This is a genomic window from Pseudoalteromonas sp. SCQQ13 (assembly GCF_015864415.1).
Taxonomy (GTDB): Bacteria; Pseudomonadota; Gammaproteobacteria; order Enterobacterales; family Alteromonadaceae; genus Pseudoalteromonas; species Pseudoalteromonas nigrifaciens.
This window is the reverse complement of record NZ_JADYXG010000002.1, coordinates 167949-283291: the sequence shown is the minus strand read 5'-3', so window position 1 is coordinate 283291 and position 115343 is coordinate 167949. Positions and strand designations below refer to the sequence as shown.

100 protein-coding genes (1 of these 100 only partly in view) are annotated in these 115343 nt (G+C 40.3%); 63 read left to right on the top strand and 37 right to left on the bottom strand.

The genetic code is table 11. The features are described 5' to 3' along the window. The 33 genes from I6F41_RS03010 to I6F41_RS02850 all read left to right on the top strand — a co-directional run. Nucleotides 1-294, top strand: partial view of an ExeA family protein gene (locus I6F41_RS03010; RefSeq protein ID WP_011329339.1) — the final stretch only. It extends 609 nt beyond the left edge of the window; 294 of the gene's 903 nt are visible here — the last part of the coding sequence; the start codon falls outside the window, past its left edge; it ends in the stop codon at nucleotides 292-294. Next, nucleotides 291-1523 (top strand): tetratricopeptide repeat protein, encoded by a 1233-nt coding sequence (locus tag I6F41_RS03005; RefSeq protein WP_182683878.1) that lies wholly within the window; start codon nucleotides 291-293, stop codon nucleotides 1521-1523. Before I6F41_RS03010 ends, I6F41_RS03005 begins: the two co-directional genes overlap by 4 nt. After that, nucleotides 1520-3247 carry a GspE/PulE family protein gene (locus tag I6F41_RS03000; RefSeq protein WP_011329337.1) on the top strand — a complete coding sequence of 576 codons (1728 nt, stop codon included), beginning with the start codon at nucleotides 1520-1522 and terminating at the stop codon, nucleotides 3245-3247. The genes I6F41_RS03005 and I6F41_RS03000 overlap by 4 nt, the downstream gene beginning before the upstream one ends. Further along, complete coding sequence (locus I6F41_RS02995; RefSeq protein WP_011329336.1) at nucleotides 3234-4454, top strand: type II secretion system F family protein; 1221 nt, start codon at nucleotides 3234-3236, stop codon at nucleotides 4452-4454. Before I6F41_RS03000 ends, I6F41_RS02995 begins: the two co-directional genes overlap by 14 nt. A gap of 1 nt (nucleotide 4455) precedes the next feature. Continuing rightward, nucleotides 4456-5040: a pilus assembly FimT family protein gene (locus I6F41_RS02990; RefSeq protein ID WP_011329335.1), complete on the top strand. Its 585-nt coding sequence runs from the start codon at nucleotides 4456-4458 to the stop codon at nucleotides 5038-5040. A gap of 26 nt (nucleotides 5041-5066) precedes the next feature. After that, nucleotides 5067-5600: a prepilin-type N-terminal cleavage/methylation domain-containing protein gene (locus I6F41_RS02985; RefSeq protein WP_182683879.1), complete on the top strand. Its 534-nt coding sequence runs from the start codon at nucleotides 5067-5069 to the stop codon at nucleotides 5598-5600. Nucleotides 5601-5608: 8 nt separating this feature from the next. Next, nucleotides 5609-6097 (top strand): prepilin-type N-terminal cleavage/methylation domain-containing protein, encoded by a 489-nt coding sequence (locus I6F41_RS02980; RefSeq protein ID WP_182683880.1) that lies wholly within the window; start codon nucleotides 5609-5611, stop codon nucleotides 6095-6097. Continuing rightward, complete coding sequence (locus tag I6F41_RS02975) at nucleotides 6084-6623, top strand: prepilin-type N-terminal cleavage/methylation domain-containing protein (RefSeq protein WP_011329332.1); 540 nt, start codon at nucleotides 6084-6086, stop codon at nucleotides 6621-6623. Before I6F41_RS02980 ends, I6F41_RS02975 begins: the two co-directional genes overlap by 14 nt. Further along, nucleotides 6623-7465, top strand: coding sequence for a type II secretion system protein (locus I6F41_RS02970; RefSeq protein ID WP_182683881.1), 843 nt, complete (start codon nucleotides 6623-6625; stop codon nucleotides 7463-7465). The genes I6F41_RS02975 and I6F41_RS02970 overlap by 1 nt, the downstream gene beginning before the upstream one ends. Continuing rightward, on the top strand, nucleotides 7455-7946 hold the full coding sequence (locus I6F41_RS02965; RefSeq protein WP_058374243.1) for a hypothetical protein: 492 nt from the start codon (nucleotides 7455-7457) through the stop codon (nucleotides 7944-7946). Before I6F41_RS02970 ends, I6F41_RS02965 begins: the two co-directional genes overlap by 11 nt. Next, nucleotides 7943-11683: an H-type lectin domain-containing protein gene (locus I6F41_RS02960; protein WP_011329329.1), complete on the top strand. Its 3741-nt coding sequence runs from the start codon at nucleotides 7943-7945 to the stop codon at nucleotides 11681-11683. Before I6F41_RS02965 ends, I6F41_RS02960 begins: the two co-directional genes overlap by 4 nt. A 120-nt stretch (nucleotides 11684-11803) precedes the next feature. Beyond that, entirely contained in the window at nucleotides 11804-13843 is a 2040-nt protein-coding gene (locus tag I6F41_RS02955) for an SUMF1/EgtB/PvdO family nonheme iron enzyme (RefSeq protein ID WP_011329328.1), read from the top strand. 127 nt (nucleotides 13844-13970) lie between these two features. Beyond that, nucleotides 13971-15014, top strand: coding sequence for a rod shape-determining protein (locus I6F41_RS02950; protein WP_011329327.1), 1044 nt, complete (start codon nucleotides 13971-13973; stop codon nucleotides 15012-15014). Further along, complete coding sequence (gene mreC, locus I6F41_RS02945; protein WP_197107652.1) at nucleotides 15014-15856, top strand: rod shape-determining protein MreC; 843 nt, start codon at nucleotides 15014-15016, stop codon at nucleotides 15854-15856. Before I6F41_RS02950 ends, mreC begins: the two co-directional genes overlap by 1 nt. Next, entirely contained in the window at nucleotides 15849-16328 is a 480-nt protein-coding gene (gene mreD / locus I6F41_RS02940) for a rod shape-determining protein MreD (protein WP_089368784.1), read from the top strand. Before mreC ends, mreD begins: the two co-directional genes overlap by 8 nt. Beyond that, nucleotides 16328-16897: a Maf family protein gene (locus I6F41_RS02935; protein WP_011329324.1), complete on the top strand. Its 570-nt coding sequence runs from the start codon at nucleotides 16328-16330 to the stop codon at nucleotides 16895-16897. The genes mreD and I6F41_RS02935 overlap by 1 nt, the downstream gene beginning before the upstream one ends. A 1-nt stretch (nucleotide 16898) precedes the next feature. After that, nucleotides 16899-18371, top strand: coding sequence for a ribonuclease G (rng, locus tag I6F41_RS02930; RefSeq protein ID WP_011329323.1), 1473 nt, complete (start codon nucleotides 16899-16901; stop codon nucleotides 18369-18371). Next, nucleotides 18371-22222 (top strand): YhdP family protein, encoded by a 3852-nt coding sequence (locus tag I6F41_RS02925; RefSeq protein ID WP_182683882.1) that lies wholly within the window; start codon nucleotides 18371-18373, stop codon nucleotides 22220-22222. The genes rng and I6F41_RS02925 overlap by 1 nt, the downstream gene beginning before the upstream one ends. Nucleotides 22223-22260: 38 nt before the next feature. Next, nucleotides 22261-23088 (top strand): carbon-nitrogen hydrolase family protein, encoded by an 828-nt coding sequence (locus I6F41_RS02920; RefSeq protein WP_182683883.1) that lies wholly within the window; start codon nucleotides 22261-22263, stop codon nucleotides 23086-23088. After that, nucleotides 23085-24524: a metalloprotease TldD gene (gene tldD / locus I6F41_RS02915; protein WP_011329320.1), complete on the top strand. Its 1440-nt coding sequence runs from the start codon at nucleotides 23085-23087 to the stop codon at nucleotides 24522-24524. The genes I6F41_RS02920 and tldD overlap by 4 nt, the downstream gene beginning before the upstream one ends. Nucleotides 24525-24754: 230 nt before the next feature. Next, nucleotides 24755-25480 carry a tRNA (cytosine(32)/uridine(32)-2'-O)-methyltransferase TrmJ gene (gene trmJ, locus I6F41_RS02910; RefSeq protein ID WP_086996586.1) on the top strand — a complete coding sequence of 242 codons (726 nt, stop codon included), beginning with the start codon at nucleotides 24755-24757 and terminating at the stop codon, nucleotides 25478-25480. A 207-nt stretch (nucleotides 25481-25687) separates the two neighbouring features. Next, nucleotides 25688-26179, top strand: a complete 492-nt coding sequence (gene iscR, locus I6F41_RS02905) for a Fe-S cluster assembly transcriptional regulator IscR (protein WP_011329317.1) — start codon at nucleotides 25688-25690, stop codon at nucleotides 26177-26179. 24 nt (nucleotides 26180-26203) lie between these two features. After that, entirely contained in the window at nucleotides 26204-27421 is a 1218-nt protein-coding gene (locus I6F41_RS02900) for an IscS subfamily cysteine desulfurase (RefSeq protein WP_011329316.1), read from the top strand. Between the two features lie 43 nt (nucleotides 27422-27464). After that, entirely contained in the window at nucleotides 27465-27848 is a 384-nt protein-coding gene (iscU, locus tag I6F41_RS02895; RefSeq protein WP_011329315.1) for a Fe-S cluster assembly scaffold IscU, read from the top strand. 9 nt (nucleotides 27849-27857) lie between these two features. After that, the gene (gene iscA / locus I6F41_RS02890) at nucleotides 27858-28181 is read left to right on the top strand and encodes an iron-sulfur cluster assembly protein IscA (RefSeq protein ID WP_182683884.1); all 324 of its coding nucleotides are present in this window, start codon (nucleotides 27858-27860) and stop codon (nucleotides 28179-28181) included. A 112-nt stretch (nucleotides 28182-28293) separates the two neighbouring features. Beyond that, nucleotides 28294-28821: a co-chaperone HscB gene (gene hscB, locus I6F41_RS02885; protein ID WP_041454584.1), complete on the top strand. Its 528-nt coding sequence runs from the start codon at nucleotides 28294-28296 to the stop codon at nucleotides 28819-28821. 52 nt (nucleotides 28822-28873) lie between these two features. Beyond that, nucleotides 28874-30736, top strand: a complete 1863-nt coding sequence (gene hscA / locus I6F41_RS02880) for a Fe-S protein assembly chaperone HscA (protein ID WP_011329312.1) — start codon at nucleotides 28874-28876, stop codon at nucleotides 30734-30736. 11 nt (nucleotides 30737-30747) lie between these two features. Then, complete coding sequence (fdx, locus tag I6F41_RS02875) at nucleotides 30748-31086, top strand: ISC system 2Fe-2S type ferredoxin (protein ID WP_011329311.1); 339 nt, start codon at nucleotides 30748-30750, stop codon at nucleotides 31084-31086. 164 nt (nucleotides 31087-31250) lie between these two features. Then, the gene (locus I6F41_RS02870; RefSeq protein ID WP_011329310.1) at nucleotides 31251-32678 is read left to right on the top strand and encodes an NAD-dependent succinate-semialdehyde dehydrogenase; all 1428 of its coding nucleotides are present in this window, start codon (nucleotides 31251-31253) and stop codon (nucleotides 32676-32678) included. A gap of 727 nt (nucleotides 32679-33405) precedes the next feature. Then, on the top strand, nucleotides 33406-34410 hold the full coding sequence (locus I6F41_RS02865) for a Fe(3+) ABC transporter substrate-binding protein (RefSeq protein WP_011329308.1): 1005 nt from the start codon (nucleotides 33406-33408) through the stop codon (nucleotides 34408-34410). Beyond that, a complete protein-coding gene (locus I6F41_RS02860; RefSeq protein ID WP_197107651.1) occupies nucleotides 34411-36042 on the top strand; it encodes an ABC transporter permease in 1632 nt (543 codons plus the stop codon). Next, entirely contained in the window at nucleotides 36043-37092 is a 1050-nt protein-coding gene (locus I6F41_RS02855) for an ABC transporter ATP-binding protein (RefSeq protein WP_182683887.1), read from the top strand. Nucleotides 37093-37142: 50 nt separating this feature from the next. Next, nucleotides 37143-38042, top strand: coding sequence for a Dyp-type peroxidase (locus tag I6F41_RS02850; protein WP_182683888.1), 900 nt, complete (start codon nucleotides 37143-37145; stop codon nucleotides 38040-38042). A 15-nt stretch (nucleotides 38043-38057) separates the two neighbouring features. On the opposite strand, the gene argR is transcribed toward I6F41_RS02850, so the two are convergent. Next, complete coding sequence (gene argR, locus I6F41_RS02845; protein ID WP_041454781.1) at nucleotides 38058-38525, bottom strand: transcriptional regulator ArgR; 468 nt, start codon at nucleotides 38523-38525, stop codon at nucleotides 38058-38060. A gap of 226 nt (nucleotides 38526-38751) precedes the next feature. Here argR and mdh point away from each other — a divergent pair, with 226 nt between their 5' ends. Next, nucleotides 38752-39684, top strand: coding sequence for a malate dehydrogenase (gene mdh, locus I6F41_RS02840; RefSeq protein ID WP_011329303.1), 933 nt, complete (start codon nucleotides 38752-38754; stop codon nucleotides 39682-39684). 103 nt (nucleotides 39685-39787) lie between these two features. Here mdh and ispB read toward each other — a convergent pair whose 3' ends face one another. Continuing rightward, entirely contained in the window at nucleotides 39788-40759 is a 972-nt protein-coding gene (gene ispB, locus I6F41_RS02835; protein ID WP_011329302.1) for an octaprenyl diphosphate synthase, read from the bottom strand. 422 nt (nucleotides 40760-41181) lie between these two features. On the opposite strand from ispB, the gene rplU reads away from it, so the two are divergent. From rplU to I6F41_RS02800, 7 genes are all read left to right on the top strand, one after another. After that, the gene (gene rplU, locus I6F41_RS02830) at nucleotides 41182-41493 is read left to right on the top strand and encodes a 50S ribosomal protein L21 (protein ID WP_006794538.1); all 312 of its coding nucleotides are present in this window, start codon (nucleotides 41182-41184) and stop codon (nucleotides 41491-41493) included. A 16-nt stretch (nucleotides 41494-41509) separates the two neighbouring features. After that, entirely contained in the window at nucleotides 41510-41767 is a 258-nt protein-coding gene (rpmA, locus tag I6F41_RS02825) for a 50S ribosomal protein L27 (protein WP_002957747.1), read from the top strand. Between the two features lie 230 nt (nucleotides 41768-41997). Beyond that, on the top strand, nucleotides 41998-43155 hold the full coding sequence (gene cgtA / locus I6F41_RS02820) for an Obg family GTPase CgtA (protein ID WP_011329301.1): 1158 nt from the start codon (nucleotides 41998-42000) through the stop codon (nucleotides 43153-43155). Nucleotides 43156-43228: 73 nt separating this feature from the next. Beyond that, the gene (gene folA, locus I6F41_RS02815; RefSeq protein ID WP_182683889.1) at nucleotides 43229-43720 is read left to right on the top strand and encodes a type 3 dihydrofolate reductase; all 492 of its coding nucleotides are present in this window, start codon (nucleotides 43229-43231) and stop codon (nucleotides 43718-43720) included. A 79-nt stretch (nucleotides 43721-43799) separates the two neighbouring features. Further along, nucleotides 43800-44177 (top strand): DUF3718 domain-containing protein, encoded by a 378-nt coding sequence (locus I6F41_RS02810; RefSeq protein WP_182683890.1) that lies wholly within the window; start codon nucleotides 43800-43802, stop codon nucleotides 44175-44177. 382 nt (nucleotides 44178-44559) lie between these two features. Continuing rightward, nucleotides 44560-46485 (top strand): methyl-accepting chemotaxis protein, encoded by a 1926-nt coding sequence (locus I6F41_RS02805; protein WP_182683891.1) that lies wholly within the window; start codon nucleotides 44560-44562, stop codon nucleotides 46483-46485. Nucleotides 46486-46577: 92 nt separating this feature from the next. Beyond that, nucleotides 46578-47051, top strand: coding sequence for a peroxiredoxin (locus I6F41_RS02800; protein WP_179806929.1), 474 nt, complete (start codon nucleotides 46578-46580; stop codon nucleotides 47049-47051). A gap of 70 nt (nucleotides 47052-47121) precedes the next feature. Here the strand turns inward: I6F41_RS02800 and I6F41_RS02795 are convergent, their stop codons facing one another. After that, nucleotides 47122-49257 (bottom strand): S8 family peptidase, encoded by a 2136-nt coding sequence (locus I6F41_RS02795; protein ID WP_011329296.1) that lies wholly within the window; start codon nucleotides 49255-49257, stop codon nucleotides 47122-47124. A gap of 312 nt (nucleotides 49258-49569) precedes the next feature. Here I6F41_RS02795 and I6F41_RS02790 point away from each other — a divergent pair, with 312 nt between their 5' ends. Beyond that, a complete protein-coding gene (locus I6F41_RS02790) occupies nucleotides 49570-50754 on the top strand; it encodes an NAD(P)/FAD-dependent oxidoreductase (protein ID WP_179806930.1) in 1185 nt (394 codons plus the stop codon). An 80-nt stretch (nucleotides 50755-50834) separates the two neighbouring features. On the opposite strand, the gene I6F41_RS02785 is transcribed toward I6F41_RS02790, so the two are convergent. The 4 genes from I6F41_RS02785 to coaBC form a co-directional block, all read right to left on the bottom strand. Further along, complete coding sequence (locus tag I6F41_RS02785; RefSeq protein ID WP_179806931.1) at nucleotides 50835-51941, bottom strand: GGDEF domain-containing protein; 1107 nt, start codon at nucleotides 51939-51941, stop codon at nucleotides 50835-50837. A 119-nt stretch (nucleotides 51942-52060) separates the two neighbouring features. Continuing rightward, on the bottom strand, nucleotides 52061-54841 hold the full coding sequence (locus I6F41_RS02780) for an alpha/beta hydrolase family protein (protein WP_197107660.1): 2781 nt from the start codon (nucleotides 54839-54841) through the stop codon (nucleotides 52061-52063). Between the two features lie 161 nt (nucleotides 54842-55002). After that, the gene (gene slmA / locus I6F41_RS02775) at nucleotides 55003-55590 is read right to left on the bottom strand and encodes a nucleoid occlusion factor SlmA (protein WP_011329292.1); all 588 of its coding nucleotides are present in this window, start codon (nucleotides 55588-55590) and stop codon (nucleotides 55003-55005) included. A gap of 158 nt (nucleotides 55591-55748) precedes the next feature. Then, complete coding sequence (gene coaBC / locus I6F41_RS02770) at nucleotides 55749-56942, bottom strand: bifunctional phosphopantothenoylcysteine decarboxylase/phosphopantothenate--cysteine ligase CoaBC (RefSeq protein ID WP_011329291.1); 1194 nt, start codon at nucleotides 56940-56942, stop codon at nucleotides 55749-55751. A 143-nt stretch (nucleotides 56943-57085) separates the two neighbouring features. On the opposite strand from coaBC, the gene radC reads away from it, so the two are divergent. From radC to rfaH, 4 genes are all read left to right on the top strand, one after another. Further along, on the top strand, nucleotides 57086-57760 hold the full coding sequence (gene radC / locus I6F41_RS02765) for a RadC family protein (RefSeq protein WP_011329290.1): 675 nt from the start codon (nucleotides 57086-57088) through the stop codon (nucleotides 57758-57760). Between the two features lie 273 nt (nucleotides 57761-58033). Next, a complete protein-coding gene (gene rpmB, locus I6F41_RS02760) occupies nucleotides 58034-58270 on the top strand; it encodes a 50S ribosomal protein L28 (RefSeq protein ID WP_041454777.1) in 237 nt (78 codons plus the stop codon). Between the two features lie 11 nt (nucleotides 58271-58281). Continuing rightward, nucleotides 58282-58437 carry a 50S ribosomal protein L33 gene (rpmG, locus tag I6F41_RS02755; RefSeq protein ID WP_004335545.1) on the top strand — a complete coding sequence of 52 codons (156 nt, stop codon included), beginning with the start codon at nucleotides 58282-58284 and terminating at the stop codon, nucleotides 58435-58437. A gap of 316 nt (nucleotides 58438-58753) precedes the next feature. After that, entirely contained in the window at nucleotides 58754-59239 is a 486-nt protein-coding gene (gene rfaH / locus I6F41_RS02750; RefSeq protein ID WP_197107650.1) for a transcription/translation regulatory transformer protein RfaH, read from the top strand. Between the two features lie 55 nt (nucleotides 59240-59294). Here rfaH and I6F41_RS02745 read toward each other — a convergent pair whose 3' ends face one another. From I6F41_RS02745 to lptD, 7 genes are all read right to left on the bottom strand, one after another. After that, nucleotides 59295-61310, bottom strand: coding sequence for a methyl-accepting chemotaxis protein (locus tag I6F41_RS02745; protein WP_089368770.1), 2016 nt, complete (start codon nucleotides 61308-61310; stop codon nucleotides 59295-59297). A 252-nt stretch (nucleotides 61311-61562) separates the two neighbouring features. Continuing rightward, nucleotides 61563-62381 carry a symmetrical bis(5'-nucleosyl)-tetraphosphatase gene (locus I6F41_RS02740; protein WP_089368769.1) on the bottom strand — a complete coding sequence of 273 codons (819 nt, stop codon included), beginning with the start codon at nucleotides 62379-62381 and terminating at the stop codon, nucleotides 61563-61565. 12 nt (nucleotides 62382-62393) lie between these two features. Next, entirely contained in the window at nucleotides 62394-62783 is a 390-nt protein-coding gene (gene apaG / locus I6F41_RS02735; protein WP_011329284.1) for a Co2+/Mg2+ efflux protein ApaG, read from the bottom strand. Continuing rightward, on the bottom strand, nucleotides 62767-63573 hold the full coding sequence (gene rsmA / locus I6F41_RS02730; RefSeq protein ID WP_011329283.1) for a 16S rRNA (adenine(1518)-N(6)/adenine(1519)-N(6))-dimethyltransferase RsmA: 807 nt from the start codon (nucleotides 63571-63573) through the stop codon (nucleotides 62767-62769). The genes apaG and rsmA overlap by 17 nt, the downstream gene beginning before the upstream one ends. Further along, entirely contained in the window at nucleotides 63570-64562 is a 993-nt protein-coding gene (pdxA, locus tag I6F41_RS02725) for a 4-hydroxythreonine-4-phosphate dehydrogenase PdxA (protein ID WP_011329282.1), read from the bottom strand. Before pdxA ends, rsmA begins: the two co-directional genes overlap by 4 nt. A gap of 2 nt (nucleotides 64563-64564) precedes the next feature. After that, a complete protein-coding gene (gene surA / locus I6F41_RS02720; RefSeq protein WP_182683895.1) occupies nucleotides 64565-65860 on the bottom strand; it encodes a peptidylprolyl isomerase SurA in 1296 nt (431 codons plus the stop codon). A gap of 98 nt (nucleotides 65861-65958) precedes the next feature. After that, nucleotides 65959-68205, bottom strand: a complete 2247-nt coding sequence (gene lptD, locus I6F41_RS02715) for an LPS assembly protein LptD (RefSeq protein ID WP_041454580.1) — start codon at nucleotides 68203-68205, stop codon at nucleotides 65959-65961. Between the two features lie 93 nt (nucleotides 68206-68298). Here lptD and I6F41_RS02710 point away from each other — a divergent pair, with 93 nt between their 5' ends. The 3 genes from I6F41_RS02710 to djlA are packed head-to-tail and all read left to right on the top strand — an operon-like array spanning nucleotide 68299 to nucleotide 70828. Continuing rightward, nucleotides 68299-69300, top strand: a complete 1002-nt coding sequence (locus I6F41_RS02710; protein WP_182683896.1) for an aminoglycoside phosphotransferase family protein — start codon at nucleotides 68299-68301, stop codon at nucleotides 69298-69300. Continuing rightward, nucleotides 69297-69950 carry an N-acetylmuramate alpha-1-phosphate uridylyltransferase MurU gene (gene murU, locus I6F41_RS02705; protein ID WP_058374205.1) on the top strand — a complete coding sequence of 218 codons (654 nt, stop codon included), beginning with the start codon at nucleotides 69297-69299 and terminating at the stop codon, nucleotides 69948-69950. The genes I6F41_RS02710 and murU overlap by 4 nt, the downstream gene beginning before the upstream one ends. A 17-nt stretch (nucleotides 69951-69967) precedes the next feature. Further along, nucleotides 69968-70828 carry a co-chaperone DjlA gene (gene djlA / locus I6F41_RS02700; protein WP_182683897.1) on the top strand — a complete coding sequence of 287 codons (861 nt, stop codon included), beginning with the start codon at nucleotides 69968-69970 and terminating at the stop codon, nucleotides 70826-70828. Here the strand turns inward: djlA and I6F41_RS02695 are convergent. Both I6F41_RS02695 and rluA read right to left on the bottom strand, forming a co-directional pair. Next, on the bottom strand, nucleotides 70811-71821 hold the full coding sequence (locus tag I6F41_RS02695) for a DUF3530 family protein (RefSeq protein ID WP_182683898.1): 1011 nt from the start codon (nucleotides 71819-71821) through the stop codon (nucleotides 70811-70813). The genes djlA and I6F41_RS02695 overlap by 18 nt on opposite strands. Before the next feature lie 92 nt (nucleotides 71822-71913). Beyond that, nucleotides 71914-72567: a bifunctional tRNA pseudouridine(32) synthase/23S rRNA pseudouridine(746) synthase RluA gene (rluA, locus tag I6F41_RS02690; RefSeq protein ID WP_182683899.1), complete on the bottom strand. Its 654-nt coding sequence runs from the start codon at nucleotides 72565-72567 to the stop codon at nucleotides 71914-71916. A gap of 137 nt (nucleotides 72568-72704) precedes the next feature. Here rluA and I6F41_RS02685 point away from each other — a divergent pair, with 137 nt between their 5' ends. The 3 genes from I6F41_RS02685 (at nucleotide 72705) to I6F41_RS18140 (ending at nucleotide 73397) form a co-directional block, all read left to right on the top strand. Then, nucleotides 72705-72932, top strand: coding sequence for a ribbon-helix-helix domain-containing protein (locus tag I6F41_RS02685; RefSeq protein ID WP_011329274.1), 228 nt, complete (start codon nucleotides 72705-72707; stop codon nucleotides 72930-72932). After that, nucleotides 72932-73219, top strand: a complete 288-nt coding sequence (locus tag I6F41_RS02680; RefSeq protein WP_182683900.1) for a type II toxin-antitoxin system RelE/ParE family toxin — start codon at nucleotides 72932-72934, stop codon at nucleotides 73217-73219. Before I6F41_RS02685 ends, I6F41_RS02680 begins: the two co-directional genes overlap by 1 nt. 88 nt (nucleotides 73220-73307) lie before the next feature. Beyond that, nucleotides 73308-73397 carry an IS3 family transposase gene (locus I6F41_RS18140; protein ID WP_404936205.1) on the top strand — a complete coding sequence of 30 codons (90 nt, stop codon included), beginning with the start codon at nucleotides 73308-73310 and terminating at the stop codon, nucleotides 73395-73397. Nucleotides 73398-73497: 100 nt separating this feature from the next. Here the strand turns inward: I6F41_RS18140 and rapA are convergent, their stop codons facing one another. Continuing rightward, on the bottom strand, nucleotides 73498-76392 hold the full coding sequence (gene rapA / locus I6F41_RS02675; RefSeq protein WP_011329272.1) for an RNA polymerase-associated protein RapA: 2895 nt from the start codon (nucleotides 76390-76392) through the stop codon (nucleotides 73498-73500). A 444-nt stretch (nucleotides 76393-76836) separates the two neighbouring features. Here rapA and I6F41_RS02670 point away from each other — a divergent pair, with 444 nt between their 5' ends. From I6F41_RS02670 to I6F41_RS02660, 3 genes are all read left to right on the top strand, one after another. Beyond that, on the top strand, nucleotides 76837-78234 hold the full coding sequence (locus tag I6F41_RS02670) for a PhoH family protein (protein ID WP_086997728.1): 1398 nt from the start codon (nucleotides 76837-76839) through the stop codon (nucleotides 78232-78234). Between the two features lie 66 nt (nucleotides 78235-78300). Continuing rightward, complete coding sequence (locus I6F41_RS02665) at nucleotides 78301-82071, top strand: PAS domain-containing hybrid sensor histidine kinase/response regulator (protein ID WP_182683901.1); 3771 nt, start codon at nucleotides 78301-78303, stop codon at nucleotides 82069-82071. Then, the gene (locus I6F41_RS02660) at nucleotides 82055-82954 is read left to right on the top strand and encodes a GGDEF domain-containing response regulator (RefSeq protein ID WP_182683902.1); all 900 of its coding nucleotides are present in this window, start codon (nucleotides 82055-82057) and stop codon (nucleotides 82952-82954) included. The genes I6F41_RS02665 and I6F41_RS02660 overlap by 17 nt, the downstream gene beginning before the upstream one ends. Before the next feature lie 137 nt (nucleotides 82955-83091). On the opposite strand, the gene I6F41_RS02655 is transcribed toward I6F41_RS02660, so the two are convergent. Then, nucleotides 83092-84036, bottom strand: coding sequence for a D-2-hydroxyacid dehydrogenase (locus tag I6F41_RS02655; protein ID WP_182683903.1), 945 nt, complete (start codon nucleotides 84034-84036; stop codon nucleotides 83092-83094). A gap of 502 nt (nucleotides 84037-84538) precedes the next feature. Between I6F41_RS02655 and I6F41_RS02650 the strand changes: the two genes are divergently transcribed. The 4 genes from I6F41_RS02650 (at nucleotide 84539) to I6F41_RS02635 (ending at nucleotide 91346) form a co-directional block, all read left to right on the top strand. Then, nucleotides 84539-85672 carry a 1-acyl-sn-glycerol-3-phosphate acyltransferase gene (locus I6F41_RS02650; RefSeq protein ID WP_011329266.1) on the top strand — a complete coding sequence of 378 codons (1134 nt, stop codon included), beginning with the start codon at nucleotides 84539-84541 and terminating at the stop codon, nucleotides 85670-85672. Nucleotides 85673-85989: 317 nt separating this feature from the next. Next, the gene (locus I6F41_RS02645) at nucleotides 85990-86235 is read left to right on the top strand and encodes a DUF1289 domain-containing protein (RefSeq protein ID WP_011329265.1); all 246 of its coding nucleotides are present in this window, start codon (nucleotides 85990-85992) and stop codon (nucleotides 86233-86235) included. A 181-nt stretch (nucleotides 86236-86416) separates the two neighbouring features. Then, on the top strand, nucleotides 86417-86620 hold the full coding sequence (locus I6F41_RS02640; protein ID WP_011329264.1) for a DUF3283 family protein: 204 nt from the start codon (nucleotides 86417-86419) through the stop codon (nucleotides 86618-86620). Between the two features lie 220 nt (nucleotides 86621-86840). After that, a complete protein-coding gene (locus I6F41_RS02635; protein ID WP_182683904.1) occupies nucleotides 86841-91346 on the top strand; it encodes an EAL domain-containing protein in 4506 nt (1501 codons plus the stop codon). A gap of 57 nt (nucleotides 91347-91403) precedes the next feature. On the opposite strand, the gene I6F41_RS02630 is transcribed toward I6F41_RS02635, so the two are convergent. Both I6F41_RS02630 and I6F41_RS02625 read right to left on the bottom strand, forming a co-directional pair. Further along, a complete protein-coding gene (locus I6F41_RS02630) occupies nucleotides 91404-92357 on the bottom strand; it encodes an ion transporter (protein WP_011329262.1) in 954 nt (317 codons plus the stop codon). Beyond that, a complete protein-coding gene (locus tag I6F41_RS02625; protein ID WP_197107649.1) occupies nucleotides 92358-95024 on the bottom strand; it encodes a bifunctional acetate--CoA ligase family protein/GNAT family N-acetyltransferase in 2667 nt (888 codons plus the stop codon). 112 nt (nucleotides 95025-95136) lie between these two features. Here I6F41_RS02625 and I6F41_RS02620 point away from each other — a divergent pair, with 112 nt between their 5' ends. Then, nucleotides 95137-95853 carry an SIMPL domain-containing protein gene (locus I6F41_RS02620; protein WP_179806947.1) on the top strand — a complete coding sequence of 239 codons (717 nt, stop codon included), beginning with the start codon at nucleotides 95137-95139 and terminating at the stop codon, nucleotides 95851-95853. Here the strand turns inward: I6F41_RS02620 and I6F41_RS02615 are convergent. The 8 genes from I6F41_RS02615 to I6F41_RS02580 form a co-directional block, all read right to left on the bottom strand. Beyond that, nucleotides 95822-96508 (bottom strand): hypothetical protein, encoded by a 687-nt coding sequence (locus I6F41_RS02615; protein ID WP_182683906.1) that lies wholly within the window; start codon nucleotides 96506-96508, stop codon nucleotides 95822-95824. The two genes, I6F41_RS02620 and I6F41_RS02615, sit on opposite strands and share 32 nt — an antisense overlap. A gap of 191 nt (nucleotides 96509-96699) precedes the next feature. Next, nucleotides 96700-98532: a DUF885 domain-containing protein gene (locus I6F41_RS02610; RefSeq protein ID WP_197107648.1), complete on the bottom strand. Its 1833-nt coding sequence runs from the start codon at nucleotides 98530-98532 to the stop codon at nucleotides 96700-96702. A gap of 68 nt (nucleotides 98533-98600) precedes the next feature. Beyond that, nucleotides 98601-99737, bottom strand: a complete 1137-nt coding sequence (gene hemW / locus I6F41_RS02605; RefSeq protein WP_011329257.1) for a radical SAM family heme chaperone HemW — start codon at nucleotides 99735-99737, stop codon at nucleotides 98601-98603. Then, nucleotides 99734-100333: an RdgB/HAM1 family non-canonical purine NTP pyrophosphatase gene (gene rdgB / locus I6F41_RS02600; RefSeq protein ID WP_041454577.1), complete on the bottom strand. Its 600-nt coding sequence runs from the start codon at nucleotides 100331-100333 to the stop codon at nucleotides 99734-99736. Before rdgB ends, hemW begins: the two co-directional genes overlap by 4 nt. Nucleotides 100334-100340: 7 nt before the next feature. Next, nucleotides 100341-100784 carry a DUF4426 domain-containing protein gene (locus tag I6F41_RS02595; protein WP_011329255.1) on the bottom strand — a complete coding sequence of 148 codons (444 nt, stop codon included), beginning with the start codon at nucleotides 100782-100784 and terminating at the stop codon, nucleotides 100341-100343. A gap of 58 nt (nucleotides 100785-100842) precedes the next feature. Then, nucleotides 100843-101376, bottom strand: a complete 534-nt coding sequence (locus I6F41_RS02590) for a YggT family protein (RefSeq protein ID WP_011329254.1) — start codon at nucleotides 101374-101376, stop codon at nucleotides 100843-100845. Nucleotides 101377-101388: 12 nt separating this feature from the next. Continuing rightward, complete coding sequence (gene proC / locus I6F41_RS02585; protein ID WP_011329253.1) at nucleotides 101389-102210, bottom strand: pyrroline-5-carboxylate reductase; 822 nt, start codon at nucleotides 102208-102210, stop codon at nucleotides 101389-101391. Between the two features lie 17 nt (nucleotides 102211-102227). Beyond that, nucleotides 102228-102941, bottom strand: a complete 714-nt coding sequence (locus I6F41_RS02580; RefSeq protein WP_011329252.1) for a YggS family pyridoxal phosphate-dependent enzyme — start codon at nucleotides 102939-102941, stop codon at nucleotides 102228-102230. A gap of 2 nt (nucleotides 102942-102943) precedes the next feature. Here I6F41_RS02580 and I6F41_RS02575 point away from each other — a divergent pair, with 2 nt between their 5' ends. Then, nucleotides 102944-103984, top strand: a complete 1041-nt coding sequence (locus I6F41_RS02575; RefSeq protein ID WP_041454575.1) for a type IV pilus twitching motility protein PilT — start codon at nucleotides 102944-102946, stop codon at nucleotides 103982-103984. Between the two features lie 9 nt (nucleotides 103985-103993). Beyond that, nucleotides 103994-105130: a PilT/PilU family type 4a pilus ATPase gene (locus tag I6F41_RS02570; protein WP_011329250.1), complete on the top strand. Its 1137-nt coding sequence runs from the start codon at nucleotides 103994-103996 to the stop codon at nucleotides 105128-105130. A 66-nt stretch (nucleotides 105131-105196) separates the two neighbouring features. On the opposite strand, the gene ruvX is transcribed toward I6F41_RS02570, so the two are convergent. From ruvX to I6F41_RS02540, 6 genes are all read right to left on the bottom strand, one after another. Then, nucleotides 105197-105646: a Holliday junction resolvase RuvX gene (gene ruvX / locus I6F41_RS02565; RefSeq protein WP_011329249.1), complete on the bottom strand. Its 450-nt coding sequence runs from the start codon at nucleotides 105644-105646 to the stop codon at nucleotides 105197-105199. 12 nt (nucleotides 105647-105658) lie between these two features. After that, entirely contained in the window at nucleotides 105659-106216 is a 558-nt protein-coding gene (locus I6F41_RS02560; RefSeq protein ID WP_011329248.1) for a YqgE/AlgH family protein, read from the bottom strand. A 140-nt stretch (nucleotides 106217-106356) separates the two neighbouring features. Further along, nucleotides 106357-107307 carry a glutathione synthase gene (gene gshB / locus I6F41_RS02555; protein WP_089368758.1) on the bottom strand — a complete coding sequence of 317 codons (951 nt, stop codon included), beginning with the start codon at nucleotides 107305-107307 and terminating at the stop codon, nucleotides 106357-106359. 54 nt (nucleotides 107308-107361) lie between these two features. Continuing rightward, a complete protein-coding gene (gene rsmE / locus I6F41_RS02550; protein WP_011329246.1) occupies nucleotides 107362-108096 on the bottom strand; it encodes a 16S rRNA (uracil(1498)-N(3))-methyltransferase in 735 nt (244 codons plus the stop codon). Between the two features lie 72 nt (nucleotides 108097-108168). Further along, nucleotides 108169-108648 (bottom strand): hypothetical protein, encoded by a 480-nt coding sequence (locus I6F41_RS02545; RefSeq protein ID WP_089368757.1) that lies wholly within the window; start codon nucleotides 108646-108648, stop codon nucleotides 108169-108171. Nucleotides 108649-108715: 67 nt separating this feature from the next. After that, a complete protein-coding gene (locus I6F41_RS02540; RefSeq protein ID WP_011329244.1) occupies nucleotides 108716-109609 on the bottom strand; it encodes a DUF350 domain-containing protein in 894 nt (297 codons plus the stop codon). A gap of 79 nt (nucleotides 109610-109688) precedes the next feature. Here I6F41_RS02540 and glnE point away from each other — a divergent pair, with 79 nt between their 5' ends. Further along, entirely contained in the window at nucleotides 109689-112484 is a 2796-nt protein-coding gene (gene glnE / locus I6F41_RS02535) for a bifunctional [glutamate--ammonia ligase]-adenylyl-L-tyrosine phosphorylase/[glutamate--ammonia-ligase] adenylyltransferase (protein WP_182683911.1), read from the top strand. A gap of 67 nt (nucleotides 112485-112551) precedes the next feature. Here glnE and I6F41_RS02530 read toward each other — a convergent pair whose 3' ends face one another. The 3 genes from I6F41_RS02530 to I6F41_RS02520 all read right to left on the bottom strand — a co-directional run. Further along, the gene (locus I6F41_RS02530; protein ID WP_182683912.1) at nucleotides 112552-113118 is read right to left on the bottom strand and encodes a toxin co-regulated pilus biosynthesis Q family protein; all 567 of its coding nucleotides are present in this window, start codon (nucleotides 113116-113118) and stop codon (nucleotides 112552-112554) included. Between the two features lie 48 nt (nucleotides 113119-113166). After that, entirely contained in the window at nucleotides 113167-114090 is a 924-nt protein-coding gene (gene lpxL, locus I6F41_RS02525; RefSeq protein WP_182683913.1) for an LpxL/LpxP family Kdo(2)-lipid IV(A) lauroyl/palmitoleoyl acyltransferase, read from the bottom strand. Nucleotides 114091-114191: 101 nt separating this feature from the next. Then, nucleotides 114192-115343, bottom strand: a 1152-nt coding sequence (locus tag I6F41_RS02520) for a TolC family outer membrane protein (protein ID WP_231613353.1), incomplete at its 5' end; no start/stop codon positions are given.

Here is a 115343-nt window from a genome sequence, read left to right as displayed (position 1 = left end):
CGGCTACAAGTGGCGGGTTTTAATCAGCCCCCTTTATTTAATAATCGAATGGGGTTAAAAATTGCACGTGCGAGTAGAGGCATTCCACGTTTGGTTAATATTTTATGCCACAAAGCGTTATTGCAAGCTTATGGAGAGGGCTTAAATGCAATAACTACGCGCCATATTCAGCTGGCAATAAAAGATACCGAAGATTGTGCTAAATACAGAGTGGGTTATTACTGGAGCTATAGTGCTATTACGATAAGTGTTATCGCTATTGCTGCAATTTGGGTATGGAGGCAGTGGCTATGAGCGTTATTAATAATATGCTAAAAAATATTGAACAGCGCGAGGCCAAGCAAGTTACCCAGCAGCACGCGGTTGGTGTAAATGTTACCCCAGTGTACGACCTACAAAATTTAGTATTTAAAGCGCTGGTGATTGCCACTGTAATAAGCATAGTTATTGCTGCTTATTTACTTTTACCGGCAGCGGCGAGCAATAAGCCAGCACAGGATGAATTATCGGTTACGCTAACCTCGGCATTACCACCAGAAGAAGTAAAAGCAGGGGCAACGGCTAAAAAAAGTGTAGCTAACACGATTATTGTGACTGACGAAATAGCAAAAAATAGTAATGTGCAGCCAGAAATTGCGACTGTTTTAAATACCCAACCTGGCGTTAAAGTAGCGAATGTTGTTGGCAAAGCAGCCCCGCAAAATATTGATGAGGCTGAGCAGTTATTAGTAAATAAATTAATAAATGATGCCGCCGCTGTTAATAACTCTCAGCCACAAGCGTTGGGTGAAAGTAAGGACGTAACTGCAGCTAATAAAAATTTACCTGCTGTGGCGGCTGTTGTGAGTAGTTTGCCAAATATTGAGCCAAGCCTTGAGCCAAACCTTAAAGTATCTAAAGCTAAGCCAGCTAACGTAATGATTAAAAGCTCATCTAAAACTAAATCTCAGCAAGTATTAATTGCTGAGCAATTGCTTGCGGCTAAGCAAGCAATACAGTTTGGTTTGTATAGTGAAGCAATAAGCGACCTGAATAATATTTTAGCGCAATCAAAGCAGCATATAGAAGCGAGAAACTTACTCGCGGCAACTTATTTTAAGCAGCAAGATATAAGCTCAGCGCAACAGGTTTTACAAGCGGGTATAAGTCAAAATCCTGATGTATTGCAATGGCGTATTATGCTTAGCAAAATTCTAATCATGCAGCAGCAGTACGACGATGTATTAAAACTACTCAGTGATGATTTTGAAACACAAGCAAACTTTGAATTTTGGGTGCTACAAGGTACGGCTGCACAAAGTGCCAACCAGCATAATAAAGCCCTTAATAGCTTTAAGCAGTTAACTAAATTACAGCCCAGTCAAGCTAAGTGGTGGCTAGCGTTAGCAACCTCTAAAGATGCATTAGGCGAGTACCCCGATGCTAAGCATTTATATAAAGTAGCACTTGATTTAGGGGGGTTAAATACAGCCATGACCCAGCATGCATTACAGCGTTTAGTAGCGCTGAAGGAGGCCGTATGAGACCTAGTTTAAAAATGCGTTTAGGGGATTTACTTGTTCATGAGCATATGATCACCGAAGCACAGTTAAGTGAAGCCTTAAATGTTCAAGCGGCTACGGGTCGTAAACTGGGCTCTACCCTAATCACACTTGAATTTATTAGTGAACCACAATTACTACGCTTTTTAGCGCAGCAGCTTAAAGTTCCTTTTTTAGATATTTCGCAGCGTAGAATATCACCGGATGTATCTAAGCTTTTATCAGAAGTGTACGCACGGCGCTACCGAGCGTTAGTTATTGAAGACAACGGCGACTCAGTTTTAGTTGGGATGAGCGATCCTGCTGACCTAAGAGGGTTAGATCAACTTGCTCCTATACTCGCCCCAAAGCGAATAGAATTAGCGGTTGTGCAAGAAAGCCAAATAATGGCGGCATTTGACAACGTATACCGTCGTACAGAAGAGATCACTAGTTTTGCAGAGCAATTACACGAAGAATACCAAGATGTAGAAGAATTCGATCTTAATTCACTCGGTGACGAAACATCCGATGCTACCGTGGTTAAGTTGCTGCAATCTATTTTTGAAGATGCGGTGCAAGTACGTGCCTCAGATATTCATATTGAGCCCGATGAAGGCTTATTACGTATTCGCCAGCGGGTTGATGGCGTACTGCAAGAGCATACCTTAAATCAGGTGAAAATAGCCTCAGCTTTAGTACTGCGTTTAAAGTTAATGTCGGGGTTAGATATTTCAGAAAAGCGCCTGCCACAAGACGGCCGCTTTAATATTAAAGTGCGTAGCCACAGTATAGATGTACGACTCTCGACCATGCCGATTCAACATGGCGAATCTGTAGTGATGCGCTTGCTCGATCAATCAGCCGGATTATTATCGTTAGATGAAACTGGTATGCCGGCACATATTTTAAAACGGGTGCGCAGTATTATTAAACGCCCCCATGGCATGGTATTGGTAACAGGGCCAACTGGCTCGGGTAAAACCACCACTTTGTATGGAGCGTTAAGCGAGCTTAATCAACAAGAAAGTAAAATTATTACCGTAGAGGATCCGGTTGAATACCGAATTGGGCGTATAAACCAAGTACAGATAAATAATAAAATAGGCTTAAGTTTTGCGAGTATTTTACGTACCGCATTACGACAAGATCCCGACATTATTATGGTCGGCGAAATGCGTGACCAAGAAACCGTTGATATAGGCTTAAGAGCTGCATTAACCGGTCACTTAGTGTTATCTACATTACATACTAACGATGCCATTACTAGTGCAATGCGCCTTATAGATATGGGAGCTCCTGCCTATTTAGTCGCAAGCTCGTTGCGTGCCATTATTGCTCAGCGCCTGGTTAGGCGTGTATGCAGCGATTGTAAATCGCCGTATCAACCAGATCATCAAGAAAGCAGTTGGTTAAAGTACCTTGGCGAAAATACAACAGATACACAGTTTTATAAAGGACAAGGCTGTACTGCGTGTAATCATAGTGGTTATAAGGGGCGAGTAGGCATTTTTGAACTACTGGAAATGGATGATGCAATGATGGATGCCTTGCGTATTAATGACACGCAAGGTTTTGCTAAAGCGGCTAAAAATAGCGCTAATTTTATTCCGCTCTCAGCTATGGCACTTAATTATGCAAAACAAGGTATCACTTCTTTAGATGAAGTATTTAAGGTTGCAGAATACATCCCCGAAATAGTCGGAGGTGATGATGCAGCTATATAGCTATAAAGCAAAAGATGCCAAAGGAGTGTTAGTTAAAGGTCAGCTTGAAGCGAGTAGCCAGGCAGGCGTTGCTGATAACTTAATGAAGCGTCAATTTATTCCTATTTCAATTGCGCTGGTTGAAACTAAAAATAACATTAAAGTTTTTGACAATTTATTTAATGAAAAAATAGGCCTAGAAGACATGATTATGTTTTCTCGGCAAATGTATTCATTGTTAAAAGCGGGTATTCCTATTATTAGAGCCATGGTTGGTTTGGCGGATACCACCCAAAATAAAGCCTTTAAACAGGTGTTAATGGAAGTAACTAAGCAGCTAGAGCAAGGCCGTGACCTATCAAGCGCAATGTCGATGCACAATAAAGTATTTAGTCGTTTAACTATTTCTATGGTGATGGTTGGCGAAGGTGCAGGGCGTTTAGAAGATGCGTTTTATCAACTTGCTATTTATTTTGAAAAAGAACAAGAAACCCGCAAGCGTATAAAAGCGGCAATGCGTTATCCCACGTTTGTAATTTGTGCGTTGGTGGGAGCCATGATCATTTTAAATATTTTTGTTATTCCGACCTTTGCCAGCATGTTCGCTAAATTTAATGCTGATCTGCCTTTAATGACGCAAATATTAATAGCAACAAGCAACTTTTTTGTGAATTACTGGTGGTTATTAATTTTAATGCTGGTGGGCGCAATAATTGGCTTTAAGCGTTATTTAAATACCGTAACAGGGCGTTATAAGTGGGATAAATATAAGCTAAAAATTCCCTTTGTTGGCGATATTCTACAGCGTACTTTATTAGCACGTTATAGCCAATGTTTGGCAATGGTGCTGCGCTCTGGTGTGCCTATGACCACCGGATTATCGCTCACTGCGCACGCTGTAGATAATAGTTATATGGAAAAAGCCATTATTACTATGCGCCAAGATATAGAAAAAGGCGACAGTTTACTCAGGGTTTCAAGAGCCAGTGAGTTATTTTCTCAACTTGTACTGCAAATGGTTGCTGTGGGCGAAGAAACAGGTCGAGTTGATGAGTTACTCCAAGAAGCCGCAGATTATTATGAGCGTGAAGTTGATTATGACTTACGCAGCTTAACCGCCAAAATAGAGCCTATATTAACGGTGTTTGTGGCAATTATGGTGCTTATTTTAGCTTTAGGTATTTTTATGCCGATGTGGAATATGATGTCAGCGATTAAAGGTAATTAAAGTGAAGACAATAATTACTCGCTCAAAAGGCTTTAGTTTATTTGAGTTGATAATTGTTGTTGTGTTACTGGCTGTAATTTTAAGTTTTGCTATACCTAGGTATATAGATATTAAAAATCAGGCACATAGTGCAAATGTTGATGCAGTAGCTACAAGCTTTATGTCAGCGGTAGGTTTGGTGCGCGGGCAATGGGAATTGAATGGGCGACCCAAGGGGTTATTAAATAAAACGTTTGTTAATTATGGAGGAGTAATTGTTGGTGTCGATGGATTGATGGGGACACCAACAAGTGATGAAACAGAAAAATGGGATACTCGGGCACATGCTATTAATGCAATTAAATGTCGCCAGGTGTTAAATGTAATTTTACAAAATGCACCCAGCAGCACACTAAATACTGAGGAGTTAAGTTTAAAAGAGGTTAGTTTTTTAGTTAGATATAACGCAGCTAATACGCAATGTATCTATTATTCAACGCACACTCTTAGTTCTCAAAACATACCTATAAATGGTGCAATAGCATCAGCAACAGTGGGTTTTTCGTACTTACCTAAAACAGGCAAAGTACATATATTTAAAAATTAAGTAATTATTAAAAAAGAGGCTTACTTATGAAAACACAATCATTAAAAAATCAACCTTTGAATAAGCAAGCAGGTTTTACGCTTGTTGAGTTAATTATTGTTATTGTTATTTTAGGAATTTTAGCCGTAGTAGCAGCACCGCGCTTTTTAAACCTGCAAGGTGATGCGAACGCATCTACGCTAGAAGGACTACAGGGATCAATTCGCAGTGGCATGAATATAGTTAACGGTAAGTCGATTATTGCCAGTGAGCAAAAAGAAGCGACAGCAACTGTTGCAGTAGATACTGGAGATGTAGCAACTGTATACGGTTACCCTGCAGCGACACAGGCAGCGTTTGAAGCATTTTTAGATGTAAAATTTGCGGCTGATAACACTGCCGATTTTAATCTTGTTGAAATTACAACTGACAATAAAGTGATTATTTTCCCAAATAGTTATGTGCAAGCTGATGATTGTCGCATTGAATACACTCAAGCAACAGCTGCAGTTACAACAACAGCACCAATTAAAACAGTTGTTACAGCGCCTATAGTTACTTTAGTGACAGATGGCTGTTAATTACATAAATGATCAGCAGTGGTAAGCAGCAGCGCGGTTTTACCCTCGTTGAATTAATTATTACTTTAATTATTTTGGGAATACTGTCGGTAACGGCAGTTCCCAAATTTTTAGGTAGTTCAACCGAGGATGCGTACTCGTATCGAGACCGCACATTAAATGCACTGCGAACAGTGCAGTTACGTGCCATGCAAAATACGGCGACCACAAGCTGTCATAAGCTTTACATTACCGCTAGGTTAATTGCAGGGCCAACACCCGATACATGCTCAGGAGGGGCCGATATAAACAACAGTGAGCACCTAGTAATACAAATTAATAGCCAAAGAAGTGATATTACCTTTAACGCATTAGACAGTAACGGTAATGTGTTTACCCAAGTTAACTTTGATCCCCTTGGCAGGGTTGATCAAAACTGCACAACGCAATGTCGAATAAATATAGGGTTAGCCGCGGTATGCATTAGCGGTGAAGGGCTTATTTATGCCTGCCCTTAAACATAAGGGCTTTACCTTAATAGAGTTAATTGTTGGTATTGTGATGTTTGCAATCGCGCTGAGTATTATTACTGCACTTATTGCGCCTCAAGCTCAAAAAAGTGCTGAGCCTATTGTGGCATTACGTGCTTCGGAGTTTGGGCAATCACTCATGAACGAAATTCAAAGCAAATCGTTTGATGAATACAGTGAGCGAAGCGCTCCTTTTAGGCGTTGCGGCGAAATATCTTTGGGCGCAAAGGCTTGTACCGCAGCGGCAGACTTAGGCCCAGATAATTCAGAAACACGTACCAGTTATAACGATGTTGACGACTATATAGCACTTTCGGGGCAGCCAATAACCAATAGTTTGGGTGTTTTATTACCGCAATATAGTGGCTTTAGTTTGGTTGTTAAAGTGCAGTACGACAGTGATTTTAATGATGCCACTAGTAATGATGGCAGCACTTTTAAGCGCATTACTATAGAGGTTACTTCACCTCTGGGTGAGGTATACGGCTTTAGTGCTTATAAAGGGAATTATTAATGCATAGCATAACGCGACAATACGCATTTACCTTAATTGAGCTATTACTGGTAATGGTAATTTTAGGTATTTTAGCCGTTAGTGCATTTTCGTTTATTGGCGCAGGTGTAAGTATTTACGCTCAAGGCGTGGAGCGTCAAGAAGCAGTAGCGCAAGCGCGGTTTTTAATAACACGCATTAGTAAAGAGCTACGCGATGCAACACCTAATTCACTTAGGTTAAGCTGTGATAACGACAGTAAAGGGGCGTGTAATACTCATCAGTGCCTTGAATTTACCCCTTTTTTATCAGCTACTCATTATACTAATTATTTACCGACTACAGCCCCGTTTAATATTACCGCAGTTGATTTTGAGCTTAATAACTTAACTAAACCGCAAGTGGGTAACTGGGCAGCAGTTTATCCATTAAATAGCGATGATATATATAACGAAAACAATCATAAACGCTTACAAGTTTTAGCATTTAATAACACGGCAGGAAATGCTATTGATCAGTGGCAATTTAGTAAAGCATTTGCAGCAGAATCACCCAGTAAACGATTATATTTATTAGCTGAACCAGTTAGTTTTTGCGTAGAAGGGCGGTTTTTATATCGCTATACAAATTATGCTTTTAATAGCGCCCAGTCAGATGCGCCTAGCTTACAAGTAACCCCCGGTGTTAAGCGAGATTTATTGGGGATTTATATTGCAAATAACCTAGCAAGCAACTTGTTTTTTACCATAGAGCCGGTGGCCTTACAGCGAAATGCTGTACTTAATGTTAATGCACAAATGCGCTTTAACGAAGCCGAAGTAATGAACTTTAACCATGAGGTGCATGTGCCAAATGTACCTTAATAATTATCAGCAAATTACCCGCTCACCCACAAAGCAACAAGGTAACTTAATTGTTGTGTGTTTAGTGATTATTGTTGCCTTATTAGCACTTGGCTTAGCATTAGTTAAAGTGCTGAGCGGGGCCGCGCAGCAAAATACTATAGAATATTATGGCGCGCGAGCATATATGGCTGCACAAAGTGGTTTAGAAAGCGGTTTAACCGAATTATTTCCGCTTAATAGCGCTGCACAAAATTGTGCCTCAGTTACTACAAGCCGAACCTTTAAAACAAATTATTTATCGTTTTGTGATGTATCTATTAGCTGTACAGAGTACCTGGATTTACCCGATAGCAGTGCGCGCTCGGGAACGGTTAATATTTATTATTTACAAAGTAGTGCTACTTGTGCGCCAATTGATTGCCCATTGGGGGATGCATGTAGAAAAGATTACTGGCAAACGCAACGCACATTAAGTGTAGAGGCTAAAACGTTACCATGATAAAAAATACTCTCGTGCTTATATGCTTAGCAGCGTTTTTATTTAGTAATAACAGCAATGCTGCAGCACCTAAAATTGAAGGGCGTTTTATTGAATTACAAAATACCTACACATCACCGGTATGGACAAAGGTTAATTTCCAGCAGCAATATATAACTCCTCCAGCTGTTTTTATGCTTTCAACTAACCAAGGTGGTAACCCAGCAATTATTCGAGTTAAAAATATCACCACTACCGGGTTTGAAGCGCTTCCTTTGGAGCCCTCCGGTGAGGATGGTGCGCATATTAATATGGGCGCACATTATTTAGCGGTGGAATACGGGGTTCATGAGTTCCCCGACGGCACCATTATGGAAGTAGGGAGCACCGATTTACAGCTAGAGGTACAATATGGTGCCAAATCTGGTTTTTCTCCATTTACTCCAAAGGGCTATAAGCCGCTTACTTTTGCCCATTCGTTTACCCAGCGGCCAAATTTATTTCATTCACTACAAACGCTTAATAGCTTAGATAGTAACCCTCCTGCACAAGCTTTGGTGCCCTTTTTAACTATTGCGGTAGAAACAGCCTCGTTATCTACTAGTGGAGTAAATATTGCGCTAGAAGTTTCTGAAACGGCATTCGGTATAATTAAAAGCGAAAAAGTAGCATATTTAGCGGTAGAGCCAGGGGCTAATCGCTCATTCACAGATGATAATGACGTGGAAGTTATTTGGGAGAGCTTTTTTACTGGTTTTGCTGTAGATGGTTGGAACGATGGATGTAATTATTTTAATTTTATTAATCGTTATTCGCAATCGCCTTTAGTTGTTGCAAGTAAAAACTCGCGTGTAGGGGACGATGGTGGCTGGTTGCGAAGTTGTAACTTAAGAGCTAACCGAGTCGGGTTGGTGGTCGATGAAGACCGAGATGGCGATAATGAGCGCTCTCACCCTAAAGAAGAAGTATCTATTTTAGCCATGACTAGTTCGTTTGTTTCTAGCGGCGAAATTTTAAGTTGTGACACCTTATTTCCAGGCGCGCTATCTACTTATAATGATGGTTTGGTGCAGTTAGTCCAAGGCGTTAAAGTAACAGACAATAACGCGCAATTTATTACGACTACTAATTTAACGTCTTTGGCACTAACTGACCCTGCGTTATGTAACGGCCAAGCTTGTTTAGCAAGTGGCAATAACTCTTTAACACCTAGCCAGGCAGCTCAAGTACCTACAGTGGCTAACGATGGCAGCTCTGTGGCACCAGTACCAGCCTCTTTAGCAGGAGATTATTTTTATGATGAGTTGCAGCTTGCTATGCTGGAGGATCAATACAGAGTAACGGCTCCTACGCGTATTTTTTTAAAAAACACGAGTTCGTTACTCTCAACCTCATTTTTAAATATAGGTAAAACCAATATAGTAGTAGATTCGGGAGCGTATCTTGCTATTTATGTTGATGGTGCAATTGCGATTGCCGCCAATGCCAATATAGCTGCTTATATTGTTGCTACCGGCGAGGTAAGAATAGCGCAAAATGTAACATACGAAGGCTCTATTACCTCAGGCACACAAATTATTACCGAGGGTAGCTCTACTTTCGATGCCATACCAGTACCAGATAATATTCCAGGCTTTTGTGGTATTTATAAACCTATATTGCTAGATCATTATCGAATATCAATGAGTGATAACCAAGGACTGACTTGCCAAGCTAAAGATATGGCTTTAACCGCCTGCGCAAATGATACTTGCGATGTTTTGTTTGATCAGCCATCAAGCTTAAATTTATCGCCAGATAATGGTGGTAAGCAGAGCTGGGTAACCGGTGAGAACATCAGCTTTACTGGTAGTACTAATATACAGTTTGCAAAACGTACCACTGGCAGTGCCACAATTGGTTATAACACTGCAGATCCATCTGCGCCGTTACGTTGTTATATTGGCGGTAAAAATGTTGGTTTAAGTGGCTGTAAAGTGGTGTTTTCGGACGCGGGTTTTATTTTTAAAAATGAAAGCGATAACAATACAACAATCCCTACCCAACTATCAGGTAAACCTTCAAATACAGGATTTAATGCAAAAGCATTAGCAATTCAAGCTGTAAAAACGAATACCGCCACGGGGGCGTGTGAAGCAGCGTTTCCTGTGGGGGCAGAGGTTGCTTTAGATTTAGCCTATACCTGTAGTGCAGGAGTAAGTTGCTCTGATCCGGTGCAGCTTAGCAATAATAATAAAGTATACGCGATTGAACAAAGTTATAAATCAGTGCCATTACAGTTTGATGATGAGTCTAAAGCGCAAATAGTAATAAATTACCCCGATGCAGCACAGCTTAGCCTTAATGCTAAAACTAATCTAATACTGGATCCGATTACTAACTTGTCGGTTAATTTAACCGGTAGCTCTAACGAGTATGTAGTAAAACCTTTTGGCTTGGCTATGAGCTTACCCAATGATGGGTTTGCAACAGATGCCGCGGGTAGCTTGTTTAAATTAACCGGAGAGACATTTGATTTAAAAATGAATGCGGTGCAATGGCGTGCAGGTCAAGACAACAACAACGATGGCTACCCCGATAACTACAGTGAGATTACTAACAACCCTATTGCTAAACATTTTATTAATGAGCAACCTTTAGTAACAGCGCAATTAAAGCTGCCCATAGCAGGTACTTCTGGAACACTTGCAGTCGTCAACACTGTTGCATTTAAAGATACAGGTAGTTTAAGTGAGTCAATTTCACAATATAGTTATGACCAAGTAGGGATTATTGATTTAATTGCTGGGCTAAACGATGGCGATTACTTTGGTGCGGGTGATGTTAAAGGCGAGCTTTATAATGTAGGCCGTTTTGCGCCATCGCAATTTAAAATAATAGGAGTGCAAGCTGCGGCCCAGTGTACTGATTATGGGAGTAATTTAACCTACCTCGAACAGCCATTTGAACTTGGCTTTACAGTGCAAGCACAAAACCAAAATAATCAGCTAATGAGTAATTACAGGGCTGGGTTTGATAAGTCGGTAGTGCAAGTTAGTGCTGAAAATAATGAAGCGGGTAATTACGTGCCAGCAAGTAGCTTTGCCAGTCGCCTAGTTAATTTAGGTGAAAACAATTGGGGCGATACCAATGACGGGCAATGGCAGATGAATCAAAGCAATGTTACCTTAAAAAGGCTAGGAGTTGATCAACCCGATGGCCCATTTGCTATGGTTAATTTAATGGCCACACTTACAAATATTGAGCGCGCTACATTAATTGATGCAAACGACAGCCCTAATACACAGGTAACCTGTAGCTCTAATTGCAACAGCGTACGACTAAACAGTGTGCCTATTGAGTTTAGGTTTGGCCGCTTAGTGTTAGGTAATAATGCAGGCTCAGATTTAGATCGATTACTCATCCCCATGGAGTCTCAATATTGGGATGGCAATGGGTTTGTAGTAAACAGCAATGACAACTGTAGTGTATTTCAACACCCTAAATTAAGCCAAGTATTGCCAGCTAGCCCAGTATTAACATATGAGTATGGTAATGGTGCAGCAGGGAAGTTAGAGGCGGGAGGATATCCAGTAAATAACGGTATTTATGCAAAGCCTAATGGCTCAGGAACATTCACTTTAGAATATAATACCTATGACTGGCTAAAATGGGATTGGCAAGGTGACCAATCTCAGCTGAATCCTTATGCTATTTTACAATTTGGCCACTTTCGAGGGAATGATCGGGTTATTTACTGGCGTGAAACACGTGAATAGTTGTAAACTTAGATAATAATTGAACAAAGCTTGTGTTTTGTGCTTCAAGTACATAGCATAAGGCTTTATTTTAGAAAAATAATAACGACCAAATAATTGCCGCTTTTTGGGACTGAATATATGCGAATTACTCCTTTATCTCTGTTAATTTCAGCTAGTTTGTTGGCTAGTAGTGCATTTGCACAAGACACAGCAACAGTAACTGGAATTGAATCTGAGATTAGTACAAAACAGATCGACTATGACAAATCTACAACAATACTTGATAAACATTTAAAAGAAGAAAGCCAACTGCAAACCCAGTTGCAACTTTTGCGTTCACGTTCAACCGAGTTAGATAAAGAAAAAAACCAAGCACTCGACGCGATGAATGAAATGTACCGTCGTTTAATTGATGATCCTAGCATTGATATAACCGCTGCTCAGGCGCGTTATCAAAAAGCTGTGGTCGATCACAAGCAAAATAAAGATGATATTTCTATGCAGTTGGCGGCAATTGCATCCCACCGTAAAGACATTGAGCAAATTCGTGTGGCTAAACACACGCTTTTAAACACTTTAGAGAGCTTAAAAGAGCAGTTAACTACCGCCAGAGTAGAGCGTTTACGTAACGAATTTACCCGCGAAGGCACGTTAGAGGTTAATCACACAATTAATTGTAAGCGTACCGAAACACTTGCAGCGTGTGAGCAACGCGGACAGCAAATGGGGTTACAAAAAGCGACTAAGCGTTTTGTTGACCAAATATTTGCTAACTTAACTGAAGAGCGTTTAGTTGAACCCAAACGTAATTTGGCCGGTGCTCAGGTACAAATTTTAAGTAGTCATGTGGTAAAAAGTGCATTTAGTGGCCAAGGCAATTATAACGTTAATTTAAGCGTTACTATGCGTGGTGAAGTTAACAGTAGCCGTTTATGTAACTTATTAAGCATTGATAACCGCTACTGCTCTGAGTACGGCACGCCCATGGCGGCAACATATCAGCCTACTTACAGCACAACTTTTTCAGATAGTCAGTTAACATTCAGTAAGCACGCGGATAATGGCAACGTTTCGGCGGCTCGTTTAAACGAGCAACCAGTGCGTGATTATGCAGTAAAGCCTATGGTAACAAACAGCTCGGTTATTGCTAATAACGATAAAAACCAAGCAGTAGAATTAACGCTACGCTCAAACGTATACGACGACGAAGTGTTTATTGATGGGGTTAGCTTTGGCTCAACCCGCTTAGTAACCCGCTTACCGCGAGGTGTGCACAATATTGAAGTGCGCAAGCTTGGTTATAAACCTTATCAGGTACGTGTTGATTTAAATAAAGCACAAACCGTGCATGCCAACTTAGTAAAAAAGCCAGAGTCGATTGCTGCACCGACATACACGCGTGAGCAACCTGAGCAAACAACTCGTAAAGTGAGTGACAACATCAGCGTATTAAACGCTAATGTAAAAACTTCAGTAGTTGTTATTCCGGCAGGTAAATTTAAAATGGGCGATATTAATGGCAATGGTTTAGCCAATGAGCGCCCAGTTGTTGAAAAAGTAATTGCCAACTCTTTTGCTATGCAAAGCAAAGAAGTGACAGTAGGTGAGTATGAGCAGTTTGCTGCTAATACAGGCTACAAAACCCAAGCCGAGCAAGGTAAAGGCTGCGCCTATTATTTAAATGGCGAACCCGTATGGGAAGCTAATTTAAATTGGCGTAATCCTGGGTTTGAGCAAACAAGTGATTTTCCGGCTGTTTGTTTAACTTATAGCGACGCTAAAGCGTATGCTGATTGGTTGTCAGGGCAAACAGGTCAACAGTTTCGTTTACCTAATGAGGTTGAGTGGGAATACGCTGCACGCGCAGGTAGTCAAACAGAATACCCTTGGGGTAACGATATTGGTAAAAATTTAGCGAATTGTGGCTGGTGTGGTAGTCAATGGTCAAACAAGAGTGCTGCACCGGTAGGATCATTTTCTCCTAATGCATTTGGTTTATACGATACCGTAGGCAATGTATGGGAATGGACTAACAAAAACTCGGGTGAGTCGGATGTTGCGGTTAGAGGTGGAGCGTGGAATTTTGCGCCTAGCCTTGCACGTGCCTCAACGCGATTAATATTAGCGCCCGACTTTAGAGCTAACTACATAGGTTTTCGCTTAGTTCGCGAACGATAAATAGGAAGCTTTGCTTCCTTTTTTAACTAAATTACAAAGGCAGCTGTGCTTAATATCGCTCATTATATTAGCGTATTAAAGTGAAAGCAGCTTAAATAAGAACGTATTTCAAAGGTCATCCAGCCTCATGTTTAAAAAACTCCGTGGTATTTTTTCAAACGATCTATCGATCGACTTGGGTACAGCCAATACCCTCATTTATGTAAAAGAAGAAGGCATAGTACTTAACGAACCATCAGTGGTTGCTATTCGTCAAGAGCGTGCTGGTGGGCCTAAAAGCGTTGCTTCAGTAGGTACTGAAGCAAAGCAGATGTTAGGCCGTACGCCTGGTAACATTAAAGCTATTCGACCAATGAAAGACGGCGTAATTGCCGATTTTTATGTTACCGAAAAAATGTTACAGCATTTTATTAAGCAAGTGCATAACAATAACTTTATGCGTCCAAGTCCACGTGTACTTATATGTGTGCCTTGTGGTGCAACCCAAGTAGAAAAACGTGCAATACGTGAATCTGCAATGGGAGCGGGTGCTCGCGAAGTGTATTTAATTGAAGAGCCAATGGCTGCGGCAATTGGTGCAGGTTTACCGGTATCAGAAGCCACAGGTTCTATGGTTGTTGATATTGGTGGCGGTACTACCGAAGTGGCTATTATTTCGTTAAACGGCGTAGTTTACTCCTCGTCGGTACGTATTGGTGGCGATAAGTTTGACGAGGCAATTATTAATTATGTGCGTCGTAACTTTGGTAGCCTAATAGGCGAAGCTACTGCTGAAAATATTAAGCATCAAATTGGTTCTGCTTTTAAAACCGATGAACCAATCGAAATTGAAGTGCGTGGCCGTAATTTAGCCGAAGGCGTACCGCGCTCATTTATATTAAACTCGCACGAAATTCTTGAAGCGCTACAAGAGCCATTAATGGGAATTGTTAGTGCTGTAATGGTTGCCCTTGAGCAATCACCGCCAGAGCTAGCGTCAGATATTTCAGCACACGGTATGGTGTTAACCGGTGGTGGTGCATTACTAAAAGATTTAGATCGTTTATTAATGGAAGAGACTGGTATTCCGGTTGTGGTTGCTGATGATCCGCTTACATGTGTTGCCCGTGGTGGTGGTAAAGCGCTTGAAATGATAGACGTGCACGGCGGTGATGTATTTAGTTACGACTAATGAAATCAATGTTTGCACAAACCGTTTCCTTGCAACTGCGACTCTTTGTCGCAGTGCTTTTGAGTGTCATACTGATTATTGGCGATAAGTACACCGAAGGTGGAACAAACGTTCGTACTAGTTTAAATACACTGGTTAGCCCATTAATTTATGTGGCTAATTTACCCTACGAAGTATTTAGCTTTGGTGCAAAAAGCTTACATACCCGCGATCAATTACTTACCGAAAATGAAGCGCTGAAAAAAAAGCAAATGCTGCAAAGCGAGCAGCTACAGCAGTACCAGTTTTTGAGCCGAGAGAATCAAAAATTGCGCGCCTTATTAGGCTCATCGGCTAAACCGTCAAATCGTAAAATTATTGCGCAAGTACTGTCAGTTCATTCAAACCCGTATAGCCATCAAGTTGTTATAAACCGAGGAACCACCAATGGACTTAGCGAAAGCCAAGCCGTAATTGATGATATGGGTGTAGTAGGGCAGCTTACCAAAGTAGGCTCAACCACCTCTCGAGTGTTATTAATGACCGACACTACCCACGCTACGCCGGTACGTATCTTACGTAACGATGTGCGTACAGTGGTTGAAGGCATAGGTAAAATTAATGTTGCTAAGCTCTCTCATGTACCGCATAGCCTAGATGTACGTATTGGCGATGTATTAGTGACCTCAGGTCTTGGAGGCATCTTTCCGGAGGGCTACCCCGTTGCCGTAGTTACTGAAATAAATCGCGATGAAGGCCAGCCGTTTGCACAAGTTTATGCAGAACCCATAGCGCAGCTAGATCGTATTAGATTATTAGTAGTGCTGTGGCGAAATCAACAGGAGCAGGTTAGCGATGATTAATCGTTATTCGTTGTTAATTGCACTGAGCATTTTTTTTGCGTTAGTAATGGCTTTGATGCCGTTACCGTTTTCGTTTGAGCCCTTTCGTCCTGACTGGGTGCTATTGGTATTAATGTATTGGTCACTTGCTGTGCCACATCGTTTAAATATAGGCACCGCATGGATTGTAGGCTTATTAATAGATTTAGCTTCTGGTTCGCCGCTAGGGGTTAATTCACTTACTTATTCAATCTGTATTTTTGTTACCGCCAGTAATTTTCAAAAAATCCGTAACTTTTCGCTATGGCAACAAAGCTTATTAATTGGCTTATTTTTAACTCTCTATCACTTAATGCAGTTTTGGCTAAATCACTTTTTATTGGGTGTGTACTTTAGCCCGCAATACTTATGGCCTGTGCTTACAGGTATGTTGAGTTGGGTATGGGTGTTTTTATTACTGCGTAAATACCGTAGACATTTTAGGATCAGATAATGACCAACGCCGTATACTTGGCATCTGCCTCGCCTCGCCGTAAAGAGCTTTTAACGCAACTAGGAATCGAATTTACACAGTTTAGTGTTGATGCCGACGAGAGCCAACTCCCCAATGAACTACCTTATGATTATGTAGAGCGCTTAGCGCGTTTAAAGGCGCAGTCGGGTGTAGCACTTGGTTATACCGATCGCCCAGTGCTAGGCAGCGATACCGTAGTGGTTATTGACAATCAATCGCTAGGTAAGCCTTGTGATGAAAATGACTTTACCCATACATTAAAGCGCTTGTCGGGCAATACTCACCAGGTATTAACCGCGGTTGCTTTTGCAACAACAGATAAGGTGCTTAGCTGCGTAGTAAGTACTAATGTTACTTTTAAAACCCTCAGCGATGATGAAATACATACCTACTGGCAAAGTGGCGAGCCACAAGATAAAGCAGGAGGATATGGTATTCAAGGCTTAGGCGGTCGATTTGTTACTCATATTTCGGGTAGCTATTTTGCTGTAGTAGGCTTACCTTTATACGAGACCGAACAATTATTACAAACATTCTTAAGAGGCTAGCATGAGTATAGAATTACTAATTAATGTCACGCCAAGTGAAAGCCGTGTTGCCCTAATAGAAAACGGTGTTCTACAAGAAATACAATTAGAGCGAATTGGCAATTTAGGGATTGTTGGTAATATTTACTTAGGAAAAATTAGCCGTGTTTTACCCGGCATGCAAGCCGCCTTTGTTGATATAGGCCTTGAAAAAGCTGCATTCTTACACGCCTCAGATATTGTAAATAGCGCCTCTATTGTTGAAGGTGTTGACGATACCCCGATAAAAAAAGTACAAGATATTCGTGAGTTAGTTCGCCAAGGGCAATATATTATGGTGCAAGTGGTAAAGGATCCACTGGGCACTAAAGGCGCGCGTTTAACTACCGACATTACCATACCTTCGCGCTATTTAGTGTTTATGCCCGACGCCACCCACGTTGGCGTAAGCCAGCGTATAGAAACAGAAGAAGAGCGTGGCAGATTAAAGAAAATCGTTGCTGAATACAGCGATGAAAACGGCAGCTTTATTGTGCGAACCGCCGCAGAAGGCGCAAGCGAAGCCGAATTAAGGCACGATGCTGCATTTTTACAAAAATTGTGGCAAAAAGTGGTGTCACGCCGTAAAAAAACCAGTAAAGCCAGTATCTTACATGAAGACTTAACCCTTGCTTTTAGAACGCTACGTGACTATGTGGGCGAAGACATGGAACGCATTAGGGTTGACTCTAAACTAACCTACCAAGAGCTTAAATTATTTACCGAAGAGTTTGTGCCAATTTTGTCGCAAGTGCTTGAATATTATCCGGGTGAGCGCCCCATTTTTGATTTGTTTGATGTTGAAAACGAAATACAAAAAGCGCTGCATCGTAAAGTAACCCTTAAATCGGGTGGCTATTTAATTATCGATCAAACCGAAGCGATGACCACGGTTGATGTTAATACTGGTGCATTTGTTGGTCATCGTAATTTAGAAGAAACCATTTTTAATACCAATGTTGAAGCAACTTCTGCTATTGCGCGCCAGCTTAGGCTGCGTAATTTAGGCGGTATTATTATTATCGATTTTATCGATATGGTAAGTGAAGATCATAAACGCCGCGTAATGCATTCGCTCGAATCGGCATTAGCAAAAGATCGTGCTAAAGCTAATATTAATGGCTTGTCGGCATTAGGTTTAGTAGAAATGACCCGTAAGCGCACCCGCGAAAGCTTAGAACATATATTATGTGATGTTTGTCCTGCGTGTTCTGGTCGTGGTTCACAAAAAACAGTAGAAACAGTGTGCTACGAATTACTGCGCGAAATAGTGAGGGTTAATCGTGCTTACGATGCAGATAAGTTTGTGGTTTATGCCGCGCCAGCGGTATGTGAAGCATTACTAAACGATGAATATCATAACTTAGCCGAATTAGAACTATTTATTGGCAAACAGGTCAATATTCAAGTTGAGAGTTTATACAGCCAAGAGCAGTTTGATGTGGTAATGATGTAATGAAAGCAAAAGCGGTCTGTTTTTTTTGTTTTAGAAAGTTATGGCAAACGTGTGCCATAATTTTAGTGTTACTGGCCGTGACTGTTTCTATTTTAAAATATACCCTACCTTATGCAAACGACTATAAAGATAATATAGAAAACTACCTACATACCAAGTTTGATATTAGTTTATCAATCGGCTCTATTTCAGCAAGTTGGCAAGGTAGCGGGCCTGCTTTAGTGCTCGAAAACCTATCATTTAAAGACAACCAAACTGCACCTATTGCACTCACTATAGCTAAAACCAGTTTAGAGCTTAACTTGTGGGAAAGCTTAAAAACGCTGCAATTAAAGTCAAACTACTTTGTAATAAATGGCTTTCATACCAGTATTAAAGTAGCTAATTTATTTGCCAAAAATGAAGGCGAAGTGTCGTTTGAGCAAAAAGAGTTAATAGAAGAGCTATTTTTGGGTGACACAGGCCACTTCGCAATAGAAAACTCCAGCATTAACTTTATTTTAGAAGACGGTACTGAGCGTAAGTTACTGTTAGAGAATATTGTTTGGCAAAATCAAAATAAGCAACATTTAGGTAGCGGTAGCTTAGCATTACCGGGTATTTCGGTGGGAAGTTTTGATGCGCGAATAGCACTCAAAGGCGATACTATTGAAAAAATGGCAGGCGACATGTATGTGCAAGCTAATGAGGTAGATGTATCTAACTGGTTAGCGCAATATATTAATACCGAAAAACAGCAACTGCACAGCAACATAAACTTACAAGCTTGGTTAGAGCTTAATCAAGGTTTAGTGAGTGATGTTAAAGTACAGTGGTTACCTAGTTTTGCACGTTGGGAGTTGGCTGGAGAGAAACAACAGCTGAGCCTAAGCGAAGGGGGATTTCATTTATTTCCTGAACAAAAAAGCTGGCGGTTGAAAAGCACGGGTTTAGCGTTTAATAGTAATGATAAAAGCTGGCCGAGTTTAGAGTTTGAGGCACTGCTGGGTAAGCAAAATAAAATTTGGTTACAGCAAGTTGATATAGCGCTACTTAGCGATTTAGCCGAGCTGACTAACTTTAATAACCTAACGCCATTTTTACAGCGCCAACCTAGTGGGCAAATAAAGCAAGCTTACTTAGACTATACCAATAGTGAGCAATGGCAGCTGTGGTTTGAAGCCGATAATATTGGCTGGCAAGAGCAGCACGCAATACCTGCCGCACAAGAACTGCGAGTTAGTGCTCTGGTTAATCAGCAATACGGGCGAATTACCCTGTTTGGTGAAAATAACAGCCTAATTACCGGTGATAGTTTTAGCCAAAATATAGATTATGAGCAATTAAATATAGAGCTCAATTTAGCCAAGCGCAGTAATGCTTGGCACATTAGTAGTGACAATATTTGGTTTAATAATGATGAAGTAACCTTTGCTGCAGAAATGCAGCTTAGCTTAGGCGACGAACCGCGTTTAGATTTATACGCCGAAGCATTTGCACCCGACGCGAGTATTGCTGGGCATTATTTTCCTTTAAAAGCGATGAGCCCTGAATTAGTTAGCTATTTAAATGGCGCTATAAAAGGCGGTGAAGTGTCAAAAGCACAAGTGCTTTTTGCAGGCCCGCTAACAGGCTTTCCATTTAGTGACGGCTCTGGGCAGTTTGATGTGTTAGCACAAATAGATAACGCCACTTATCAGTTTGATCCCGACTGGCCTGCAGTTACTAACGCCAGCGCCCAGTTACATTTTGCCAACGAGCGCATGGATATTTATAGCCAGCAAGGCAAGTTAGTAAATTTAGCTGTGGGCAGTAGTGTACGCGTTAGCATTAGCGATTTAATGCATGCCGATGAGCTAGTAGTTAAAATAGATAAGCAAGCCGAGCTTGAAAAAATGCACGACTTTTTTGCGGCCACGCCACTTGCCAGCCCGCTTGCTGAAATTTTTAAAATTGTGCAAGGTAAAGGCGAAGCTAGTGCAGATATAGAGCTGTTAATTGGTTCTAAATTTGCTAATGGTGCAAGTGTGAGCGGCAAAGTAAATTTAATAGACTTACCTGTTTATATTGCGACTCCAGGCATTGAGCTGGATAACTTAAACGGCGAGCTGCATTTTAAAAACAATGAAATAACCCTCACTAATGCCACTGCAACATGGTTGGGCATGCCACTCAATATTAACTATGACAGTAAAAGTGTTGAGCAAGATTATCGCGCCAATATAAACATAAAAGCGCAGCTAGATGCCGAGACTCTTATTGCGAGCGGCCAAGGGTTATTAAAAAACTACCTTAGCGGGAAAAGTGCAGCCGATATTGGTTTAGTGCTTAATTTTACCGAGCAAGGGTTTGATTATCGTGCGCAAGTAACCTCGTCATTAATTGGTTTAAGCAGTACTTTACCGGGTGACTATGCTAAAAGCAGCGAGCAACCATGGCCACTCAATGCAGTTATTCAAGGCGATAATATATCTAACTTAATTACCGCTAATATAAAGCAGCTATTTTATTTTAACGCCATTTTAGATAACGCCAACACCCACTTTAACAATGCTCATTTTGTTATCGGTAAAAATGATTTAGGGCTTAATAAAAAAGATTTAGCGGTTAGTATTAATTTACCACAAACCGATTTGCTTCCGTGGCTAGAGTTAATTGAGCAAATTATAAATGTATCTAAGCAAGGCTCAGAGCAAGCATCAGCTAGTGTTATGCCACCACTGCATGAAGTACTTGCTAATATAGAAAAACTTAATATTAGTGACGTGCAATTTAATGACTTTGAAATGCGCTTAGCACCTACCCAAAACGATTTATACCTAAAGTTAAATGCTAAAGAATTGCGTGCAGGGGTGCTAATTCCTATCTCGCAAGCCAGCCAGCCGATTCGAATTAATAGCGATTATTTAAGGGTTAACTTTATTGAACCAACAAATGTTAAGCCAGTTGCAAGCACAGAAACAGCCGATGACGTAAGCTGGCTTACTCAGCTACCCGCAATAGAATTTGAATGTGGCGACTGTAAGGTGAGTCAGTATCAGTTAGGTAAAGTAAGCGCGTCTTTATTGGGGGATGGTAAACGGCTTGTTATTTCTGAGTTAGTGGTTGATAAGAACGATCATATTTTACGCACCCATGGGCAGTGGCAAAATGGCCAAACGCAACTCAGCGGTGAGCTTAAAAGTGAGGATATAGGCGCATTATTTAATGAGTTTGACTTAACCACCGCAATTAAAGATTCAAACGCAACCATTAACTATAATCTTGCATGGCAAGCAGCCCCGTATAACCTTGATGTAGCAAGTCTTTCGGGCAATATTGATTGGCGTTTAGGCGAAGGACATTTAACCGAGGTAAGTGATGGTGGCGCGCGGGTGTTCTCGTTACTGAGCCTAGATTCACTAGTGCGTAAATTAAAACTCGATTTTAGAGATGTGTTTTCCAAAGGTTTTTTTTATAACAGCATGCAAGGCACAATGCAGCTTGATAAAGGCATTGCCTACACTCAAGATACTAAAATGGATGGTGTACCAGCCGACTTAACCATTAAAGGTTATGCTAATTTAAATACCCTAGAAATAGACTACGACCTAGCGGTTGCGCCGCAAGTAACCTCCAGCATACCTATAATAGTAGCTTGGATGGTTAACCCCGTTACCGGCCTTGCTGCGCTTGCTATAGATAAAGTGATTCACTCGGCGCGCGTTATTTCCGAAATAAACTTTAAAGTAACCGGTAAAATGAATGACCCGCAAGTACAAGAACTTGACCGTAAAAGTCGTGAAGTAACGCTACCACAAGCGGCGCAAAATCAGCCTCAAGCAGCAACAAAGCTTAAACTAAAAGACGCTGAGGTGAGCGTTACCCAATGAGAAATAACCAATGAGAAATAGCTAATGAGTGCTACCTTATGAGTGAAGCAATTCCGACAATTATTGCTCTGCAAATGTGCTCAGGGGTTGATCCTAAGCAAAACATACAAACGCTAGTTAATCAGTTACAACAATTACCCACTACAAGGCCACTATTAGTGTGCTTGCCTGAAGCCTTTTTAGTGTTTAGTAAATCGGGTAACGATACCTTAAAAGTGGCTAAGCATGCAGAGCGTTATAAGCAGCAGTTAAGCGAGCTGTGCCAATTGCATAATATTTGGTTAAGCGCTGGTACTATGCCAGAGCCTTATAACGACAATAAATATTACGCCGCGTCGCACTTATTTAATGCTCAAGGTGAGCTAGTTGCCAGCTACAATAAAATGCATTTATTTGATGTAACAGTTGACGATTCAACAGCCAGCTATCGAGAATCAGACTTTACTCAAGCAGGAAATGAAGTTGTTGTTGTCGACTCTCCCTTTGGTAAAATAGGCTTAACAGTATGTTATGATCTGCGTTTTAGTACTTTATATACTCAACTTGTACGCCAAGGTGCAGAAGTTATATTAGTCCCTAGCGCCTTTACGGTAGTGACCGGACAAGCCCATTGGCAACCTTTATTGGCGGCTCGTGCAATAGAAACACAGTGTTATGTGATTGCTGCAGCGCAATATGGAGCACATGAAAATGGCCGCCAAACCTATGGCCACAGTATAGTTCTGTCTCCTTGGGGAGATACATTAAGTGAGTTGCCCACGGGCACAGGTTTTATAAGCGCCACGTTAGATTTAAAGCAATTACACAAAATTCGACGAGATATGCCAGTGCAATCTCATCAACGATTTAGAGAGCATTTATTATGAATACGGTTGAACAGCATTTATTACACGACAGCCAGCTAAATCGAGAAGAACTCGAAAAAACGCTCGCCTACATTCATCAACATAAGGTGGATTACGCTGATTTATACTTTCAATCAAGTCACCATGAATCATGGGTACTTGAAGACGGCTTAGTAAAAGAAGGTTCATACAATGTTGAACGAGGCGTAGGTGTACGCGCAGTAAGCGGCGAAAAAACCGGTTTTTCGTACTCAGATGCAATCACCCTTGAAGCACTTAATAAAGCCGCAACTGCAGCGCGTAGTATTGCCGAGGCCGGTGAAAATAAATCAATTCAAGTATTTAGCGATGTAACTGCAAAGCAGCAGTTTGCCCCGCATCAGCCAATTTCAAGTATGAGCGATACTGATAAAGTAAATTTGTTACGAGAGCTTGAAAACTATATTCGTGAACTAGCACCCGACGCAGAGCAAGTAATAAGTTCAATGTCGGCCGTGTACGAAGAAGTACTTATTGCCGCTAGCGACGGTACTTTTGCCACCGATATTCGCCCACTTATTCGTTTAAATTGTTCAGTACTACTTGAGAAAAATGGTCGTCGTGAACGCGGTGGAGCCGGTGGTGGTGCGCGTTTAGATTATGGTTATTTTAAAGAGTTAGTAGAGGGTAAACCACGTTGGATGGAGTTTGCAGAAGAGGCAGTACGCCAAGCAAAGGTAAACCTAGAAGCCATTGATGCGCCAGCCGGAACCATGGAAGTGGTGCTAGGAAATGGCTGGCCAGGTGTATTATTACACGAAGCCGTAGGCCACGGCCTAGAGGGCGACTTTAACCGTAAAGGCGCATCGGCGTTTAGCGGAAAAGTAGGGCAAAAAGTAGCGTCTGAGCTATGTACTGTGGTTGATGATGGCACTATGGCTGATCGTCGTGGCTCACTTAACGTAGACGACGAAGGCACACCTGCGGCCTATAACGTACTTATCGAAAACGGTATTTTAAAAGGCTACATGCAAGATAAAATGAACGCGCGCCTAATGGGCGTTAGCCCAACGGGTAACGCACGCCGTGAATCGTACGCACATTTACCTATGCCACGCATGACCAATACTTACATGTTAGGCGGTGAGCACAGCCAAGCAGATATTATCAGTAGTGTTAAAAAAGGCGTGTTTGCGCCTAATTTTGGTGGCGGACAAGTTGATATAACGTCAGGTAAATTTGTATTTAGCGCATCAGAAGCCTATTTAATCGAAAACGGTAAAATTACCCAACCAATTAAAGGCGCAACCTTAATAGGTAACGGCCCAGAAGTAATGCAGCAAATATCTATGGTAGGTAACGACCTTGCGCTTGATAAAGGCGTTGGCGTGTGCGGTAAAGACGGCCAAAGCGTCCCTGTTGGGGTGGGTCAACCTAGTTTGAAAATAGACAAGTTAACAGTAGGCGGAACAGCTTAAGTACTGCTATTTGATTTAATAAAAGATAAAAGCAGCGCAGTGTTTGGACATAAGCAAAGGATGTTGGCTTGCGATCACTAAGTGTGTGCTTTAAATAAGCTGGTATATAAACCTAAACATGGTTTGTATTTTGAGCTGAACCCTATTCACGGCTGCGCTTATCGTAGCCGTGTTTTTAATTACATGGTAGAATTTGCGCAATTTTTTGCAGCAAACAAAGTAGCACAGCAATGATCTTAGATGATATTCGCGTTGTTTTAGTTAACACATCACACTCAGGTAATATTGGCTCGGCGGCTCGCGCCATGAAAACCATGGGCTTATCAAAGCTTTATTTAGTCGACCCAGCGTGTGAAATCGACAGTCATGCCAGTGCATTAGCCGCTGGAGCAAGTGATGTTTTAGGTAATGCTGTGATTGTTGATACTGTTGCTGATGCAATTGCCGATTGCGCGTTAACTATTGGCACGAGTGCGCGCTCTCGCACACTATCTTGGCCTATGGTTGAGCCACGTGAATGTGGTGAAAAGCTAGTAAGCGAAGCAGCTAATGGTCCGGTAGCTTTGGTGTTTGGTCGTGAAAATAGCGGCTTGAGCAACGATGAATTACAGCTTTGCAATTATCATGTATGTATTCCGGCAAATCCAGAGTACAGCTCGCTTAATTTAGCTATGGCAGTGCAGACATTATGCTACGAAACGCGAATGGCGTTTTTAAATCAGCAACCTAAAATAGCCGAAGAAGATGACACCGTTTACCCTAGCTCAAAACAAACTGAGTTATTTTATGGGCATCTTGAAGAGACACTGTTTAATACTGGGTTTATCATTAAGCAGCACCCAGGCATGGTTATGACCAAATTACGTCGTATGTTTAATCGTGCTCGCCCTGAAGATGCTGAAATGAACATTTTACGTGGTATTTTAACCTCTATAAATAAGTCGATACCTAAATAATAATGGTTATAGCAATTAGTTATAACAAGCTACGATTAAATAACGCGCTAATACTTGACTAAATTACTCAGGTAATTACAATAGGACGTAATACTTGAGTAAAACACTCAGGTATTACGTGTTTAGCTAAGAACTGGTTTTAAGTTTTAATACTTGACTAATTTACTCTGGTAATTAAAATTTGCACTCTTTTGTGCGGAGGGCGTTATGAAGTTAACATCAAAAGGCAGGTATGCCGTTACAGCTATGCTGGATGTTGCACTGCACACAGGTGTAGGTCCTGTTGCCCTTGCTGATATTTCACAGCGACAAGAAATTTCTTTGTCTTACCTTGAACAGTTGTTTGCCCGTTTACGTAAAAACGGTTTGGTAAGCTCTGTTCGCGGCCCTGGCGGTGGTTATTTATTGGGGCGTAAAGCGGACGCTATTTCTGTTGGTGATGTGATAAATGCAGTAGATGAGTCAGTTGATGCAACACGTTGCCAAAAAAGTGATATAGGTTGCCAAAGTGGTATGCGCTGTTTAACTCACAATTTGTGGTCAGAATTAAGCGCACGAATAGAAGAATTTTTAGATAATATTACCCTTGCTGAATTGGTAGAGAAATCTGATGTGAAAGAAATCGCATTACGCCAAGATAACAGTGTTAATGATGCAATTAAGCAGTTGGAAAATATTCAAGTAAGCTGTCAACTTTAAGGTTGACCTGCAGCGGAGAGAGAAATGAAGTTACCGATTTATTTAGATTACGCAGCAACCACGCCTGTTGACGAACGTGTTGCCAAAGAAATGATGCAATGCCTGACAATGGACGGTAATTTTGGTAATCCTGCGTCACGTTCACATAGGTTTGGTTGGCAAGCTGAAGAAGTGGTTGATCAAGCACGTACCGATGTTGCTGATTTAATTAATGCAGACCCACGTGAAATTGTTTTCACTTCGGGTGCAACTGAATCAAATAACCTAGCAATAAAAGGCGCAGCACAGTTTTACAAAAAGAAAGGTAAGCATATTATTACCGCTAAAACTGAGCACAAAGCTGTAATCGACACGTGTCGTGAGCTTGAGCGTCAAGGTTTTGAAGTAACCTATATGGACGTTGAAGAAAACGGCCTACTTGATTTACAAAAACTTGCCGACACTATGCGTGACGACACCGTACTTGTAAGCATCATGCATGTTAATAACGAGCTAGGTGTAATTCAAGATATCGCTACAATTGGCGAAATGTGTCGCGAACGTAAAATTATGTTCCACGTAGATGCAGCGCAAAGCGCAGGTAAAGTATTAATTGACGTACAACAGCTTAAAGTTGATTTTATGTCGTTCTCAGGCCACAAAGTATATGGTCCTAAAGGTGTTGGTGCACTTTACGTTCGTCGTAAACCGCGCGCTCGTTTAGAAGCACAAATGCACGGTGGCGGCCACGAACGTGGTATGCGCTCTGGCACACTTGCTACGCATCAGTTAGTGGGTATGGGTACAGCGTTTAGAGTTGCTAAGCAAGATTTCGAAAAAGACCATGCACATATAAGCGCCCTACGTAAGCGCTTAATTGACGGTATTATGAGTGATATGGAAGAAGTGTACTTTAACGGTACACAAGACCAATCAGTACCAGGCATTGTAAATATCAGCTTTAACTTTGTTGAAGGTGAGTCGTTACTAATGGCAGTAAAAGACATTGCAGTATCGTCAGGTTCAGCCTGTACGTCAGCAAGCTTAGAGCCTTCTTATGTTTTACGTGCACTTGGCCGTAACGACGAATTAGCACATAGCTCAATTCGTTTTAGTATTGGTCGTTTTACCACCGAAGAAGAGATTGATTACACCGTTGAATTAATGAAAAACTCTATCGGTCGCCTACGTGAAATGTCTCCACTTTGGGAGATGCATCAAGAAGGTATTGATTTAGATTCAGTTGAATGGGCTCACCACTAATAATAGTGCGAGTACATACCTAGCAGGTAGTGAGGATAGAATTATGGCTTACAGTGATAAAGTAATCGACCACGTAGAAAACCCACGTAACGTAGGTGTTTTAGACAAAAATGATCCGTCAGTGGCAACGGGTATGGTAGGCGCACCAGCATGTGGTGACGTAATGAAGTTACAAATTAAAGTATCTGCCGATGGTATTATCGAAGATGCAAAATTTAAAACGTATGGTTGTGGTAGTGCAATTGCTTCATCTTCACTGGTAACAGAGTGGGTTAAAGGCAAAACACTAGAGCAAGCAGCGACTATTAAAAATACTGATATAAGTGCAGAGCTAGAGTTACCACCAGTGAAAATTCACTGTTCAATTTTAGCCGAAGATGCAATTCAAGCAGCAATTGCAAATTATAAAAGTAAACAAGCGAAGTAAGAGAGTTCCATGGCAGTGACATTGACAGATGCGGCAGCAAACCGCGTACAATCATTTTTAGCAAATCGCGGTAAAGGTTTAGGCCTGCGCGTTGGCATTAAAACGACGGGCTGTTCAGGTCTTGCCTATGTACTTGAGTTTGTTGACGAGCTAAACGACGACGACAAAACATTTGTAGCAAAAGGCGTTACCTTAATTGTTGATGCTAAAAGCTTAGTTTACATTGACGGCACGCAGCTCGATTACACTAAAGAAGGCTTGAATGAAGGGTTTAAATTTACTAACCCTAATCAAGCTGACGAGTGTGGTTGTGGCGAAAGCTTTACCGTTTAAATTTAAACGTGTTTTGAATACCTAAGTTACTTGGGTATAAAACAAGCCCTGCCAATAAACGTAGGGCTTTGTTATTTTTGAAATTAATTTCTGAATATTATTGGTTGAAGTTATGCGCTATTTTGAGTTATTTGCAATACCAGTTGACTACAATATTGATTTAGTAATAGTTAACAAGCACTACTTAGAGCTACAGCGTGCAGTGCACCCCGATCGCCATGCCAACGCCAGCAGTCGCGATAAATTAATGGCCGTGCAAAGCGCCGCAGAAATTAACGACGCACTACAAATATTAAAGCACCCAGTAAAGCGTGCCGAATATATGTTAAGTGAGTTGGGTGTCGATATTCGTGCTGAGCAACAAACCTTGCAAGATCCGGCATTTTTAATGCAGCAAATGGAACTTCGCGAAGAGTTAGAAGAGCTAACGTCAGCGAGCGATCCTGACACTGCAATCGCTAATTTTGAAAAGCAAATCAAGCAACTTAACGAACAATACAGTGCACAACTTGCACAGCAATTAGCAAGTAACGACGAGCAGCAATACCAAGCTGCTGCAGATAATGTTCGTAAACTAAAATTTGTTTATAAACTACGTGACGAACTAGAGCGTATTGAAGACAGTTTATTTGATGACTAATCACCTAACTTGCTAATTTATAAAGCAAGGTAAAGCGAGTTTAAAAAATATTATGGCATTATTGCAAATTGCTGAGCCGGGGCAGAGCGCGGCACCACATGAACATAAACTAGCCATAGGTATTGACCTAGGTACAACTAACTCATTGGTAGCCACGGTACAAAGTGGCGAAGCACGCACCTTAACAGATGACTTAGGTGAAGCAATGCTTCCTTCGGTAGTGCGCTATCAGGCGGGTGGGATCACTGTAGGCAGCGAAGCTGTAAAATCAGCAACGCAAGATCCCGTTAATACGCTAATTTCAGTTAAGCGCTTTTTAGGTAAAACCCAAGCAGAAATAGAACAAAGCTATGGGCAACTACCGTATCAATTTTGTCAGCACGATGGTGCACTTGCCATAGAAACAGCTGCTGGAAAAATCAGCCCAGTTAAAGCATCTAGCCATATTTTAGCTGCATTAAAAGCCCGTGCAGAACAAAGCTTTGGTAATCAAGAAATATTAGGTGCAGTTATTACTGTACCGGCATACTTTGATGACGCTCAGCGCCAAAGTACAAAAGATGCCGCTGAACTTGCAGGTATTAACGTACTGCGATTATTAAACGAGCCAACGGCAGCCGCTGTTGCTTATGGTTTAGACTCGGGTCAAGAAGGTATTATTGCTGTTTACGATTTAGGCGGTGGCACCTTCGATATATCAATTTTGCGCTTGCACCAAGGTGTATTTGAAGTATTAGCTACCGGTGGCGATTCAAGCCTAGGCGGCGATGACTTTGACTCACTGATTGTTGATTACTTAAAGCAGCAAACGGGTGTAACCACTTTATCTCCAGCGGTACTGCGCTTATTTATTAATAAAGCTAAAGCCTGTAAAGAAGCATTAAGCCAATACTCAACTGTTAATGTTGGGCTTGAGTTTGATGATGAGAAACACATGGTTGAAGTGACCCGCGAAAAACTTGACGAGCTTGCGATACCACTCGTTAAAAAAACGCTTCGTTCTTGTCGCCGTGCTGTAAAAGATGCTGGTATTGAGAACGAAGAAGTGCTGCAAGTAATTATGGTGGGTGGCTCTACTCGCATGCCATTAGTACGCAGCCAAGTTAGTGAGTTTTTTAATAAAGAAGCACTAACGTCAATTGATCCCGATCGCGTTGTAGCGCTAGGCGCTGCGTTGCAAGCAGACGTGTTAATAGGTAATAAACCTGATTCAGATATGTTGTTACTCGACGTATTACCACTATCGCTAGGTCTTGAAACTATGGGTGGCTTGGTGGAAAAAATTATTCCACGTAATACCACTATTCCAGTAGCACGTGCCCAAGAGTTTACTACTTTTAAAGATGGCCAAACAGCCATGTCGTTGCACGTACTACAAGGTGAGCGCGAATTGGTAGACGATTGTCGCTCTCTTGCTAAGTTTAGTTTAAAAGGTATTCCGCCAATGACTGCGGGTGCTGCACATATTCGGGTTACGTTTAAAGTAGACGCCGATGGTTTACTTAGCGTATCGGCAATGGAAAAATCGACAGGCGTACAAGCAGATATTCAAGTTAAACCGTCATTTGGTTTATCAGACGACCAAGTCTCTAATATGCTAAAAGAGTCAATGAGCAACGCTAAAGGCGATATGCAAGCGCGTATGCTCAAAGAGCAACAAGTAGAAGCACTACGTGTAATTGAAGCACTAGAGGCATCACTTGCGAGTGACAGTGGTTTACTTGACGAAGCGCAACTAGCATATTTACGAGCTGAAATTGCAGAGTTGGTAAAAGTGCGTGAGAATGCGCAGCAACCAAACGAGATTAAAACCGCGATTGAAAAAATGGATAACGCCAGCAGCGATTTTGCCGCACGCAGAATGGATGCATCAATTAAAAAAGTTCTTACTGGGCAGTCAGTAGACAATATTTAAGAGAGATTAGAATGCCACAAATTATTTTTCTTCCCCATCCAGAATTGTGTCCAGATGGCGCTGCAATTGAAGCACCTAGTGGTCAAACGGTTCTTGATGTTGCCCTTAAAAATGGGATTAGCATTGCTCACGCATGTGAAAAGTCATGTGCGTGTACCACGTGCCACTTAGTGATCCGCGAAGGCTTTGATTCGCTAGAAGAAAGCGACGAGTTAGAAGACGATATGCTTGATAAAGCATGGGGCTTAGAGCCAGAGTCGCGCTTAGGTTGCCAAGCTATTATTAGAGATGAAGACCTAGTGGTTGAAATACCTAAGTATAACGTTAATATAGTTAATGAAGAGCACTAGCTTTTAACGATTAATATAATAAAAGCCGCTGTTTAATACAGCGGCTTTTTTGTTTGCAAACCGTAGGCGGGAGTTTACCTCGCGCAGATTTATATAAAAAGTTAGCCTTGGCTCTATGTCACGCATTAAAAGCTAACACCTTAAACGTAATTTGGAGGTTTATTTTGAGTAATCTTATTTTTTCTGACTCGTTTATTAATGGTGAATTTTATAAAACAGACACACACTTTAGTGTTGATGATCCTGCTACCGAAAAAAGCATTGTTGATGTAAGCGATATTGATGAGCAGGGTGTAAATAATGCAATAGTTGCTGCTCAAAGCGCATTTGTTAAATTAAAAGCAACCAATGCTACGCAGCGAAGCGAAACCTTGATGCGCTGGTATGAGCTAGTTATAAAACACAAGCAAACGCTTGCAGAGTTAATGACCAAAGAGCAAGGTAAACCACTTAAAGAAGCATTGGGCGAAATTGATTACGGCGCAGGCTTTATAAAATGGTTTGCCGAGGAAGCTAAGCGCAGCTATGGCGATGTTATACCTGCTACCGACAATAGCCATAGATTAACCAGCTTTAAGCAGGCTGTAGGAGTTGTTGCAGGGATCACGCCATGGAATTTTCCTGTTGCTATGATTACGCGTAAAGTTGCCCCCGCCTATGCAGCCGGTTGTAGTTTTATATTAAAACCTTCAGAGCACACCCCATTATGCGCTATTGCACTTGCCTATTTAGCCGATCAAGCAGGGTTTGAAAAAGGGGCATTTAACGTCTTAGTATCGCAAAACGCTAAAAAAGTAGGAAAAATACTAACCGACTCTGAGATAGTGCGTAAGTTTACTTTTACCGGATCAACGGGGGTAGGCAAGCAGTTATTAGCGCAATGCGCAGGTACTATTAAGCGCACTTCTATGGAGCTTGGAGGAAACGCACCTTTCATTATTTTTGATAATGCAGACCTCGATGCAGCTATTGAGGGGTTAATGGCTGCTAAGTTTAGAAATAGTGGGCAAGCTTGTGTTGCTGCAAACCGTATCTTTATTCAGCGTAATATTATTGATGCGGTACTAAATAAACTAACCCCTAAGGTGGCTGCTTTAAAAGTCGGTAATGGCTTTACAGCAGATGTTGATATCGGCCCGCTTATTTACCCTAAGGCAAAAGAAAAAGTACAGCAGCTAGTACAAGACGCACTAGATAAAGGGGCAGTATTGATTGGTGATAACAGTGATTTAGGTGGCAGCTTTCAAAACCCGTTGATTGTAAATAACGTCACTACCGACATGGATATTTACCATGAAGAAGTATTTGGTCCAGTATTAACAATTATTCCTTTTGATGATGAAAGCGAAGTACTTACTCTAGCAAACGACGTACCTTACGGCTTAGCCGCTTATTTTTACAGCCAAAATATTAAGCAGGTTTATCGCATTAGCGAAGGTCTTGAGTTTGGCATGATTGGTGTAAACGAAGGCGTTATTTCTAACCCTGTAGCGCCATTTGGTGGTGTTAAGCAATCGGGCCTTGGCCGTGAAGGGGGGCACCAAGGGTTAAATGAGTACCTAGAAGAAAAATACGTGTGTATTAAAATTTAAACCGTTTATATGCTCTTGGCGGCTTGCAGTAAAACAACTTCAAGGCGCTGTACAAATACATTGAGCAATTTATTTTAGGCAAAGAAAAGCGCGCTCTATCTCTAGGCGCGCTTGCGGAATCTTCTAATTTTCTGCATCCTGCAATTGAACTTAATCAACTCCAAATTCTTACAAATCCTTGTTATTACAATATTACTTTTTAGTTCTATGTAATGTAGGCGCTCCTGCCTGTATCCTTTATTTCCTCAACATCCTGTAAAACAACGTAAATCCTTTGTTGCTATCCTTTACGCATCATCCAGATGCTATCCTTTAAGACATTCCATTGTGCTGCTCTCCTAGAGCCTGTCCTAAAATCCGTTTTGTATTAGTAACCTAAATCATTGGTTGGTCGAGTAAGTTGTCCGTTTCCATTTACTCGTTAAGCATCACTGCTTGGTTGTTAAGTTAATTATAGGCGGTACGATATTTTAAAGAAGTATAGGTTGCTAATTAATTGCTATAGTCGTAATAGTTAAAATAACTTACTTTAATTAAAACAATTGGTTACTTTGTTTGTTATGGTTTTTCATGTTGTGTTTTCATCATTGGCTGTCACGTTTGTAGGATATATCTTACGTTGGTTTTCTATTTTAGCGATTTTAACAGGATCAGATTATATAAAGTGTGCACTTTTGGGTAAGGCACGGTAGAATTATTGATAATAGTTATTATTCAGGTGGGAAATATGAAAAAAGTATTCGCAATTGTAGTTGGTTTGGCTGTGTCGGCACCCGTTTTTGCAACTGAGTCCGTTAATATTTATTCTTTTCGACAGCCTTTTTTAATAAAACCAATTTTAGATGACTTTACCAAACAAACTGGAATTAAAACAAATGTAGTGTTTGCTAATAAAGGCTTAATAGAGCGCGTTAAGCGCGAAGGTAAACACAGCAAAGCCGATTTAGTATTAACGTCTAATTTTAGCGCCTTAATCCAACTTGAAGATTTAGATTTAACGCAAACTATTAGTAGCGAAGCAATTAATAACAATGTGCCTGCGGCATTTCGTGATGGCGACGGCCAGTGGGTGGCACTTACTAAGCGAGTACGTAATGTTTACTCGTCAAAAGAGCGTGTGGGCGCGCTACCTGAGCTGACTTATGAAGATTTGGCCGATCCAAAATATAAAGGGCAAATATGTACTCGCTCTGGTAAACATCCGTATAATTTGGGTTTAGTTGCATCCATGATTGCACACCATGGTGAAGCAGATACCAAAGTATGGCTTGAGGGGGTTAAAGCAAATTTAGCGCGTAAACCACAAGGTAACGATAGAGCGCAAGTAAAAGCAGTAAAAGAAGGGTTGTGCGATCTTGCATTTGGCAATAGTTACTATTTAGGTAAAATGCTGCAAGATGAAACCCAAAAAGAATGGGCACAAGCGGTAAATATTAACTTTCCGAACCAAATCAATCGCGGCTCGCATATAAATGTGTCGGGTGCAGTTATTACAAAATACGCTAAAAACCCTGAAAATGCCTTGAAACTCCTAGAGTATATGACCGACAATAAAGCGCAAAACATGTACGCTTCAATTAATATGGAATATCCGGTTAAGCCAGGCGTAGAATTATCAAGTTTAGTTGCATCTTGGGGAAGCTTTAAAGAAGATAGCTTACCACTTGATGAAATTAGTAAATATCGTCCGTTAGCGTTAAGGCTAATTGATGAGGTGAAATTCGATCTTTAAATGACTTATAAATTTCAGCTGTCTAAATGGCAGCTTTTTGCATGGTCGACAGGATTATTACTGTCGACCCCATTGTTTTTTCTGCTATTTGAATCTCTACAAGGTAACTCAGAGGTGTTTTCGCATCTTTGGGATACAGTGCTGTGGGATTACATTTCTAATACCGTATTACTTATTTTAGGTGTGTGTGTACTAAGCTGTGCTATTGCCTTACCACTTGGCTGGCTAACCGCTTATTGCCAGTTCCCGGGTAAAAAACAGTTTGAATGGGCGTTAATGCTGCCACTGGCTATGCCTACCTATATTATTGCCTATGTTTATACCGACTTGCTTGATTACGCAGGCCCAGTACAAAATACTCTCAGAGACTGGTTTGGGTGGCAATCGCCGGATGATTACTGGTTTTTTGATATACGCACTTTGCCCGGCGCTATTGTAATGCTTGCACTGGTGCTTTATCCCTATTTATATTTAATTTTTAAAACAGCCTTGCGTGAGCAGTCTTTTAAGTTAGTACAGGCTAGCCAGTTAATGGGGCTGTCGTCGTGGCAGAGCTTTTTTAGGGTGAGCTTAGTGTTATCGCGCGGCGCAATTGTAGCTGCGCTAGCGCTAATTAGTATGGAAACCATGGCTGACTTTGCCACAGTAAGCTACTTTGCTGTAAGCACGTTAACCACTGCCGTATACGATACTTGGTTTGGTTATTACTCGTTAACCGCTGCAGCTAAAATATCGGGCGTGATGTTATTACTATTGTTTTTAGCCTTAATGGCGGAGCGCTTTAGTCGCCGTAATCAAGCGGTGTTTGAGCGTCAGTCGGGTATAAATAGTGAAGCGCTTTATATATTAAAAGGCAAGTCGGCTTGGCTGGCAACGCTATTTTGCAGTGTGATTTTAATTGTTGCCTTTGTTATACCTATTGCTGTGTTAATAAAGTACGCCATTGTTTATTTTGATCAAGCATGGAGTAGTGAGTTTTTTAGCTATGCGTGGCAAAGTTTAAAGGTAGCTATAGTAGTAAGCGTAGTAACGCTGTTACTTAGTGTATTAGTGGTGTTTTATCAACGTATAGCCAAGCAAAGCTATCCACTTATTCCGGGGCGATTAGCTAGCACCGGCTACGCTTTACCAGGAACAGTACTGGCTATTGCGGTGCTATTACCGCTTACGCTGTTAGAAAATACTGTAAACCGTGTGCTTGAGCCATACGACTTAAATATAGGCTTGTTACTCACTGGCAGTGTATTTACCATTATTTTTGCTTATGTAGTGCGTTTTTACGCAGTAGCACATGGCGCGATTGAGTCGAGCTTTTTACGCATTAGCCCCTCTCTCGACATGGCTAGCCAATCTATGGGCAAAAGCCAAGGCCATACGTTACGTTTGGTGCATTTACCCCTACTTAGACGCGGGTTGCTTACTGCGGCTTTGCTGGTGTTTATTGAATGCATGAAAGAGCTACCTACGGCTTTGTTACTTAGGCCGTTTAATTTTGAAAGCTTAGCTACGCATGTGTTTCAGTATGTGAGTGATGAGCAATTAGAGCTGGCTTCTATATCGGCATTATTTATTGTGCTGGTTGGATTTATCCCTCTGTATTTTATTAACCGTTCTATGGAGCAACGTAGTTAAATGAGTAGTTTGATTTTACAAGGCGTGAGCTATCAATATAACGGTACTAAGGTTATTCACGAGCTAAATTTAACCATAGGTAAAAACGAAATAGTGTGTTTGTTAGGTGCCAGTGGTTGTGGTAAAACCACCACCTTAAAAGCAATTGCAGGGCTAATAGAAACGCAACAAGGAAGCGTGTTTATCGATGGCAAGCTGGTGAGTAACGCCAATACATTTATCTCGCCAGAGCATCGTAATATTGGCATGATGTTTCAAGATTATGCGTTATTCCCGCATTTAACCGTGGCACATAATATTGCTTTTGGCTTAAGTAAAATGAGTAAAGAGCAAAAGCAACAGCGCGTTGATGAAATGCTTAAGCTGGTGCATTTAGTTGGCTGCGCCGACAGGTATCCGCATCAGTTATCGGGTGGGCAACAACAGCGCGTGGCGATTGCGCGTGCACTTGCTTACAAACCAAGTTTACTATTACTTGATGAGCCGTTTTCGAATATAGACACTCAAGTACGCTTTGAATTAATTGCCGATATTCGCCGCATAATTAAAACTCAACAAGTGTCGGCAGTATTTGTTACCCACTCAAAGGAAGAGGCTTTTGCATTTGCAGACACGCTGGCTATTATGCACCAGGGTAAAATAGCTCAGCAGGGCACCCCAGAACAGCTTTTTGCTAAACCAAGCTCAAAGGAGGTTGCAGAGTTTCTGGGTCAGGGCATATACTTAAGCGCAGAAGTGTTAACAGCAACTGAATATAAAACCGCTTTTGGCCTAGTTGAGTCGGTTATTGCGCACCAGCATCAGGCTAATATAGGAAAAATATATGTGCGTCCTCATCAAATAGAGCTAAGGAGCGACAATAAAAAAGATAGCCATAGTGAACGCGCCACCATATTAAGCAGTCGTTTTATTGGTTCGGCTTATGTTTACACTGTAGTTATTGCACAACAAGAAATAGAAGTTGCAGCGCAATATGGCCAGTCATTTGTTCAAAATGAGCAGGTTATAATAAAAATAAAACCCCACACGGTGAATTTTTTCGAATCATAAATTAATTTGTTATTCGCTGTGTTTATCTATTTATAAGCTAAGGAATAACAATGGCACAAGCGCAATCAGGGATTTGTGCTGAAGCAAACTTACACGGTTTGCATTTATTTTTTAATGTGTTTGATGGCCAAGATGAGTCATTACGTACAAAGCTCAAGCAAGTAAGCGCTATTGAGGAAGAGTTTAGCGATCAGTTTTCTGAATCTATGCTTTCTTGTATGGTGGCTATTGGTGCACAGTATTGGCCGCATATTTTGCCAGAGTATATCCCCAGTGAACTACAAAGCTTTCCTAATATAAATCATAATGAACACGCAATGAGCGTGCAGCCGTGTGATTTGTTTGTGCAAATACGTTCAGACCGCGAAGACGTCAATCATTTATTTGCACTGCAAATTTTAAAGTTATTTGCACCAGACGTAGAGCTGGTGGAACAAATTCGTAATTTTAGATTTTTAGATGGTCGCGATTTCAATGGTTTTATTTATGGTGGCAAAATGCCGCATGGCCGACAAAAGTGGGCAACGGCGTTAATAAATAAACCAGGTAGCTTTGAGGATCAAGGCAGTTATATTCATGTGCAACGTTATAAGCACGATCTAAGCGTATGGCAGCATCTATCGCTAGATGAGCAAGAGCAAATAATAGGTCGCACTCGCTTAGACAACACTCTTATAGCCCCAGCGCTTGAAACCAGCCATGCACAACGCAGTGAATTAAAAGATGAGCAAGGCCAGCCAATATTACTTAATCAAGGCATGCCTTATGGCGATGTTTACGAGCAAGGAATGCTGTCAATTACTTGCTCGGCCAGTGGAACCGCATTTGAACAGGTATTAAAAAGTCGTTTAGGTGAGGGGGAGTGCTATGATCATTGGCTTGATTTTACTCAAGCCGATATGGGGTCTGCGTTTTTTGCACCGTCAGTTGGGTTTTTAAAGCAGTTATAACGCATGTTTTAAATACTAAACCGTATCAAATAAAATACGTACCCGCTCTAGGGTTAAGTCTATTTCAGATATTTTAGCTGGGGCAATAAAAATAGTGTCGTCGCCAGCTATAGTACCTAACACGCCATCGGCTTTACCTAATGAGTCAAGTAAACGCGCAATAAGCTGAGCCGCGCCTGGACTGGTACGGATAATAATCATCATTTCGTTATGCATTATATCAATAACAAGCTGGCGCAGCGGGCTTTTTGCTGTGGGTACGCCCATTTCTGCTGGCAAGCAATACACCATTTCTTGTTTGGCATTGCGCGTTCGTACCGCGCCAAACTTACTAAGCATGCGCGACACTTTACTTTGGCTTATATTGTCAAAACCTTGCTCTTTTAACGAATCTACTATATCGCCTTGAGAACCAAAGTTTTCTTCTTTTAAAAGCGCTTTAAATGCTTTTACTAACGCTTCCTGTTTGTCTTGTGGTTGCATAGTTTTTATTTGCTTTTTATTATCCATGCCGCAAATTCTACACAAAAACGAATAATTATGCAGCAGTTGTTTATTTAACTTGCCAGTTTACTGTATTCAGGCCAAATGTTTTTACAACTATGGTCTAAAATATTACGAAAATAGGCAGGATAAATTTGTTTTTAGTCGCTAATTTCTTTATCTTAGAGCCATAAATATTTCCTACCTCAAATCACGGAGAATTCCAATGAAAGTTGCTGTATTAGGTGCTGCAGGCGGTATCGGTCAAGCGTTGTCTTTATTATTAAAAACAGGCTTACCAGCTGGTTCTGAATTATCACTATATGATGTTGCACCAGTAGTTCCAGGTGTTGCGGTTGATCTATCTCATATCCCTACAGCGGTTAAAGTAGCTGGCTTTGGCGCTGATGCGTTAAATGAAGCGCTTAAAGATGCTGATATCGTACTTATTCCTGCTGGCATGCCACGTAAGCCAGGTATGGATCGTGCAGATTTATTTAATGTAAATGCTGGCATCATCAAAACGTTAGCAGAAGGCATAGTTGCAAGTTGTCCTAAAGCATTAGTAGGTATTATTACTAACCCAGTAAACGGCACTGTACCAATTGTTGCTGAAGTATTTAAAAAAGCAGGTACTTACGACGCTAAACGCGTATTTGGTATTACTACGCTTGACGTTATTCGTTCAGAAGCATTTGTTGCTGAACTTAAAGGCGTAGACGTAGCAACTGTTAAAGTTCCTGTAATCGGTGGCCACTCAGGTACTACTATTTTACCTCTACTTTCTCAAGTTGAAGGCGTGAGCTTTACAGATGAAGAAGTTGCAGCACTTACTCCACGTATCCAAAATGCGGGTACTGAAGTTGTAAATGCTAAAGCGGGTGGCGGTTCAGCTACTTTATCAATGGGTGCAGCAGCAGCTCGTTTTTGTATGTCTTTAGTTAAAGGCCTACAAGGTGAAGACGTTGTAGATTACGCGTACGTTGCTGTTGAAAATGGCGATGCGGAGTACTTTGCACACCCAGTACGTTTAGGTAAAAACGGCGTAGAAGAAATTCTTTCTTACGGCGAACTAAGCGCATTTGAAACAAAAGCAAAAAATGACATGCTTGAAACACTGAAAAAAGACATCAAAGAAGGTGTTGATTTCATGGCGTAATAGCCAAAATCAAGTGACAAAAAAGCCTGCGTTTGCAGGCTTTTTTATTGCTCGGAATTTAGCTAACCTGCACCCAGGTTAGCTACACATAAAGGCAGTAAAGTTAGTGATCGCGATCAACTGCAATACGGGCAAGGCTCACAAGTGCTTGTTTATATTCAGACTCAGCTAAAAAGTCTAAGCAAGCAATGGCTTTGTCGGCTTCAAGTTCGGCCTTTTGCATCGTAAATTCAAGCGCATTGGTTTGTTTAAGTGCCGCTAAAATTTCTTCAAGATGATCCATGCCATTACTGTGCTCTATAGCGTCACGGATCAGCTGTGTTTGCTGCTCATTACCATGTTGCATTGCATAAATAAGCGGCAGAGTTGGTTTCCCTTCGGCTAAATCATCACCAATATTTTTACCTAATTGATCTGCATCTGCGTTGTAATCAAGTACGTCATCAACGAGCTGAAACGCAGTACCTAAATGCATGCCGTATAGGTTAAGCGCATCAAGCGTGGCTTGGTTTTGCTCAGTAATAATGGCCGCAAGGCCTGTCGCGGCTTCAAATAGCTTAGCGGTTTTAGAATAAATAACCTGCATATAACTCGCTTCAGTGGTGTCGGGGTCATTACAGTTCATTAACTGTAATACTTCACCTTCAGCAATAATGTTAGTTGCATCTGCAAGCACTTGCATTACCTGCATTTTACCAAGGCCAACCATAAGCTGAAATGAACGAGTGTAAATAAAGTCGCCCACTAATACGCTGGCAGCATTACCAAACTCAGCATTTGCTGTAGGCGTGCCTCGGCGTAAGTTAGATTCATCAACAACATCATCATGTAATAGTGTTGCGGTATGAATAAACTCAACAATAGTTGCAAGTGTAATATGATCTTTACCCTGATAACCCAATGCTCTGGCCGCTAGTATTGCCAACATTGGGCGCACGCGCTTGCCGCCACTGTTTACAATATACAAGCCAAGTTGGTTAACTAACGCCACATCTGAGCGCATTTGCGCATGTATAAGTTGATTGACGTCATTCATATCGTTTTCGATTAACGCCTGGATAGCTTTTATATCCATTGATCTCCGAGCCAATTTTTATGTGTGAACGGCGCAGATTGTACAACAAAAAAAGCACTAGCTCGATATTTTGTGACGATTCCCTGAAAAAACACGGTTAACATCGCTAATTAGCACTTAAATACGAGAGATAGCTGATTAATTAGCGTACAAAGTGTGCTGTAATTTATGTTTATTTATTATCCGTTGTAGTGTGTGTTTAGCTAAGGCAAATTATTTTCACTAATCGTGAAAAAGCGCTTGGCAAAAGGGCTATTTAATATAAAATAGGGGAAATATTGAATTGCTCTCAATGCAGCTACTTTTTATTCATTTTAATTACAAAATAGGCTTGCTAGTTATTACGCCGTAGCGTAAACTTCGCGCCCTATCGAAGAATATTTTAGTTGCGTCGATTTGAGGGCGCACAGACGGAGTTAATTATGTACGCGGTTTTCCAAAGTGGTGGTAAACAGCATCGTGTGACTGAAGGTCAAACGATTCGTCTTGAAAAATTAGACGTTGAAACTGGTGCAGCAGTAGAATTTGATTCAGTACTTTTAGTTGCTGATGGTGAGAAAATCGAGATTGGTGTACCGTTCGTAAACGGTGGTAAGATAACAGCTGAGGTTGTTTCACATGGTCGCGGTGAGAAGATTAAGGTTGTTAAATTTAGACGCCGTAAGCATTCTCGTAAGCAAATGGGCCATCGTCAATGGTTCACAGAAGTTAAAATCACTGGCATTAGCGCTTAATTAGAGGTACTTAGAAATGGCACATAAAAAAGCAGCTGGTAGTACTCGTAACGGTCGCGATTCAGAAAGCAAACGCCTAGGTGTTAAGCGTTTTGGTGGCGAATCAGTTCTAGCGGGTAGCATCATTGTTCGTCAGCGTGGAACTCGTTTCCACCCTGGTACAAACGTAGGTATCGGTAAAGACCACACTATCTTCGCAAAAGCAGATGGTAAAGTTCAGTTTGAACAAAAAGGTCCTTTAAACCGTAAATACGTAACTATCGTAACTGAGTAATCAGTAAGATAGTTAAAAAACCCCGCCTTTGCGGGGTTTTTTGTTTTCATTATTTTACAATATATACCCAAGCCTGCAATTATACCTATGGGTTTAAGTAGCGGGCTCTTTAACGAAGTTATAGAGCGATCTAATTCGTAAAATGGTTCAAATATTTATGCCAATTGGTATTAAGTTGGCTTGGGTATATAATAGTGTTATTAACAAGCCAATCCCTAAAGTGAGTAATCATGAAGTTTGTAGATGAAGTAGAAATTCGCGTAGAAGCTGGAGACGGTGGCGCCGGTATCGTGTCTTTCCGTCGTGAAAAATATATCCCAGAAGGTGGGCCTGACGGTGGTGACGGTGGTGACGGTGGTAGTGTTTATCTACAAGCGGATGAAAACTTAAATACCTTAATTGATTACCAATTTGAACGCTTCCATAGAGCAGATCGCGGTACTAATGGCCGCAGCCGTAACTGTACTGGTAAAAAGTCTGACGATTTAATTATTATGGTGCCTGTAGGTACACGTATTATGGACGTTGATACGCAAGAGGGATTAGGGGATTTAACCCAACATGGCCAAAAGATTTTGGTGGCAAAAGGCGGTTTCCATGGCTTAGGAAATGCGCGTTTTAAATCAAGTACAAACCGTGCTCCGCGTCAAAAAACCTTAGGGACAGAAGGCGAAGTACGCAACCTTAAACTAGAGTTATTGTTACTAGCAGATGTAGGCTTATTAGGTTTGCCAAATGCAGGTAAGTCTACCTTTATCCGTAGTGTATCGGCAGCAAAACCAAAAGTAGCAGATTACCCATTTACGACGCTTATTCCAAATTTAGGTGTGGTACGTCCTGAAGCTAATAAATCATTTGTTATCGCTGATATACCAGGCTTAATTGAAGGCGCATCGGATGGTGCTGGTTTAGGTATTCAATTTTTGAAACACCTAGAGCGCTGTAGAATATTACTGCATATTATTGATGTAATGCCAGTTGATGGCTCAAATCCAGTTGATAATGCATTTGCGATTGTTAATGAGTTACATCAGTACAGCCCTAAATTAGCAGAAAAACCGCGCTGGTTGGTATTTAATAAAATAGATTTATTACCAGCTGACGAAGCAAAAGCTTTATGTGAAAAAATTGCACAAGAGCTAGGCGAAACTGAAAATATTTACAGTATTTCTGCTATTAATAAATCAAATACTCAACCACTAATTCATGACGTAATGACATTGCTTGAAAGCATGCCAAAAGAGAAATTCGTTGAAACTACAGACGAAGAGGTTGAGTTTAAGTGGGACACCTATCATCAAAAAGCTGCTAAAAAGAGCGACGATGATGATGATTGGGATGAGTGGAATGAAGATGATTACGACGTAGAAGTTGTGTACGAGCGTTAATTATAATTAATTACATATAAAAGGAGCTTATGCTCCTTTTTCTTTGTTTAATAATAAATACTGGATAATTAGTGTGATAATTTCAATGATTGCTGCAATGGCAAATAACCGTGTAATTGGCCTTAATAATACAATGCCTTGGCATTTACCTGGAGACTTACAGCATTTTAAAAAAGTAACCACAGGTAAACCTGTGATTATGGGGCGCAAAACATTTGAGTCTATTGGACGGCCTTTACCTGGGCGTCGTAATATTATTATTACCCGTAATAGCCAGTATCAAGCAACTGGAATAGAAGTTGTTACAACGCCAGAGGCCGCGTTAAATTTAGTTGCTGATGTGGAAGAGGTGATGATCATTGGTGGTGGAAATATTTATCAACAATTTTTAGAAAGTGCACAAAGACTTTATTTAACCTTTATAGACTTAGATGTTGAAGGTGACACTCAGTTTCCTGATTACGAAAAAGTGGCAACCTGGCAGGTTAAAGATGAAATACAAATGGCTGCGGATGAAAAAAATCAATATAGTCATAAGTTTGTAACTTTATATAAAAACTCTTAACATTATTGCGAAATACTGAGCATATTGGTACAATATTAACTAATCCAATAGGAATAAAGTATTATAAAAAGGGTTTTCCATGATTAAGTTATCAAAGCTAGTTGTTATTACTGCGCTTGCAGCCGGTTCGTTTGTATATACTGCCCCTGCACAAGCAGATGATCAGTTAGCGATTTCTATCTGTGAGTATATTGCAGCGGATGATAAAAATCGTTTACGTAGTAAGCTTAAAAGCTCACGAGTGAAAGTTCGTAATATATACGATGCAGTATTTTGTAACGGCAATAATTTATTGCGTCATGCAGTGGCAAGTAATGCATTAGACAGCGGTGAATATATAGTAAAAAACTTATCTAAAAGCTCGCTAGAAGATGGTGCTGATATATCATGGGCTGAATCGAACGGTCATTCAGGATCGCCCTTAATTGCGATAATTAAAGAGCGCGCAGGTCTTTAATTTTACAATAAATACGATTAAACCACGTTTTATACGTGGTTTTTTTATGCCTATATTTTTATAAATAATTTTAAATAACACAGCACTATTTTAGTATTGTAATCCCCCCCTTTTAACACAAACGCCAACCTTATTAAAAACATAACCCTTTTTACTTATTAACTTACTTATTGTGTTGAAATGAACTTATAGCCGACTCTATAGGTGCTGAAGTTAAAGGAATCTAGGAATAGCCACAAAAAATAACTCATTGTTTTTATTTGGGTTAACATTCTTGTTGTTGCTTTGACAGCTCATGAATTTAATACGATTAGTCGTATTTGCCATTAAACTGTCATAAATAGTCAATATTCTACGCGCATATGATTTTAGGGATTTATTTATGCGCGCCTCTACATTTACCCGCTTACTGGCTGTTTTGTTAACTCTCGCGAGTGTTTTATTAGCTATGACTCTACTTTGGGCCAGTCAAACTTTACTAAAACTAGAGCAGCAAGACAGTGCATATAGACAGCTTAAAAATACGATTATGGTTGATCTAGCGAGCTATCTAAGTAATTACTTAGCACAAGGCGATAGCCAATACTTAACACAAGCCTCAAGTTTAATCTCGCAAGTAGAGCAAAAACAGTTAACGCTATTACCAGCAGCTCTTAAATCACAACTTACTGAGCAGTTAATTACTCTAAATAATGATATAAACGGTAAATATAGAGCCTTGGGTAAGCTCTCTGGTAACGAAACGGCTTTACTTGATAATGCGCTAAGGCAAATGGCTGGTTCGGCATCCTCGTTAATTAATTATGCGCGCTCAGCTTCGGATAATAGTCACAACACGCTTAGTTATTATAAATTGGCCAATGAGTATTATAGTGAAGTGATTAACTTATCATTATTTAGTTATCAACTGGTGCTAGATTATCAGCAGAGTGTAGAGCAGAGTTTGCAACAAAGCGTGAAAAATTTAAATGTATTAGCAGCAAAAATAGAGCAGCTACCAAACTTAGGTGTGATGGATAAAGTAGATGAGTATAGTTTATTTATTGACGAGCAAAGTGAAGATTTAGCTACTGATATTAAATCAGAATTAAGTAGTTGGCCAAATCGCTATCCTCGGGATTTAACCAGTACATTAACTCAGGCACAACAACGACAGACGGGGGCCGATGAATTGCGCACGCAGCTTAGTAATTTATCTAAAACAGTGATAAATGCAGAGCAAGCACTAAAAACACAACAAGATAATTTAAAGCAGCAAGTATTTTGGGTGTTTTGTGTTGCTATTAGTGGGCTAGTTATACTTGCTGGCGGTGTTTATATTGTTCAGCGTAATCTGGTACTTAATCCTCTTCGACGGTTGCGCGACGGGTTTGCATTTTTAATTGAAACGAATGAGTTTAAAAATATTGTCAGTAATAACCCAAAAACTGAAGTTGGGGAAATAGCCCAATACTTTAATCAGCTAATTGAACGCCAGCGCATAGAAGCACAAGAGCGAGCACAAATGCTAAAAGTAGTGAATGCTTTTATGCAGCAAATGAGTAAACACTTACAGACGATTGAGCAACAAACTACTACGAGTTATGGGCAAGTGGAACAGAATCAGTATTTACTAACCGATATTCAGCAGATTGGAGAGCAAGTTAATGATATTAATACACAAGTAGCTGATAACGCACAAAGTACCTTTAGTGCCATGGAACAAAGCTTAGGATTTGCGCAAAGTATGTTAAGTGCGAGTGCCGATACACAGGCACGGGTTGAACGCAGTATACAAAGCTTACAAGAGCTACTTAATGGTGTTGAAGGCGTAAGTAAAATTATAGAAGTAATACGTAATATTGCAGATCAAACCAACTTACTTGCGCTAAATGCAGCAATAGAATCAGCTAGGGCAGGTGAGCATGGTCGCGGCTTTGCAGTAGTGGCTGATGAAGTTAGGCAATTGGCACTGCAAACGCAAGGCTCGCTGAGCGAGATAAATGGGCAGCTCACCATACTGAGTGAAAACTCACGGCTAGTTGCTACGCAAATAACAGCATTAACCCAAGGTGCTCAATCGCAAACGCAAAATGCCCAAGAACTTAAGTTAAATTCGGAAGCGGTGGCAAGTAATGCAAAAAATGCTAATAAAGTAGCGTTTGAGGCGATGAAGCTTGCTAAGCAGCAAAGCAATTTATTAGATAACTTTAGTCAGTCAATGGCTGAAATGAAGGGGCAAGTAAGTGAGTCGAGCTCGTTGGTGGATGATATACGACATCAGCTACAACAACAAATTCATTCGATTAAAGGGGGCCTGGGGTTGTAATAAATTAGCTTTAGCGCTCATCTTATATCATGCTCTAAATTCTATGTGCTAAGCTGTATGCTGGTTTTATTTTATAAAATGAAGGATTTATAATGATTGTACAAGGTCAAACTATTCCCTCGGTTACGCTAAGTCAGTTAACCGACGATGGTATGCAAACACTGACTAACAGTGAATTATTTGCAGATAAAAAAGTTGTATTGTTTGCAGTCCCCGGTGCGTTTACACCTACCTGTTCAAATGCACACTTACCTGAGTTTATTACTCTGGCAGATAAAATAAAAGCAAAGGGCGTTGATGCAATTTATTGTGTATCGGTAAACGATGCGTTTGTTATGAAAGCATGGGGGGCATCACAAAATACACAAGAAATAGCCATGCTGGCAGACGGCGATGCGAGCTTTACCAAAGCATTAGGCCTTGATATGAATACGGCAGGGTTTGGCGGTGTGCGTTCAAAGCGTTACGCAATGATCGTGGAAAATAGTGTAGTAACCGGTTTATTTGTAGAGCAAGAAAAAGAATTTGTGGTTAGTCGTGCTGCTGCTGTTTTAGAAAAGCTATAGAATAAATTAGCGATTTGAAAATACAAAAGCCGATGTTGATGCAACATCGGCTTTTTGCAATTATTGCTTATTAAGGCTGATATTGCCCGCTAATTGTTAAGCCCGAGAAGGTTTTATACGCGTTAACACTTAAGTGCCACGTACCCGCTTGTGGGCTTGAGAAAGTACAGGTTTCGGCATTACCATTTTTATATGGACGACAATCGTAACTCGATGTCGTGGGCTGACTGCCAAACTTAACAAACAAATCAGCATCGCCTGTGCCACCGCTTGTTGTTACTGTAAATGTAGCCATACCTGCTGGCACGTCTAGTGTGTAATGCTTCCATTGACCTGCATTAGCACTCACATCGCTTACAGTGCCACCACCAGCTTGAGGTGTGCCTGAGCCCCCGCCCGAAGCTGCTGTAATATTACCAGTTAAGCTGATCCCAGAATAGGCAGAATAACCTCGTAGCATCACATGATACGTACCTGATGTAGGGTTATCGATTGAGCACTCTTCGTTGTTACCACTTTTGTAAGGGCGGCAATCGTAGGTAGAGGTTGTTGGCTTACTGCCAGAGCGCACGTATAAATCGGCATCACCAGTGCCTCCACTCATAGTGAAAGTGACATTAGTTGCGCCACTGGGCACTGTCATTGTATAAAATGTTTCAGAGTTAGTTGCGCCGCTTAAACCGGTTTGAGTTTCGCCATCAAGAAGTTCATTACCACTTGGTGGTGGTGCAGTGCCACCACTTGCAGCAGCTACGGCAGCTGCTGCATCAACAATACCGGTACCACAGCTAGTACATGTGGCTGGGAACGAGCGGGTGGTTGTTTTTAAAATATTTTCGATTTCATCGGGAGTAGCATTCGGCTTTGCTTGTTTTATCAGTGCCGCTACGCCAGCAACATGGGGGGCTGCCATTGATGTACCCTGCGAAAAACCGTAGCTATCACTAGAAGGGGTTGACGAACCGGCGTTATAAGTGGATAAAACACCTTCAGAATCGTTAGCAAAACTTTGCGCACCACCCGGTGCGGCAACATCAATATTACTACCGTAATTAGAGTAATAAGCACGACCGCCATTACGGCCAACCGAGGCTACATTTACCACGCCATTACAGTTGCCTGGGTTATAGTTTGCTGAGTTATCGTTATCGTTACCAGCAGCAATTACCACTACTGTGCCGTTATTACGTGCGGTGTTAATAGCACTTTGTGTTGTAGAGCTACATGAGCCACTACCCCCTAAGCTCATATTTATTACATCTGCAGGATTGGCATTTGCCGGTAGCCCAGATACATTGCCACCAGAAGCCCAAATAATACCATCAGCAATATCAGAGGTTAAACCACCGCACTTACCTAGTACACGTACAGGCACTACTTTGGCGCCGTAAGCAACCCCAGCAACACCCTCACCATTATTAGTAACTGCAGCAACAGTACCCGCTACATGTGTGCCGTGCCAGCTAGAGTTTTGTGCACCGTTAGTACCACATTCATTGGCAGCAACCGCATCGCCCGGATCGCGGGCATCGCTATCGCGACCATTGCCATCATTAGCCACCGATAAATTCGAGATCATATCGTAACCGGGTAAAATATTAGCGTTTAAATCAACATGAGGGCGATAGCCTGTATCGAGTACAGCAACAACAACACCGCTACCAGTGGCTGTATCCCACGCTGTAGGTAAGTTTAAGCCGCCAGCTTGTTCATAATAATGCCATTGGTCGTCAAATCGTGGATCATTAGGCGTTGCAAATGGTTGCAGCATTTGATCGACTTCAATGTATTCAACATTGCCAGATTCAAGCATTTCTTGCATAAATTGCTGTGCTTCTTGTGCATTTAGCTTTTTACTTGCACGCATTACATGGTGATTATTAAGTGCCATGGCACGAATATACTTCGCTTTTACTTTGCCTTTTTTAGAGGTGTAATTTTTAACAAAGCTCTGCGCTTTATTTTGCATATTCGATTGGCTTACATCTGTGTCTGTAGCTGCAAAGCTAGCTAAATCATTAGTGTTATTTTTATATTTAATAATGAATTGTGTTTCAAAACCAGTTTGATTTTGTAATTTAGCTGTTGTTTCTGCCATTGATGGTGCAATTGCTTGTGCAGGAGTTGCAATACTCGATGTTGCAGCAAATAGTGAGCTGATAGTAAAGGCTATTGCACACTTTTTAAATGATTTACCTGTTGTCATGATTATCCTTAGTTTTTATTTATTATTTCGTAGCACAAATCCACGAAGTGGGTACAAAGGTAAATGATCTGTTAAATTAATTGAAAGATTAATTACTTATTAGCTTCTTTCATTTGGTTATAACCTTGTTATTAGCGGGTTTGTAGTTACTTTGTACTTTTTATATTTATAAATATAAGCATAAGTAACTAGTTTTAAATTTGAGTATTAATACTTTTATTTTTATTTGTTGTGCAATTGAAAATAATCAATTCGATGTCCAGCCGGTGCATAAATTTTGTTATAATCAAAAAAAATTAATGAGATAAATAAATGACCCAAGTAGATGTGATAGTAATAGGTGCGGGAGCAGCAGGCTTAATGTGTGCAGCGCAAGCAGGATATCGTGGCCGTAGTGTTACAGTACTTGATATGGGCAAAAAGCCAGGTCGAAAAATACTCATTAGTGGCGGTGGGCGCTGTAACTTCACCAACGAAAATGCCAGCCCTAGTAATTATTTGTGTGGCAACCCTCATTTTGTTAAATCATGTTTAAGTCGTTATACCCAACATGACTTTATTGAACTGGTAGATCGTCATGGTTTAGCCTATCACCACAAAACACTAGGTCAGCTTTTTTGTGATAATAATGCTCAAGACATTGTTGATATTTTACTTACTGAGTGTGAGTGGGCGGGGGTATCTATAAAGTTGCGTAACGAAGTAATCAGCGTTTCAAAAACTGAAACTGGTTATAGCGTAGTAACCGAGTATGAAACATTTTATTGTGAGTCGTTAGTGATTGCCTCCGGTGGCTTAACTATGCCTAAGCTTGGCGCAACACCCATTGGCTATAAAATTGCTGAGCAGTTTGGCTTAAAAGTATTACCGACCATGGCGGCACTTGTACCATTTACTTTGCATCAGCACGATAAAGAACGTTTTGAAGCGCTTTCAGGTATAAGTATTTTATGCGATGTTACTAGTGAAGATGGCACTGCATTTAAAGAAAACATTTTATTTACCCATAGAGGATTATCGGGCCCTGCTATATTACAAATAAGCTCATTTTGGCGCGCCGGACAGGCGGTAACTATTAATTTATTACCCGAAACAGATTTAAGACAACAGCTAGCCGATTGGCGTGAAACGCAATCCCAAAAGTCGTTAAAAAATAGCTTAGCCACTATTTTACCTAAACGTTTTATTGAAGTTCTTCATGAGGGGAAAGCAATTCCTGATTGTAATATTAACCAGCTAACACATAGCCAAATTGACGAGTTAGTTAACTATATACATGCATGGCAAATTAAACCAAATGGCACAGAAGGTTACAGAACAGCGGAAGTAACGCTAGGCGGTGTAGATACCGATGAACTTAGCTCAAAAACCTTCGAAGCAAAAAAAGTACAAGGCTTATATTTTATTGGCGAAGTAACCGATGTAACCGGTTGGCTAGGGGGCTATAATTTTCAGTATGCGTGGAGCTGCGGTTTTGCTGCTGGGCAGTATGCTTAATATTTTAGGAACAATAAGTTAGCAGTTACAAGGTTAATTTAGTTTATTGGGTTTAACCGCTGATACTTTAGAGCTAACTTTTAAATAGCAGCGGATTTACTTAATGTGTTTTCATAGTGAGTTTTGGTTAAGTTGTCGCTAGCAACACAGACCTGATCTCGCCCTTGTAATTTTGCTTTATAAAGCGCTTTATCGGCGCGCTCTAAAAGATGCAAAGCAGTGTCGTCAACATGCGCTTTAGCTATACCAATACTGATAGTTAACGCTCTATTATCGATTAAATGAGTGGCAATAAACGCTCTGAGCTCTTCAGCTTCGTTAATTGCGTTATCTAGGCTGCTATCTCGAAGAATAATAGTAAACTCTTCTCCGCCCCAGCGTGCAATTAATGCACTATTTGTAAGCTTGTTTTGTAAAATATTGGCAAACTCACTAAGCACGTTATCACCCGCTAAATGGCCATAAGTATCGTTTACTTTTTTAAAGTGATCTATGTCGCAAATCATCACTATATTTGATTTTCGCTCATTATTATTTTCACTCAGTAATTGCGACAATTCAAAATCAAATTTTTGCCTGTTATATAGCCCGGTGAGCTTATCGGTTTCGGCTAGCTGTTTTATTTCGGCATTGCGCTTCGAAAGATGAGAGTAAGCCGAAAAACGCGTTTTTTCATAAAACCTAAATAATAAAACATGCGCAATAGACACTTCAATAAAATTAAATAATGCAGATAAACCTATGGTAATTGATAGTTGTTGCTGTAAGTAAACTAGATAGGCACAAATACCAAAAGCAATGCTACTTAATATACTTCCCCAATTACGCCCAACTAAAAAAAAAGTAAAAGGCGGAATAAGTGTTGCCCAAAATAATGAATGAGCATGACCCTTTGCCGATACTATAAAGAGCATTATTAAGCCAACTATCATTAATGCAACAACCCAAGCAGCTTTACTAACCTGAGCTGTTTTATTAAACCATATACAAATACTTAATGAGGCTATAAGTCCTAAGGCATCAATAAGTGCAATATCGTAACTCGAAAAATAAAAAACATTTAGTAAGGTTAAAATTAAAAAGTAGCAGCAGCAGATTAATAAAGAATGTGCAATTAAGCGTGTTCGCCAGTAATCCTTATGATCTCTAGGGTATTGCGGAAATTCTTTATACCAAAAATGTAGCATCAAATAACGACTTAATAATTATTAGTTAATTCAGTATTGTCTATTTATTATAAAGTGGGTAGTAATAAATTATAAAACCCCGATAGACTTAAATCTATCGGGGTTTTTATCATTTATTTTTACTCTTGTATAAATGCTTCGCCTTCTTTCATCCACTTTGCGGCGGGTTTGCCTTTTAAGTAATGATCAAAGTACTGCATCATACGAATCGAAAAATCGACTTGATTAGGAAACTTTTTCAAGTGATGAGGTTCGCCTTCATACTGTAAAAAAGTGGCATCTTTACCCGCACGGCGCAGGGCTAAGTAATATTGTACCCCTTCGTGCCAAGGTACAGCGTCGTCTTTATCGCCAAACATAATTAAAATAGGAGTGTTTACTTTATCGGCAAAAAATACCGGTGAGTTTTCTATGTATAATTCTGGCGCTTCAAAAAGGTTTTTACCAATGCGGCTTTGTCCTGTTTCGTACTGAAACTGACGCGCTAAGCCCGATTTTAAACGAATGCCACTATAGGCGCTGGTCATGTTAGACACGGGAGCACCCGATACAACCGCTTTAAACATATCGGTTTGAGTGATCATAAAGGCACTTTGATAGCCTGCCCACGAATGACCTTGTAAACCAATTTTATTTTTATCAGCAATGCCTAAATCAATGAGCTTTTGCGTGGCGTTGATCATGGTTTGCGTTGATGATTTACCTGGGTGGCCTATTTCAAAACGAATGTCGGGTAAAAATACCGCGTAACCGTTTGAGGTAAACATAGGGAAGTTAGGGCGGTGGTTTAATTCCATTTTAGGAAAGTCGTACATGCGCTGGCTCATATAACGGTAAAAATACACCATTACTGGTACTTTATCGCCTTTTTTGTAACCCGCAGGTTTAATTAGTACGCCTTGTAAGTCTTCGCCATCAAAGCCTTTGTAGCTTATGAGTTCTGGCTTTTCGCCCCAGGTAAAGTTACTTATTTGTGGGTTAAGTGTAGTCACTTGTTGCGGAGCACTGAAACTAAAGTCAGTTTGATAAAAGTCTGGAAACTGATGATACGCTTGCTCAGTAAATAGGTATTTATCGGCATTTTTTGCTTTTTTAACTAAATCAAAACGTTTATTACCACTGAGCACTTTAGTTACTGTGTTGGTGGTTAAATCAAGCTTGGCTATTTCACTTTGCTTAGTTTGTAAGTTAATAGCCGATATAAGCAATGTTTCGTCTTTTTTAAAGCCAACTTGGCTTTTATCAAGTTTAATAACGCGATATTGAGTATTGGTTTGTTTACCATTAGTTAAACGTTTTGCCTGCTGGCTATTTACATCAAACGCCCAAATATCGTACTTACTGTAAGCAAGTAGTTGGCTGCTATCTTGATTCCAACCGGCAAAACCATAACCTGGTTGGGCTGAAGGGTAGTCGTGCTTGTCATCAGCAAAAGTAGCTCCAATAGCGCGTGTAAGCGTAGTGACTTTATTATTTTTTAAATCTTTTAGCTGTATATGGTTATCGCTAAAGTAGGCGGCAAACTCGCCATTAGGTGCCAAACTTGGTTTAAACGGGTAGTTACTAACAATGGGAGTGTGTTTACCTGTATTAATATTTACAGCAAAGTAGTCAGCAAAAAAGCCGCCATACATTATTTTCTCAAGGTATGGGGTATCAGTATAACCAAGCAGTGATGTATCGCGCTGCGGATTAAGCGCAACCTCTGGCATGCTCACAGTACTTAGCTGGGTAACTTTTTGCGAATTTATGTGGTACACCGCGCTGTAATGGCGGTTTTTGTTTTTTTCGTTCCACTGCTGCTGTTCACGCGGTTTTATTTGCGCGTCGTTGTTATGCCATACTTTTAAGCCTTTATGCTCTCGTATAGTGTCAAAGTCGTATAGTGAGGCTTCGTCGCTATACTCTTTAGCTTTTACTTTAGCGGCTAGTTTAGGGCGATTTTCAAAATATAAACGCTCGCCATTTTCAGACCATATTAACGCGGCGGTTTTACCTATTCCCCAATCTTTGTTGGGGGAGTTAATCGTTGTTAGCTGCTCATTTTGCCAAAGTTGTAAGCTGTAGTTACGACGGCGCATGTCGTCGTTAACATAGTTACCTAACGTAAATGCTACGCTTGCCTCAGTTGGGTGCCAGGCTATTTTACTGGCCACAACACCAGGCTCATCTATGAGTATGCTGCTTACAAAGTCATTTAAATTAAGCAGTGCTATTTGATTGTTGTTACCATCGCTGTAACTCTGGCTAATTAATAGTTGCTGGTTAGTTGCGCTAATACTGTAGTTAAATACATCTGTAATTGTGTGGCTGCGTTTATTGCTTAAATTTACAATAACCAGTGGATAGGTTTTATCATCTTTGTCTGGTGTGATGGCGCTATCGTTTTTATTAGCATGAGTGCTGGCACTTTCATCCTCGGCTTTTTCATCATCGCCTTTAGCTGCTTTTTGATTTAAGCGATAGGCAAGCCAAGTTCCATCGTTTGATAACTTATAGTCTTTCACATTACTAAAACTTTGTTGCTCGCCTGTTTGGGTATTTACTAGTACCAGGTTGTTTTTTAGAGCATCTTTTTTCTTCGTGGTTTCTTGTTCTAGTAGCGTGGGTACTTGGGTAAATGCGACCCAGTTAGCAGCTTGATTAATAACTGGTTTAGTACCACGCGGTACTTCTGCAATTAAGCTATTACCGCTTAGCGAGTAAACTTGGCCAGTGGCATCACCACGATACGGGGTTGCACTGAGCGATAAAATACGGCCATCTTCAGATAGCTGCGTTGCTTTGGCTGATTTAAAATCAAACACATCGTTAAATTGTAGCGACTCTTTAGCGTAAACTGTGGTGCTAGCTACGCTGACAATAAGCGCAGAGCTTAAAAGGGTGAGCTTTGTTTTCATCATAGGTTCTCGTTTTTTAGCGTTATTTTATTGTAACGAGTTTTGTCTATAATTCGAGTATATACGACAAGTGGTAGCAAAGCAGAGTTGAAAGGCTGAAGGTGAAAATTTAAAAACCTTGCAAGCGTGGCTCACAAGGTTACGTGTGTTGAATTTGGAGTTTATAACCAGATTTTTTGTAGCTCCGGCCATTGTTTTTCAAATTGTGCGCTTGGCTTAGTACTAAAATTACTGCGTACAAACTGATTCATTTTACCTTCAACATAGGCAAGTAAAAAGTTGGCTAGGGTTAGCTCGTCACTTTGAAAGTTTTTACCTTCACGCAGCTTTCTCTCACGTAGTACTTGTTTAAATTGGGTCTCAAGTTTTTCAAAGAAACTTTGCACTCGTTCACGTAACCGCTCTTGCTCACCTTGCAATGCGTCGCCGGTTAAAATACGGGTAATACCAGGGTTCTTTTCAGCAAACGTTAGCAGTAAATGTAAAATATTATAAACGCGGGCTTGGCTTTCTTTTTCGTTTTCTAAAATAAGATTTATACGAGATAAAAGCGTGTCTTCAATAAATTCTATTAAGCCCTCAAACATACGTGCTTTACTAGGAAAATGACGATACAACGCTGCTTCCGATACACCAACCTCAGCGGCTAGCTTTGCTGTGGTAATACGCTGGCCGGGACTGGTTTCTAACATTTGTGCAAGTGCTTGCAGTATTTGCTCTTTGCGATTACTTCTTTTTGTCGCAGGCATGAACATTCCTTTTTTATTAGTTATCTTTTAGCAGGAGCTAGTCATTTTGATTCAAATGTTTAAGGCGCGTTTATATTTAGAATTAAACAAATTTAAACTCTTAAAAGTAAACGCGTGTTTAGCATGTTAATGTTTTATTCAGTTTGTTTCCAGCTCTTTTATATTCTCTGAGCGAGCTGTTGGATCACTGTTAGCGCAATTGCTGTTTTGCTATTTGTTGGTAATTCAAGCTGTTCATTATGCCAGTACAGGGTTAGCGCATTATTGTCAGCGTTAAACCCAAGATCACTTTGTGATACATCGTTAGCGCAAATCATATCCAGGTTTTTATTTTTTAGTTTGCCTTTTGCGTAGTTTGCTACATTTTGTGTTTCTGCGGCAAAACCAACAGTGTAAGGGCGGTTTTGCTGTAAATTAGCTACGTGTGCAATTACATCCGGGTTTTTAACTAAAGTAAGGGTAAGCTCGTCGCCTTGCTTTTTCATTTTTTGTGCTGCAACGGTTGCTGCGCGGTAGTCGGCAACAGCTGCGCAGCCAATAAACGCATCTGAGCGCGGTGCGTAGTTGAGTGATTCGTTTAATAGCTGCTCGGCGCTTTCTATGTTGATCAAATTTACGCCAGTAGGGGCTTTTATAGTCACCGGGCCTGAAATTAAATTAACTTTAGCGCCAAGTAATAAAGCGGCCTCAGCAAGTGCGTAGCCCATTTTTCCTGAGCTGTGATTAGATATAAAACGTACCGGGTCAATGGCTTCTCGGGTCGGGCCTGCAGTTATGGTAATGGTTTTACCTGCAAGTAACTGAGGTTGCTCTTTTGCAATACATAAAGCAACTAGCTCATGAGGCTCTAGCATGCGCCCAGCGCCTACATCGCCACAAGCTTGCTCACCCTTTCCTGGGCCCCAAATAAGCACGTTACGTGCTTTAAGTGTGGCTAAATTAGCTTGTGTAGCAGGGTGAGCATACATTTGCTGATTCATAGCCGGTGCGATAGCGACTTTAGCCGGAGTTGCAAGTAATAAGGTAGTGAGTAAGTCATCAGCAATGCCCGCCGCCATTTTAGCAATAATGTTGCTGGTGGCTGGGGCAACTAAAATTAAATCGGCCCACTTGGCAAACTCAATATGGCCCATAGCAGCTTCTGCAGAAGGGTCGAGTAAGGAGTCTGCAACCATTTCACCGCTCACAGCTTGCATAGTTAAGGGGGTTATAAAATGTTTTGCTGATTCAGTCATAACTACTTTAACACTACAACCATGCTCTTTTAAGCGTCTAACCAGTTCTGCGCATTTATAGGCCGCTATACCGCCGCTAATTCCCAGCACTATTTTTTTATTAGTTAAATTAATCATGGTTGTCCATCAGCCTTATTTAATATTAGGGCTAAAATAACAAATCTTGACCCGTACAGCTAAGCTTTTAAGATGAAAATAACAGGCTAATTTTCAAATTTGCATTACAGTTAATATATAAGCCGATTTATCAAGGATGAATAATGCAACTAACCTCACTTCCTAATTCGCAGCGTCCCCGCGAAAAGCTAATCGAAAAAGGCGCAAAAGCACTCAGTGATGCTGAATTGCTTGCCATATTTTTACGCACCGGTTTGCCGGGTATGAATGTGATTGAGCTTGCCCAACATTTACTTAATGAAAACAAAACGCTACACAATTTATTTAATGCCAGTATGGAAGAGTTTTGTGCGCAAAAAGGGTTAGGTACAGCTAAGTATGTGCAGTTGCAAGCGGTGCTTGAGCTCAGCCAGCGTTATATGCAGGAGCGTTGCCAGCGCGATGCTATATTTAACTCGCCAAACGCTGTATATGATTATTTAACCTTGCAAATGCGTGGTTTGCAGCAGGAGGTATTTATGGTGCTGTATCTTGATAGTCAAAATCGCTTAATTAAAGATGAAATACTTTTTTATGGCACCATTAATTCTGCCAGTGTATATCCACGAGAAGTGGTAAAAGCGGCACTTAAAAATAATGCAGCAGCGGTTATTTTTGCGCATAATCACCCAAGCGGGATTGCCGAACCGAGTCAGGCCGACAAACTTATTACTAATAAATTGCAACAAGCACTGCAATTGGTAGATATAAATGTGCTGGATCATATTATTGTTGGAGGAGAAACCTGTGTTTCTTTTGCTGAACGAGGTCTTATTTAGCTTTACTTTTACAGAAGAGTACTAAAAACGAGCAGTTTAGTGTGTTTTGGCAAATTAGTTTAATTTAAATGCAGTTTTTACTTTCCCTATGGGCTTTCGATCTTTATAATTAGCCGCTATCAAATTTGCACATGAGCTGATTGGATGAGATCAGTTATTTGATCTTCGCCTGTAAAAGCTGTATAAAGAGCGCCCTTCGATTTATCTCTAGGGCACAACTACATGGCCTTAGGGAAAATTAAGCTCGAGCTAAGTTATTGGAGATATATAGACATGGCTAAAGTATGTCAAGTTACAGGTAAGCGTCCTGCGGTTGGTAATCACCGTTCACACGCGAGAAACGCGACTAAACGTCGTTTCCTACCTAACCTACAAACACACCGTTTTTGGGTTGAAAGTGAAAAACGTTTTGTAACATTACGCACTACTACTAAAGGTATGCGTATTATCGATAAAAAAGGCATCGACACGGTTCTTACAGAAATCCGTGCTCGCGGCGTAAAAGTTTAAGGATCTGAATCATGCGCGATAAAATCCGTTTAGTTTCAACTGCCGGTACTGGTTTTTTCTACACTACCGACAAGAACAAACGTAACATGCCTGAGAAGATGGAAATCAAAAAGTTTGATCCAAAGATTCGTAAACATGTTCTTTTTAAAGAAGCTAAAATTAAGTAATTTTAGTTTTCTATTAGAATGTAAAAACCCAGCTTATGCTGGGTTTTTTGTTTTTGATTTACGTAAAATAATAGCTTAATTGTTTAATATTGCCCTTAGCTTTAGCTTAGAGCTTGCTTCTAATAGCAGTAATATATCAGCGCTTACCCCTCAATTAAAACCTACTCGTTTGATTATCAGCGTATTAAATCACTTTTTCTAAGTGAGTACTTATTTACTGTGGGGCTATTTTACATAAAGGTTTGCATAGGAGTATAATGCTGCGCTCATTTAGTTTATGGTTGTCTTATCTTCAACTCAGGCTGTAGGAATTGCCATGGAAAGTTGGTATTTAGTTGTATGTAAACCTCGCCAAGAAGAGCGTGCGCAGGTTAATTTAAAAAACCAAGGAATAGCGTCATTTTTTCCAAAGTTAACTACTGAAAAGTTAGTTAAAGGACGCCGCACTGTTAAGCAGTCTGCTTTATTTCCTGGTTATGTATTTGTGTGTTTAGAAGCTGAGAATGGTAACTTTTTTGCGGTAAAAAATACCCGCGGAGTAAGTGGCTTTGTAACTTATGGTGCTGCATATCAGCGTGTGCCCGTTGAGTTAATTAATCAGCTTAAAGCAGAGCGTTCGCACTCACATGAATCGCAAGTTCCTAAAAGCGGTGACTTGGTGAGTGTAAACAATGAGTCATTTAAAAATATTGACGCTATTTATAAAGAGCCTGATGGCGATATGCGCAGTATTTTGTTCATTAATTTGCTTAACAAACAAATAGAAATTAGCGTGAGTAATCAAGCAATAAGCAAAATTTAATAAAAAGGGGAAGTAATAAATTACTTCCCCTTTTTATAAATGTTTATAGCAGTAATTAAACCTTAAAGTTCTCTACTGATAACCTAAGTTCTTCTGCTAGTTTTGCTACTTCTGAACTTGATATGGTCGTTTGTATTGCGCCCTCAGCGGTTTGCTCGGCTATAGCAACAATGGACTCTAAGCGCTCACTTATTTCTTGTGATACTTGTTGTTGCTCTTGCGCTGCCGTTGATATTTCTTCACTCACGTTATGCGCTTGCGATACGGCTAAAGTAATCGAGTCGAGAGCGCTGCTTGCTAAATCGCTTTGCTTAACACACGACACGGCTTGTTGTTTACCTTTTTCCATAGCCGATACAGCGGCTTCTGCACCGCTTTGTAGTGACTCAATCATAGATTGAATCTCTTGGGTTGATTCTTGTGTTTTACTTGCCAGAGAGCGTACTTCATCTGCTACTACAGCAAAGCCTCGGCCATACTCACCTGCACGCGCTGCTTCAATCGCGGCATTTAATGCCAATAAGTTTGTTTGATCAGCAATACCGCGAATCACATCTAATATACTGCCAATCGATGCGCTGTCTTTGTGGAGCTTATTAATAACATTCGACGCTTCATCAACTTCGTAAGCTAGTTGCTCAATAGTGGCTTTATTTTGATTTGAAATGTCTTTAACGCGCTCGGCTTCTTTATCGGCATTTTTAATCTCATGTAACGCCTGTTGAGCGCTATTACTTACCGTTTGTGATGTACTACTCATTTCTGTTGTTGCTGTAGCTGCCTGTTCAACTTGTGCTTGCTGATTACGAATTGCTTTACTTGATTCGCCAGTAATTGTTGAGGTTTGCTCTGATGCAGCTGCAAGCTGAGTTGAGCGTGAAATAATGCCTTTAATTAAACTGCGAAGGCTATCAATTAAGGTGTTACAGCTTTTAGATAGCTCACCAAACTCATCTTTGGCACTGTCATCTAAGCGCTGTGTCATATCGCCACTTGCTACAATATCTAAAATGCGGTTAACTTCAGCCAGTGGTTTAGTAATACGATTAACTGTAACGACTGCCACGATAATTGCAATTATGGTGGCTATTATCATGCCTATCCAAGTCCACAAGTTTGCAGAATCTACGTCGCTGCGCACCCCTTTTTGCAATGAAAAAGCAACATCGCTGGCTTGTTTTACAAGTACGTCAATTTGATTTAGCGCTGTTTTAGTTGCTTGCTCAGACTCTGCAAGTTCACGTTCAGTAAGGCTAATTGCATCGATTAAGCGTTTTTTATTCGCAGCAAGGCTATTGTTACCTACAATGTTGCTCTCTAGCGTGTCTACGTATTCTTTTAGACTATTGTATAAACCACTATGGCTTTGCTCTATGGCTGGTTTAATTAGCGCTATGGTGCGGGTCACTTCTTCGAAGTAGTATACTTGTTCATTTTTTACAATATCTAAGGTATTAAGCGTTTTAACCGTTAGCATGTCGGTACTGTTGCTTACTACAGACATAAAATTGTTTTCAAGATTATTAGCAGCCTGGTAAGCGCGTGGGTTACTTTGCTCTAAGCCGTTTATATCAATAATATCGAGTACAATTGAGTTTGCATCTTCGGCGGCAAGCTCTATGCTTTCTAGTTGCGCTTTTAACATTTTATTCAGTGCTAGCTGTTTAGCTTTGTCGGCAAGTAAGCCTTCTACCGTGCTTAAAAAACTTAAATAGGTTGTTTCAACTTGTTGGCTACTTTTACTCAATAGTGGATCGTTTTTAACCACTTCTTGTAATTCACTATGCAGCGTATTGAATAACTGCTTTTGTTCGAGCACTTGGTTTTTTATTGGTTCTAGTTGCTCTGCAGAAGAGGTATAAAAACTAGCTTGAGCAGCTTTGCTCATTAAAATAAACTCGGCTTGTAATTCAGCGCTTTTATTTAAAGCGGGCAGCGACAACTGATTTACTTTTTGGGTGGAGCGATCAATATTTGCTATTTTTATTAAAGAGTTACCGCCAATTATTAAAAGCAGTAGAGTGATGAAAATAAATCCACCCCAAATACGCTGACTCACTGTTAAATTCATACGGATTTCCATTCTAAAGTATATCAGTTAAAACTTATCGGCTTGTATTGCAATAAGTTAAGTAATTAAAGTTAATTTTAATTGTTTAATCTGTGTTGATTATTTTTAATTAAGCAATGGCCATGCGTAGCTCTAATTATAGGAGTGCTATTTTTGCTATTAAATATAATGCCAACTTAATGTGAACAGGTTGTAGTTACAAAGTTTCAACATGCGACATTAAACTTAACAGATGTATTACTTTATTTCAGTTTATTTAGACGAAAGTTGTGATTTTTCTACAGTTTTTTGTTTGCTTTTTAATTCTATTAAGGTCATGGCGCCTCCCCAAACACATCCGGTGTCTAAGGCTAATAAATGATTATGAGGTGTTTTACCATTTAATGCTGCCCAGTGGCCAAAAATAAGCGTTTGTTTAGCCGTTGTTATTGCTGGATGCATAAACCAAGGGGTTAAGTTATTGCCACTTGTTACTTCTCCTTTTGCACTTAAGTCGAGTTGGTTATCGGCAGTTAAAAATCGCATACGGGTAAAGTAGTTAACTATGTATCTAAACTTTTCATAGTTATTAAGTTCATTAGGGTTATTAATGGGGTGAGGTTGGTACATGTTTGCAAAAAAGTCATGCGCTTTAGGCGAGCTGTAACAATGCTGAGCAAACTGAGCATGTTGTAAGGCTTGTGCTATCGACCAGTCAGGGTTGAGCCCAGCATGGGATATAAAGCTATTGTACTGCTTAAGGTAAAGTGCCAAAGGCTGAGTTTGTAAAAATGCAATATAGTGGGGGAGTTTAGTGCTATTGAATACAGCTGCTAATTTATCATTAGGGTTGGGTGGTTTATTAAGTAGATAGCAGGCAATCAGGTGTAAGTCATGATTGCCTAGCGTAACTGTAATGCTATTTTGGTGTTTGTATAAGTACTCTAAACAGGCTAGTGAGTCAGGGCCTCGAGCGACTATATCGCCCACCAAGTAGAGATGATCTTTACTTGGATTAAAGTTAACGCGTTGGAGTAACGCGTTAAACTCGTTAAAGCAGCCTTGCAAATCACCTATTGCGTAGTCAGCCATGCTTATAGTGTACTAGTGCAGTATGTTAGGGCAGGCTAAACGAAACACGTTAATAGGCGCTTTAAACTCAGTGCCAAACTCGTTACGTAACGTATAATGCCCTTGCATAGTACCTACAGGGGTATCTAGTATTGCCCCACTGGTATATTTATAACTTTCGCCGGGTGCTATAACCGGGTTTTCGCCGACCACACCTTCGCCTTGTACTTCAATTTCTTTGCCATTTGCATCGGTAATTAACCAATAACGGCTCAGTAATTTAGCGCTACACAAACTGTGGTTTTTAATGGTTACAGAATAAGCAAATACAAACTTTTCGAGTTCAGGTTGCGACTGCTCTTCTACATAAAATGTTTCAACAGATACCTTTACAGGCGATCCAATATTACTGCTTGTTGTCATAAATCCAATTTGCTATGTCAATAAATTGTTGTAACGATAAGCGCTCAGCACGCAAAGTAACATCTATGCCAATGCTGGTTAGCTCATCTGCAGTTAGTAAGTTGCTTAAACTATTGCGTAGTGTTTTACGACGCTGGTTAAAGGCTTCTAGGCAAACGTTATTTAAAATTTTCACGCTTTTTGCAGTGCGTTGTTCAGGCTTTTTAGGGATTAAGCGAATAACCGCCGAATCAACTTTAGGCGCAGGTTTAAAGCACTCAGGCGGTACTTCTATAACCGGCATTGCATTACAGTAGTACTGAGTCATTACGCTTAAACGACCAAAGGTTTTGCTCCCCGGGCCTGCAACCATGCGTTTTACTACTTCTTTTTGCAGCATAAAGTGCATGTGCTCAATATTGTCTGCAAATTCAAAAAGATGAAATAATAACGGAGTCGAAATGTTATACGGTAAGTTACCAAACACTTTTAGTTTTTTGTCATCTCTCACCAAGCTTGCAAAATCAAAGGTCATTGCATCGCCTTGGTTTACGGTTAATTTAGGTCCCAAAAATGGGTGTTCAATTAAACGCTGTGCCAAATCTTTATCTAATTCTACAACCGTTAAATGGCCGCTTAATTCGGCTACCGGTTCAGTAATTGCGCCAAGGCCTGGACCAATCTCTACTAGGTTATCTTCTGGTTTAGGATCGATTGCGCTCACTATTTTACCGATGATCATGTCATCAAATAAAAAGTTTTGTCCAAAACGTTTACGGGCGCGGTGTCCTAAATGTACTTTATCGGTCATTGATTTTGTGCTTTTTCTTGGGCGAGCTTAATTGCTTCGCGGATCGCTAATTCAAAACTGCCAACATCAGCAGTACCTTTGCCTGCCAAATCCAGAGCAGTACCATGATCTACTGAGGTGCGGATAAATGGTAAACCTAAGGTAATATTTACCGAGTTACCAAATCCCTTGTATTTTAGCACAGGTAGCCCCTGATCGTGATACATAGCTAATACGGCATCGGCTTCATTTAGGTATTTATCTTGAAATAAAGTGTCGGCAGGGAGTGGACCAATCAGGTTCATACCTTGGTTGTTAAGTATTTCAAGTGTTGGAATAATGGTATCTATTTCTTCACGGCCTAAATGGCCATCTTCACCAGCATGAGGATTTAAACCACAGACTAAAATACGCGGCTTTTCTATACCAAACTTAGTTTGTAAGTCGTGGTTTAAAATACTCGCTACTTTGATTAGCCGATCCTCTGTAATAGCACGCGATACATAGGCAAGCGGAATATGCGTCGTTACCAGCGCTACTCTTAGGCCTTGCGTAGCAAGCATCATTACTACATCTGCGGTATTCGACTGTTGTGCAAAATACTCGGTGTGGCCACTAAACGAAATACCGGCTTTATTAATAATACCTTTATGTACAGGGCCGGTAACAACTGCTGCAAAAGTGCCATCCATGTTTTTTTCACTGGCAATACGCAAAGTGTCTAATACGTATTGGCCATTAGCATCGTTAAGCACACCTAGCTCTACAGGCTCAGCTACATCTACTTGATGTAGGTAAAGGCTTCCTGCTGGTGCAGGCGTTGCTGCAGCATGCTGGTCAAACTCTATTAGCTTTATACTTAAGCCTAAATGTTTAGCACGTTGCTTAAGCATATTTGCGTCGGCAATGGCAACAAGCTGTGCGTCCCAAGTTTGTTGGGCAAGTTTTAACAGTAAATCTGGACCAATGCCCGCAGGCTCACCAGGGGTAATTGCGATACGTAATGTCATAGTTATTCGTCTATTGGGAAAATTTCAACATGGGCTTGTTCGCGCATTTCTTGCTGCCAGTTAAAGCTTTCTTCTTTAAATTTACGATTAAATAGCATGCCATGGGCGCGGTTGCGTTTAGCTTGCTCGGTTTTATCAGCTACACGGGTATCGAGTAACTGCACAATATGCCAACCGAATTGGCTTCTAAATGGTTCGCTAATTTCATTTTGCTTAAGTGATAATAAAGTATCTCTAAAGGCTGGAACATAGCTAGTTGGATCAGCCCAATCGTACTCACCACCTTTAAGGGCTGAGCCTGGATCTTCTGAGTATTCTTTAGCAAGTTTTGCAAAGTCGGCTTTATCAGCGCGTAAGTCTTTTACAAAACCGGCAAGCATACTACGTGCTTTTTCTTCACTTAAAATAATAGATGGCTTGATTAAAATATGACGTGAGCGAGTTTCAGTTGTTTCTACAACTTGACGACCACGAACATCTTGGACTTTTATAATATGAAAACCAGCACCAGAGCGCAGCGGACCAATAATAGCGCCTTGCTTTTTACCTTTTACGGCTTCAGCAAATAACGACGGCATTTCGTTAATGCCCATCCAACCTAGTTGTCCACCTTCAAGTGCTTGAGAGCCGCTTGATGATGAAATAGCAATGCGTTTAAATTCTTGCTCGTCATTAAGTAATTCAATTACTTTGTCTGCGCGCGTTTTAGCTGACGCAATTTCATCGGCGCTAGCATCACTAGGAATATCAATTAAAATATGGCCAATGTCATACTCTTCTGCGTTTTGACCTTGGCTTTCCATAATTTTTAGTAAGTTATCTACTTCTTGCTCGCTTACATAAACACGGCGATCAACATTGGCGCGCATAACTTGTTGCGTAGTGATCTCTTTACGAATTTCTTCACGGTATGCTTGAAAGCTTTCTCCCGAGCCCTCAATAGTACGACGTAAATCTGCAACGCTACCGCCTTGCTCTTTAGCCATACTTGCAAGTGTTTGATCTAGTTGGCTGTCTGAAATCTCTAACCCCATACGCTCAGCCATTTGCATCATGAGTGTTTGGTTAACTAATCGCTCTACGGCCTGGACACGTAATGTTTCGTCTTTAGGAAGCTCCTGACTCTGTTCTTCAGCTTGCTTTTTAACACGGTTAACTATGGTGTCCACTTCACTTTTTAAAATAACTCCTTGGTTGACTATGCCAATAACTTTGTCGATTTCAACCGGAGCTGCAAATGCGCTTTGGCATAAGCTAATACTTAAAACTGCTGATGTTAATAATTTTTTTAAATTCATATTCTTTTTACTACTCTTGCTAATAGTACTGTTGTGATCCTAGGGAATACTCAATTTTTAGCGTTAATTAATACTACTTTAACTTTAAAAATAGTGTCCTAGTCATTAAGAAAATACGGTCTACGATAACCAAAAATACCTTGTTGTAATAATTTTTTAGCATCATAACGGCTTTTACTACCTAACCCTTTTAAAACAAAATTCAAACGAATGCTTGAATCAAAAGTCGCCTGTTGTTGCCCTATAGACTGATTTAAGTCGGTAACAATTTGGCGATGGCCAGTAATTTGAAATGCCCAACAGCACGATTCATACTGTAGTCCGCTTAACACTTCGATACTGCGGTTATTTTCAAGGTCGCGGTGATAGCTTGCAATAAACTGCCATTCGTCGCTCACTGGAATGCTTGTAAATAAGCCTGTTTGTTCAATTGCATTACCTGAGACATCATCTGAATACCGATGGTTCAATTGAACTAGCTCATTATCGTCGCCTTTATAGTCGAGCGTTACGTTAGACTGAATAATTTGTTTACCGTCAGTATCATACTGAATACCCGCAGATAAATACCAGCGACGATGCCAATGTACCATGGTTTGTGCTGCAAACAAGGCATTGTAGTTGGTGTCTGAGTTTAATCCTTGCTCTGTAGGTTTGGCTGAATCGCTTAAATAAAATATTTGTCCGGCGCTAAAATTAAATACTTCTTGGTGTTTTTTGTCAAATAACCGAGTCGTTGCACCTAAGGTAAATTGGTTAGCAGCAGCTATTCTATCAACACCTGAAAAGCGTGTGTCTCTAAATAAACCAAAAAAATCATCTTGTAGTTTGGCAGTATCAAATAAGCCAATATCAGATTGATCTTCATTAGGGGTATATAAATATTGTAGCTGTGGCTCTAAAGTTTGAATACCGTCATCAATAAAGTAGGAGGTTTCGCGCTCAAAATTAAGTTGTGTATACAAACGTACTTTTGGCAGTGTACGCGATACGCTTTCGCTGTATTGAGTACCTTCTAAATCACCATGCTGTTTGTAGTTTGTTTGTAATATGCTTACTTCTGATAAAAACGACCATGCATGTTCTTTATAATCAAAGCGAGCTTTTGGCTCAATATGTATTCGAGTAGCTTGATCAATAATAGCTGAGCTATTAGTAAAGTGGCTCACTTCTCCCGATACACTAAAATCAAAGTTGTCGTATTGCCAAGGTGCGGTTTGGGTAAAACTAATTTGTGGCAAAGCGGTATAAGACTCTAAGTGATCGCCCAGTACTTCAAAGTTTTGTACTGTAATATCGGTACGCCAAGTGTCGCCCATATGAGTAAGCGAGCCTGTTCTGTACAATTGAGTATCGGTTTTACTGGCATAATTAGAGTCTAAATCAGTTAAGTAGTTGTCGTCACTCACGTTTGTTATATCAACATTAGCGCGCCAGTTTTCACCTAAATAGCTTTTTTGTTGCCAATGAAACATATAACGATCGCCAAGATCGGGGTCTGAATCATCTTTATTTAAATATTCAATACCCACTAAGCCTTCATGCTCTTGGGTTAAATATCTAAATTCAGTTTGCAGTTGTAAACCTTTACGCGACATATAACGCGGGGTAATGGTGGCATCTAAATTGGGAGCGATATTCCAGTAGTAAGGCGTAATAGTTTCTAAACCATAGCGATCTGAGCTTGAAAAACTAGGCGTAAGTAACCCAGATTTACGGCGCTCATCAAGCGGAAAGGTAAAATAAGGTAAATATAAAACCGGCGTATCTAGGATGCGTAAAACCGCATTATAGGTTTCGCCCCAGCCTTCTTCGCGAGAAAGGTTAATTTCGTCGGCTTCAATGGCCCACACAGGTACTTCGCCAGGGCAAGCAGTAAAGCTTGCATTCATTAGCATTAAGCCAGACTCATCAACGGTGAGTTTTTCAGCGCCACCTTTGCCTAGCTGTTGTGTTAGGCTATATTGTGCACCAAGTAAGCTGATTGCTGAATTATTTAAATCGGCGTTGAGGCCAGTGCTGTTAACTTCGCTTATTTTGTCGCGATAAGTAATTGGCCCAGTAGCATTGAGTAAACCGCGTTGTTTATCGATTAGTGCAGTTTGTGCGGACAAACTCATATTAACGGTGTTAATATCAACATTACCAGTAAATTCAGCGCTTTGTGTGCCTAAAAGCTCTACGTCGTTAGCGCGAATATCAACCATACCTAGCTTTAAGCCAGGAAGCGGTTGCCAAGCTCTGGTTTGCATTGAAGTGCCACAAAACTTGTGTGTCAGTTCAGTTTCGGCAAGCGATGGTGCGCTCAGTACGCTTAGCATCAATATGCCCCAGGTTTTGCTCATTTATCGACCTTTATACGCTGTGATTAATTTCAAGTAGACATAATAAAGGAAAACAATGGCAAAGTAATTAGTGAAAAATAGATAGCTTATAAAATGACACGTTTTGAACGCTTACAACTCTTTATAAATACTCACTTTAGTGAGCAACAATGCACGTTAGCGGCAATTACTGCCGATGCGAGTTTTCGTCGTTATTATCGCTTAAATTGTGCTAATAACAGCTTTATAGTGATGGATTCCGATCCGCTTAAAGTAAATAATGCGCCGTATATCTCGCTTAATAGCGTATTTACGCAGCAAGGATTTTTATTGCCCGCTATTATTGCCAGTGACGAGCAGCAAGGCTTTTTTATTTTAAGTGACTTAGGCAGCACGCACCTAGCAGACATGCTTGATGATGAGCACCGCACCGAGTATTACCAGCAATTAATTAAGCTGAGCGTACAGTGGGCAAAAACACCTGCAGCCGCTGCTATGCAAGCTTATGATAAAAAGTTTATAGCTGTTGAGCTTGGCATATTCAGCCAGTGGTTAATGCATGACTTCATTGATTGTGAACTAACAGCAGAGCAACAAATGCTGTGGCAAACAAGCTGTGATCTGCTTAGTAATACCATGCTTGCTCAGCCTAGCGTTACCATGCACCGCGATTACCATAGTCGTAATATTATGCGCTGCAACCAGCAATGGGCGATCATAGATTATCAAGATGCTGTACGCGGGCCGTTGTGTTACGACTTGGTATCTTTGTTACGCGATTGCTATTTTAAACTGCCAGAGAGCGAATTAACTCATTTAGTTAAATACGGATACGATGAATTTAATCGCCAAGGTTTAATTGCTAATGTTACCTTTAATGAATTTAAATATTGGTTTGATTTAACCGGTTTACAGCGCCATTTAAAAGCGGCAGGTATTTTTTGTCGTTTGTATTTACGTGATGGTAAAAAAGGTTATTTGGCTAATATACTTCCTACACTTGCATACATTGTAGAGGTAGCTGCTAATTACTCAGAGCTACAGGCCCTTGGCTTATTTATACAAAATACCATTGTTCCTAAAGTGGTTGAGCGCTTGGCTAAGGAGCGCACATGAAGGCGATGATTTTAGCGGCCGGGCGCGGACAACGTATGATGCCACTAACGCAAAATATGCCTAAACCTATGTTGGCAGTAGCGGGTAAGCCATTAATTGAGCATCATATTGTTAATCTTAAAGCGGCGGGTATTACCGAAATAGTAATAAACCTTGCGTGGCAAGGTGATAAAATTAAAGATTATTTTGCCAATGGCAGCAAGTGGGGCGTAAATATACGCTATAGCCAAGAAGTGGCAGGTGGCCTTGAAACGGCCGGTGGCATTATTGCTGCGCTGCCCCTATTAGGCGATACCTTTATTGTTATAAATGGCGACATATATACCGATTACGACGTAAGCGCGTTAACTCAACTGCATTTACAAGCGGGTGAGGCGCACATAGTTCTGATAGAAAACCCACCGCATAATCCTAACGGTGATTTTGCACTCAGTCATTTGTCGAGTGATAGTCAAAAATATACATTTTCTGGAATTGGCCGATATCAAGCCGATTTTTTTAACGATTTTGAGCAAGGTGTTCGTCCGCTTGGGCCAATTTTAGCTAAAAAATTAACTGAACATTTAGTCTCTACCGAACTCTACATAGGCCAATGGGATGATGTAGGTACTCCTGAGCGATTATCAGCACTTAATCAACGACAAATTTAATAGAGGTAATAATTTAGATGTGGGGAAAAATACTCGGGTTTATTTTCGGTTTTATGTTTGGCAAAATATTTGGTGCTATTTTTGGCCTATATCTTGGCCATATGTTTGATAAAAGCTTAAAAAAAGATTTTGATAAAGCCGGTGGCTTTTCAAACTTATTTAAAGGTGACGACGTCAACGAGCGTCAAGCGCTGTTTTTTTCTAGCTGTTTTGCAGTTATGGGGCATATTGCTAAATCAAATGGGCGCATTAGCGAAGTACATATTAAAGCGGCAACGTTATTTATGGACGAAATGGGCCTACAAGGCGAAGAGCGCCGCGAAGCACAACATGCATTTCAGTCGGGTAAAGAAAATGATTTTTCATTAAAAGAAACAGTACAAGACTTTAAAGAACGTTTTGCTAAGCGTTATGATTTATTACAGCTATTTTTAGAAATTCAAATTCAAATGGCATTTTCAGATGGTGTACTCGCTGAGCAAGAAAAACTACTTTTACAAGAAGTGAGTAAACAGTTAGGCGTATCTAGAGCGCACTTTGCTTTTGTATTAAAGCGTTACCAAGCAGAGTTTAGCTTTAGGCAGCAGCAACAGCGTTATAAACAACAGCAACAAGGGCAAAGTGGCAGTTACCGTGAAGGTTCAGGCCATCATGTACCACCTAATAATAATATAAACCGCGCACAAGCGTTGGCATTATTAGGGCTTAATGACTCGGCAACAGCGCGAGAAATAAAGCTCGCGTATCGAAAACTGATGGCGCAGCATCACCCTGATAAATTGGTATCGCAAGGTTTACCAAAACATATGATGGAATTAGCGGTCAAAAAAAGCCAAGATATTCAAGCTGCTTACGAGTATTTAAAAAAGTCGGCGTAAAAAGCCGTCTATTTCTTTACTTAGGCGTGCATGTTGATCGGGCTGATTGCGCAAACCAAATAACTGGCGTTGGCGATAATCAAATTTTGCGTTGCGGTTAACCCAGCGCTGACGATTTTTAAGGTTCATTAAAATCTCGTTGTTATCGTTAGCGTAGTAAATATCCAGTAATGGTGGGGCAATTAAAGACGAAGTTTGGCTTAAGTCTTGATTACGTTTACTGTTAGGTAAATAACTGCTTAAACTTATAAATGCATTAAGTCTTGAGTCGGGAAATTGCGCATAATGTTCAAGTAGCACGCCAGCACTGATCCCCTGGGCAATTACTACAATATTATTCGGCTCTGCCATTGCTGTATTATACAGTGCTTCATAGCGGGCGATTAAATTTACTTTATAGTTATCGAGTACCGCGTCACTCACTTTTTCAATGGCATTAACATGGTGTGGCTCAGCACTTTTGTTTACACCAGTATCCTCAATAGTAGCACTTTCAACAGCAGCACTTTCATTATCAGTGCTTTGATTAGCTGTATTTGCATTGTCAGAGCTTTGGGCAAGAATATTTTCAGCTGAGGTGCTTTCAGTTGCAGTGTTTTCGTTAGTTGCAGCAGTGGCTACTTCACTCGCCTGCCAGTTAATATCAGGTACTGTCATTACGTAGGTAGTGTAGCCTAAATTATTTAGTTCTTTGCGTAAAAAGCTCATTCCGGCATTATTGGTCGCGCTTGATTGCCAATCAGGTATAAGCATTACAGTGCCTCTAAAGTCAGCACTCATATACTCGCTGTATAAGGTTAAAAATTCAGTATCGCCAGCTAATATAGGCTTTATTTCATCATTGGGAAGTAAGTGTTGAATATCATTATTTTCAATACTTGCATACGAGGGTGGGGCAATATGCTCTGCTGCAGTTACTTGCACAGTTAAAAGTAGCGCACAGCTTAGCAGTACGTTTAGTTTAATTACCTTTAAATACTGCGCCAATACCATAACCAACTCAAATAAAAAATATTACTTAGATATCGGCGCAGCAGCAAAAAAGTTTAGCGTAACAGGCTAAACTTTAATATTAATTGTTAGCGCTAAAAATCAGGGGCAGCTTCAAATGTAAGTATTTTCTCAGTAGTTGGATGTTTTAAGCTGAGCATTTGTGCATGTAATTGCAAGCGCGGCGCCGCAGCGAGTGCCTCTTTGTGCGCGTAAAGCCTATCACCTAAAATAGGATGGCCTAGGCTTAGCATATGTACACGCAACTGGTGCGAGCGCCCTGTAATAGGGGTTAGTTCTACACGGGTTGCATGTGGTTCACGTTCAAGTATTTTAAAGTGGGTAAGCGACGGCTTACCGTTTTCGTGATCAACCATTTGCTTGGGGCGATTAGGCCAATCGCAAATAAGCGGTAAATCAACCGAGCCGGTTTGCGCCTCAAGTTGCCCATATATCCGGGCAATATAGCGCTTGGCGGTTTCGCGCTCCTGAAACTGCATACTTACATGGCGGTGTGCGGCTTTATTCATTGCCAAGCAAAGTATGCCCGACGTTGCCATATCTAAACGGTGCACTATTTTAGCAGTAGGAAAAACTCGGTTAACACGGCTTATTAAGCAATCGGCATGTTTAGGGTCTTTACCTGGCACGGTTAACAACTCGCTAGGCTTATTAACGATGAGTAAGTCCTCATCCTGATACAGAATAGTTAAATACGGATCTGTTGGGGGATTGTAGTTAATTAACACGGCCGACCTCAGTGATTTACAAGGGCGCCATTTTAGTGGAGTGGGCACTAAGGCTCAAGGAAAAAGAACAAAGTTTAATTGCGTGTTTTTCATACTGGTGTAAAATTACACCAGTATGATTTTTTGAGGTATATATTATGGCAAGGCAAAGCATTTCGCTCACTGAGAAAAATGATTTATGGCTGCGTAATCACATTGAAAATGTAGGTGATTACGCGAATAAAAGCGAATTAGTGAATGACTTAATTCGACGTGCAAGAAGGGCTGAAGCTATCAATAGTAAACTGCTTAAATCTGAAAAAAGTGGCTTTACTAATCAATCTGCTGATGAAATCCTGACTGAATTTAAACTAAATGTTAAGTAATGCGAAAGTTTAAACTCTCAAATGATGCTAAAGAAGACTTACGTCGTATTTATCAGTATGGCTGTAAGGAGTATTCACAGCAGCAAGCAGATACTTATTTTTATGCTTTTTTTACTCTGTTTGAAAAGCTAGCTGCAAATCCTTATCCCTACCAATCAGTTGCTCATATTCGTAAAGGTTATCGACGTGCCGTTTGTGGCTCAGATAGTATTCATTACAGAGTTTATGAAACTGATGTTGAAATAATGGCTGTTTTGGGTGGGCAAGATATAGAAGAGTGGTTGTGATTTACAAGTGATTTTAGAAAGAGTTGAATAGCACTTAACTAATCGTTTTATTGGGTTTTATCAAGTTTTAAGGTGAGCTCAGTAATAAATTTTTTATTACAACAACGCATGCATTAAGTTGAAAATAAAAAGCCTGAGTTCGATACACTACCGAAATCAGGCTTTATTAGCTGCTTAGAAATGAATCCAACTTTATGGGGTCACTTCAAAATACCGCGCTTTCTTCATTCGCACATTAGCAATTTTTTACTAACGGCTGTCAGCTTATCGTCAAAGCGTTAGTGCGAAACCACAATCAAGCGTATCGCATCTAGTTTTAACTGGGTTTTTTCAATGTAGGTAGTCAAATCTGTGCGTTGCTTATCGTAAAAGGTAATTTCTTCTTGGCGAATATTAGGGTTAATTTGCTTAAGGGCAACTAATCGTTGCTGCTCTTCACTTAGTGATGTTTGCATTTTAGCCAGTGACGCAGCACGAATAACTTCAAGCTTTTCTTGTGCCATGTCTTTTGCGGTGCTGATCATTGGGTGAATAGCACTTTGCAATGCGCCGGCTAGTTTACTGGCTGTTTGGCGACCAACGGCAGAAAGCTGCTGATTAAAGCCGTCAAACGCGACGTTTTCACCTAAGTTATTACCTGCTTTATCGAGTAAAATACGAATTGGCGTAGGTGGTAAAAAGCGTCCTACTTGTAATACTTTTGGTGCCATAGCTTCGGCTACAAAAATAAGCTCAACAAAAAAGGTGCCTGGTGGTAGTTTTTTGTTTTTAAGTAAAGCAACCGATGCGCTACCAAAATCGTCGTCACAAATCATATCTAGGGTGCCTTGCACCATAGGATGATCCCAACTAATAAAGTGCACGTCTTCTTGCGAAAGCGCGGTATCGCGGTCAAATGTAACTGTCATGCCATCTTCTCTTAATGCCGGAAACGAGGCGTTTAACATATGCTCGGTTGGCTTTAAGATAATGGTATTTTCGCCTTTATCTTCTTGGCTTACGCCAAAGGTGTCAAATACGTTAATCATGTAACTAGGCAGTTCAAACTGATTGTCTAGTTTTTCAATATCAGCTACCAAAGAGTCGGCTGCGCCTTGGCCCGATGAATGCAGCTCAAGTAAACGGTCGCGTCCGCTTTCCATTTGCTTGCGCAGTACCGCATTTTTTTGTGCTACTTGCTCAAGTAATGGATCTAACTCGTCTTCGTCGCAGTTATGCGCTGCAATGTAATCAAGTAGGTCATCACGGAATTCTTTATACAGCATTTGTCCCGTTGACGAGGTAGATTCGAATGCGTCTAGGCCTTCGTTGTACCAACGTAGTAATACTTCTTGGGCGGTGTTTTCAAAATATGGCACGTGAATGTTCACATCTTGAGTTTGTCCAATGCGGTCTAGTCGGCCAATACGTTGCTCTAGTAAATCTGGGTTTAGTGGTAAATCAAATAACACTAAATGATGTGAAAACTGAAAGTTACGCCCTTCAGAGCCAATTTCAGAACACAGCAGTATTTGCGCGTTGTCGTACTCGTCTGCAAAAAATGCAGCGGCGCGGTCACGCTCAATAATCGACATACCTTCGTGAAACACTGAGGCTTTAATTGCTTCGCGTTCACGTAGTATTTGCTCAAGGCTGATAGCTGTTTCGGCTTTAGCACATATTAGCAGTACTTTTTCACGCTTAAGGGTTTTAAGAGTGTCGATTAGCCAATCTACGCGAGGATCAAATGCTCCCCAGCTGGCGCTTTCGCCTTCAAACTCTTGAAATATTTTTTCTGGGAATAGTGCGCGCTGTGCACTAAGTTCGGGGTTTTGAATGCCGCTCATATTGCCCAGTACTGTCATTGCTGTTTTATATTGCTTTGGCAATGGCATAGGGTAGGCGTGTAATATACGGCTAGGGTAGCCGTCAATGCCGCTGCGGCTATTTCTAAATAAGATGCGGCCGGTGCCGTGGCGATCCAGTAACATGTTAAGTATTTCTTTACGCGCGGGTAAATCACCTTGCTGTGCTTTTGCCAGAATATCGGTAATGTCGGTTTCTTTTAATAGCTCAATTAAAGTCGCTTTAGCGCTCTCGTCTAGGCCTTGCTCTTGGAGTAATTGATTAGCAGCTTCGGCAACGTCTTTGTAATTTGCTTCTTCTTCTTTAAACACGTCGTAGTCGTAAAACCTGTCTGGATCGAGTAGCTGTAGGCGAGCAAAGTGGCTGCTATGACCAAGTTGATCTGGCGTGGCGGTAAGTAAAATAAGGCCCGGAATATCTTGGCTAAGCTCGGCCATACGTTGATACTCTGAGCTTGGCTTGCCATTATTAATACTTAAATGATGCGCTTCATCTATTACTAGTAAATCCCAGTCAGCTAAAGTTGCTTGTTCGAACCAACGTTTTTTCTTGGTTAAAAACTCTAGGCTGGTAAGTACCAGTTGTTCGGTATCAAATACATTTGGCGAGTCGGCAAAGGCTTCGTCGCAACGATCTTCATCAAAAATAGAGAAACGTAAATTAAAGCGGCGCAGCATTTCTACTAACCATTGGTGCTGCAGATTTTCGGGTACTACAATAAGCACACGGCTGGCACGGCCACTAATAATTTGCTGATGTAAAATCATTCCCGCTTCAATTGTTTTACCAAGGCCTACTTCATCTGATAAAAGTACGCGTGGTGCAAAACGTTTACCTACTTCTTGGGCTATATAAAGCTGATGCGGAATAAGATTAGCACGCTGACCAATTAAGCCTTTTATAGGCGACTGTTCACGTTCAAATTTATGTAACCATGTTTGGTAGCGTAGCGTGTAACGATCAAAACGATCTACTTGGCCGGCAAATAAACGATCTTGAGGTTTGTTAAACTTAATAAAATGATCTAGAAAGGTTTCTTTTAGTTTGGCTGCTTCACCATTATCAACACGAGTACCGTGATAACAAAGTAGCTCGCCTTGCACTTCAATAGACTCAACTTCTAATTCCCACTCTTCAACGCTTTTGATCACATCGCCAGGATTAAATGACACACGGGTTACGGGTGCTTCTGCCCAAGAATAAACGCGGCTTTCGCCACTAGCAGGAAATAATATGCTGACCTGACGGCCCTCAATGGCAACAACTGTGCCTAATCCTAAATCTGACTCTGTATCACTGATCCAACGCTGACCTAAGGAAAAATTCATATATGTCTCGTCTATGAAGAAAAAGGCGGCTATGTTACCTGTTAGACAACACCACTGCAAGGCGCTATTAGCCTCACTTTTAATTAATTCGGTAAGTGTGAATTATTCCTAACAAAACGGCTAACATCTGGATCTTTTTTGGGTAAATAAGTACACAGTAAGATAATAAATAGCTCTGCAGCTATTACTTTGAGCGTTAGCAGCATTAAAAATATTTCCTTAGCAAAACCTACTTAATTAACTTTTAAAATGCACTATTTTAGTCAGTCAATTACTTTAGTTTTAAGGTTTAATTAAAACAAAATCGAGTTTGTAATAAAACGGACTTTTATGACAAATAGACTAAACTAAAATTATACCTAAGTAACTAACGAGCCATCACTACTCAAAAGCACTTAGTTAGTTTGGTATAGCATACTCATCATAAAAAGTAAGGAAAGTGCTATGGAAAATGCTTCGAACCTTAAAAGTAAAATGTATGTGCTAGATACCAATGTATTGCTTCACGAACCCCTCGCGTATTTATCGTTTCAAGAGCACCATGTAGTTATTCCGATGACAGTGTTAGAGGAGCTTGATCATATAAAAGATAGAAAACACGATGTAAGCCGTGATGCTCGCGTGGCTATTCGTGGTTTAGATGAAATATTAAAAAATGCCACACCAGAGCAAATGCTCCAAGGCGTAGCCCTTCCTAGCAATAAAAAAGCGAAAACAGCATCAAACGGCACCTTAATTATTGTAAACGATCATTTATTTGCCGACTCTATTTCTGGCCTGCCAGGCAATGAAAACGATCATCGCATTATTAACTGTGCAGTGCATTTACAAAAGCAGCACACAAATAGCAAAGTAATATTAGTCACTAAAGATATAAACATGCGCTTAAAAGCCAAAGGTGCAGGGCTTAATTATGTTGAGGATTACCGCACCGATCAGCTTATAGACGACATTAGCTTACTAACCAGCGGCTACAAAAAAATAGCCGGAGACTTTTGGCAGCATGTTGGCCAATGTAATACTGAGCAATATGGCCGTGAGACCTTGCATCATGTGGCTAAAAACTTAATCCCTGATGTATTTTATAATGAGTATTTAATTGATGAGGGGGATCAGTTTGCAGCGCGAGTTAAATCGTACGATGAGGAGCATATAACCTTAAAAGATATAGGTTATGAGCGATTAATGAACCAAGGTGCATGGGGTATTAAACCAAAAAATATTTACCAAGGTATGGCACTCGATGCTTTATTAGATACCAGCATAGAACTGGTTATTTTAACCGGCCCTGCGGGGTGTGGTAAAACTTTATTGGCGCTTGCTAGTGCACTAGAAATGGTGATCGAAAAAGGCATTTACGACAAAGTAATAGTAACGCGTAATACGCCAGAAATAGCCGAGTCAATTGGCTTTTTACCCGGCACTGAGGAAGAAAAAATGGCGCCATGGCTAGCGGCCATTACCGACACCCTAGAGGTATTACATAAGGGCGACGAAAATCCAATTTCAAGCCGTAATTATATTATGGAAAAAGCCAATATTCAGTTTAAGTCGGTAAATTTTATGCGTGGTCGCAGTATTCAAAATGCAGTAGTTATTTTAGATGAAAGCCAAAACTTAACGGCGGCACAATTAAAAACCATTATTACCCGTTGCGGCGAAGGTACTAAGCTAATTTGTACCGGTAACTTGGCACAAATAGACAGTAACTACTTAACACCGGTTACTTCGGGCTTAACTTATATTGTGGAGCGCTTTAAAAACTTTGAAGGTAGCGCAACAATAAACCTCAATGGTGTGGTACGTAGTCGCCTAGCTTCATTCGCTGAAGAAAACTTATAACTTGCGCTTAACATTATGGCTCGCTAGTCTATTAGCTGATTATTGAGCCATAAAACAGGCAAACAGTTGAAGTTTTTACCCTTAAAAGATTATTACCGCTCTTTAGTTGTGGCTTTGGCCGTGCCTTTGTTTGTGGCTTTATTATTATGTTTGCACCTTTACAATATTAAGGTTGAACGTGCGATAGAAAAGCGCCATGGCGATTTTGCTAATGTATCGGCGCAAATTGAACATACTATGGCTGGGGTAAATAATTTATTTACCGCTATGTTTAATTTGTATCACCAACCTAAGCCGCATTCAGCAGATAGCACAATGCCATTGCACGTTAATCAGTATGATGACTATTACTATCGGTATTTAAGTAATTTAAATGGCGAAATAGTAGGTGCTGGCGAATTTTCTCAATCGCAAAGTGCCTTATTACGCTGGCAAAAAGTCGTTATGTTAGCCCCTTCATTTAACACCACGTTAGCGCTAATACAGTCATTAAGTGCAGTTGCTTATGTTGATGAGCAAGGTTTTGCTTACGTTGCCAGGCGAGATCGTAGCCAAAGTGCCTTTTTAACTGATATTTTAAAAGGCAAATTTAAACCACCACTTTTAACCGAGCAACTCAGCTCTAGCCAAATTATTAAGGTTGCTAATAAAGCCTACTTTGCCATTGGCCGACAACAAGATATTAACTCCCAAGATTACATAGTTCTTATTTATGACTTACAAGCTATTTCTAATTGGCTAAAAAAAGTATCGCCGCAGCAAGGCGAATATATATTTATGAATCAGTATCATGAGGTTATTGCCAGCTCACAAAAGTTGATAAACAAAGCTGTTAAGTTAAATCAATATTGGCCGGCAGTATTAATAGAGCACAATAATACTAAGGAAATTAAAGGTAATCAGTTTTTAATGCAGCCAATTGGTAACTACCCTATACATGCTGCCTACCATGAGCCAATAGAGCAGTTATCTGCGCCGATTATTTACGAAACAGCGATAGAATTTATATTTTTAACCGTGTTTTTAAGCATTATGTTTAGCGTGTTTTTTTGGTTGAGCCAGCGTATTTTTATCAAGCCGATGACCTTTTTAATGCGTTATCTAGAGCATAACGACACTGTAACTGGCGAGCAGTTAAACTATAAAATTCCTTTAAATTGGCAGCCATGGTTTTTAAAGGTAAAAGCTATATTTGCTAAAAATACTCAGCTGGTCGAATCCCTACAGAACGTTAATAAAGATTTAGATAAAAAATTGCAGCTACAGTCTGAAAAACTAACCAGCAGCTACGAAGCCAAAGAGCGTCATTTAGCTTTACTTAATACTGTACTTAATAACGTTCCTGACTTTATTTATTTTAAAAGTATTGATGGCTTATTTTTAGGTTGTAATAAAGCTTTTGAAACATTTATTGGTAAAAAGCAAGCTGAGCTAGTTGGTAAATTAATAGAAAATGAGAGCAGCGATAGTAAAAAAATTAGTAAGCTAGAGCAACAAGTACTACACAATCGCACGCAAATTCAACAACGTATTGATAGCGCAGAACGCTCTTACTTATTAACCATAGCGCCATTTTATAATGAACAGCAACAACTGTTAGGCGTTATGGGGATTGGCCGCGACATAACCGAGCAACAGCAAACCCTACATGCATTAAAAGAATCAGAAACTAAATTTAGAAGTGCGATAGAGTTTGCGGCTAATGGAGTGGTGTTACTTTCGCTTGATCATACTATTTTACAAGCGAATAAAGCGGCTAGAGAGCTATCTTCTGAACAAAATTTATTGGCGGGAGCGCCTTTAAATCGGGTGTTTAGTAACCCCCAATGGCAAGAAATTAAAGCCACGTTAGCGCAATTACTAAATAATAAAAAACGGGTATACCATTTAACTTTAGCGCACGGCGAACTGGCAGATTGGTTACAGCTGAGCGTGTCGTTAGTGTGGAATGAAAATGCCGAGCCGCTGTATTATGTTATTCATATTCAAGATATAAGTATATTAACCAAAGCAAAACATGATGCAGAGCGCGCCACATTAGCAAAAAGTCGATTTATTGCTAATTTAAGTCATGAGATCCGCACACCGCTAAATGCGGTATTTGGTTTACTTGATATGCTTATTGAGCAAGGACTTACGCCAAAACAATTAGAACAAACCGCGCAAGCTAAGCACGCAGCACACAGCTTGTTGTTAATGCTTAACAGAATGCTGGATTTTGCACGGGTAGAAAGTGTGGCAGCGCAGTTAAAACTCGCGCCATTTAGCATTGTTGAGTTGGTTGATATTTGTGAAAGTTTAACGGCACCTTTATGTGAAAACAAAGGGATTGAATTAATTATTGATATTGATCCCTTAATTGCCCCCAACCTTATATGCGACAGCATTCGCTTACAGCAAGTATTAGGTAACTTATTAACTAATGCTGTTAAATTTACTAAAACCGGTAGTATTACCCTTAAAATGGATTTATTACCAAGCGATACCTCAGAGCAACAACATATTTGCTTTAAGGTAATAGATACCGGAGTTGGCATAGATAAAGCCGATCAAAGGCGCTTATTCGATGCCTTTACCCAAGGGGATGAGTCATCTACGCGAACTCATCATGGCGTGGGCTTAGGGCTGGCTATTGTAAAGTCGGCAGTGCTGTTAATGGGTGGCGAAATAGCGCTAAATAGTGAAAAAGGCGAAGGGTGTGAGTTTTACTTTAGTGTTTTATTAGATGTTGTACCTGCTTGTAAGCAGCTACCTGATAATACATTAGTTATTTTATCAGCGGATAGTCACGAATTAACTCAGGTTATAAATGCATTCCCTACGCTTACTTATACTAATTTAGAGCAAATATTAAAATCTCCTCGGGAGCATTTAAAAGCCAAGCAATTAATTATAGGTGCAGCAGATTTACCTGCTTTATTAGCGGTAGCTGTAATTAAAGATATTTTATTTGCAAAAGCAATTACGCTTATTGTTGTAAGTAATCAACCAAGGTTAAATTTGCCGATCAGCATGGGTTTAACTGTACAGCATATTAAAACGTCAGCGCTTGCACAGCGATTGTTTAATTTAAATTTAGAGTCAGCTTTAAAAATAACGAATACAACGAAATTAAACCCAAGTGTGTCGGGTCTGTTAGTGTTAGCGATTGATGATAATCAATTAAACTTAGAAATAATTAGCAGCGTGTTACGCCAAGCAAAAATTAATGTGGTTACAGCCACCAGTGCCATTGATGGTATGGCATTATTACCGAATTTAATGCCAGACTTAATTTTAATGGATGTGCAAATGCCTCATTTAGATGGTTGCCAAGCAACAACTTTAATTAGGCAGCAGTATAGTGCAGAGCAATTACCTATTTTTGCACTAACCGCTCATTGTGAGCCTGCAGATATTGAACGCTCTTTAGCGTGTGGCATGAATAAGCATTTAACTAAACCTGTGGTTGCAGAAGTGCTTATAGGTGCAATAACCGATTTAGCACCTTATAAGCCGAGCTTTTTTGAGTACTCATTTGCTTTAACTCAGTTTAGTTTAAACGAAACACTGCTTAACACTATGATCGGTAAATTTGCTAGTGTGTGCAAAACTCAATTAGCGCAGCTCAAAATAAGTAATAATAAAGATGACTTAATTCGTATAGCGCATAGTATTAAAGGCGTAGCGGGTAATTTAGGCTTTAGTCGACTGTCGCAATGTGCACAGCAAACTGAAAAAGATCTTAAAACAACCGATAAAGCTGTTGAAATAACAACGAAAGAGCTTATTATGCAGTTAGAACAGGTGGTTGTTTTTATAAACGTTTTAGGGGCAATGGATGTCAAAAAAAGCTAAAGTATTAATTGTTGATGATGATGCTCTTAATCGAATTGTACTCGAAAAAACACTTAGCGATGAGCATGAGGTGTTTTTAGTTAAAGGTGGTGACGAAGCGCTTACTTTTATAAAAACAACACAAGTTGATTTAATTATACTCGATATTGTTATGCCAGGGATGAATGGCTACGAAGTACTGGTTAAATTAAAAGAAGATTCAGCAACGCAAATGATCCCGGTTATTTTTATATCGGCAAATAGCAGCCATGATGACGAGTCTAAAGGTTTAGAACTAGGCGCAATGGATTATATAACTAAGCCATTTTGTTCATCAATTGTGCGCGTAAGAGTACGTAATCAACTGCTTATTAAGCAAAAAAATGATTTGCTTGAAATGTTAGCTTCGATTGATGGCCTAACCGAAATACCCAATAGACGCAACCTAGACGAAAACCTATCTCGTGAATGGCGTAAAAGTAAGCGCAACAACACACCACTTTCAGTGCTACTTATGGATATAGATCACTTTAAGCGTTACAACGATACTTATGGGCACCGAGCTGGCGATGACTGCTTAAAAGCGGTGGCTCAAGCACTTGCGGCACAATGTGAGCGTGGCAGTGACTTTATTGCACGCTATGGCGGAGAAGAGTTTGCAGCCGTTTTACCCGGTGTAGATAAAGCTGAAGCGACAGGCTTTGCAAATAAGCTACGTAATGCTGTTAATGCATTAAATATAGCGCATAAAGCATCGCTTAATGCTGAGCATGTAACTATTAGTATTGGTGTAGCTAGTACTGAAAACGCAAGTATTGAAACTGAGCAGGCACTTTTAGAAGAAGCTGATTTAGGTTTATATGCAGCGAAAGAGGGTGGCCGTAATCAAGTTGTTGCCCGCTAATTAAACTTTTATTTGTAAAGTAAACGCCAACGTTATTGGCGTTTAATAGTTAATTTTCGGATGAACACATTTAAAAAAGTGTAGCGCTTTTTAGAGCTACACAGCTGGGCATTACAGCAGGGCACTACAGCAAGGTATTACACTAAGCGATTACGTGATTGCTGCTGCGTAAACGCCACAATATTTAAACTTACCTCATTTACCAAACGTACAATTGACTCTGTGCTTGCCCAAGCAATATGTGGCGTAAGCAGTAAGTTATTGCCTTTATAATTAGCCAGTGGGTTAGTTAGTTCAGCGGGCTCTTTAGTCAGCACATCAACCCCGGCACCTGCAATTAAGTTTTGCTCAAGAGCGGTTGCTAAGTCTGCTTCGTTAATAATGCCGCCACGTGCAGTATTAATGATAATGCTACTTGGTTTCATCATTTTAAGCTCATTGAGTGTAATTAGATCGCGAGTTTCATCGGTTAATGGGCAGTGCACACTAATTATATCGGCGGTTTTAATTGCTTGTTCAAAAGGGATACGACCTTCACGGCACTGTGTCCCTTTGCGCTCGGCAGTAATTACATTTGCGCCAAAAGCGCTAGCAACCGTTGCAACCGCGCTACCAAGGGTTCCACCACCAATAATAGCGAATGTTTTGTCTTGTAAATCGTTAAAGCTATAATCTAGACGGCAAAACATTTCACTTTTTTGCCATGCACCTTGCTGGCAGTCTGCTTGGTAGCGATGTGTATTACCTAATAAATTAGTGATTAAAGAAAAGGTATGTTGTACTACAGAGGGGGTTGAATAGCCGGCAACGTTAGTTACTGCAATACCAAGCTCTTTAGCTGCTACTAAATCTACATTATTAGTACCAGTGGCACTAACACAAATTAGCTTTAGTGATTTTAATTGGCTCATAGTTTCACGGTTTACAACTGCTTTGTTGGTAATTAAAACGTCAGCATTTTTACTATGAGCAACAACTTGCTCCGCACTTGTTAATTCATGAACGGTAAGCTCACCTAATTGAGCAATACAATCAAGTGATGTTTTAGCAAGAGTCGCATTATCGAGAATAGTAATTTTCATATTTTTTCCTAAAATTAAACCCCATTTAAGAGAGTTATTTGCAATGCTTGCATTGCTTGATTTGAGGTTGGAAATATTTGCAGTACTAATGAAAGCAAATACAGCGCAGCATACGTATGCAAGATTAATACACTAAAGTACTATAAAGCATACACTTTGTTAATTTTAAAGTCGTAAAAACGTAGGCCAACTTAAATGTGGTCTGCCCACTAGGTTAGTTGTTACATGCTACCCTTTACGGCTATTTTGTTGTACTGCCGTCGCCATGCAGCTTTAGTAAAGCTATTTGCTTTAACTAATATTCACTATAAATAACAACAGGGCAATGTAAGTTGCATCAAGTGTGCAAACTTATAAACTTGCCGACTAAACTATAACTCTATTTGAACTAGGTAAATCGAACTTTAGTATTGCTAGTTTCGTATTTTTGATTGAGTTATAATCAAAATTAGACACGACGGTGCGCTTTGGCGTGCCGTTTTTAACTTTGTAGATGCGCTAAATGATTGAATTAGAAGATAAGTACGCTGACATAAGACCTTACAATGATGATGAAGTTGCCACTTCGCTGAAGCGTTTAATTGACGATAATGCATTTATTGATGTAATTGCAAAGTACAATTTACCACGCATTTTATCGGCAATTCCATTTGTTGCACGACCATTAATTAGACAGCAACTACGTAAAAAATGGGGCCAAATTAATAGCGTTGAAGATGTACAAAATGAAGTTGCAAAGTATTTAAATAAGTTAGTAAAACGCACTACGTCAGAAGTCACTTTTTCAGGGTTGGATAAACTAGACCCTAATCAGGCCTATTTATTTATATCGAATCATCGTGACATTGTGCTCGATCCGGCTTTAGTAAATTGGGGATTGTTTCAACATAAAATGAAAACAGTGCGCATTGCAATAGGAGATAATTTATTGCAAAGACCCTATATCACTGAGCTTATGCGATTAAATAAAAGCTTTATAGTAAAGCGATCTGCAAAAGCCCCTAAAGAAATGCTTAAAGCATTAACGCAGTTATCTTCCTATATTTATGACTCACTAACAGCAGGAAACTCTATTTGGATAGCGCAAAAAGAAGGGCGAGCAAAAGACGGTGTAGATCAAACCGATCCGGCACTACTAAAGATGCTACAACTAAATGGGCGTAAGCAAAAAAAAGAATTTGGCGATTATATTAAAGAGCTAAAAATAGTGCCGGTATCAATATCGTATCAATACGAACCCTGCGCAATTGCTAAAGCAAAAGAGCTTTATCATAAACAACACCATGGTCAATATGTAAAATCTGTAGGTGAAGACATAGCCAGTATTGTTGAAGGTTTTAGCTCATCTAAAGGACATATTCATTTAGCTTTTGGACAGCCGATAGAGTCACATTGCGACAGCGCAGATGAGCTGGCTAAAACAATAGATAAACAAATAATAGATTCATTTTATTTGCACCCAGGTAACTTTATAGCAGGCGGCTGTACAGAAGCGGTCATTAATAAAGCCGACGCAGCAAAGTTTGCAAAACGTATGGATAAAGTGCCCGAAGAGCTTAAACCTTTGGTATTAGCTATGTATGCAAAGCCATATCATCGTAAAGCAGAAGTAAATATTAAAAGTTGTGAGCATTAAAAGCTAAAGGCAGTTTTTGGCGATTATATTTTAGCTTTTAGTAAGCGATAAAAGTCACTCAGTATTTATTTAAAGTATTTTTATTACTGAAAGCTAATAGCTAAAGCTGCTTTTTGTTACGGCACTTTAGCTAAAGCGAAGTAAATTTGTATTACAGCTTCAGCGCATGTTGGGCTGTGGTTTATGCCCCGGCTGATACCTACATTTTATCTGGTTAAGAGATTTACTAAACGTCCAGAGCTAATTACTCACAAAGCTGCTCTTTGAGTAAATAACGCTATACTTAACCTGTATCTTTATAAGTGTGGGGAGGGGCAATGCAACAAATTGAAATATTTGATATTCCAAGCCCTTGCAAGAGTATTTGTTTGGTTAATAATAGGGGATATTGTAAAGGTTGTTATCGTAGCCGCGATGAGCGTTTTTTATGGAATTCGTTAACCAACGCACAAAAGAAAAAAGTATTAAATTTGTGCCAGCAGCGCTACAAGCGTTTTATACAAAAAAAACTAGACGTTACTGCCGCTAGCGAATTAATTAATCAGCAAGGTTTTGACTTTTAGTTAGGGGGCGTGCCCTTTGTTGATTAAATTCGTAATTATCTGAGCCAATAAGCTATTAAATCCCCAAACATAATATAGCATTTAGCTGACTAAGCTTGTTGGCCTAGATGCTTTATTAAAGCAGCATTCATAACTATTTATAAGTATAATAAAACATCTTTAGTAAGTAATAGGAGTTACTGTGAGTTTTAATTTATGTAATTTACCTCGTGAACAAAAGTATCAAATTCAGTTAGATTATGAGGCTTCTTTTTGGGCGTATCAAATTAAGCGCGGGAAAAAAACACGTGAGCAAATATATAACACCCTCCATAGCCGCCCTATTGCAGAGCAAGCTTCTTTAAAGCAACAATTTGAAAGGTATTTAGCACTAATGTTAGGCTAATGTTGTGCTTACTTGAGCAGCTCGAGTTGATTTAAAACCTCTTTAGTTTATAGGATTTATACATTCATCTCTAAAAGTAGACCTGATTTATACCGCACTATTGGTTTTAACTCGATGTTAACATATAATCATTCCTTAGTAGTGCTTTTGGTGTGTGCCAATATCGTATATCGTCGCTGTCAAATACCTATCAAAAGCAACATAATAAGTGGGATCAAGAATGGGTAAAGCTATTAACAGAACAATAAGTTGCTTGCTCGCACTTATGCTAATAATGAGCAGCCAAATAAACGCACAAGTGAAGCGTTTATCTCCTAGTGAGGGGCTATCTCAAAGCTATGTTAATACTATGCTTATTGATAATAACGGTTACTTATGGCTGGCAACAGAAGGTGGCCTTAACCGTTATGATGGCTACCAAGTAATGCCAATTAACGGGCCTAATGGTGAGCTTGAAGAAGCTATTATTGACCGCATATATCAAGACACCCAAGGGCATATTTGGATTGCCTCACTGCTGGCAGGGCTATTTCGCTATGATCCAGCTACCGATTCTTATAAACAGTTTTTAGAAAAGCCGCTAAGCGAAGAGCAGATAATTAATCAATCTGTTTTTAGCATGTTAGCAATAGATGATAAAACCCTCTGGATTGGCCGAGGCCGTGACTTTGCAAAGCTTGATATTGAAAGTGGTGAAATAACCACTATTTTTGAGCTTCCGAGTAAATACAAAAGCACCCTAGTTAGAAAGCTATTTTATTATAACGGCTATATATTTATTGGTACTAGTCATGGTGCTTATGTGTTTGATATTGCCAGTGAAAAAGTGCGGCCATTAGAGCATTTACGCGCAGAGGCTGAGCATATTTACCAAAATAATGTGAAGTCATTTGCTATTGCTAACAATAATCAGCTATTAGTGGGCGCTGTTAAAGGGTTGTACCAAGTTGATATTAGTAATTTATCGAGCATGTTTGAGCGCCCCGATGTGGCATTTAACAATAGTGTATTGCTTGATAATTTAAATATTTGGCAAATTACAAATGACCATGAAAAAATTGATTTAGCCACTGATAAAGGGTTGTTCAAGTTTAATTTAAAAACGGGGGAAATAATAAAAAACACCCGCATTAACCAAAGTAAATATACCCTAGCCGATACCAGTATTATTGATATGGTTAAAGATAATTCTGGTGGAACATGGGTGGCCACTAAAACAGATGGGGCGTTTTATTTAGCCAATAATAACTATCAGTTTACCAATGTTGAGGGCAGCATGCTTGGCGGTGACGGCTTATCGCATCATTCTATTTGGGGTATTACTGAGTATAAAGACAAGCTATGGCTAGCTACGCATAATGGTTTAACTGAAGTTGATTTAAAAACAAATATAGGCAAAACGTATTTACAAGATTTTAAAGTTGATTTGCTAACCACTGAATTTACTATTTATAAAATAATGCCTTATAAAAATAAATTATGGCTGCACTCCAACAGAGGTTTATTTATTTTTGACCCTGTTAGCCTGCAATTAACTGAGCCGCAAACACAAAATCCGAGCAACCAAAAGCTGATCACCGGCTGGGTTCATGGTGTTACTTTAATGCCCGATGGTAACTTGTACTATGTGCACTCAGATCATGGCATGCTTATGTATAATATTAATACCCAGCAACTAACCCAGTTAGAGGGCGAGTTTACTCAGTTTGACCCTTTTTTAGCGCATGGGTTTTTACCACCATTATCGACACAACCAGATAAACCTTTATTTTTTAGTGGTGGGATTTTATATCAAGTTAATCCTCACAGTTTAACTCTAAAAATAATATATAAGGTTCCTAAACAACATGAAAATGTTGCCATAAATGTGCTGTCGTATGAAGTTGATCGTAATAATATTTTATGGCTCTCGTTATCCAACTTTGGCCTGATTGGCATTGATGCCTTAACGTATGAACTTGTTCATACTATTGATTTAGACAAAAACAAATTGGGTACCTTATTGTACGATATGGTGCTTGATGACGATGGCATGATTTGGATGAGTAGTCATAAAGGCATTTGGCGTTTAAACCCGACTACACTGCATTTTCAGCAATTTACTACGTCAGAAGGGCTGCTCTCTGCAGAATTTAACAGCGGCGCTATGGCACATTTAAAAGATGGGCGTATTGCTTATGGTAGCCTAAAAGGCTTTACCTATTTTCACCCAATGAACAATCAAAACACCAAAGCGTTAATTGATCACGTTAATATTACTCGGATCAATTTAATGTCGCGAAACTTGTCGCTTAATTTACAGCAACCCCTTGAAGAAATAACATTAAATCATGACGATATAGGTTTAGAAATAGCTTTTTCGGCAATGTCGTTTAGTTTTCAAGAGCGGATTATTTATGAGTATCAGCTCGATAACGGGCAAAAAAGTTATACCCGTAACAACAGAGTGTTATTTCCAAAATTAAATCCGGGTAACTACCAATTAAAAGTGTGGGCTAAAGACCCATTAACCGGCGAATATACGTCGCCCGCTAGTTTAAAAATAAAAGTGAAATACCCACTATGGCGTGCCCCTTATTTTGTGGTGCTATATGCATTATTGTTAATTGCTTTAGTGGTTGCTTGGGTAATGCGCCGCAATAAAGTACAGCGTATTTTATTGGCAGCTCACAAAGAAAGTAAAGAAAGCGAAGCGCGTTTAAAACTGGCACTAGAGGGCAGTGAATCCGGGGTTTGGGACTGGCAGTCAAGCAGCCTTAGTATTTATCAACCGCGGTTAATAAATGAATTAGGCTACAGCGTTGAATGCGTAAATTTAGATGACTATTTAGTAAAAATACACCCACAAGACAGACCTTTATTTAGATTGGAGTGGTTAGAGTTTTTATCTACAGATAAAGGATCTTTTAATTGTACCTACAGGCTTAGGCATGCAAAAGGGCATTGGCGCTGGTACAAAGACTTTGGCAAAGTAGTAGAGTGGCATAATAAATTACCGCAAAAAGTGGCCGGAACTTACACCAATATGACCCGTGAAATGGTGTTTGAAGAGCATGCTCGCTTATTCGCAGCAGCCTTTGAGCAAACTCGCGATTGGGTATTTATACTCGATAAAAACTTTAATATACGCGCCTCTAATAAATCCTTACAAACAGCGTTTAACTTCCCAGCTGAGCCACGCTCTAGTCGAGTACTTAATTTAGGAATTTCGCGCAGCAGCCGCTTTGATTACTTGCGCATTATGCAAAAGCTCAATGTAGGGGAGCACTTTTCTTGCGAAGACACAGTAACATTGGTTAATAACGAGCAACGCCACGTGCTTGTTAAAATAAGTGCAGTTGCCGATAACGAACACAGACTAACCAGTTACGTTGTTATTTTAACCGATATTAATGCACAAAAATTAGCAGAAAATGAGCTGCATATACTCGCCAACTACGATCAGCTAACTAGCCTGCCAAATAGGGCATTATTTAATGACCGTGTAATACATGCCATTGAGCAAGCACAGCGCCATAACAGTAAGGTTGCTTTGCTGCATATTAATATTAAACGCTTTAAACACTTTAATGATTCGTTAGGGCGAGAAGTTGCCGATGAATTGATTAAAACAGTGGCAGAGCGATTAAAAAGTACCTTACGCCCCAGCGATAGCGTAGCTCGATTTGGTGGTGATGAATTTGTTGTGTTGGTGGAAGATATACAACAAATAGAAGAGGTATTGCTCGTTTGCACTAAATTAATGGGCTGTGTTAATAAAAATATTGCCCTTAATGGCCAAGTAATTAATATTAATTTAAGCATTGGTGTTGCCACATATCCAGATGATGCGCAGCAATATAAAGATCTATTAAAAGCTGCCAATATTGCTTTATACCACGCTAAAGATAATTTAGAAGGGAGCTATAAGTTTTATAAGCAAGAGATGAATCAACGGGTGCAAAAAGCACTGCACCTAGAATCGCAGTTAACTAAAGCGTATCAAGAGCATGAATTTTGTAATTATTATCAACCTATTATAAGTGCTAATAGCCAAAAAACCGAAGGCTTTGAAGTATTGCTACGCTGGCCAAAAAATCAATTAGTGAACACTCAAGAGTTTTCGTTAGCGGCAGAGAGTATTGGTTTAATTACAAAAATAATGCTGCAAACATTGGGCCGTGCTTTAGAAGAGTTAGTGGCTTGGCGCAAAATTGCTCCCGAGTTATATTTGTCGATTAACTTATCGGCACTCGATTTTGAATTTGAACACTTGGTGCCTGAAATTAAAAAGGCATTAATTAAAGCAGCTATCCCTTCAAAGGCGATTGTATTTGAAATAACAGAATCAATATTAATGCGCGATTCAAAGCAGGCCTTATCGAGTATGGATATGTTAAAACAACTAGGTTGTAGGCTTTATATGGATGACTTTGGTACAGGTTACGCATCGTTAACTTATTTGAAGCGCTTTCCTATTGATGTATTAAAAATTGACCGTAGTTTTGTACAAGATATAGGGGTTGATTCTAATGATGAGGCAATTATTCAATCTACGCTTACTTTAGCCCACAGCTTAAATAAAGAATGTGTGGCAGAAGGCATTGAAAGTACCCATCAATTAGTATTTTTAAAAGCACTTGGTTGCGACTATTTTCAAGGTTATTTATTTAGTAAACCTGTGCCCACAAATGCTGTTATTCCTTTAATTACTCGCGATTGGAGCGACGTGTTTAAGCAAGATTAAAGGAAAACCCTTAGTGTGCAGTTGCCAGCTAAAAGCTGACAACTACTTTTAACCTATTTATGGGCGCTTGCCACAGTTTCTACAAAACATGTGTTCGCTGCGCTCGTTAAGCTGAACTTTTATGGCTTTATTGGCCTCTAGTTTACTCAGCCCTAGTTTGTAACGCAGATCTTCAAGGTGACTGAGGTGCTCCTCGCTGAGAGTGCCGTTAGTGATCTGTTCATGTACTGCATTTTCGAATACTTGACGGCGTTTGCGTACTTGCTCTGAAAAGCTCGATGCAAGTAAACCGGTAGGCACTGCAACCATTCCCATACTCACTAGGGTTATTACCCCACCAAATAGTTTACCAATAGGTGTTATGGGCACTACGTCGCCGTAACCTACGGTAGTTAGCGTTGCCATAGCCCACCACATTGCCGCAGGGATAGAGCCAAATTTATCGGGCTGTATATCGTGTTCAAGCAAGTAAATACCACAAGAGGCTAAAATAAGCACCACGGCCATAATAAAAAATGCCGCTAAAAGTGTACTGCCTTCATCAATAAATGCTTGTAACAGCAACTGCATAGCACGCGAATAACGGGTTAACTTAAATACTCGCAGTAACCTTAAAACTCGTAAAAAGCGCAAATCTAGCATAAAGAAAAACATCAATAAGCTAGGTAATATAGCAATTAAATCAATTAATGCTAAAGGCGAAAAAATATAGTGCAAGCGTCGTTTGGTATTTGAGCCCTCAATAGCTGCATATTTAACTCTGTCTACACAGGTCCAAAGCCGTATTATGTATTCAATAGAAAATATAGTTATGGAAACAATTTCTAATAAGAAAAATTCTTCATGGTACTGCTTAGCAATACTCGATACAGACTCAAGGACAATGGCAACTACGTTGACCATTATGAGACAAACCAGCATTACATCAAGTATGTGCCCCGCGCGCTGATACTCTCCAGAGGCTTCAAAAGTGTGCGCAATTTTTTGTCTAAGTTTTCGTATATAGTTCATTTATAGTTTAAGTACCATATTTATACTGCCTTCTTCAAAGTCGCGGCTTATTTTAAAGCCCAATTTACGCGCAAGCTCAATCATGCCGGTATTCTCTGGTAAAGTAATCCCTTCAATAGATTTAACTCCTTGGCGCTTACAGTGCTCAATTGCAGCTGTCATTAATATACGACCTAGGCCAAGGCCTTGGCAGTCTGAGCGCACTACAACGGCAAATTCGGCCTGTAAATTATCAGGATCCATAATAACGCGCGAGACGCCAAGAGTACGAGGCTGCCCTTGATATGTTTGAGATACAATAAAGGCCATTTCACGGTCGTAATCTATTTGCGTCATTTTAGCGAGTTGGTCGTGATTAAACTGCCTTAACTCCCCAAAAAATCGTTTATAGCGATCCTCTTTAGTTAAAGACTGATCGAACTGCTGATGTGCTTGCTCATCTTCTGGTTTAATTGGGCGCAGCGTCGCTTGGGTATTATTTTTTAACGTTACGCCCTCTACCAATTCAATCGGGTAGGGGCGAATAGATAAACGTTTACGGTGCGTTTGCACTCGATAGCGGTTAATGGTCATGGTGGCGTCCAGCACTAAAAATTGCCCATTACTGGCTAATATAGGGTTGAGCTCTAAGGAACTAATGTCGGGCTGATCAATTACTAACTGCGAGATGCGAGTAAGCAGTGCGCAGAGCCGATATTTATCTACTTTTTCAGGTAGAATACGATCCTTTAGTACGCCTTTATCGTGCGCCGCGGCAATTAAGTATTTTGCTAGGTTCATATTTAGCGGGGGCAAAGCTACTGCTGCTTGTGCGTATTCAAGGCCGGTGCCTGCTTCTCCTAGTAAAATAACGGGACCAAAATTAGGCTCTGTTTTTATTGCTATTCGCAGCTCGTTGGCTCCGGCACGCGGCGCCATTTTTTGTAGCGAAAAACCATCAATAATTGCATCGGGATAAGTGTTCTTTATTCTTAATAACATCGAAAAAGCAGTTTGCTCTACTTCTTGAGCGTCATTTAAGTTAAGCACTACGCCACCCACTTCAGATTTTGAAGGAATGCTTGGGCTAATTAATTTTAGCGCCACCGGAAACCCTAACTCAATGGCTTGCTCTTTTGCTTCTGTTGGCGTGTAAGCCACTTCGGTTTGAATACACTCAATACCGTAATGACTTAAAATTTGGCTCGCTTGATGGGTCGGTAAATAACTTTGTCCTTCTTCTAAAAATTCATTTACTAAGGCTTTAGCTGCCGACTTATTAATTTTTGTATCTACGGTATTCGACTCAGGTGTTTGGGTTAAATGCTTTTGATTGCGTCGATAACTAACTAAGTGCATAAAGGCCCCAACAGCGCCCTCGGGAGTACGATAAGTTGGGATCGCGTTATTAGCGCAAACACGCCTAGCAGCATAGGCGGCATCTTCACCGGTAAAGTTAGTAATAACATACGGGCGCGCCATTTTTGGGAGTGCTTGTAAGGTTTTAACAATAATATTTGCATAGTCTTCGCTAGGTGCTAGCGCAGATGGAGTGTGAATAATCAGTAAGTTTTTTACTTCAGGAGCTTTAAGTAGAATTTCTAACGCCTGCTTATAGCGGCTCGGGGCTGAGTCACCAAAAATATCCACCGGGTTTGAGGCCTTCTCTGAGCGAGGAATTACTTTATTGAGTGCATCACATGTCTCTTCACTCAATTGCGTTAATTTACCTGAACTTTGTATTAGCTCATCTACTGCCATTACGCCAGGGCCGCCACCATTGGTTAAAATAGTGAGCTGCTCTACTTTTAATAATTTTGGGTGCATGGCTAATGTTTGCGTTGCAGCAAATAGCTCGCGTAAATCGTTTACTCTTAACATACCCGCGCGCTGAAATAGAGCATCGTATACCGCATCTGAGCTATGCGCTATTCCCGATTGAGCTTCAGCGGCAATAGCGCCCGCATGGGTCCTGCCCGTTTTAATTACAATTACGGGTTTGCTAAAAGCAGCCGCTCGAGCGGCTGAAATAAAGCTGCGACTGTCCTCAATGTTATCTATGTAGAGCAAAATAGCCGTAGTTTTAGCATCGCGACCTAAAAAGTCGAGCAATTCAGTAAATTTAATATCCAGACAATCGCCCATTGACACAAAGTAAGAAAAGCCAATTTCTTTGTTTTTTGCCCAATCTAAAATGGTTGAGCACACTGCCGCCGATTGTGAAACGAAAGCGAGTTTGCCAGGGCTCGCTACGGTATGTGAAAAGCTGGCATTTAGGCCAATATGAGGAATTAATAACCCTAAAGAATTTGGGCCCAACAGCGTAACTTGATGGCTACGTGCGCACTCTTTTAAAGTTTGTTTTTGTGCGTTACTTAAGCCGTCAGCAATGATGATGGCATTATGACAGCCCAGTTTTCCAAGTTGCTCAATAATAAGGTCTAAGGTGTTTTTATTGGTACAAATAACCGCGAGATCAGGTACTTTTGGTAGGGCATCAATACTAGGGTATGCCAGTACACCATGCACCGCAGTGTGGTTTGGTGTTACTGGCATAATTGGCCCTTTAAAACCACTTTGCAATAAGTTACGCATAACTACGTAGCCAGCGCGGGTTGGCGTGTTAGATGCACCAATAACGGCTACCGAGCTTGGGTTAAAAAACTGACTGATACGCTTGAGACTCATGGCTTTTCCTATGCTGATTAATCTTTGCTATCTGTAATTTCACAATGTACTCTGTTTATATTATATTTTCGAGCGTTTAGGGTTGTTTTAGGCGCTTAACAAGGGAGTTTTAATGAATAAAACATCTAACTTTAATATTGTTATTGCGGCTATTTGTTTAAGTATAGGCCTAATTAGCTTAGGATTTATTTTAAAAGGTGCTGCGCTTGATATCAAAGGTATGGAACGTACCGTACAAGTAAAAGGATTGGCTGAGCAAGAAGTGCTGGCCGATACCGTGATCTGGCCACTGCAATTTAGTGATGCCGACAATAACTTAGAAGCGTTAGTGAGTAGAGTTGAGGGTAAAAACGATGCAGTAATTGCATTTTTAAAGTTACACGGCTTTGATGATGAAGAAATTAGCACTGGCAGCCAATCAATTATAGATAAACAAGCTCGCGAATACGGCAGCGAAAATCAACAATTTAGATATATAGTGCGCTCTAATATTATTGTTTATTCAAATGCGCCCGACAAAGTAAAAAATGCCCTGAGCAAGGTAAGTCAGCTGGCTAAGCAAAATATTGCCATAGTGCAAGATAACTACGAAACCCGTGTGGAGTATATGTTCACTGGTTTAAACGACATTAAACCAGCAATGGTACAAGAGGCCACCGAAAAAGCCCGTGAAGTTGCGACTAAATTTGCCAAAGACTCAAATTCAAAATTAGGTAAAATAAAAACGGCTCGCCAAGGGCAATTTAGCATTAGTGATCGTGACTCTAATACGCCGCAAATCAAAAATATTCGCGTGGTTACGAGTGTGGAATATTATCTTTCTGACTAAGTAAATTAATCACTTGAGTTATTGAGCGCTGTAAATAGGCAGCGCTTAATAAAAGCGTGGTTTCGTTTACCGTATTGCTTTGTAATACATTTAATAATTGCTGTTTTGCTTGTGCATTTTGCTTTTGCTCCATTTCCATTAATGCGAGTAGCGCCGAGAACTCATGCTTTATTGGCGTAGTCGGTTTATTTGCATAAGCAATATAACAGGCAACTGGCGTTAACCCTTGCAGGTTAGGCTGTGCCAGCGCTTTTAGTAAGTCATCGTTAGATTCAAATAACATTAACGAACGTACATAGTTAAACGGTAAATTATTTGCATCAGGGTGTTTAAATACAGTATGCAACACAGTGTTACCGGCCTCATTTTGCGCCAAAAAACCCTTGTTAACTTTAAGTGCAGGTGTAAAAAAGCTTAATGCGTCTAGGGTGCTTAGTTGGCTAATAAACGATGTTGGTAAAGGGTTATTGGTTAAAATACGGATTGCCACATTTTGCATAAAGTTATATTTAACACTCATTCGCTGCGCGCTTTGATACAAGTGCATTAATTGGCTTGCTTGCTGAGCAGGGGTTAACTGCTTAAAGTCGTTATCAAGCTCGTCGAGTTGATACTTAGCAAGGCGTGCGTTAAGTAATTGTATGCATAATTCCATGGCTTATCTCCTTAGTTTATTATTACCTAGCCAGAACACTGGTTAAGAGATTTACTAATGTATTGAATCATAGTTATATTTAATTTTATTATCCGGAGCTCAGGTTACCTACTCTAGCTTAAACAATTGGCTTATAAAACAAAAAAAGGCCGCATAAGCGACCTTCTATATTGTTACTGAGTTATTACAAGTTAAGCTTGTTTACTTGCTATCCACTGATTAACAAAGTTTTCTAGTACGTTAAGTGGTACAGGGCCATTTTTAAGCACTACGTCGTGGAACTGGCGAATATCAAACTTATCACCTAGTTGCTGCTTTGCATTTTCACGTAGTTCTAAAATCTTCAGCATACCCACTTTATAAGCAGTTGCTTGCGATGGCATTACAATGTGACGCTCAACCATTTTAACCCCGTCAGAGGTCGCATTAGGTGTGTTATTTACGTAGTAATCAATACCTTGTTGGCGGTTCCACTGCATAGCGTGAATACCTGTATCAACCACTAAACGTGCTGCGCGCCATAATTCCATCGAAAGGCGACCAAAGTCAGAATATGGGTCTTCGTATAAGCCCATTTCTTTTGGTACTAGCTCAGAGTATAAACCCCAACCTTCAATATAAGCAGTGTAGCCACCAAATTTACGAAACTTAGGCACGCCTTCTAGCTCTTGCGAAATTGCAATTTGCATATGATGCCCCGGAATGCCTTCATGATAGGCTAGTGCTTCCATTTGGTAAGTGGGCATAGCTTCCATGTCGTAAAGGTTGGCGTAGTAAACACCTGGACGAGAGCCATCTGGTGCAGGTTGTTGATAAAACGCTTTGCCAGCTGCTTTTTCACGAAATGCTTCAACGCGTTTTACAATCATATCGGCTTTTGGTTTTACAATAAATAACTCATCAAGACGCGACTTCATATTATTAATTAGGTCGGTTGCTTGGCTAATATATTGCTCTTTAGCTGCATCAGTATTTGGTAAATAAAACTGCTTGTCGGTTTTCATAAACTGCATGAAAGCGGTTAAATCGCCTTTAAAACCTACTTTATCTTTAATGGCGCGCATTTCGTCATGAATACGAGCTACTTCAGCAAGGCCAATAGCGTGTATTTCTTTTGCTGTTAGGTCTGTGGTAGTGGTGCGCTTTAACGCATTGTTATAAAACGCTTCGCCATCAGGAAATTTCCATGCACCGTCGCGGTTATCTGCGCGCTTTTCAAGTTGGGCTATATAATTAATCAGTTTAGAGTAAGCAGGTTTAACAGCCGACTTTAAAGCATCTACTGCATCAGCTGTTAAGCTGTCTTTTTCGCTTTGATTGATTTCTAGTTTATTAACTTTGCGTTTAAAGTCGCTAAGCAATGTAGAGTCGTCGCCTTGCTCAAATGGAGCGCCTTTTATAATATTTTTACTTGAGTCGATAACATGCGGGAATACAAACTTAGGTGCAATAATGCCTTTTTCAGCACGTACTTCTAAATCAGTAATTAACTGATCAAATACTGCTGGCACACCGTTTAAGCGAGATATATACGCTTTAGCGTCTTTTACATCACTTACTTGATGCTGGTTAATTAAAAATGCCGCGATCATAGAGTGAGTGCCGTACATTTGGTTTACCGGGTAACTGTGGTAACGCCATTTGAAGTCAGCAATTGAGTTTTCAAGATCTTGCTTTTTTAAGTCGTAACTTACTTTAGTTGCATCATCAAGCTGAGCACGATTAATGCTATTAAGCGTTACTAAATCAGCTTTGGTTTGTGCAAAATCTTTTAATTTTTTAGCTTCGCTACCATCGTCCCACTTGTCGTAATCTTGCTTAATACCCATGTAAGTTTGATACACAGGGCTGCTCATTACGTCACGAGTAAAGGTATCTTCAAAAAATGTATTTGCTTTGTTTATTTCGCTTTGTACTGGTTGTGTCTGTACCGCAGGTGCTGCTGTTACTTGTTGTGTAGCTTGCTGGCAACCAGCAAGTAGTGCAACGCTTACTGCAGCTGCAATAAAAGTAAATTTACGCATTATTTATCCTCTTGATGTTAGAAATTTATTATTATAATTTTGTAGAGCCTAGAGCCTAGAGCCTAGAGTTAAACAAATAACTCTAGCAGATCATTTAAAAAGCGCTGACCTTTCAGTGTTACTTGCCAATGGCTATCGGTTTGTATTAATAAGCCCGTTTTAATTGCCTGTTGTAGCGCGTGTTGTTGGCTTTGTAATGGCTGCTGTGTAAGCGCATTAAAGTCGTTAATAGGGCAAGGCTCTACTAGACGAAAGCGATTCATAAAAAACTCAAATGCTAAATCGTCTTGTTCAACCTGCCAGCTTTTAAACAAGTAAGGTTTGATCAGATCCATGTAACCACGCGGGTGCTTAACTTTTTCGGTGCGGGTTATTATGCCTGTATTTGCATCAGTTACCTTACCATGCGCGCCACAACCAATACCGATATAATCGCCAAAACGCCAATAATTTAAGTTGTGTTGGCATTGATAGCCGGGCTTTGCATAGCCTGATATTTCGTATTGCAGGTAACCTGCTTGGGCAAGTAACTCTTGGCCTTGCTCTTGAATGTCCCATAGGGTTTCGTCTTGTGGCAGGGTAGGCGGCTTAGAAGCAAATTGTGTATTGGGCTCAATAGTAAGCTGATACCAAGAAATATGCGGCGGGTTAAGGGCAATGATTTGCTTTAAATCACCCAGTGCATCATCGAGAGTTTGCCCAGGTAAGCCATGCATTAAATCAAGATTAAAGCTATTTAACCCCGCTTCTTTAGCTTGCTCTGCGGCGTAGTTTGCCTCGTCGCTGCCATGAATACGGCCAAGCGCTTTAAGCTTGTCGTTTTGCATGCTTTGCACACCAATAGAAATGCGGTTAATACCTGCTTTTACATAATCTTTAAAGCGGCCAGTTTCAACGGTGCCTGGGTTTGCTTCAAGGGTTATTTCGCAGTTATCTTCAAGCCCAATAAGGCTTTTAACCTCACTAAGTAGGCGTGTGTAAGCTGCGCCAGTTAATAAGCTAGGTGTGCCACCACCAATAAAAATACTATGAATTTTACGCCCTTGCACCAAATGCAGGTCGGCTTTTAAATCATCAATTAAATGCTGCACATATTCAGCTTCAGGAATTTCACCTTTTTGTCCGTGGCTATTAAAGTCGCAATATGGGCATTTTTGCACGCACCAAGGTACGTGCACATATAAGCTTAGTGGTGGTAGGTTCACAGGCCGCCTTTTAGCTTAAGTTGCTGTAGTAAATTTTGTAATGCTTGACCGCGATGGCTAATGGCATTTTTTTGCTCTTTTGTAAGCTCGGCACTGGTGCAATTAAGCGTTGGTACAAAAAATACCGGGTCGTAACCAAAGCCGCCTTCGCCATTTTGGGTTAGGGTTATTTCACCTTCCCAACTGGCACTACAAATAAGCGGAGTTGGGTCATTAGCATGGCGCATTAATACCAGTACACACCAAAAGCGTGCGGTTCTAATTGGGTTATTACCCAGCTCAAGTAGTAGCTTATCTATGTTATCTTGATCGGTTGCACCTGCACCGGCAAAGCGCGCCGAGTACACACCTGGCGCACCATTTAAACCATCTACTTCTAATCCCGAGTCATCAGCAATAGCAGGCATACCGGTAATTAGGGCAGCATGGCGGGCTTTAATAATGGCATTTTCTACAAAAGTGGTACCGGTTTCGGCCACCTCACCTACGTTAAAGTCGCTTTGCGGCACAACATTAATATTGAGTGGGCTGAGCATGTTTGCAAGTTCATTTACTTTGCCAGGGTTGCCTGTGGCAAGTACTAAAGTTTTTATCATAAGTTATTTAATCTACGTAAAATTTTTGCTGAAACTGTAATTTTTGAAATTGTGAGTCTTGCTGTATTTCAATCTCAAAACGTAAAACTTCTTCGTTAGTGTAGTTAACTTGAGCAAGGTAATAAATTGCATCGCCTTCAATTACTTCTTTAAAGTTAAGCGTTTGTTTATTGCCGAGTAGATTTTTAGCTGTGCCTTTTAGCACGGCCTTTTGCGCCGTGTTATTGGTATCATTAGCTAATATAGATATATTAACAATCCCTTTGTAGCCGCTACGCTCAAGGCCATAAGCTTGGGCTATTTTAGGTTGCACAAAGGTTGAAGGAAAAGCGATGTAATGTACTTGCCACTGACCTAACTCTTTGTACTGCGCGCCGGAAACTTGCTCACTGTGGGCATTAAAGGTAAAAGCTAAACAGGTAATAAAAAACAATTTAATTAACCGTTGCATAATTAACTCCTAAAAAATAAAAAAGAGGTCTTGTGACCTCTTTAGCTAAAATAAGCGCTTAAACTAACAGATCCATAAGCAGCATTTGTAAAAACTGAATACCAATAATAAGCACTAAAACCGATAAATCTAAGCCACCTAGCGATGGTAGAATTTTACGAATAGGTTTTAACATAGGTTCAGTCAGCTGGTGGAATACCGCTTCTATTGGGTTGTAGCCTTGGCTAACCCAGCTTAGAATAGCGCGAATAATAAGTACCCAAAAAACTAAGTTTAAACCTTCTTTTAGTACGGTGATTAATGCTTGAATAAGCACAGGTTGTATAGCCCATGACTTATAAATAAGCCACATAAGCACACTTATTTTGGCTGCGGCAACAAAAAATGCCAGCAATAGCGAGGCTAAATCAAGGCCTCCAAACCCAGGAATAATTTTACGCAGTGGCTTTACTGCGAAAGAGGTGGCTTTAACCACAAATTGGCTCATTGGGTTGTAAAAGTCGGCTTTTGCCCACTGTAGCCAAAAACGCAGTAATACCACCATTAAAAATAGATCAAACAGGGTACTGATTAAAAATTGCATGGCATTCATAATTTAACCTTCTTAAAGTTCTTGTTCCATTTGCTGTGCACGCGTAATACACGCATCCATGGCATCGGCAACGGTTTGGGTTAAGCCTTTATCTTTTAAATGCTCAACGGCTGCATGCGTAGTACCACCTTTAGATGTTACGTTTGAGCGTAACTGCGAAATGGTTATATCGGGTTGGCTTAGTGCCATTTCGGCAGCGCCAAGTGCTGTTTGTTGTACTAAGCGACGTGCATCTGCATCGTTAAAGCCCAGTGCTTTGGCTTTCTCTTCTATGGCTTCCATAAATAAGAAAAAATAAGCAGGCGATGAGCCTGTAACTGCAATAATATCGTTAATTTGCGATTCTTGCTCAACCCACACTACAATGCCAGTGCATTCAAAAACTTGTTGTACAAATTCGTGCTCGCTTGGCGTTTCGCCAGCGCCATATAAACCGGATACACCACGGCCAAGTAGCGAAGGTGTATTAGGCATACAACGTATCATTTTCACGTCTTGGCCAAGCATTTCGCGCAAACGTTTTACGGTTAAACCAGCTGCTACTGAAATAAACAGTTTATCGCTAAAGTCGACACCCGACTCTTGAAACGATTTACATAAATCGCCCATCATTTGTGGTTTAACAGAAAGTACAATTACGTCAGCATCGCGCAGGGCTTCGTTATTGTCACTGGTGGTTTTCACCTTGAAATCGGCTGCCACTTTGGCCAGCTTTTCTTGGTTACGGTTTGTGGCAATAATATTGTTTGCATTAAACCCATTTTTTACCATGCCACCAATAATGGCGTAGCTCATATTACCTGTGCCTATAAATGCGATTGTTTTATCTGACATATATCTGTTATCACCTTTTAAGTTCGTGTGCCAAAAATGTCTGTGCCGATCCTCACCATGGTTGAGCCTGCACTAATTGCAGCTTCAACATCATTGCTCATCCCCATCGACAAAGTATCTACTTGAGGATATTGGGTCTGTAGTTTATCAAAGCAAGTTTGTAATTGCTTAAAATATTGAGTTTGCGTTGTAATATCATCGCTTTTAGCCGGAATAGCCATTAGTCCGCGTAAAGTTAATTGTTCACATTGGTTAATAAAACTGGCCAGTTCGGCTACTTCATTAAGCTGGCAACCCGACTTAGCCTCTTCATTACTAATATTTACTTGAATAAGCACATTAAGCGCGGCTTTATCGGCTGGTCGTTGGCTGTTTAAGCGTTTCGCTATTTTAATCCGATCAACACTTTGTACCCAAGCAAAATTGGCGGCCACTAATGCGCTTTTATTTGATTGAATAGGGCCAATGAAATGCCAAATGATATCGCTATATGCGTGTAGTTGCGCTATTTTATCTACAGCCTCTTGAACATAAGACTCACCAAATTGGCGTTGGCCATGCTTGTAGGCTGCAATAATATCGGCACTTGGTTTGGTTTTTGATACTGCAAGTAAGGTTATTTCGTTACTATTTCGTTGGGCGTTTTTTGCCGCTACTGCAATTCTAGCGTAGGCGGATGTGAGTCGTTCTGCTATTGTAACCATATATTTATCAGTTAGTTGTGGAGTCATAAATGGATATTACCGAATTATTGGCGTTTAGTGTGCAACACAAAGCATCCGATTTACATTTATCATCAGGGGTTTCACCTATGATACGCGTAGACGGCGATGTGCGGCGTATTAATATACCAGCACTAGGAGACAAAGATGTAAACAACCTAGTTTACGATATTATGAACGATAACCAGCGCAAGGACTACGAACAAAATCTCGAAGTGGATTTTTCATTTGAAGTGCCTAATTTAGCACGTTTTCGTGTTAATGCTTTTAATACTCATCGTGGCCCAGCCGCTGTATTTCGTACGATCCCCAGTGAAGTGCTCACACTAGATGATTTAGGTGCTCCCGATATTTTTAAAACCATTGCCGATAACCCTCGCGGCTTAGTATTAGTAACTGGCCCTACAGGGTCAGGTAAGTCGACAACATTAGCGGCTATGGTTGATTATATAAATCAAACAAAACATCACCATATTCTCACTATTGAAGATCCAATAGAGTTTGTCCACGATAACAAATTAAGTCTGATTAATCAGCGAGAAGTACATCGCGACACACATAGCTTTAAAAATGCGCTACGCAGTGCACTTCGTGAAGATCCAGATGTAATATTAGTTGGTGAATTACGTGATCTGGAAACCATTCGCCTGGCAATGACAGCAGCCGAAACTGGTCACTTAGTATTTGGCACTTTGCACACCACCTCTGCACCTAAAACCATTGACCGTATTATAGATGTATTCCCAGGTGAAGAAAAAGCCATGATCCGCTCTATGCTCTCGGAATCATTACGTGCGGTAATTTCGCAAACCCTGCTTAAAAAAATTGGCGGTGGGCGAGTAGCTGCTCACGAAATTATGCTTGCAGTACCTGCTATTCGTAACTTAATTCGTGAAGATAAAGTGGCGCAAATGTACTCGTCTATTCAAACTGGCGCTTCGCATGGAATGCAAACGATGGATCAATGTTTAACAAACTTAGTTAATCATGGCATTGTTACCAATATTGCAGCGCAAGCTAAAGCGCAAGACAAAACTCAGTTCGGTGGTTAAGGAATACTAATGGCTTTATCTTTAAATAACTTTTTACAAATAATGATAGATAAAAAAGGCTCTGATTTATTTGTTTCAAGCCAACTGCCTATCAGCGCTAAAATTAATGGTGAATTAACCCCGCTTGATGATGAGCCGCTCAGCGATGAGCAATCACTTGAGTTGGTTGAATCGGCAATGAGTGAAAAACAAAAAGCCGAGTTTCATACAACGAAAGAATGCAACTTTGCGATTGCCACTGACGAAGGACGTTTTCGTGTTTCGGCATTTTGGCAGCGCGATAAAGCGGGCATGGTTATTCGTCGTATTGTTACTAAAATACCTGAAATTGGCGAACTTGGGCTGCCGTCTACACTTACCGATGTGATTATGTCGAAACGTGGTTTAGTGCTATTTGTGGGGGGAACCGGTACGGGTAAGTCAACCTCACTTGCTGCACTTATTGGCTATAGAAACCGTAATCAGCGCGGACATATATTAACCATTGAAGACCCGATTGAGTTTGTACACGAACACCGTAAAAGTATTATTACTCAACGCGAAGTAGGGCTAGATACCGAAAGTTTTGAGTCAGCGCTTAAAAGCTCGTTACGCCAAGCACCCGACGTAATATTAATAGGCGAAATACGCTCACAAGAAACCATGGAGTATGCATTAAGCTTTGCAGAAACAGGGCACTTATGTGTGGCTACCTTGCATGCAAACAACGCTAACCAGGCGATAGATCGGATCATGCATTTAGTGCCAAAAGAAAAGCACGATAAGCTTAAGTACGATCTAGCATTAAATTTACGCGCTATTATTGCCCAGCAGCTGATCCCCACATCTGACGGGCAAGGTCGAGTTGCTGCTATTGAAATATTACTTAATTCACCTATGGTTGCAGAGCTAATTAAAAATGGTGATATAGGCGGTATTAAAGAAACCATGGCTAAATCGAAAGAAATGGGTATGCAGACCTTTGATCAGGCCTTATTTGAGTTGTATAAACAGCAACGAATCAATTATGCAGATGCATTGCACCATGCCGATTCGGCGAACGATTTGCGCTTAATGATAAAGCTGCGCAACAATGAGCAGCAAGGGGCGGGCTTTTTACAAGGGGTCACTATTGATGGCCTTGATGATAAAGGCAATATTAGTTAAGTTAAAGAGAAGGCTTTGGGTATCAGCTTAAAAGCTCTGATATTCAAAGCCTAACACCTAATATTTTCACTCACCGTAACTTGTTTCAAAAAAGCTCTCTAAAATAATCACCGCAGACATGTTATCTACTTTGCCTTTGCCTAAGTTTTTATAACCGCCTTGCTCAAACAAGCGCGCTTTAGCATCGGCGGTGGTTAAGCGCTCATCTTGTGTTTCTACCGGTATGGCATAGTGATTGTGTAATCGATTAGCAAACTTTTTAGCTTTAAAAGTTACCTCTTGGGCGGTGCCATCCATATTTAGCGGTAAACCTACCACCATTAAATCGGGTTGCCATTCGTTTACTTGTACTGCTATGTCATCCCAATTAGGAATGCCATCTTGTGCTTTTACAGCTTTAAGGCTCGATGCGCTGCCAGTGAGCTCTTGACCTATAGCAATACCAATACTTTTGGTGCCAAAGTCAAAGCCCATTACAGTACGCTGGCCTTGCGGCTTGAAGTTTTTTTTTGTCATAAGTTTATCTTGTTAAGCATGACCAGCTTCAGGGCTGAGTTGACTTATATCAAAGCCCAGCATAGAAACTGCTTTTTCCCAGCGTTTTTCAACGGGGGTGTCAAAAATAATTTTCGGATCAGCTTTAATTATCAGCCAGCTATTATCCAATAGCTCTTGTTCTAATTGACCTTGCTCCCAGCCAGAGTAGCCCAAAGTAATAATAAATTGTTCAGGTGCTTGTGCTGTGGTTAACGAAGCGAGTACATCTTTAGAGGTGGTGATCATGATATCACTGCTGAGCGCTTGGCTCGCAGAGTAACCATGCTTTGGAGAGTGCAGTACAAAACCACGGTCGGTTTTAACCGGCCCGCCAGCATATACGCTAACTTGCGCTGCTTGCTGAGTTTTGTCGTTATCAATTTCTATTTTATCGAGTAACTCACCTACGGTAATATTAATAGGTTGGTTGATTACCAAGCCCATAGCCCCGTCTTCATTGTGCTCACAAATATAGGTAACAGCACGTTTAAAAAAAGGGTCTTGCATCGACGGCATTGCGATTAAAAAATGATTTTCTAATGACTGCATAGATTTCACCCTTTTTAGTTAATGAATTTTTAGTATGGCACATACCCATGTTTTTAAAACAAAATAAGCACTTTCATACGATTTAAAAATAATGAATACCTTAAACCTTACAATATGAAAGCGCTTTTAATAACGCTAACTTATTTAGCGAGTCGTTTTTCAATTGCGTCAAATAAAATACCCGTAATTGAAATATCGTACGCCGCTTCAATTTCTTTAACACAGGTTGGTGCGGTTACGTTAATTTCGGTTAATTTGTCGCCAATAATATCTAAGCCGACAAAAATTAGGCCTTTTTCTTTAAGTGTTGGTGCCACAGCTTGTGCAATTTTTAAATCGGATTCACTTAAAGGACGTGCTTCGCCGCGTCCACCTACGGCTAAGTTACCGCGTGTTTCTCCGTTTTGTGGAATACGCGCCAAGCAATATGGAATTACTTCGCCATCAACAACCAATACGCGCTTATCGCCTTGAGTGATCTCTGGAACATAATTTTGTACCATGGCAAAGCGACTGCCGTGCTCGGTTAATGTTTCACAAATTACACCAATGTTAGCATCGTCTGCTTTAACTCTAAAAATCGACGCGCCACCCATGCCATCAAGCGGTTTTAAAATAATGTCTTTATGCTGCGCTAAAAACTCACGAATTTGCTTTTGGCTGCGCGTTACTAAAGTGTCGGGCGTGTGTTCGCTAAACCAAGCTGTAAACAGCTTTTCGTTTGCGTCGCGCAGGCTTTGTGGCTTGTTAACTATGAGTGTACCTGCTTGTTCGGCACGCTCTAAAATATAAGTTGCGTATATGTATTCGGTATCAAAAGGGGGATCTTTACGCATTAAAATAACGTCTAAATCGCCAAGTGCAATAGTGGTTTTTTGCTCAAGCTGGTACCAATTGTTTGGATCGTCAAAAACCTGTGCTTTTGCAGCTGTAGCATATGCCTGACCTTGGCGTAGTGAAAGATCATCCATTTCCATATAGTAAATTTCATAGCCACGTGCTTGCGCTTGCATCATCATTGCAAAACCAGTGTCTTTTTTAATATTAAATCCGCTAATAGGATCTGAAATAATGCCTAACTTAATTGCCATGCGCTGTGCCTTAATATGAATATTAATATATATATGTGGGTACTTTTAGTTATTTCAATTAGCTAAGTCGCCAAACTGCAGCTGTAATGCACTTAAAACAGTTAATGCTGCTGTTTCGGTGCGTAATACGCGCGGGCCTAAGCGAATATCTACAAAGTTTTGTTGCTTTGTTTGCGCCATTTCCTCATCAGTAAAGCCGCCTTCAGGGCCAACTAAAAAGCGTACGCCATCTTTTGGGACGGTAATTGTTTTGATACTGTGCTCGGCACGTGGATGCAAAGTGAGCTTAATTGCTGCACTTTGCTGTGCAAGCCATTGCTTTAGATCTACCGGCGGATGAACAACAGGTACAAAATTACGCCCAGATTGCTCTGCGGCGGCTATGGCTATTTTTTGCCATTGTTGGTGTTTTTTATCAAGTCGATCGCCCATCAATTTAACGCCGCAACGCTGACTAAAAATAGGGGTGATTTCGGTAATACCCAGTTCCACCGATTTTTGAATGGTAAAATCCATTTTATCGCCACGGGATACGCATTGGCCTAAGTGAATTTTTAAGGGCGACTCTACATCATGAGTATTTAGCTGTTGTGGCATAACCACGACATTTTTTTTAGTCACCTCAATAATTTCACTAAGGTATTCACCGCCTTCACCATTAAAAATAGACACGTGCTCGCCTACTTTCATTCGCAATACTCGGCCAATATGCCCTGCAGCGTCGTCATCTAATGTAACGGGAGTGTTTAAGGCAATACTCGATGCCTGATAAATATGAGGAACTCGCATGTGGTATCACTTATTGGTTAGTGCATAAAAGTTATATGCCGCTATGGTAAGTAAGCTGTGAGCTAGGTGCAATTATTTATTTTTATTAAATTGCTCATCAGTCTCTATTAGGTTTAGTGACGCTTGTGCTATATCGGTATGGCACGATAAGTGATTTGAATGCCCTGGGTCTGTTACTGGGCTAAACGAAAAGCCATTTTCGTCTTGGCTAACTAAAAAGCGACTTTTGTGTAGTGAGTTATAAATAAAGCGCTGTTTATCATCGCCAAGTAAGTAATCAACACGGTTAAATAATACGCCTTTAATTTTATGATGATCATGCAAGTAGGTAGCGAGCTCTGATACACTAATTTCATTTTCAAAGTCGCAATAGCAGTAATCTTTTATAAGTTCATCAAACATCATTTTTACTAACTGCCGGGTGTGGCTACCAGCTGCTATTAACCCGCTGGGTGATTGGCTCTGAGCATGATTAAAAGAGTACTCAGCAAATGCTCTGCTAAACTCATTATCTATATCAACTAACAGATAATTGGTTACATCAAATAGCATAAGGCCCCATTACACTTAAGCAAAGTGTTCACAAGCTGATTAAATATTATATTTAATCAGCTTGGTGTTAAATTGAAAACATACTAATAAGCAAATAACCTACAGCACAAAAAACCGCAAATTCGATACAAGCAATACCAATATTATCTTGATGATCAATTTCCAGCGAAGTATCGATATTTGGTAACGAAATCTTTTTTATTACATAAGTTAAACTGTAAAGTAGCACCCACATTACACCGCAATGCATCACGAGTGTAAATAAATTTTCGACCATCTTACCATTTTGAAACGCTGCGCTGGACAAACCAGCATACGCGGCCAGCGATAAACCAATTGATTTACCCGCGTAACGAATACCAATAGAGGTATTTTCAAGGCCAAAGTTACTTTGTAGCGATGCGCCTTGGTTAGCTTTGGCAAAGTGGTATTCACGTATTTTACTATCAAAAGCAAACATACCTTGTAGTACAAAAAAACTTACAAAGGCAATGAGTAAACTGCTAAAACCTTGAGTGTGAGTCCAAGTGTAAAGCCCTAAAGTAATAATACAGTTTGCAATTAACATACCTGAGTCGACCAGTGCGGCGCAGACATTTTGTTTTAAAATAGCGGCTTCTTCATTAAAGCGATGCAAAATCCATTTGCGATGAATTAAGTGACCTACTTTAATAAATAAAAATAATAAAACGATTAAAAAGATCACTTTTAATGGGTTCGATTGCGCTGTGCTTATGCTTATTTCATCAAATAAAAATGCTACTGAGGCAATCACCACCGATATTTCTGAGGCAAAACTAATCCCCATTGCAAAGTTATCATGCTGCGCTAACTCATCTTTAAGCGCTTGTTTTGCTTTTAGTTGAGTGGTTATTCTTAAGCTCATTATGATCACGCAAATAACAATAAAACTAATAGCAATCGCAAGTAAACTAGTGTTAGATAATGACAAATATGACATGGTTTTCCTAAGTAGTATTTACCTTAATAGGTTTTTAATCATTCTAGTACGGTTATTGATGATATAAAAGAGAGTATTGATGAGTAACGTAAAGCAACTTCCCATTCAATTACAAAAACTTGGCGAAACACGCTTCGAACAGCTTTATCCACAACAAAAGCAAGAATTAGCGCTGGTACGGTTATTAGCCTTGAGTGACTTTGCATGGCGCTGTTTAACATCGCAACCTGAGCTAAAAAACTGGTTATTATGTAACACCGAAATTAAAAATAGGGTGATTGCAGCTCCTTTTATTGACTTAGACCTAAATAATATTGATGAGCGCGATTGCCATAAATTACTGCGGCAATACCGAGAAAAGTACTGGCTTAAAGTGGCTTTTTTAGATTTATGTTGCGACAACCCAATTGCCGATAGTATCAAGTATGTAAGCCAATTAGCAGATAACCTAATAGAAAGTGCAAATCAGTGGGCTTATACACAGGTGGCAAAAACCAATGGTGAGCCTTTAAATGAACAAGGTCAGCCATTGCCTTTAATGGTGTTAGGAATGGGTAAGCTTGGCGGACAAGAGCTAAATTACTCATCAGATATAGATCTTATTTTTGCCTATCCTCGCAATATTAAAACCCAAGGCGGGCGTCGCTCGCTCGAAGCTCAAGTGTTTTATACCAAAGTGGCGCAAAAGTTAATAACCGCACTTAATCAAGTGACCGTTGACGGCCAAGTATTTAGAGTAGATATGCGACTGCGACCTTTTGGCGAAAGTGGCCCGTTAGTTATGAGCTTTAATGCAATTGAAGATTATTACCAAGAGCAAGGCCGTGATTGGGAACGTTATGCCATGTTAAAAGGGCGCTTAATTGGCACGCCTAACATTTATTTTAGCGAGTTTAACCAGCTATTAAAGCCGTTTGTATATAGACGCTATATTGACTTTTCGGTGATTGAGTCGCTGCGAAAAATGAAGTTGATGATTGCTCAAGAAGTACGTCGTAAGCGCCTAACCAACAATATAAAACTAGGCGCAGGCGGAATACGAGAAGTTGAATTTATTGTACAAGCACTACAAATGGTACGTGGTGGGCGAGAGGCTAATTTGCAAACTCAATCATTATTACACGCCCTTAAAGAGCTTAGCTTAAGCCAAGTAATTGATGAGCTTGAAGCAAAAGATCTGCAAAAAAACTACTTATACCTGCGTAAAGTAGAGCAGTACCTACAAATATTTGATGACCAACAAACGCAAACCCTCCCGGATGAGGAGCTAAATCAGCAACGTTTAAACTATTTACTCAATCAGCCCGACTTTAGCGCTACGTTAAGCTATTTAGAGCATGTAATGGGGCAAATTCATAATGAGTTTAATCATGTAATAGGGGAGGAAACCGAGCCGCTAGATACTTGCGAAGGCGCATTTATTAGTACTTGGGATCATGGTGATGTGAGTTTTTTAAATGATCCCAGGGAAGATTGGCAAACACCACTACACGACTTTAAACAACGTATATCTAAAGCAAAAGTGGGTAATCGAGGGCGTAATATTCTTGATAAATTAATGCCGGTTTTACTCAAACAAATGAACGACTTTAATGCCACTGCCGAAACATTTAATGTTATTTGCCAAATACTCAATAAAATAATTTCGCGTACCGCATATTTAGAGCTGTTATACGAAAACCCAGGTGCCTTAAAGCAGTTAGTATTATTGTGTTGTTATAGTAAATGGATAGGTGAGCATATTTCGCTTTACCCTATTTTGCTTGATGAGCTAATAGACCCCGCAGTACTTTATAAGCCAACACCTTTAAGCGCCTATAAAGACGAAATTAGGCAATATTTTTTACGTATTGAGCCCGACGACTTAGAAATGCAAATGGAGGCGTTACGGCAGTTTAAACAAACGCATCAGTTACGAATTGCCGCTGCCGATGCCACCGATGTTATGGATGTAATGAAGGTGAGCGATCATTTAACGGCACTGGCGGAGGCTATTGTCGATCAGGCCGTTAATATTGCATGGCACAATTGTGTAAAACGCTTTGGTATGCCACCTAGTACTAACGACGAAAGCAAAGGTTTTGCGGTTATTGCCTATGGTAAAACCGGTGGCTTTGAAGTGGGTTATGACTCTGATTTAGATTTAGTCTTTGTACATAACCACGATGGCAGCAGCCAAACTAATGGTGTAAAGCCAATAGATTCAAGGCAATTTTATTTAAAATTGGCGCAACGTTTAATGCATTTATTTAATACCCGAACCGCTTCGGGGATTTTATATGAGCTTGATACACGACTACGCCCTGAAGGCGCATCGGGGTTACTGGCAATTAACCTAGAGAGCTTTAATCATTACCAACAAACACAGGCATGGACGTGGGAGCATCAAGCGCTAGTGCGAGCTAGGCTGATTTTAGGGCAAGCTGAATTTGTTGAGCGTTTTGCGCAAATTCGTAAAAATATACTGTGTCAGCCGCGCGATAAAAAAGTGCTCAAAGACGATGTAATAAAAATGCGTGAAAAAATGCGTGAACATTTAGCAACAGGAAATGAGCAGCAATTTGATTTAAAGCAAGATGTTGGCGCAATGACAGATATTGAATTTATTACTCAGTACTTAGTGCTAAATTATGCGCAACAATTTGAAGAGCTATGTGTGTATTCCGATAACGTCAGAATTTTAACTGATGCTGCAAAGCTTGGCTGCATTACCAAGGCGCAAAAGCAGCAATTAATTCAGGCGTATATTAATTACCGTTCGCGCTATCATGTGTTGAGTTTAGATCAGCAAGGGCGCTGCACAGAGCGTGCACAATTTAGTGATGACATTAAAAATGTAACTGCAATCTGGCAAACTGTGTTTGAATTAAGTTAACTTGAACTTTGGTTAAGCGCGCGTCACTTTGATACTCAGATGAGTATCAAAGTGCTAATTATTAAGTTCAAGCTTTAAGTTGTAAGCAGTTAGTGCGAACAAATTCAGAAGGTAGTTCAGTAATTACGGCCGCGCGCTGTTTATGACATAAGTAAGTGTATACTTCGTTTTCAAAGTCGTCGTTAATTGCACGCCCTACTTGATACAAGGTAGAAGTGAAATTGCTATCGACTCTAAAATGATCTTTAACGACGTAATCTTTACTTAAATACCAATATAACTCTATGCCTTCATTACTGGCATATTGCGATAACGCCTTTTTTAGTGTTGACCCGTTTTCAAAGCGTCGAGGCTCAATTTTACCTGTCCAGGTTTTTGGAATCGGTTCAATAATACGCATGCGCTCAGCTAAAACACGCTCAAGAGTTTGTTCTGGCTTTTTAAGCTGCAATACAAACTTACCTTGCTCGTCGCTCACTTTATTACGAATTGAAGAGTAAAACCGACTTAATCCTTGCGCCGCTGCATTGTTTGATTCTTTAAAATCAAATACTGGACCATCACCTAATAAAAAGTAGACTGCGAGAATTATTAGCCCCGCAGCCAGTGATAAATGTTTAATCCAGAACCACATAGTTGGTACTCATTTTTATTTTTATTATCTATTGTTATACCATTACTTTTAATAAAAAGAAGTGCTATTTTCATCGGGGCGTGTTTTAAAGCGGCGGTGTAGCCACATATATTGCTCAGGAGCGGCATTAATTGCTTGCTCTATACGTTGGTTAACACGAGTGACATCGGCTCTGTTGTCGCCACTGGGGAAGTTTTCAAGTTCAGGTAATACTTCTAAGTGGTATTTACCGTGTTCGTCGCGACGGCTAACTAAACTAACTGTTTCACAGTGCTTGCTGGCTGCAAACATTAGCGTTCCTGTGGTTGTTGCTGTGTCTGGTACGGCAAAAAATGGCACAAATTCACAATGCTTACGACCATAATCTTGATCAGGTAAGTAGTAACATATTTTTTTGTTTTTAAGTGCTTTTAATAAACCTTTTACGTCTTTTCGGCCAATTAAATATTCGTTAGAGCGCAAGCGACCATTGGTAGTAAAGTATTCCATAAGCGGATTGTTGTGCGGGCGATAAAAACCTAAGCCTTGGTATTTTAATCCCATTACACGGCTCGCCATTTCAAGATGCAAAATATGCGGAACTAGCATTAACACGCCTTTGCCCGACGCTTGAATGCGCTCAAAGTGCTCAAGCCCTTTAATTGAACCGTAAGCTTTTTGTACTCGCCACTTTGGCCACCACCATGCCATACCGGTTTCGACCATGGCCATTCCGGTATTTTCCATGTTTTTTAATACTAATGCTTGTTGGTCTGCTTCGCTCATATCTGGGAAGCAGTGTCTTATATTTACCTCAGCAATATGGCGGCGTCGCTTCATATATTTATGTACTAATCGGCCAAGCTGCTTGCCCATTGCTAGTTGTAGCTTTTGTGGTAGCCACGAAATTAAATATAAAAAGAAAACACCCACCCAAGTTAACCAGTAACGAGGACCAAAAAAAGATATTTTAAAAGGAGATGAGGTAACCACAAAAAATTCTCTAATAATAAAAACGCTAGTTTAACGCTAAGCGCTATAAAACACAAAAAGCCAACAAAATGCTGGCTTTTTAGTTACTAGACTAAGCTGTGTTAAATTGCGTTTAAACCTTTATTAATCGCCATTAAGTCAGCATTTGTCAGTGTTCCTGTTGCTTGTTTTAAACGCAGCGTAGATACCACGTAGCGATAGCGAACATTGGCAAGGTTACGTTTTGCATTGTACAAGTTTTGTGTGCTAACAAGTACATCAACAATAGTACGAGTACCTACTTCAAAACCTGCTTCAGTTGCTTTAAGTGCACTCTCGGCAGATATAACCGCTTGCTCTAGCGCTCTAAAGGTCGCTATATCTGAAACCACTTGATTATAAGAAGTAATAACTGTGCGTGTAACTGCGCGATAGTTAGTTTCGTAATCTTGGCTTGCAGCGACGTAAAATGCACGTGCTTGATTAGTTGCAGCAACCGTGGCACCACCTGAGTAAAGAGGCACACTAAAGTTAATACCTATAGTGGTCGAATCGGCACGAGGTTGGTTATCAAAACTTGCACCGTTTGTGTCGCGATTGGTTAAAGAATCACCGTAACGCGCATCAAGTGTTAATTTTGGGTAGTGGCCTGCTTTCGCTAGCTCAATTTGATCTTTAGCTATATCAACTGTGACTTTTGCTACTTGTAAATTTAAGTTCTTTTCTTCAGCCACTTTAACTAAGTCGCTAGAGGGTTTATTTGGCTTTACAGTTGAAAATGTTTCGGTATTTAAAACGTCAAGTTTTGCGTGGTACTTACCTGTTATTTCGCGCAGTAGTTCACGTGCTGTTTCTACGGCATTACCGGCAACAATTTCTTGTGCTACTGAGTTATCAAACTGAGCTTGCGCTTCGTGTACGTCGGTAATAGCAGTTAGGCCTACCGCGTAGCGTTGCTTTGTTTGCTCTAATTGGCGTTCAATAGCGCGCTTTTCAGCTTTAACAAATTCAAGGCTATCGATAGCACTTAATACATTAAAGTAACCATCGGCAACACGTACTATTAAATCTTGCTTAGCAAAATCGTACTGTGCACTGGCTTGTAAAGCTTGTTTATCAGCAATACCTAGGTTATTCCATGCGCCTAAATCAAACAGTGTTTGGCTTAAGCTAACACCACGAGTGAATTGGTCAGTATCGCTTTCTAGTTTAACTTGGTTGAAGGTACTTTCATCAACTTGAAAAGAGGTAGAGTCACTTTTTTTTTTTTTTTT

Excerpts from the sequence above, each read along its gene's own strand:
- I6F41_RS03005 (WP_182683878.1), top strand. The coding sequence starts at position 291 with ATGAGCGTTATTAATAATATGCTAAAAAATATTGAACAGCGCGAGGCC.
- I6F41_RS03000 (WP_011329337.1), top strand. The coding sequence starts at position 1,520 with ATGAGACCTAGTTTAAAAATGCGTTTAGGGGATTTACTTGTTCATGAG.
- I6F41_RS02995 (WP_011329336.1), top strand. The coding sequence starts at position 3,234 with ATGCAGCTATATAGCTATAAAGCAAAAGATGCCAAAGGAGTGTTAGTT.
- I6F41_RS02985 (WP_182683879.1), top strand. The coding sequence starts at position 5,067 with ATGAAAACACAATCATTAAAAAATCAACCTTTGAATAAGCAAGCAGGT.
- I6F41_RS02980 (WP_182683880.1), top strand. The coding sequence starts at position 5,609 with ATGATCAGCAGTGGTAAGCAGCAGCGCGGTTTTACCCTCGTTGAATTA.
- I6F41_RS02975 (WP_011329332.1), top strand. The coding sequence starts at position 6,084 with ATGCCTGCCCTTAAACATAAGGGCTTTACCTTAATAGAGTTAATTGTT.
- I6F41_RS02970 (WP_182683881.1), top strand. The coding sequence starts at position 6,623 with ATGCATAGCATAACGCGACAATACGCATTTACCTTAATTGAGCTATTA.
- I6F41_RS02965 (WP_058374243.1), top strand. The coding sequence starts at position 7,455 with ATGTACCTTAATAATTATCAGCAAATTACCCGCTCACCCACAAAGCAA.
- I6F41_RS02960 (WP_011329329.1), top strand. The coding sequence starts at position 7,943 with ATGATAAAAAATACTCTCGTGCTTATATGCTTAGCAGCGTTTTTATTT.
- I6F41_RS02955 (WP_011329328.1), top strand. The coding sequence starts at position 11,804 with ATGCGAATTACTCCTTTATCTCTGTTAATTTCAGCTAGTTTGTTGGCT.
- I6F41_RS02950 (WP_011329327.1), top strand. The coding sequence starts at position 13,971 with ATGTTTAAAAAACTCCGTGGTATTTTTTCAAACGATCTATCGATCGAC.
- mreC (WP_197107652.1), top strand. The coding sequence starts at position 15,014 with ATGAAATCAATGTTTGCACAAACCGTTTCCTTGCAACTGCGACTCTTT.
- mreD (WP_089368784.1), top strand. The coding sequence starts at position 15,849 with ATGATTAATCGTTATTCGTTGTTAATTGCACTGAGCATTTTTTTTGCG.
- I6F41_RS02935 (WP_011329324.1), top strand. The coding sequence starts at position 16,328 with ATGACCAACGCCGTATACTTGGCATCTGCCTCGCCTCGCCGTAAAGAG.
- rng (WP_011329323.1), top strand. The coding sequence starts at position 16,899 with ATGAGTATAGAATTACTAATTAATGTCACGCCAAGTGAAAGCCGTGTT.
- I6F41_RS02925 (WP_182683882.1), top strand. The coding sequence starts at position 18,371 with ATGAAAGCAAAAGCGGTCTGTTTTTTTTGTTTTAGAAAGTTATGGCAA.
- I6F41_RS02920 (WP_182683883.1), top strand. The coding sequence starts at position 22,261 with ATGAGTGAAGCAATTCCGACAATTATTGCTCTGCAAATGTGCTCAGGG.
- tldD (WP_011329320.1), top strand. The coding sequence starts at position 23,085 with ATGAATACGGTTGAACAGCATTTATTACACGACAGCCAGCTAAATCGA.
- trmJ (WP_086996586.1), top strand. The coding sequence starts at position 24,755 with ATGATCTTAGATGATATTCGCGTTGTTTTAGTTAACACATCACACTCA.
- iscR (WP_011329317.1), top strand. The coding sequence starts at position 25,688 with ATGAAGTTAACATCAAAAGGCAGGTATGCCGTTACAGCTATGCTGGAT.
- I6F41_RS02900 (WP_011329316.1), top strand. The coding sequence starts at position 26,204 with ATGAAGTTACCGATTTATTTAGATTACGCAGCAACCACGCCTGTTGAC.
- iscU (WP_011329315.1), top strand. The coding sequence starts at position 27,465 with ATGGCTTACAGTGATAAAGTAATCGACCACGTAGAAAACCCACGTAAC.
- iscA (WP_182683884.1), top strand. The coding sequence starts at position 27,858 with ATGGCAGTGACATTGACAGATGCGGCAGCAAACCGCGTACAATCATTT.
- hscB (WP_041454584.1), top strand. The coding sequence starts at position 28,294 with ATGCGCTATTTTGAGTTATTTGCAATACCAGTTGACTACAATATTGAT.
- hscA (WP_011329312.1), top strand. The coding sequence starts at position 28,874 with ATGGCATTATTGCAAATTGCTGAGCCGGGGCAGAGCGCGGCACCACAT.
- fdx (WP_011329311.1), top strand. The coding sequence starts at position 30,748 with ATGCCACAAATTATTTTTCTTCCCCATCCAGAATTGTGTCCAGATGGC.
- I6F41_RS02865 (WP_011329308.1), top strand. The coding sequence starts at position 33,406 with ATGAAAAAAGTATTCGCAATTGTAGTTGGTTTGGCTGTGTCGGCACCC.
- I6F41_RS02860 (WP_197107651.1), top strand. The coding sequence starts at position 34,411 with ATGACTTATAAATTTCAGCTGTCTAAATGGCAGCTTTTTGCATGGTCG.
- I6F41_RS02855 (WP_182683887.1), top strand. The coding sequence starts at position 36,043 with ATGAGTAGTTTGATTTTACAAGGCGTGAGCTATCAATATAACGGTACT.
- I6F41_RS02850 (WP_182683888.1), top strand. The coding sequence starts at position 37,143 with ATGGCACAAGCGCAATCAGGGATTTGTGCTGAAGCAAACTTACACGGT.
- argR (WP_041454781.1), bottom strand. The coding sequence starts at position 38,525 with ATGCAACCACAAGACAAACAGGAAGCGTTAGTAAAAGCATTTAAAGCG.
- mdh (WP_011329303.1), top strand. The coding sequence starts at position 38,752 with ATGAAAGTTGCTGTATTAGGTGCTGCAGGCGGTATCGGTCAAGCGTTG.
- ispB (WP_011329302.1), bottom strand. The coding sequence starts at position 40,759 with ATGGATATAAAAGCTATCCAGGCGTTAATCGAAAACGATATGAATGAC.
- rplU (WP_006794538.1), top strand. The coding sequence starts at position 41,182 with ATGTACGCGGTTTTCCAAAGTGGTGGTAAACAGCATCGTGTGACTGAA.
- rpmA (WP_002957747.1), top strand. The coding sequence starts at position 41,510 with ATGGCACATAAAAAAGCAGCTGGTAGTACTCGTAACGGTCGCGATTCA.
- cgtA (WP_011329301.1), top strand. The coding sequence starts at position 41,998 with ATGAAGTTTGTAGATGAAGTAGAAATTCGCGTAGAAGCTGGAGACGGT.
- I6F41_RS02810 (WP_182683890.1), top strand. The coding sequence starts at position 43,800 with ATGATTAAGTTATCAAAGCTAGTTGTTATTACTGCGCTTGCAGCCGGT.
- I6F41_RS02805 (WP_182683891.1), top strand. The coding sequence starts at position 44,560 with ATGCGCGCCTCTACATTTACCCGCTTACTGGCTGTTTTGTTAACTCTC.
- I6F41_RS02800 (WP_179806929.1), top strand. The coding sequence starts at position 46,578 with ATGATTGTACAAGGTCAAACTATTCCCTCGGTTACGCTAAGTCAGTTA.
- I6F41_RS02795 (WP_011329296.1), bottom strand. The coding sequence starts at position 49,257 with ATGACAACAGGTAAATCATTTAAAAAGTGTGCAATAGCCTTTACTATC.
- I6F41_RS02790 (WP_179806930.1), top strand. The coding sequence starts at position 49,570 with ATGACCCAAGTAGATGTGATAGTAATAGGTGCGGGAGCAGCAGGCTTA.
- I6F41_RS02785 (WP_179806931.1), bottom strand. The coding sequence starts at position 51,941 with ATGCTACATTTTTGGTATAAAGAATTTCCGCAATACCCTAGAGATCAT.
- I6F41_RS02780 (WP_197107660.1), bottom strand. The coding sequence starts at position 54,841 with ATGAAAACAAAGCTCACCCTTTTAAGCTCTGCGCTTATTGTCAGCGTA.
- slmA (WP_011329292.1), bottom strand. The coding sequence starts at position 55,590 with ATGCCTGCGACAAAAAGAAGTAATCGCAAAGAGCAAATACTGCAAGCA.
- coaBC (WP_011329291.1), bottom strand. The coding sequence starts at position 56,942 with ATGATTAATTTAACTAATAAAAAAATAGTGCTGGGAATTAGCGGCGGT.
- radC (WP_011329290.1), top strand. The coding sequence starts at position 57,086 with ATGCAACTAACCTCACTTCCTAATTCGCAGCGTCCCCGCGAAAAGCTA.
- rpmB (WP_041454777.1), top strand. The coding sequence starts at position 58,034 with ATGGCTAAAGTATGTCAAGTTACAGGTAAGCGTCCTGCGGTTGGTAAT.
- rpmG (WP_004335545.1), top strand. The coding sequence starts at position 58,282 with ATGCGCGATAAAATCCGTTTAGTTTCAACTGCCGGTACTGGTTTTTTC.
- rfaH (WP_197107650.1), top strand. The coding sequence starts at position 58,754 with ATGGAAAGTTGGTATTTAGTTGTATGTAAACCTCGCCAAGAAGAGCGT.
- I6F41_RS02745 (WP_089368770.1), bottom strand. The coding sequence starts at position 61,310 with ATGAATTTAACAGTGAGTCAGCGTATTTGGGGTGGATTTATTTTCATC.
- I6F41_RS02740 (WP_089368769.1), bottom strand. The coding sequence starts at position 62,381 with ATGGCTGACTACGCAATAGGTGATTTGCAAGGCTGCTTTAACGAGTTT.
- apaG (WP_011329284.1), bottom strand. The coding sequence starts at position 62,783 with ATGACAACAAGCAGTAATATTGGATCGCCTGTAAAGGTATCTGTTGAA.
- rsmA (WP_011329283.1), bottom strand. The coding sequence starts at position 63,573 with ATGACCGATAAAGTACATTTAGGACACCGCGCCCGTAAACGTTTTGGA.
- pdxA (WP_011329282.1), bottom strand. The coding sequence starts at position 64,562 with ATGACATTACGTATCGCAATTACCCCTGGTGAGCCTGCGGGCATTGGT.
- surA (WP_182683895.1), bottom strand. The coding sequence starts at position 65,860 with ATGAATTTAAAAAAATTATTAACATCAGCAGTTTTAAGTATTAGCTTA.
- lptD (WP_041454580.1), bottom strand. The coding sequence starts at position 68,205 with ATGAGCAAAACCTGGGGCATATTGATGCTAAGCGTACTGAGCGCACCA.
- I6F41_RS02710 (WP_182683896.1), top strand. The coding sequence starts at position 68,299 with ATGACACGTTTTGAACGCTTACAACTCTTTATAAATACTCACTTTAGT.
- murU (WP_058374205.1), top strand. The coding sequence starts at position 69,297 with ATGAAGGCGATGATTTTAGCGGCCGGGCGCGGACAACGTATGATGCCA.
- djlA (WP_182683897.1), top strand. The coding sequence starts at position 69,968 with ATGTGGGGAAAAATACTCGGGTTTATTTTCGGTTTTATGTTTGGCAAA.
- I6F41_RS02695 (WP_182683898.1), bottom strand. The coding sequence starts at position 71,821 with ATGGTATTGGCGCAGTATTTAAAGGTAATTAAACTAAACGTACTGCTA.
- I6F41_RS02685 (WP_011329274.1), top strand. The coding sequence starts at position 72,705 with ATGGCAAGGCAAAGCATTTCGCTCACTGAGAAAAATGATTTATGGCTG.
- I6F41_RS02680 (WP_182683900.1), top strand. The coding sequence starts at position 72,932 with ATGCGAAAGTTTAAACTCTCAAATGATGCTAAAGAAGACTTACGTCGT.
- rapA (WP_011329272.1), bottom strand. The coding sequence starts at position 76,392 with ATGAATTTTTCCTTAGGTCAGCGTTGGATCAGTGATACAGAGTCAGAT.
- I6F41_RS02670 (WP_086997728.1), top strand. The coding sequence starts at position 76,837 with ATGGAAAATGCTTCGAACCTTAAAAGTAAAATGTATGTGCTAGATACC.
- I6F41_RS02660 (WP_182683902.1), top strand. The coding sequence starts at position 82,055 with ATGTCAAAAAAAGCTAAAGTATTAATTGTTGATGATGATGCTCTTAAT.
- I6F41_RS02655 (WP_182683903.1), bottom strand. The coding sequence starts at position 84,036 with ATGAAAATTACTATTCTCGATAATGCGACTCTTGCTAAAACATCACTT.
- I6F41_RS02650 (WP_011329266.1), top strand. The coding sequence starts at position 84,539 with ATGATTGAATTAGAAGATAAGTACGCTGACATAAGACCTTACAATGAT.
- I6F41_RS02645 (WP_011329265.1), top strand. The coding sequence starts at position 85,990 with ATGCAACAAATTGAAATATTTGATATTCCAAGCCCTTGCAAGAGTATT.
- I6F41_RS02635 (WP_182683904.1), top strand. The coding sequence starts at position 86,841 with ATGGGTAAAGCTATTAACAGAACAATAAGTTGCTTGCTCGCACTTATG.
- I6F41_RS02630 (WP_011329262.1), bottom strand. The coding sequence starts at position 92,357 with ATGAACTATATACGAAAACTTAGACAAAAAATTGCGCACACTTTTGAA.
- I6F41_RS02625 (WP_197107649.1), bottom strand. The coding sequence starts at position 95,024 with ATGAGTCTCAAGCGTATCAGTCAGTTTTTTAACCCAAGCTCGGTAGCC.
- I6F41_RS02620 (WP_179806947.1), top strand. The coding sequence starts at position 95,137 with ATGAATAAAACATCTAACTTTAATATTGTTATTGCGGCTATTTGTTTA.
- I6F41_RS02615 (WP_182683906.1), bottom strand. The coding sequence starts at position 96,508 with ATGGAATTATGCATACAATTACTTAACGCACGCCTTGCTAAGTATCAA.
- I6F41_RS02610 (WP_197107648.1), bottom strand. The coding sequence starts at position 98,532 with ATGCGTAAATTTACTTTTATTGCAGCTGCAGTAAGCGTTGCACTACTT.
- rdgB (WP_041454577.1), bottom strand. The coding sequence starts at position 100,333 with ATGATAAAAACTTTAGTACTTGCCACAGGCAACCCTGGCAAAGTAAAT.
- I6F41_RS02595 (WP_011329255.1), bottom strand. The coding sequence starts at position 100,784 with ATGCAACGGTTAATTAAATTGTTTTTTATTACCTGTTTAGCTTTTACC.
- I6F41_RS02590 (WP_011329254.1), bottom strand. The coding sequence starts at position 101,376 with ATGAATGCCATGCAATTTTTAATCAGTACCCTGTTTGATCTATTTTTA.
- proC (WP_011329253.1), bottom strand. The coding sequence starts at position 102,210 with ATGTCAGATAAAACAATCGCATTTATAGGCACAGGTAATATGAGCTAC.
- I6F41_RS02580 (WP_011329252.1), bottom strand. The coding sequence starts at position 102,941 with ATGACTCCACAACTAACTGATAAATATATGGTTACAATAGCAGAACGA.
- I6F41_RS02575 (WP_041454575.1), top strand. The coding sequence starts at position 102,944 with ATGGATATTACCGAATTATTGGCGTTTAGTGTGCAACACAAAGCATCC.
- I6F41_RS02570 (WP_011329250.1), top strand. The coding sequence starts at position 103,994 with ATGGCTTTATCTTTAAATAACTTTTTACAAATAATGATAGATAAAAAA.
- ruvX (WP_011329249.1), bottom strand. The coding sequence starts at position 105,646 with ATGACAAAAAAAAACTTCAAGCCGCAAGGCCAGCGTACTGTAATGGGC.
- I6F41_RS02560 (WP_011329248.1), bottom strand. The coding sequence starts at position 106,216 with ATGCAGTCATTAGAAAATCATTTTTTAATCGCAATGCCGTCGATGCAA.
- gshB (WP_089368758.1), bottom strand. The coding sequence starts at position 107,307 with ATGGCAATTAAGTTAGGCATTATTTCAGATCCTATTAGCGGATTTAAT.
- rsmE (WP_011329246.1), bottom strand. The coding sequence starts at position 108,096 with ATGCGAGTTCCTCATATTTATCAGGCATCGAGTATTGCCTTAAACACT.
- I6F41_RS02545 (WP_089368757.1), bottom strand. The coding sequence starts at position 108,648 with ATGCTATTTGATGTAACCAATTATCTGTTAGTTGATATAGATAATGAG.
- I6F41_RS02540 (WP_011329244.1), bottom strand. The coding sequence starts at position 109,609 with ATGTCATATTTGTCATTATCTAACACTAGTTTACTTGCGATTGCTATT.
- glnE (WP_182683911.1), top strand. The coding sequence starts at position 109,689 with ATGAGTAACGTAAAGCAACTTCCCATTCAATTACAAAAACTTGGCGAA.
- I6F41_RS02530 (WP_182683912.1), bottom strand. The coding sequence starts at position 113,118 with ATGTGGTTCTGGATTAAACATTTATCACTGGCTGCGGGGCTAATAATT.